71 protein-coding genes and 3 pseudogenes (1 of these 74 running past the window's edge) are annotated in these 100,106 nt (G+C 68.8%); 37 read left to right on the top strand and 37 right to left on the bottom strand.

Features of this window, described 5'->3' with window-relative positions; all coding sequences use genetic code 11:
• The 8 genes and pseudogenes from H0X91_RS35415 to H0X91_RS02050 form a co-directional block, all read left to right on the top strand.
• Window positions 1-100 (top strand): annotated as a pseudogene (locus tag H0X91_RS35415) (IS110 family transposase); the annotation flags it as partial.
• Between the two features lie 308 nt (window positions 101-408).
• On the top strand, window positions 409-1,446 hold the full coding sequence (locus tag H0X91_RS02080; protein ID WP_006483298.1) for a LacI family DNA-binding transcriptional regulator: 1,038 nt from the start codon (window positions 409-411) through the stop codon (window positions 1,444-1,446).
• A gap of 202 nt (window positions 1,447-1,648) precedes the next feature.
• Window positions 1,649-3,430 (top strand): IlvD/Edd family dehydratase, encoded by a 1,782-nt coding sequence (locus tag H0X91_RS02075; RefSeq protein WP_006483301.1) that lies wholly within the window; start codon window positions 1,649-1,651, stop codon window positions 3,428-3,430.
• Between the two features lie 32 nt (window positions 3,431-3,462).
• Entirely contained in the window at window positions 3,463-4,644 is a 1,182-nt protein-coding gene (locus tag H0X91_RS02070) for a fumarylacetoacetate hydrolase family protein (RefSeq protein ID WP_048985816.1), read from the top strand.
• 268 nt (window positions 4,645-4,912) lie between these two features.
• Window positions 4,913-5,854 (top strand): LysR family transcriptional regulator, encoded by a 942-nt coding sequence (locus H0X91_RS02065; protein WP_006498144.1) that lies wholly within the window; start codon window positions 4,913-4,915, stop codon window positions 5,852-5,854.
• A gap of 74 nt (window positions 5,855-5,928) precedes the next feature.
• Window positions 5,929-7,335 (top strand): FAD-dependent tricarballylate dehydrogenase TcuA, encoded by a 1,407-nt coding sequence (gene tcuA, locus H0X91_RS02060; protein ID WP_062911689.1) that lies wholly within the window; start codon window positions 5,929-5,931, stop codon window positions 7,333-7,335.
• Window positions 7,322-8,524 carry a tricarballylate utilization 4Fe-4S protein TcuB gene (gene tcuB, locus H0X91_RS02055; protein ID WP_006483284.1) on the top strand — a complete coding sequence of 401 codons (1,203 nt, stop codon included), beginning with the start codon at window positions 7,322-7,324 and terminating at the stop codon, window positions 8,522-8,524. The genes tcuA and tcuB overlap by 14 nt, the downstream gene beginning before the upstream one ends.
• Window positions 8,525-8,590: 66 nt before the next feature.
• On the top strand, window positions 8,591-9,907 hold the full coding sequence (locus tag H0X91_RS02050; RefSeq protein WP_006483289.1) for an MFS transporter: 1,317 nt from the start codon (window positions 8,591-8,593) through the stop codon (window positions 9,905-9,907).
• 323 nt (window positions 9,908-10,230) lie between these two features.
• Here H0X91_RS02050 and aroE read toward each other — a convergent pair whose 3' ends face one another.
• Genes aroE through H0X91_RS02025 form a run of 5 tightly spaced genes read right to left on the bottom strand, consistent with a single transcriptional unit; the run spans window position 10,231 to window position 14,084 of the window.
• Window positions 10,231-11,064 carry a shikimate dehydrogenase gene (gene aroE, locus H0X91_RS02045; RefSeq protein WP_006483282.1) on the bottom strand — a complete coding sequence of 278 codons (834 nt, stop codon included), beginning with the start codon at window positions 11,062-11,064 and terminating at the stop codon, window positions 10,231-10,233.
• The gene (locus H0X91_RS02040; protein WP_062911690.1) at window positions 11,061-12,284 is read right to left on the bottom strand and encodes a CaiB/BaiF CoA transferase family protein; all 1,224 of its coding nucleotides are present in this window, start codon (window positions 12,282-12,284) and stop codon (window positions 11,061-11,063) included. The genes aroE and H0X91_RS02040 overlap by 4 nt, the downstream gene beginning before the upstream one ends.
• Window positions 12,284-12,742, bottom strand: coding sequence for a MaoC family dehydratase (locus H0X91_RS02035; protein WP_006483300.1), 459 nt, complete (start codon window positions 12,740-12,742; stop codon window positions 12,284-12,286). Before H0X91_RS02035 ends, H0X91_RS02040 begins: the two co-directional genes overlap by 1 nt.
• A 2-nt stretch (window positions 12,743-12,744) precedes the next feature.
• Window positions 12,745-13,137, bottom strand: a complete 393-nt coding sequence (locus H0X91_RS02030; RefSeq protein WP_006483283.1) for a VOC family protein — start codon at window positions 13,135-13,137, stop codon at window positions 12,745-12,747.
• Window positions 13,134-14,084, bottom strand: a complete 951-nt coding sequence (locus H0X91_RS02025) for a ketopantoate reductase family protein (protein WP_006498136.1) — start codon at window positions 14,082-14,084, stop codon at window positions 13,134-13,136. Before H0X91_RS02025 ends, H0X91_RS02030 begins: the two co-directional genes overlap by 4 nt.
• An 81-nt stretch (window positions 14,085-14,165) precedes the next feature.
• Between H0X91_RS02025 and H0X91_RS02020 the strand changes: the two genes are divergently transcribed.
• Both H0X91_RS02020 and H0X91_RS02015 read left to right on the top strand, forming a co-directional pair.
• Complete coding sequence (locus tag H0X91_RS02020) at window positions 14,166-15,086, top strand: LysR family transcriptional regulator (RefSeq protein ID WP_006483288.1); 921 nt, start codon at window positions 14,166-14,168, stop codon at window positions 15,084-15,086.
• A 458-nt stretch (window positions 15,087-15,544) separates the two neighbouring features.
• Entirely contained in the window at window positions 15,545-17,650 is a 2,106-nt protein-coding gene (locus tag H0X91_RS02015; protein WP_059723025.1) for a TonB-dependent siderophore receptor, read from the top strand.
• Window positions 17,651-17,694: 44 nt separating this feature from the next.
• Here H0X91_RS02015 and H0X91_RS02010 read toward each other — a convergent pair whose 3' ends face one another.
• The 5 genes from H0X91_RS02010 to xylA form a co-directional block, all read right to left on the bottom strand.
• Entirely contained in the window at window positions 17,695-18,012 is a 318-nt protein-coding gene (locus H0X91_RS02010) for a hypothetical protein (RefSeq protein ID WP_006483278.1), read from the bottom strand.
• A gap of 40 nt (window positions 18,013-18,052) precedes the next feature.
• Entirely contained in the window at window positions 18,053-19,252 is a 1,200-nt protein-coding gene (locus H0X91_RS02005) for a sugar ABC transporter permease (protein ID WP_062911691.1), read from the bottom strand.
• Window positions 19,249-20,808 carry a D-xylose ABC transporter ATP-binding protein gene (gene xylG / locus H0X91_RS02000; RefSeq protein ID WP_062911692.1) on the bottom strand — a complete coding sequence of 520 codons (1,560 nt, stop codon included), beginning with the start codon at window positions 20,806-20,808 and terminating at the stop codon, window positions 19,249-19,251. Before xylG ends, H0X91_RS02005 begins: the two co-directional genes overlap by 4 nt.
• A gap of 63 nt (window positions 20,809-20,871) precedes the next feature.
• On the bottom strand, window positions 20,872-21,900 hold the full coding sequence (gene xylF / locus H0X91_RS01995; protein WP_006483304.1) for a D-xylose ABC transporter substrate-binding protein: 1,029 nt from the start codon (window positions 21,898-21,900) through the stop codon (window positions 20,872-20,874).
• A gap of 126 nt (window positions 21,901-22,026) precedes the next feature.
• On the bottom strand, window positions 22,027-23,349 hold the full coding sequence (gene xylA / locus H0X91_RS01990; RefSeq protein ID WP_006483287.1) for a xylose isomerase: 1,323 nt from the start codon (window positions 23,347-23,349) through the stop codon (window positions 22,027-22,029).
• 265 nt (window positions 23,350-23,614) lie between these two features.
• On the opposite strand from xylA, the gene H0X91_RS01985 reads away from it, so the two are divergent.
• The 8 genes from H0X91_RS01985 to H0X91_RS01950 all read left to right on the top strand — a co-directional run bounded on the left by H0X91_RS01985 (window position 23,615) and on the right by H0X91_RS01950 (window position 31,704).
• Window positions 23,615-24,808, top strand: a complete 1,194-nt coding sequence (locus tag H0X91_RS01985) for a XylR family transcriptional regulator (protein WP_048985823.1) — start codon at window positions 23,615-23,617, stop codon at window positions 24,806-24,808.
• 27 nt (window positions 24,809-24,835) lie between these two features.
• Complete coding sequence (locus H0X91_RS01980; protein WP_006483285.1) at window positions 24,836-25,924, top strand: aldose epimerase family protein; 1,089 nt, start codon at window positions 24,836-24,838, stop codon at window positions 25,922-25,924.
• Between the two features lie 231 nt (window positions 25,925-26,155).
• The gene (locus H0X91_RS01975; protein ID WP_058903924.1) at window positions 26,156-27,112 is read left to right on the top strand and encodes an AraC family transcriptional regulator; all 957 of its coding nucleotides are present in this window, start codon (window positions 26,156-26,158) and stop codon (window positions 27,110-27,112) included.
• 124 nt (window positions 27,113-27,236) lie between these two features.
• A complete protein-coding gene (locus H0X91_RS01970; RefSeq protein ID WP_006489008.1) occupies window positions 27,237-27,803 on the top strand; it encodes a carboxymuconolactone decarboxylase family protein in 567 nt (188 codons plus the stop codon).
• Window positions 27,776-28,891, top strand: a complete 1,116-nt coding sequence (locus H0X91_RS01965; protein ID WP_006492423.1) for an acyl-CoA dehydrogenase family protein — start codon at window positions 27,776-27,778, stop codon at window positions 28,889-28,891. Before H0X91_RS01970 ends, H0X91_RS01965 begins: the two co-directional genes overlap by 28 nt.
• Window positions 28,888-29,682: an ABC transporter ATP-binding protein gene (locus tag H0X91_RS01960; protein WP_006483334.1), complete on the top strand. Its 795-nt coding sequence runs from the start codon at window positions 28,888-28,890 to the stop codon at window positions 29,680-29,682. Before H0X91_RS01965 ends, H0X91_RS01960 begins: the two co-directional genes overlap by 4 nt.
• A gap of 11 nt (window positions 29,683-29,693) precedes the next feature.
• On the top strand, window positions 29,694-30,884 hold the full coding sequence (locus tag H0X91_RS01955) for an ABC transporter substrate-binding protein (RefSeq protein ID WP_034203485.1): 1,191 nt from the start codon (window positions 29,694-29,696) through the stop codon (window positions 30,882-30,884).
• Window positions 30,877-31,704, top strand: coding sequence for an ABC transporter permease (locus H0X91_RS01950; RefSeq protein ID WP_058903921.1), 828 nt, complete (start codon window positions 30,877-30,879; stop codon window positions 31,702-31,704). Before H0X91_RS01955 ends, H0X91_RS01950 begins: the two co-directional genes overlap by 8 nt.
• Before the next feature lie 3 nt (window positions 31,705-31,707).
• Here H0X91_RS01950 and H0X91_RS01945 read toward each other — a convergent pair whose 3' ends face one another.
• Window positions 31,708-32,946, bottom strand: coding sequence for an SfnB family sulfur acquisition oxidoreductase (locus tag H0X91_RS01945; RefSeq protein ID WP_006483330.1), 1,239 nt, complete (start codon window positions 32,944-32,946; stop codon window positions 31,708-31,710).
• Window positions 32,947-33,242: 296 nt separating this feature from the next.
• Here H0X91_RS01945 and H0X91_RS01940 point away from each other — a divergent pair, with 296 nt between their 5' ends.
• Complete coding sequence (locus H0X91_RS01940; protein ID WP_062911693.1) at window positions 33,243-34,514, top strand: acyl-CoA dehydrogenase family protein; 1,272 nt, start codon at window positions 33,243-33,245, stop codon at window positions 34,512-34,514.
• Window positions 34,511-35,911, top strand: coding sequence for an LLM class flavin-dependent oxidoreductase (locus H0X91_RS01935; protein ID WP_006483335.1), 1,401 nt, complete (start codon window positions 34,511-34,513; stop codon window positions 35,909-35,911). The genes H0X91_RS01940 and H0X91_RS01935 overlap by 4 nt, the downstream gene beginning before the upstream one ends.
• A gap of 127 nt (window positions 35,912-36,038) precedes the next feature.
• On the opposite strand, the gene H0X91_RS01930 is transcribed toward H0X91_RS01935, so the two are convergent.
• The gene (locus H0X91_RS01930) at window positions 36,039-37,466 is read right to left on the bottom strand and encodes an MFS transporter (protein WP_062911694.1); all 1,428 of its coding nucleotides are present in this window, start codon (window positions 37,464-37,466) and stop codon (window positions 36,039-36,041) included.
• Window positions 37,467-37,802: 336 nt separating this feature from the next.
• Here H0X91_RS01930 and H0X91_RS01925 point away from each other — a divergent pair, with 336 nt between their 5' ends.
• From H0X91_RS01925 to H0X91_RS01915, 3 genes are read left to right on the top strand one after another with little or no spacing between them, the layout of a single operon-like run.
• The gene (locus H0X91_RS01925; protein ID WP_006483326.1) at window positions 37,803-38,795 is read left to right on the top strand and encodes an aliphatic sulfonate ABC transporter substrate-binding protein; all 993 of its coding nucleotides are present in this window, start codon (window positions 37,803-37,805) and stop codon (window positions 38,793-38,795) included.
• Window positions 38,796-38,806: 11 nt separating this feature from the next.
• Window positions 38,807-39,664, top strand: a complete 858-nt coding sequence (locus tag H0X91_RS01920; protein WP_048985841.1) for an ABC transporter permease — start codon at window positions 38,807-38,809, stop codon at window positions 39,662-39,664.
• Window positions 39,661-40,473: an ABC transporter ATP-binding protein gene (locus tag H0X91_RS01915; RefSeq protein WP_058903916.1), complete on the top strand. Its 813-nt coding sequence runs from the start codon at window positions 39,661-39,663 to the stop codon at window positions 40,471-40,473. Before H0X91_RS01920 ends, H0X91_RS01915 begins: the two co-directional genes overlap by 4 nt.
• Before the next feature lie 10 nt (window positions 40,474-40,483).
• On the opposite strand, the gene H0X91_RS01910 is transcribed toward H0X91_RS01915, so the two are convergent.
• Window positions 40,484-41,392 carry an alpha/beta fold hydrolase gene (locus H0X91_RS01910; protein WP_062911696.1) on the bottom strand — a complete coding sequence of 303 codons (909 nt, stop codon included), beginning with the start codon at window positions 41,390-41,392 and terminating at the stop codon, window positions 40,484-40,486.
• A gap of 87 nt (window positions 41,393-41,479) precedes the next feature.
• Between H0X91_RS01910 and H0X91_RS01905 the strand changes: the two genes are divergently transcribed.
• Together H0X91_RS01905 and H0X91_RS01900 are read left to right on the top strand one after the other, a co-directional pair.
• Window positions 41,480-41,866, top strand: coding sequence for a MerR family transcriptional regulator (locus H0X91_RS01905; RefSeq protein ID WP_006483333.1), 387 nt, complete (start codon window positions 41,480-41,482; stop codon window positions 41,864-41,866).
• A 109-nt stretch (window positions 41,867-41,975) separates the two neighbouring features.
• Window positions 41,976-42,515 carry a hypothetical protein gene (locus tag H0X91_RS01900; protein ID WP_006498118.1) on the top strand — a complete coding sequence of 180 codons (540 nt, stop codon included), beginning with the start codon at window positions 41,976-41,978 and terminating at the stop codon, window positions 42,513-42,515.
• 22 nt (window positions 42,516-42,537) lie between these two features.
• On the opposite strand, the gene H0X91_RS01895 is transcribed toward H0X91_RS01900, so the two are convergent.
• Both H0X91_RS01895 and H0X91_RS01890 read right to left on the bottom strand, forming a co-directional pair.
• The gene (locus tag H0X91_RS01895) at window positions 42,538-42,945 is read right to left on the bottom strand and encodes a VOC family protein (RefSeq protein WP_006483322.1); all 408 of its coding nucleotides are present in this window, start codon (window positions 42,943-42,945) and stop codon (window positions 42,538-42,540) included.
• 351 nt (window positions 42,946-43,296) lie between these two features.
• Complete coding sequence (locus H0X91_RS01890; protein ID WP_062911697.1) at window positions 43,297-46,890, bottom strand: YadA family autotransporter adhesin; 3,594 nt, start codon at window positions 46,888-46,890, stop codon at window positions 43,297-43,299.
• Between the two features lie 1,132 nt (window positions 46,891-48,022).
• Here H0X91_RS01890 and H0X91_RS01885 point away from each other — a divergent pair.
• Window positions 48,023-48,838, top strand: coding sequence for a response regulator (locus H0X91_RS01885; RefSeq protein ID WP_080467000.1), 816 nt, complete (start codon window positions 48,023-48,025; stop codon window positions 48,836-48,838).
• Window positions 48,839-48,847: 9 nt separating this feature from the next.
• Here the strand turns inward: H0X91_RS01885 and H0X91_RS01880 are convergent, their stop codons facing one another.
• Complete coding sequence (locus H0X91_RS01880; protein ID WP_196432764.1) at window positions 48,848-51,022, bottom strand: TonB-dependent siderophore receptor; 2,175 nt, start codon at window positions 51,020-51,022, stop codon at window positions 48,848-48,850.
• 285 nt (window positions 51,023-51,307) lie between these two features.
• Here H0X91_RS01880 and H0X91_RS01875 point away from each other — a divergent pair, with 285 nt between their 5' ends.
• The 3 genes from H0X91_RS01875 to H0X91_RS01865 all read left to right on the top strand — a co-directional run bounded on the left by H0X91_RS01875 (window position 51,308) and on the right by H0X91_RS01865 (window position 54,023).
• On the top strand, window positions 51,308-52,216 hold the full coding sequence (locus H0X91_RS01875; protein WP_058903910.1) for a DUF72 domain-containing protein: 909 nt from the start codon (window positions 51,308-51,310) through the stop codon (window positions 52,214-52,216).
• Window positions 52,217-52,387: 171 nt separating this feature from the next.
• The gene (locus H0X91_RS01870) at window positions 52,388-52,558 is read left to right on the top strand and encodes a hypothetical protein (protein ID WP_006397039.1); all 171 of its coding nucleotides are present in this window, start codon (window positions 52,388-52,390) and stop codon (window positions 52,556-52,558) included.
• Window positions 52,559-52,859: 301 nt separating this feature from the next.
• Window positions 52,860-54,023 carry a glycoside hydrolase family 53 protein gene (locus H0X91_RS01865; RefSeq protein ID WP_196432763.1) on the top strand — a complete coding sequence of 388 codons (1,164 nt, stop codon included), beginning with the start codon at window positions 52,860-52,862 and terminating at the stop codon, window positions 54,021-54,023.
• 43 nt (window positions 54,024-54,066) lie between these two features.
• On the opposite strand, the gene H0X91_RS01860 is transcribed toward H0X91_RS01865, so the two are convergent.
• The 6 genes from H0X91_RS01860 to H0X91_RS01835 all read right to left on the bottom strand — a co-directional run bounded on the left by H0X91_RS01860 (window position 54,067) and on the right by H0X91_RS01835 (window position 61,694).
• Window positions 54,067-55,356: a sugar efflux transporter gene (locus H0X91_RS01860; RefSeq protein ID WP_196432762.1), complete on the bottom strand. Its 1,290-nt coding sequence runs from the start codon at window positions 55,354-55,356 to the stop codon at window positions 54,067-54,069.
• Window positions 55,357-55,360: 4 nt separating this feature from the next.
• Complete coding sequence (locus tag H0X91_RS01855) at window positions 55,361-57,331, bottom strand: beta-galactosidase (RefSeq protein WP_196432761.1); 1,971 nt, start codon at window positions 57,329-57,331, stop codon at window positions 55,361-55,363.
• A 36-nt stretch (window positions 57,332-57,367) separates the two neighbouring features.
• On the bottom strand, window positions 57,368-58,219 hold the full coding sequence (locus tag H0X91_RS01850; protein ID WP_006482010.1) for a carbohydrate ABC transporter permease: 852 nt from the start codon (window positions 58,217-58,219) through the stop codon (window positions 57,368-57,370).
• A 23-nt stretch (window positions 58,220-58,242) separates the two neighbouring features.
• Window positions 58,243-59,160, bottom strand: coding sequence for a carbohydrate ABC transporter permease (locus tag H0X91_RS01845; RefSeq protein ID WP_012493718.1), 918 nt, complete (start codon window positions 59,158-59,160; stop codon window positions 58,243-58,245).
• Window positions 59,161-59,236: 76 nt separating this feature from the next.
• Complete coding sequence (locus tag H0X91_RS01840) at window positions 59,237-60,475, bottom strand: ABC transporter substrate-binding protein (RefSeq protein ID WP_034203472.1); 1,239 nt, start codon at window positions 60,473-60,475, stop codon at window positions 59,237-59,239.
• A 64-nt stretch (window positions 60,476-60,539) separates the two neighbouring features.
• Window positions 60,540-61,694, bottom strand: a complete 1,155-nt coding sequence (locus tag H0X91_RS01835) for an ABC transporter ATP-binding protein (protein WP_196432760.1) — start codon at window positions 61,692-61,694, stop codon at window positions 60,540-60,542.
• Window positions 61,695-61,929: 235 nt separating this feature from the next.
• Here H0X91_RS01835 and H0X91_RS01830 point away from each other — a divergent pair, with 235 nt between their 5' ends.
• The gene (locus H0X91_RS01830) at window positions 61,930-62,943 is read left to right on the top strand and encodes a LacI family DNA-binding transcriptional regulator (protein ID WP_196432759.1); all 1,014 of its coding nucleotides are present in this window, start codon (window positions 61,930-61,932) and stop codon (window positions 62,941-62,943) included.
• Between the two features lie 337 nt (window positions 62,944-63,280).
• On the opposite strand, the gene H0X91_RS01825 is transcribed toward H0X91_RS01830, so the two are convergent.
• Window positions 63,281-65,950 (bottom strand): beta strand repeat-containing protein, encoded by a 2,670-nt coding sequence (locus tag H0X91_RS01825; RefSeq protein WP_196432758.1) that lies wholly within the window; start codon window positions 65,948-65,950, stop codon window positions 63,281-63,283.
• 296 nt (window positions 65,951-66,246) lie between these two features.
• Complete coding sequence (locus H0X91_RS01820) at window positions 66,247-78,963, bottom strand: autotransporter-associated beta strand repeat-containing protein (RefSeq protein WP_196432757.1); 12,717 nt, start codon at window positions 78,961-78,963, stop codon at window positions 66,247-66,249.
• A 737-nt stretch (window positions 78,964-79,700) separates the two neighbouring features.
• Here H0X91_RS01820 and H0X91_RS01815 point away from each other — a divergent pair.
• Complete coding sequence (locus tag H0X91_RS01815; protein WP_006498103.1) at window positions 79,701-80,159, top strand: (2Fe-2S)-binding protein; 459 nt, start codon at window positions 79,701-79,703, stop codon at window positions 80,157-80,159.
• 21 nt (window positions 80,160-80,180) lie between these two features.
• The gene (locus H0X91_RS01810; RefSeq protein WP_196432756.1) at window positions 80,181-82,673 is read left to right on the top strand and encodes a xanthine dehydrogenase family protein molybdopterin-binding subunit; all 2,493 of its coding nucleotides are present in this window, start codon (window positions 80,181-80,183) and stop codon (window positions 82,671-82,673) included.
• A gap of 125 nt (window positions 82,674-82,798) precedes the next feature.
• Here the strand turns inward: H0X91_RS01810 and H0X91_RS01805 are convergent, their stop codons facing one another.
• Window positions 82,799-83,824, bottom strand: coding sequence for an AraC family transcriptional regulator (locus H0X91_RS01805; RefSeq protein WP_196432755.1), 1,026 nt, complete (start codon window positions 83,822-83,824; stop codon window positions 82,799-82,801).
• A gap of 350 nt (window positions 83,825-84,174) precedes the next feature.
• Between H0X91_RS01805 and H0X91_RS01800 the strand changes: the two genes are divergently transcribed.
• The 5 genes from H0X91_RS01800 (at window position 84,175) to H0X91_RS01780 (ending at window position 89,077) form a co-directional block, all read left to right on the top strand.
• The gene (locus tag H0X91_RS01800; protein ID WP_006498100.1) at window positions 84,175-85,422 is read left to right on the top strand and encodes a dienelactone hydrolase family protein; all 1,248 of its coding nucleotides are present in this window, start codon (window positions 84,175-84,177) and stop codon (window positions 85,420-85,422) included.
• 40 nt (window positions 85,423-85,462) lie between these two features.
• Entirely contained in the window at window positions 85,463-86,251 is a 789-nt protein-coding gene (locus H0X91_RS01795; RefSeq protein ID WP_006486288.1) for an SDR family oxidoreductase, read from the top strand.
• 67 nt (window positions 86,252-86,318) lie between these two features.
• Complete coding sequence (locus tag H0X91_RS01790) at window positions 86,319-87,557, top strand: styrene monooxygenase/indole monooxygenase family protein (protein WP_196432754.1); 1,239 nt, start codon at window positions 86,319-86,321, stop codon at window positions 87,555-87,557.
• 5 nt (window positions 87,558-87,562) lie between these two features.
• Window positions 87,563-88,090, top strand: a complete 528-nt coding sequence (locus H0X91_RS01785; protein ID WP_196432753.1) for a flavin reductase family protein — start codon at window positions 87,563-87,565, stop codon at window positions 88,088-88,090.
• Window positions 88,091-88,126: 36 nt separating this feature from the next.
• Entirely contained in the window at window positions 88,127-89,077 is a 951-nt protein-coding gene (locus tag H0X91_RS01780) for a SphA family protein (RefSeq protein ID WP_196432752.1), read from the top strand.
• A gap of 279 nt (window positions 89,078-89,356) precedes the next feature.
• Here H0X91_RS01780 and H0X91_RS01775 read toward each other — a convergent pair whose 3' ends face one another.
• From H0X91_RS01775 to H0X91_RS01725, 12 genes and pseudogenes are all read right to left on the bottom strand, one after another.
• The gene (locus tag H0X91_RS01775) at window positions 89,357-90,331 is read right to left on the bottom strand and encodes a type II secretion system F family protein (protein WP_006486292.1); all 975 of its coding nucleotides are present in this window, start codon (window positions 90,329-90,331) and stop codon (window positions 89,357-89,359) included.
• Window positions 90,332-90,367: 36 nt separating this feature from the next.
• Window positions 90,368-90,955 (bottom strand): annotated as a pseudogene (locus H0X91_RS35410) (type II secretion system F family protein); the annotation flags it as partial.
• A gap of 92 nt (window positions 90,956-91,047) precedes the next feature.
• A pseudogene (locus H0X91_RS35405) lies at window positions 91,048-91,345 on the bottom strand (type II secretion system F family protein); the annotation flags it as partial.
• A gap of 35 nt (window positions 91,346-91,380) precedes the next feature.
• Window positions 91,381-92,748 carry a CpaF family protein gene (locus H0X91_RS01765; RefSeq protein WP_006486287.1) on the bottom strand — a complete coding sequence of 456 codons (1,368 nt, stop codon included), beginning with the start codon at window positions 92,746-92,748 and terminating at the stop codon, window positions 91,381-91,383.
• 18 nt (window positions 92,749-92,766) lie between these two features.
• Window positions 92,767-93,975, bottom strand: coding sequence for an AAA family ATPase (locus H0X91_RS01760; protein WP_034204009.1), 1,209 nt, complete (start codon window positions 93,973-93,975; stop codon window positions 92,767-92,769).
• Between the two features lie 22 nt (window positions 93,976-93,997).
• Window positions 93,998-94,441 carry a TadE/TadG family type IV pilus assembly protein gene (locus tag H0X91_RS01755; RefSeq protein ID WP_006498094.1) on the bottom strand — a complete coding sequence of 148 codons (444 nt, stop codon included), beginning with the start codon at window positions 94,439-94,441 and terminating at the stop codon, window positions 93,998-94,000.
• Window positions 94,438-94,974: a TadE/TadG family type IV pilus assembly protein gene (locus tag H0X91_RS01750; protein ID WP_196432751.1), complete on the bottom strand. Its 537-nt coding sequence runs from the start codon at window positions 94,972-94,974 to the stop codon at window positions 94,438-94,440. Before H0X91_RS01750 ends, H0X91_RS01755 begins: the two co-directional genes overlap by 4 nt.
• Before the next feature lie 13 nt (window positions 94,975-94,987).
• On the bottom strand, window positions 94,988-96,259 hold the full coding sequence (locus H0X91_RS01745) for a pilus assembly protein TadG-related protein (protein WP_006486279.1): 1,272 nt from the start codon (window positions 96,257-96,259) through the stop codon (window positions 94,988-94,990).
• Window positions 96,260-96,284: 25 nt separating this feature from the next.
• Window positions 96,285-96,581, bottom strand: a complete 297-nt coding sequence (locus H0X91_RS01740) for a hypothetical protein (protein WP_006486293.1) — start codon at window positions 96,579-96,581, stop codon at window positions 96,285-96,287.
• A 20-nt stretch (window positions 96,582-96,601) separates the two neighbouring features.
• Window positions 96,602-98,536 carry a type II and III secretion system protein family protein gene (locus tag H0X91_RS01735; RefSeq protein WP_043205887.1) on the bottom strand — a complete coding sequence of 645 codons (1,935 nt, stop codon included), beginning with the start codon at window positions 98,534-98,536 and terminating at the stop codon, window positions 96,602-96,604.
• A 104-nt stretch (window positions 98,537-98,640) separates the two neighbouring features.
• The gene (gene cpaB / locus H0X91_RS01730) at window positions 98,641-99,480 is read right to left on the bottom strand and encodes a Flp pilus assembly protein CpaB (RefSeq protein WP_034204006.1); all 840 of its coding nucleotides are present in this window, start codon (window positions 99,478-99,480) and stop codon (window positions 98,641-98,643) included.
• A 35-nt stretch (window positions 99,481-99,515) separates the two neighbouring features.
• Window positions 99,516-100,106, bottom strand: partial view of an ATP-binding protein gene (locus H0X91_RS01725; RefSeq protein ID WP_196432750.1) — the end only. The gene runs 810 nt beyond the window's last position; only the last 591 of its 1,401 coding nucleotides appear in the window; its start codon lies beyond the right edge, outside the window; the stop codon is at window positions 99,516-99,518.

Below are 100,106 nucleotides of genomic sequence, written 5' to 3'. Positions count from 1 at the left end.
GAAGGTCGCCCTCGTCGCATGCATGCGCAAGCTGCTCATCACGCTCAACGCCATCGCTCGCACTGGCGAGCGTTGGCAGCCGGATTTCAATTGCGCATGACATGGGCTGTCTCAAGATGGTTGCTGTTCGTGTAGGTCTTCTTCGTACCGGCGAGTCCTCTGACGCATCGATGTTACCGATAACATTCCGTGGCAAAAAAAAGCCGGCGAGGCGACGGGAGCGATCGGCACACTGATACCGGTAACACACCGGAAGGTAGCACGCTGCGACCGGCGCGTACAAGGTCCGCCGCACGCGTGGTTTCCCTAGTACGGGCGTCGCCGCGACGGGCGAGCGTCGGCCGGCCTGCCCGGTACGCCGCACCGGTATGATGTAGCCTTTCCGGCCTTCTCACGATCGCGATTCCGATGCCCAGTCCCACCGCCGTCCGGCCTGCCGGGCCGCCCCGCATGTCCGACGTAGCGCGCCTCGCCGGCGTCTCGAAGATGACCGTGTCGCGCGTGCTCGCCGGGCACAGCGTGGCCGCCGAGACGCGCGCACGGGTCTGCGAGGCCATCGAGCAGCTCGGCTACGTGGCCGACGCGGCCGCCGGCGCGCTGTCGTCGGGGCGCTCGGAGTTCGTCGCGGTGCTGGTGCCGTCGCTGTCGAGTTCGAACTTCTCGGACACCGTGCGCGGGCTGACCGATGCGCTCGAACCGCATGGCCTGCAGTTGCTGCTCGGCGATACCGACTACGACCTCGAACGGGAAGAACGGCTGGTGCGCTCGATGCTGCGGCACCAGCCGCGCTGCATCGCGCTGACCGGGGCGCAGCACACCGACGCGACGCGCAAGGTGCTGGAGCGCTCGGCGATTCCGGTGGTCGAGATGTGGGACCTGCCCACCCGCCCGATCGACACCGCCGTCGGCTTCTCGAACGTGCGCGCCGCCCGTGCGATGGTGCGGCACCTCGCCGAGCGCGGCTATCGGCGCATCGGCTTTCTGGTCGGCGCGAGCGAACTGGATCGCCGCGGCCTGGACCGGCTCAAGGGCTACCAGGCGGAGATCAAGGCGCTGGGGCTCGGCGAACCGCGCGTCGTGCGGCTGGGCGAATCGCCGATCACGATGAGCCACGGCGGCCCGGCGATGGCGGCCCTGCTGGCGCAATGGCCGGATACCGATGCGGTGATGTGCGTGAGCGACATGTCGGCGTTCGGCGCGATCATGGAATGTCATCGGCGCGGGCTGGCCGTGCCCGCCGACATCGCGGTGGCCGGCTTCGGGAACTTCGAAGTGGCAACCTGCTGCCATCCGACCATCACGACCGTGTCGGTCGATGCGTACGGTATCGGGCTGCGCACCGGCGAAGCGTTGCTGGCGGCGCTGCAGGCGCGCGACGGCGGCGAGCGGACCGAATCGAAAAGCATTCGTATCGACTACACGATCATCCCGCGGGAAAGCGCCTGACGGCCGGCGCCCGCGCGCATCCCGACCCGCGGGATGCGCGGCTCCGTACCGGTTTCCGCCGCCCTCTGCTGCGCCACTCGCGCACGAAATCGCGCACGAAATCCCTTCCGCGATGCAAAAACCCCGTGCTAACATCCCACCGATGTTACCGGTAACTATCCGGCACGCAAAATGAGAAAGGCCCCTTAGGAGACAGCCTGCCATGTCACACACCGCTCGCCGCCTGCGCAGCCAGGAATGGTTCGACGACCCCGCGCACGCCGACATGACCGCGCTCTATGTCGAGCGCTTCATGAACTACGGGTTGACGCGCGAGGAACTGCAGTCGGGCCGCCCCGTCATCGGCATCGCGCAGACGGGCAGCGACCTGGCACCGTGCAACCGCCACCACCTCGAGCTGGCCGAGCGGACCAAGGCCGGCATCCGCGACGCGGGCGGCATTCCGATGGAATTCCCCGTGCATCCGCTGGCCGAGCAAAGCCGCCGGCCCACCGCCGCGCTCGACCGCAATCTCGCCTACCTCGGGCTGGTGGAAGTGCTGCACGGCTTTCCGCTGGACGGCGTGGTGCTGACGACCGGCTGCGACAAGACCACGCCCGCGTGCCTGATGGCCGCGGCCACCGTCGACCTGCCCGCGATCGTGCTGTCGGGCGGCCCGATGCTCGACGGCTGGCACGAGGGCAAGCGGGTCGGCTCCGGCACGGTGATCTGGCATGCGCGCAACCTGCTCGCGGCCGGCGAGATCGACTACGAAGGCTTCATGCAGCTGACCACGGCTTCGTCCCCGTCGATCGGCCATTGCAACACCATGGGCACCGCGCTGTCGATGAACAGCCTGGCCGAGGCGCTGGGCATGTCGCTGCCGGGCTGCGCGAGCATTCCCGCGGCCTATCGCGAGCGCGGCCAGATGGCTTACGCGACCGGCAAGCGCGCGGTCGAGCTCGTTCGCGAAGATCTTCGCCCGTCGACGATCATGACGCGTGCGGCATTCGAGAATGCGATCGTCGTCGCGTCCGCGCTGGGCGCATCGACCAACTGCCCGCCGCACCTGATCGCGATCGCACGCCACATGGGCGTCGAGCTGAGCCTGGACGACTGGCAGCGCTTCGGTGAAGCCGTGCCGCTGCTCGTCAACTGCATGCCGGCCGGCGACTACCTCGGCGAAAGCTTCCACCGCGCCGGCGGCGTGCCTGCCGTGCTGCGCCAGCTCGATGCGGCCGGCCTGCTGCGACGCGACTGCCTGACCGTATCCGGTCGCGCGATCGGCGCGATCGCCGACACCGCGCAGGACGCCGACCGCGACGTGATCCGGACGCCCGACGCGCCGCTCAAGCATGGCGCCGGCTTCATGGTGCTGTCGGGCAACTTCTTCGACAGCGCGATCATGAAGATGTCGGTGGTCGGGGACGCGTTCCGCCGGACCTATCTTTCCGAACCGGGCGCGGAGAATACGTTCGAGGCGCGCGCGATCGTGTTCGACGGCCCCGAGGACTATCACGCGCGCATCGACGATCCCGCGCTGGACATCGACGAGCGCTGCATCCTGGTGATCCGCGGCTGCGGCACGGTCGGCTATCCGGGCAGTTCGGAAGTCGTGAACATGGCGCCGCCCGCCGAATTGGTGAAGCGCGGCGTGACGTCGCTGCCGTGCATGGGCGACGGACGCCAGAGCGGCACGTCGGCCAGCCCGTCGATCCTGAACATGTCGCCGGAAGCGGCGGTCGGCGGCGGCCTCGCGCTGCTGCGCACGAACGACCGCGTGCGCGTGGACCTGAATCGCCGCAGCGTCGACGTGCTCGTCGACGAGGACGAACTCGCGCGACGCCGCGAGAGCGCAAGCTTCACCGTGCCGCAGGCGCAAACGCCGTGGCAGGAACTCTATCGCCGCTTCGTCGGCCAGCTGTCCACCGGCGGCTGCCTCGAACCGGCCACGCTGTACCTGAAGGTGATCGAGCAGCGCGGCAATCCGCGCCATTCGCACTGATTTCACCGTCCACGACTCTTGCCGAGCTGACCATGCGTACTCCTTCCGTTTCCGACTGCCTGCCGCACGACCTCGCCCACGCGCTGCTGATCGGCCGCGTCTGGCGGCACGACGGCGCCCACGCGGGCCCGAGCGTCGTCGCCGTGCGCGGCGGCGAAGTGTTCGACATCACGCGCACCGTGCCAACCACCGCGGACCTGTTCGACCGCCCCGATGCAGTCGCCATCGCGCGCACCGCCGTCGGCGAATCGCTGGGCCGCGTCGAACCGCTGCTGCAGGCGGCGCTCGACGGCACGCCCGGCGCGACGCACCTGCTCGCACCGTGCGACGTGCAGGCGATCAAGGCGTGCGGCGTCACGTTCGCCGTCAGCCTGATCGAACGCGTGATCGAGGAACAGGCCGGCGGCGATCCGGCCAGGGCGCGCGAGGTACGCGACACCATCGCCGCGACCATCGGCACCGACCTGTCGAAGATCGTGCCCGGCTCGGAAGCCGCGCTGCGCCTGAAGGCGGAACTCGAGCGCCGCGGCGCGTGGTCGCAATACATGGAAGTCGGCATCGGCCCGGATGCCGAGGTGTTCTCCAAGGCGCAGCCGATGTCCGCGGTCGGCTTCGGCGCGGACGTCGGGCTGCTGCCCGTGTCGGTATGGAACAACCCGGAGCCGGAGATCGTGCTGGCGGTCGCCAGCGACGGCCGGCCGGTGGGTGCGACGCTCGGCAACGACGTGAACCTGCGCGACATCGAAGGCCGCTCGGCGCTGCTGCTCGGCAAATGCAAGGACAACAACGGCTCGTGCGCGATCGGCCCGTTCGTGCGGCTGTTCGACGACGGCTTCACGCTCGACGGCGTGCGGCAATGCAGCGTGTCGCTGCGCGTCGAAGGCGCGGACGACGGTTTCGTCCTCGACGGCATCAGCCACATGCGCGAGATCAGCCGCGACCCGGCCGACCTCGTCGCGCAGACCTGCGGCGCGCATCACCAGTACCCGGACGGCTTCATGCTGTTCCTCGGCACGATGTTCTCGCCGATCCAGGATCGCGACGCGCCCGGCGCGGGCTTCACGCATCACCTGGGCGACCGTGTCACGATCTCGACGCCCGCGCTCGGCGCACTCGTCAATACCGTGCGGCTTTGCACGGAGATCGCGCCGTGGACCTTCGGCGTGCGCGCGCTGTATGCGAACCTGGCCGCGCGCGGGCTGCTTGCCGAATGAAAGCGGAAGACGCGCCGGCATGACGCCCTTCGCGACCGACATCGACCGCCGGTAGGCGCAGCGGGTTGAAACGAGCGTTCGCGCCGGCACGCATGTCGCCGGCCGCCTTGCGATCGGATCGTTCGACGAGCCGAAACGTCCGTGTCGCGCGGTGCCGCCGGCTCGACCGTCTTTGCGGCGGCGCTCCACGGGTCGGGTGGACGCGATTCGCTCCACCGGCGCCTCGTCGGCTGCGACAATACCGCGGCTGAGTCAATTCGAGGTGTCGATGGAACTGAGGCAACTGCGCTATTTCGTCTGCGTCGTGGAACACGGCAGCATGGGCAAGGCCGCGCTGGAACTGGGCGTGGTGACGTCCGCACTGAGCCAGCAGATCAGCCGGCTCGAGAGCGAGTTGTCCACGCGCCTGCTGCAACGCACCTCCACGGGCGTCGTGCCGACGGACGCCGGCCTTGCATTCTGGCGACAGGCGCAACTCGCGTTGCGCCACGTCGACGATGCGGCGCTCGCCGCGCGTCAGGCGCGCCTGTCGGGGCACGTCAGCGTCGGGCTTGCGCCCAGTACGACCGGCGTACTCGGCCTCGCGTTCATGCAGGCGATGCGACGGCGCTATCCGGATGTCCGGCTGCGCATGGTCGAGAGCCTGTCGGGCTATCTCGGTGCGATGCTGAGTGCGCGGCAGATCGACCTGGCGATCCTGTTTCGCGAAGAACCCGCACAGCGCTGGAGCGTGATGCCGTTGCTCGACGAGCATCTGTTCGTGATCGGCGCCCCCGGCCTGCCGGGCATGCCCGACGGGCCGCGCGTCCGCCTGGCGAACCTCGGCGCCGTGCCGCTGATCCTCCCGAGCGGCCCGCATGGTCTGCGCGCGTTGCTGGATGTCGCATTCGCCCGCACCGGCTTTACCCCGCACATCGCCGCCGAAGTCGACGGCCTCGCGATGTTGATGGATGCGGTGCGCGGCGGGCTCGGTGCAACCATTCAACCGGGCGCGGCGCTCGCACGGCTCGAGAACGCCGCGCTCGCGAGCGTCCCTGTCGCGGACGCCCACGCGACGAGGCCGAACCTGATCGCGAGCGTCTCCGACGACGAGTTGTCGCCCGCCGGGCTCGCCGCGCGGGTCGTCCTCGCCGACGTCGCGCGCGAGATCGTCGCGGCAGGCGGGTGGCCCGGCGCCACGCTGCGCGAGCCGCCTCTTCACAAAAACTGAAGACGTGTTGCCGCGCCGCTGATGGCGGCAGGCGAGGCCGATCCGTAGAGTGCGTCTCAAAGGAGACGACTCAGATGATCGATGTTCTCGTAATCGGCGGCGGCAACGCGGCGCTGTGCGCGGCCTTGATGGCGCGCGAAGCCGGCGCGTCGGTGCTGCTGCTGGAAGCGGCCCCGCGCGAATGGCGCGGCGGAAACTCCCAGCACACCCGCAACCTGCGTTGCATGCACGACGGCCCGCAGGACGTGCTGGTCGGCGCCTATCCGGAAGAAGAGTACTGGCAAGACCTGCTGAAGGTCACGGGCGGCATCACGAACGAGGCGTTGGCCCGGCTCGCGATCCGCGCGTCGGCGAACTGTCGTCCGTGGATGCACGCACATGGCGTGCGGTTTCAGCCGCCGTTGTCCGGCGCACTGCACGTGGCGCGGACCAATGCATTCTTCATGGGCGGCGGCAAAGCGCTCGTGAACGCGTACTACCGCAGCGCCGAAGCGCTGGGCGTACGGATTCGCTACGACACGCCCGTCGACGCCATCGAGCTCGACGGCGAGCGCTTCGTCGCCGCGCGCAGCGGGAGCCGGCGCTTCGAGGCGCGCAGTTGCGTGCTGGCGGCGGGCGGCTTCGAATCCAACCGCGAATGGCTGCGCGAAGCGTGGGGACAAAACGAGCGTGGCGAGTGGCCCGCCGACAATTTCCTCATCCGCGGCACGCGCTTCAACCAGGGCGTCCTGCTCAAGGCCATGCTCGACGCCGGCGCGGATGCGATCGGCGACCCGTCGCAGTCGCATTGCGTCGCGATCGATGCGCGCGCGCCGCTCTACGACGGCGGCATCTGCACACGGATCGATTGCGTGTCGCTCGGTATCGTCGTCAACCGCGATGCGCAGCGCTTCTACGACGAAGGCGAAGATTTCTGGCCGAAGCGTTACGCGATCTGGGGCCGCCTCGTCGCGCAGCAACCGGGACAGACCGCCTACTCGATCATCGATGCCAAGGCCGTCGGACGCTTCATGCCGCCGGTATTCCCCGGGGTCCGCGCCGATTCGTTGCCGGAACTCGCGCGCGGGCTGAGCCTGCCCGAGCGAGCGTTCGTCGAGACACTGCGCGCGTACAACGCCGCATGCCGGGCGGGCACGTTCGATCACACGACGCTCGACGACTGTCGCACCGAAGGCGTCCATCCCGCGAAAACCCACTGGGCACGCCCGATCGATACGCCGCCCTTCTTCGGCTATGCGCTGCGTCCCGGCATCACGTTTACGTATCTCGGGCTCAAGGTCAACGAGCGCGCGCAGGTCCACTTCGGCGGACGGCCGAGCGGCAACCTGTTCGTTGCCGGCGAGATGATGGCCGGCAACGTGCTGGGCAAGGGTTACACGGCGGGCGTCGGGATGTCGATCGGCACCGCGTTCGGCCGTATCGCGGGCACCGAGGCGGCCAAGGCGGCGCAAACGACCGGAGTTCAACATGCACGATATTGAAGAACACGTTCGCGACGCCCACGCGCTCGCGCCCGCCGGCCGGCCGTCGACACGCGCAAGCGGCGCCGCCGTGATCCGCATCGTGCCCGTCACCGACCACGAAGCGGAAGTCGCGCGCCAGATGCAGATCTGCAATGCGTGCCGCTACTGCGAAGGGTTTTGCGCGGTCTTTCCGGCGATGACGCGCCGGCTCGAATTCGCGAAGGCGGACGTCAACTACCTGGCCAACCTGTGCCACAACTGCGGCGCGTGCTATCACGCGTGCCAATATGCGCCGCCGCACGAATTCGCCGTGAACGTGCCGAAGGCGATGGCGCAGGTCCGGCTCGACACGTATGTCGAGTATGCGTGGCCCGCCGCGCTGGGCCAGCTCTACAGGCGCAACGGCCTGGCCGTCGCGCTTGCCCTCGCGATCGGGCTGGCGCTTTTCCTGATGCTCGGCGTCGCGATGCACGGCTCGCTGCTGAATGGCCCGTCGGGCGGCCGTTTCTATGCGATCTTTCCGCACAACCTGCTCGCCGCGATGTTCGGCTCGGTGTTCGGCCTCGCCGTTCTGGCGCTCGGGGTCGGCGTGACGCGTTTCTGGCGCGACGTGTCGACGGGTACGGCGAGCCTGCCCGCGGTCGCCGAGGCGGCGAAACACGCGCTCGCGCTGACCTATCTCGACGGCGGCCACGGTGACGGCTGCAACGAGTCGGACGATGCGTTCACGCGCGCGCGGCGCCGGTTTCACCACTTCACGTTCTACGGCTTCATGCTGTGCTTTGCCGCCACGCTCGTGGCGACCTTCTATCACTACGCGCTGGACCTGCACGCGCCGTACGCGTTCCTGAGCCTGCCCGTGCTGCTCGGCACCGTCGGCGGAATCGGTCTGCTGATCGGGCCTGCCGGCCTCCTGTGGCTCAACCTGCGGCGCGACCCCGCGCGGACCGATCCGGCACAACGTCCGATGGACCGCGGCTTCATTGCCCTGCTGATGCTCGTGAGCGCATCGGGACTGGCGTTGCTCGCGTGGCGCGACACGAGCGCGATGGCGACGCTGCTCGCCGTTCATCTCGGCATCGTGATGGCGCTGTTCGCAACGTTGCCGTACGGAAAATTCGCCCACGGAATCTTCCGCTGCGCGGCGCTGCTCAAGTCGTCGATCGAAAAGCGCCAGGCCAACCGCCTGCAACTCGGCTCGGACTGAACCGGGCCAACCGAAGCGGTCCGGCTTTCGGGCCGCTTCGCACCATACATCCAACGGAGACACCCCATGCATCCCTCACCGTCAACCGCGCCGGACGGCACGGCCGCACGCACGTCGAAGCTCGGCGCGGTCCTGCGCGTGACCAGCGGCAATTTTCTCGAGCAGTTCGATTTTTTTCTGTTCGGCTTCTATGCGACCAGCATCTCGCGGGTCTTCTTTCCGGCGGCAAGCGAGTTCGCGTCGCTGCTGCTGACGTTTGCCGTCTTCGGCGCCGGTTTCCTGATGCGCCCGCTCGGCGCGATCGTGCTCGGCGCCTACATCGACGAAGTGGGCAGACGCAAAGGCCTGATCGTGACGCTCTCGATCATGGCGAGCGGCACGATCCTGATCGCGTGCGTGCCGGGGTACGCGACGATCGGGCTCGCCGCACCGGCGCTGGTATTGCTTGGGCGCCTGCTGCAGGGCTTCTCGGCCGGTGCCGAGCTGGGCGGCGTGTCGGTCTATCTGGCGGAAATGGCGACGCCCGGGCACCGCGGCTTCTATACGAGCTGGCAGTCGGCCAGCCAGCAGGTCGCGATCGTCATCGCGGCGGCCTTGGGCTATCTGCTGAATCATCTGCTGACGAGCCAGGAAATCGGTGCATGGGGCTGGCGCATCCCGTTCTTCATCGGTTGCGCGATCGTCCCGGTCATTTTCGTGCTTCGCCGAACGCTGCAGGAAACGGACGAATTCAAGGCGCGCACCCATCGTCCGCGTGCACGCGAGGTAGTCGCGACGATGCTGCGGAACTGGCGCACCGTGTTCGCCGGCATGCTGCTGGTTGCGATGACCACGACGACGTTCTACCTCATCACGGTCTATACGCCGACGTTCGGCAGGGCCGTACTGAAACTGTCGACGGCGGACAGCCTGGTCGTCACGCTGTGCGTGGGCGTGTCGAATTTCTTCTGGCTGCCCGTCGGCGGTGCGCTGTCGGACCGCATCGGACGCAAGCCGATTCTCGTGGCCATCGCGGTCGCGGCCATCGTGACGTCGTATCCCGCGCTCGCGTGGCTTGCGTCCGCCCCCAGCTTCGGCCGCATGCTGGCCGTGCTGTTGTGGCTCTCCTTCTTCTTCGGCATGTACAACGGCGCGATGGTCGCGGCGCTGACCGAAATCATGCCCGCCAGCGTTCGCGTGGCCGGTTTCTCGCTGGCCTTCAGCCTCGCGACGGCGGTCTTCGGCGGCTTCACGCCCGCGGTGTCGACCTATCTGATCGAGATCACGGGCGACAAGGCCGCGCCCGGATACTGGCTCAGCTTCGCCGCATGCTGCGGACTGCTCGCGACCCTGTCGCTGTATCGCAAAGGCGGGACGGTGCGGCGTTCGGCGTCGCCTGCATGAGAAGCGCGCCCGGCGGCACGGTTGCGGCACGGTTGCGGCGCGCTGTTCGACGACGGCGGCGCGCTCGCGCGACTGCTCGGTCGCCTCGCGACGCCGTTGGAGAACCTCGTCGCTGCCGCATTGCGTACCGGAAGCCGCAATGAATCGAATGCTGGATCGACGAAGGCGCGCGTGCTTGCGACGCGCGAGCCACGTCGGTCCACGCACGTCATCCGGCATTCGCGCGCCGTGTGCGTCACGGTCGACCGTTCAGCGTAACGACGCGCGACGGCCCGGCCGCTGCGTTGACGTAGCCGGATCGCGGGCCGCGCGCCGTCGCGCACTCAGTCGAACGGCACGGCCAGCCGGTCGATCACCGCGCTGGTCTCGGGCCGGACGCCGCGCCACCAGGCGAACGCCTCGGCCGCCTGCTCGACCAGCATGCCGACGCCATCCGCGATACCGTGCACGCCGGCATTTTTCGCGAGTCGGAGAAACGGCGTCAGGCGCTTGCCGTAGGCCAGTTCGTAGGCCGTGCCGGTCGGGCTGAACACGCTCGGCGGGACAGGCGGCAGGTTGCCGGTCAGACTGGCCGACGTCGCATTGACCACCAGGTCGAAACGTCCCATCCGGGCGAGGTCCGCATAGCCGCCCGCGATGAGCGTTCCGCATCCGGCGACCTCCAGGGCCAGTGCGCGCGCCTTGTCGACGTCGCGATTCACGATAACGAGTTCGGCCGGCCCGGCATCGAGGAACGGCAGCAGCGCGCCGCGTGCCGCGCCGCCGGCACCGAGCAGCAAGATGCGCTTGCCCGCCATCGGAAGCCGGAGATTGACTTCGATGTCGCGAACCAGTCCGATGCCGTCGAAGTTGTCCGCCCAGATGCGGTCGCCGTCGAACTTGAGCGCATTGGCTGCGCCCGCCAGCGTCGCGCGCGCGCTTCGCTCGTCGGACATCGCGAATGCGTCGAGCTTGAATGGCGCGGTCACGTTGATACCCTTGCCGCCCCCCTCGAAAAATGCGCGAACCGCTGCAGCAAAGGCGCCTGCCGGCTCGACCGGCCCCTCGATCGCCGTATAGCGGATGTCCTGTCGCGTCTGTTGCGCGAACAGACCGTGAATCAGCGGGGATTTCGTGTGCCCGATCGGATAACCGATCACCGCGTATTGGTCCGTCATCGTTGGCTCGCTTTTGAATAGAGGACGCCGTCGGCCTGCATCGCATCGATTTCGGCCGAATCGAACCCGAGGGAGCGCGCGACCTCCGCGTTGTGCTGCCCGAGATCGGGGGCGACGTCGCGTATCGTCGTGTCGCAATCGGAAAACCGGAACGGCAGGTTCGGCAGGCGCAGCGTCCCGTAGCGCGGATGCTGCTGCTCGACGACCATGCCTCTGGCCTGGATCTGCGGATCGTTCAACACCTCGTCGATGCGCTGCACCTTCGCGCACGGCACGTCGATGCCGTCGAGCAGTTCCAGTACCGACGCGACGGAACGCGCGGCCACCCACGGCTCGACCACCGCCAGGATTTCCGCGCGGTGCGCGTTGCGGCCGGTGCTGTCGTGAAACCGCGTGTCCGCGCCGAAGCCGGCCGGGCCGCCGTGCGCTTCGATCAGTTGCGCGAAGCGCTTCCATGCGTCGTCGACTTGCGCGGCGATCACGAGATCGCCGTCGGCGGCCCGGAACACGCCATAGAGCGTCGAGGTCGGCATGTCGTGCCCGGTCTGCTCGGGCAGCACGCCCTGCAGCGTGTAGCACTGCACCGCATATTCGTGCATCGATACCAGCGTGTCGTACAGCGCCATGTCGATATGCTGCCCGCGGCCGCTCTTCACGCGCCCGAGCAGCGCGGCGTTGATGGCCGCGACCGCATGAATCCCGGTGTACATGTCGCCGAGCGAAATGCGTAGCAGCGGCGGCCGCTCGCCGGGCGTGCCGACCATCTGCATGATCCCGCTCTTCGCTTCGGCGATCAGCCCGAAGCCGGCGCGATGCGCATCGGGACCGGTATGCCCGTACGCCGAAATCGAGCAGTAGACAAGGCCCGGATTGCGCGCCGACAGTTCGTCATAGCCGAGCCCGAGCTTGTCCAGCGCGCCCGGCCGATAGTTCTCGATGAAGACGTCGGCCGAGTCGCACAGCCGCTGCATGAACGCCTTGCCGCGCGCGTCCTTCATGTTGACGCTCACGCCGCGCTTGCCCATGTTGAGCTGCAGGAAATAGCCGCTTTGCTGGTCGTCGAGCACGGTCGCATGCTGACGTCCGGCGTCGCCGGCGCCCGGGCGCTCGACCTTGATGACTTCGGCGCCGAGCGCCGCGAGACAGCGCCCGACATACGGGCCGGCAAGAAAATGGCTGTAGTCGACGACGCGAATGCCTTCGAGGGGACGGGCCTGCATCACGCTGCCTCCGGCCGGCGCGGCACCATCAGGCGATGTTCGCCACGTTGAACGACCTGCCCATCCTGATTGATCAGCTCCGACGGCAGCACGACGATGCCCCAGTCCTGGCGGCTCTTGCTGGCCCGCATCGAACCGACGCGGAACGTCACGTGCAGCACGTCGCCGACCTTGATCGGCAGCAGAAAATCCCAGGTCCAGCCGAGCGACATGCCCGGCACAAAGCGATAGTCGCTCTGGGTCTTCAGGCCGTCGGCAACGGACAGCCCGAACAGCCCGTGCGCGACGAGGCAGCCGAAATGGCTGGCGTTCGCGTAATCCTCGTCGACGTGCACGGGCGTATGGTCGCCGGTGAGGTCGGCGTACGCGAGAATGCGTGCCTTGGTCACGACGTAAGTCGGGCTCGTGCACGCGTCGCCCTCGCGGGCGTCGTCCCAGTATTTCTCGACGATCGTCATGGTCATGCCTCCGCGCGCGGGTCGATCGCCAGCGCCTGCGCGACGCAGGAAGCCGGCTTGGCCTGAATCAGTTCGACGGCAAGCCCGTCGGGCAGGCGAAGCCAGTTGCGCCCCTGCGGCATCTCCGTCACGTCGAATCGCCGCGCCGCGGCGAGCGCGGCTTCCAGGTCCTCGCACATCACGCCGAGATGGGCGAGCCGGCCTTCCGGGCCGTCGTGTTCCGGCGCGTGGATGAACTGCAGGCCGCCGAGCGTCCAGTACTGCCGCGGGGCGTCGAGCGGGCCGTCGACTTCGCGCAGCGTCATGCCGAGCACGTCCTCGAAGAAACGGATGTGCCAGCGGATGTCCTTCACCCAGATCGCGACGTGTTCGAGATAGGCTTTCGTGGCGCTCATGCGGCAACCTCCTCGCGTTGGCGATCGGCCATCGCGCGCTCCAGCCCCTTGATGCACGCGACGAGCGTCGCATTGACCGGCGTCGGCACGCCGTAGCGCTGCCCGCAGCGCACGACCGAACCGTTGATGAAGTCGATCTCGGTGATCGAGCCCTTCTCGAGGCTTTGCAGCATCGAGGTCTTGAAGGTCGCGGGCAGCCCTTCAGCGGCCAGCGTCCATGCCTGTTCGGGGTCGGTCATCGACAACTTCACGCCGGCTGCCCGGGCCGCCGCGATCGCCTCGGCCACGGCCGCGAGCGACGTGGCCTTGAGCAGCGGCTCGTCGTAAAGCTGCCCGTAGGTGAGCCCCGTGAGGCCCGTCAGCGCGCCCGTCGCGACGTTCACCAGCAGCTTGTCCCACATCGTGCCGACGATGTTGTCGCTGATCGTCGTCGCGAGACCGGCGCCATCGAACGCGTCGGCGATCGCCCGCACGCGCGGCGTGATGCGGCCGTCGAGTTCGCCGATGTAGGTCGACTTGCCGATCACGCCGGATTCGATATGGCCCGGGCCGCGCCGCACGCCGCCAACGTAGGTCTTGCCCGCGAGCACGCGCTCGCGGCCGACGGCGTCGCTCAGGATGTCCTCGTGGCCGAGGCCGTTCTGCAGCGACAGCACGACGGTATCCGCGTCCACCAGCGATCGGGCGCCGCGAATCGCCGCGTCGGTGTGGAATGACTTGACCAGCACCACGACCAGGTCGGCCGTGCCGACTTCGGCAGCCTGCGTCGTCGCATGCACGCGTACCTGGCGGCTGCCGCGGGCGTCGTCGACGCGCAGTCCGTCGCGACGCATCGCGTCGACGTGCACGGGCGAGCGAGCGATCAGCCAGGTCTCGTGACCGCCTTCGGTAAGGGTGGCGCCGATTGCGCACCCCAGCGCGCCAGCGCCCAGAATTGCAATTTTCAATGCTGTCTCCTTGACGTATGGCCTCACGATAGGAGTCGCCGCTCATGCCGGCAATGCAATGGATACAATGACGCCATTGCAATGGACAATAATGTGCCGATGCCCGCCGATCTGCCCGACCTGAAGCTGCTGCAGCTTTTCGATCTCCTGTACGACGTGCGCAGCGTCACGCGCGTCGCCGAGCAACTCGGCCAGAGCCAGCCGACGGTCAGCATCTGGCTCGGGCATTTGCGGGAACACCTGCACGATCCGCTCTTCATCCGGACGCCCGGCGGCATGGCGCCGACGCCTCAGGCCGATGCGCTGATCGGGCCCTGCCGGGAAATCCTCGAATCGCTGCGGCGCTTCACCGCGTGGGAGATCGCGTTCGATCCGTCGACGGCCCAGCGACGCTTTCGCATCTGCATGACCGACGCGAGCCACATCACGCTGCTGCCGCGGCTACTGGCCCATGTCAGGGCGCAGGCGCCTGGCGTCCGGCTGGAAGCCGCGCGGATCGACGGCAATACGGAACGCGCGCTCGAATCGGGCGAGGCCGACCTCGCGATCGGCTATGTGCCGTGGCTCGGCGGCGGCATTTACCAGCAGAAGCTGTATGACCAGGACTGGATTTGTCTGGCCAATCGGCATCACCCGAGAATTCGCGGCCGGCTCGGCGCAAAGCAGTACCGTTCCGAAGGACATGTCGCCATCACGGCGGGAACCGGCGCGCAGCTGCTCGAACAGGCGCTGCGGCAGGCGCGCATCGAGCGGGACGTGGTGCTGGAATTGCCGGGCTTCCTGGGTCTGGGGGCGATCGTCCAGACGACCGATCTGATCACGACGCTTCCCCGCCATATCGGCGAGACGCTGGCCCACGCGAACGACCTGGCGGTTCATGCCTGCCCGATCCCGGTCGACGGATTCGCGGTACGGCAGCATTGGCATGCGCGATATCACCACGAGGCGGGCAACCGGTGGCTGCGCGGCCTCGTGACCGAGTTGTTCGGTGCGTCGCGTTGACCGGTAGCCATGGCGCGGGGGTGCCGGTACGCGTAAACGGGGTGGGCGACCCAAACGTCACCGCCCTCATCCCGACGTAGACGCAGAAATAGAGGGGCCGCGGCCCCAACGGCACGCGACCGTTGCGCAGAATATCGAGCACGCCGGCCATGCTCAGCCACGGCGCAGGCCCGCTCGGTCTCCAGGTCGCGCAGCCCCATCGCGCCCTGCATGGGCGCCACGCGCCAGCCGGACGGCGGGAAGAAATCGGCCGTCTCGAAACCGGACGCGGCTTCGCTCGCCCTCCCGCCCGTGGCCGTGCGACCCGCCGTTTCGCTTCGTCCTCCAAATCTCAAAATTACGATTGCAAATGCCTCTCATTTGCATTAAATTGCCGCGCAAATGTACTGTTTGGAACACAGATGTCGGCGCGAGGCCGCCCGCCGTGCCCGAACGCGAAACACACAAAAAGGAGGAGTATGAGCAGGAGGAACTGGGCGGCCGCACCGATGGCCATCGTCGTCGGCACGACCGGCATGGGCAGCGCCGACGCGCAGGAGACGGCGCTGCCCACCATCGAGATCTCCGCCCAACGCGCGACGGCGCCGTTTCGTACGCGCGAATCGACGAGCGCGACGCGCAGCGAGGCGGACGTGATGGAGATTCCGTTCGCGGTCAGCAGCGTCGACACGAAGCTGATCCAGACCGTGGCCGCCACGCGCGGCGACGATCTCTACGACTGGGTCGCGGGCGTCTCGCGCCAGAACAACTTCGGCGGCCTGTGGGACAACTACGCGGTGCGCGGCTTCGCCGGCGACGGCAACACGTCCGGCACCGACTACCTCGTCAACGGCTTTTCGTGGAATCGCGGCATGAGCGTGCCGCGCGACACCGTCAACCTCGAACGGATGGAAGTGCTCAAGGGGCCGGCGTCCGCGCTGTATGGCCGCGGCGATCCGGGCGGGATCATCAGCTATACGACCAAGCAGCCGCAGTTTGCCCGCGCGACCACCGTCGGCGTGTCGGCCGGCAGCTACGGCGCATTGCGGCAGACCCTCGATACGACCGGCCCCGTCACGCAATCGCTGGCGTACCGCTTCGTCGCGATGAACGAGAACAACGGCAGCTTTCGCGACACGGTGTCGAGCAAACGCTACCTGTTCTCGCCGTCGTTCACGTGGGACATCGGCGCGGACACGACGCTCCACTACGAGTTCGAGAGTGCGCGTCAGCGCGCGCCGCTCGATCGCGGCGTGCTCGCGGTCAACGGGCAACTGGGCGTGATCCCCGCGTCGCGCTTTCTCGGCGAGCCGCGCGACGGCGACTACGACGTGCGCAACACGGGCCACCAGTTCACGCTCGAGCATCGCATCGATTCACGCTGGTCGATCAATGCCGGCGTCGCGCAACGTAACACCGACCTGTCGGGGCGCTCGTCCGAGGCGTTCGCGTTGCAGCCGGACGGCCGCACGCTGTGGCGCCGCTACCGGCAAGTCGCGTTTCACTCGAACGACCTGCAAGGCCGCCTCGAGACGGCCGGCTCGTTCCGCACCGGCGGCATCGGCCACACGCTCGTGATGGGCGTCGATGCGTATCGCTTCAACTACGACCAGTTCGTCACGCGTTCCACGCCGACCGCCGCCGCGCCGTATGCGATCGACATCTTCGATCCGGTCTACGGCCAGCCCGCGCCGACGCCGCGCACCGCGACCAACCTGCTCGAACGCGACGACGGCCAAGGCGTCTACGCGCAGGACACGCTCGCGTTCGGGCCGCACTGGAAAATCCTGGCCGGACTGCGCTGGGATCGCTTCCACCAGTCGATCGACAACCGCCTGAAGGGCGTGACGACGAGCCAGCTCCAGACCGCGCTGAGCCCGCGTATCGGCGTCGTGTATGAAATGAGTCCCGCGTGGTCGCTGTATGCGAACACCGCGTATTCGTTCCGGCCGAACAACGGCGCCGACGTCGGCGGCCGCGCGTTCGATCCCGAAAAGGGCCACGGCTACGAAGCGGGCGCGAAATGGGCGGGCGCGCGCTGGCTCACGACCGTCTCGGCGTTCTACGTGACCAAGCGCAACGTCCTCACCGCCGATCCGGCGAATGCGGGCTTCTCGCGCGCGGCCGGCGAAGTGCGCAGCCGCGGCGTCGAATTCGAATGGAGCGGCGATCTCGGTCACGGCTTGCGCGGGCTCGCCAACCTCGCGTACGTCGACGCCGAGGTCACGCGCGATGCCGTGCTCACGCCCGGGGCGCGCCTCGTCGACGTTCCGCGGCTGAGCGGCAGCGCGCTGCTGATGTACGAAACCACGCTGCCGTTCGCGGACAAGGCCGGCGCCGGTGCCGGCGTGATCTACGTCGGGCGCCGCGCGGGCAACACGGCCAACACACAGGACGGCTTCGAGCTGCCGGCCTACGCGACCGTGCAGCTGAACGGCTATCTTCAGGTCAACAAGCACCTGCGCGCGTCGGTCGTGCTGAACAACCTGTTCAACCGCACGACCTACGTCAGTTCGTACAACAGCCTGTGGGTCACGCCGGGCGCGCCGCGCAGCCTGTTCGCGTCGCTCGCCTACTCGTTCTAGCGCCCGTTCGCGCTACCGCGCGAGCGCGGCGACTTGCGTCGCCGTCAGCGCGCCCCTGCGGAAAACGCAGCGGGCTCCGCCGCGCCGTCCCGCTCGATGCGCTCGACGATGCGCGCCAGCCGAATGATGTCGGTCAGCGCGAAATCGGCCGCATCGGGCCGGGATCGGCCGCACGCGTCGGCCATCCGCATCGCGAACGACAGCGCTTCGGACCGCTCGTGCAGCAGCGCGCGCAGTGCATCCGCGATCACCTGCCGGTCGCGCGGATCACCGAGGCCCAGCACCGGGCCGGCATCCGGCATCGCGCGCGGCCCGGCCGCCCGCACGGAAACATCCTGCACGCGCATCGTGTTTCGTTCCATGGCCTTCCTCGTTGTCGACTCGCGACCGACCAGCGGCCCGTCACCGCCGGTTCGAGCGCGACACCACGTCGATCCACACCGCCAGCACCAGCACCGCGCCCTTGACGATCATCTGCCAGTACGCGTCGACGTCCAGCATCGACATCCCGTTGTCGAGGCTCGCCATCACGAGCGCGCCGATCAACGCGCCGTAGACGGTGCCCGACCCGCCGCGCATCGACGTGCCGCCGATGAAGCACGCGGCGATCGCATCGAGTTCGCCCATCGTGCCGGCGGACGGCGACCCGGCCGCCAGCCGCGCCGTGTTCACGAGGCCGGCAAACGCGCACATCAATCCCATCAGCGCGAAGATCGCGAGCTTCACGCGATCGGTGTCCACGCCCGACAGCCGCGTCGCCTCCAGGTTCGATCCCACCGCATAGATGCGCCGGCCGAATACCGTCTGCGTCGCGATCCACGAGAACAGGCCGAGCAACGCGAGCAGCAACAGCACCGGCACCGGAATGCCGCCGTAACGGTCGAGCGTCGCGACGAACGCGAACAGTACCGCGCCGGCGCCGACGATCTTCGCGACGTCCTGCCACAGCGGCGCGACCGCGAGCCGGTAGCGATGCCGCGTGCCGCGCTGCCGCACCACCAGCAGCGTCACGAGCGCGAACAGCAGGACGGCGAGGCCGTCCCCCGCCACGCGCGGCAGATAGCCCTGCCCGATGAACACGAAGCCGTCGGATACCGGCGCGATGGTCGAGCCGCCGGTCACGCCGAGCAGGATGCCGCGAAACGCGAGCATCCCGCCCAGGCCGACGATGAACGACGGCACGCGCCGATAGGTCGACCACCAGCCGTTGAAGAGCCCGATCAGCACGCCGAGCGCGAGCACGGCCGGGACCGTCGCCGCGACCGGCCAGTGACGGTTGACGTCGAGGATCGCGGCGACGCCGCCGAGCAGCCCGAGCAGCGAGCCGACCGACAGGTCGATCTCGCCCGCGATGATGACGAACACCATGCCGCACGCGAGCATGCCGGTGATCGACATCTGCCGCAGCAGGTTCGATACGTTGCGCGGCGTGACGAACGCGCCGTCCGTCAGCACCGAGAAGAACGCCCAGATCGCGACGACCGCGAACAGCAGCGCAAGCACCTTGTAGCGCGTGAAGACATGGCGCAATGGCAGCCGCGGCGCGCGGCCGGCGCCTCCATCCGGCGTCGCCGGGGTCGAGGAAGAAAGTTCGGAATTCATATCGCGCTCGCTGCAGTGGGTTCGGCGGGCAGGCGCGCGGGCTTCAGCGCGGCGCCGAGGATCTGTTCCTGCGTGAGGCCCTGGTTGACGAAATCGCCGCGCAGCTCGCCCTCGCCGATCACCAGCACGCGATCGGCCAGGCCGAGCACCTCCGGCAATTCCGACGACACGACGATCAGCGCGACGCCGCGCCGGGCCAGCGCGAAGATCAGCCGGTAGATCTCCGCCTTCGCGCCCACGTCGACGCCGCGCGTCGGTTCGTCGAGGATCAGCACCTGCGGCTCGGTCAGCAGCATCTTCGCGAGCACCGCCTTCTGCTGATTGCCGCCCGACAGGCTCGCGATCGACAGGAACGGGTGCGCTGCGCGCACCGACAGCCGCTGCATCTCGGTGCGGATCGTATCGAGCTCGGCGGCCGCGTCGATCCGCCCGCGCGCCGCGAAGCGCCGCAGCACCGCGAGCGTGATGTTGTGGCCGACGCCGAGCTGCGGCACGATGCCGTGGCGCTTGCGGTCCTCCGGCACCATCGCGATGCCGGCGCGGATCGCGTCGGCCGGCGAGCGGATCGACAGCGGCCGGCCGTTCATCGTCACGCTCGCCGTGCACGCGCCCGGATACGCGCCGAAGATCGCCTGCATCAGCTCGGTGCGCCCCGCGCCGACCAGCCCGGCGACGCCGACGATCTCGCCGCGCCGCACGCTGAACGACACGTCGTCGACCCGCTTGCGGCGCGCGTTCGTCACGTCGCGGCAGGTCACGTGGCGCACGTCGAGCACGACGTCGCCGATCTCGTGCGGCTCGCGCGGATACAGGTCGCGGATCTCGCGGCCGACCATCATCGCGATGATCCGGTCGGTGGTCAGCGCGGCCATCGGCTCGGTCGCGACATGGCGGCCGTCGCGAATCACGGTGACCGTGTCGCACACGGCCGCCACCTCGTCGAGCTTGTGCGAGATGTAGACGCACGCCACCCCACGGCGCTTCAGATCGCGCACGATGTCGAGCAGGATGCGCGTCTCCGACGCACTCAGCGACGACGACGGTTCGTCGAGGATCAGCAGCTTCGCGTGCTTGTTCAGCGCCTTCGCGATCTCGATCAGCTGCTGGTGGCCGCCGCCGTAGTTCATCACCGGCTGCGCGACGTTGATCGTGTCGATCCGCAGTTCGTGCAGCAACGCCTCGGCGCGCCGGACCATCGCCGCGAAGTGCATGCGCCCGCCCGGCAACGTGATCTCGTTGCCGAGGAAGATGTTCTCGGCGACCGACAGCTCGGGCACGAGCATCAGCTCCTGATGGATGATCGCGATGCCCGCCCGCTCGGTGTCGCGCACGCCGGCGGCCATGAGCGGCGCGCCTTCCCAGCGAATTTCGCCGTCCCACGTGCCGTGCGGATAGACGCCCGACAGCACCTTCATCAGCGTCGACTTGCCCGCGCCGTTCTCGCCGCACAGCCCGACGCATTCGCCGGGCCGCACGGTGAGGTCGATGCCGTCGAGTGCCTTCACGCCGTCGAATGCCTTGACGATGCCGCGCATCGTCAGCAAGGGTTCCGTCATTCGTTCATGCCTCGCAGGATGCGCGCGGGCGCGCTAGTGAAGCGCCGCCCGCGCGTCGCGCCGTTACTGGCTCGCCAGCTGGGCCTGGGTATAGAAGCCGTCCTTCACGACGACGTCGACGTTGCGCTTGGTCAGCAGCGTCGGCTGCAGCAGCACCGTATCGACCTTCTTCCTGCCGTTGTCGTATTGCGCGTTGAACGCGGGCTTCGCGCCCTTCGCGAGATCGACCGCGAGCTTCGCGGCTTCGCTCGCGATCAGCTTCAACGGCTTGTAGACGGTCATCGTCTGCGTGCCGGCGATCACGCGCTTGACCGCGGCCAGATCCGCGTCCTGCCCGGATACCGGCACCTTGCCGGCCAGATGCTGCGCGGCGAGCGCCTGGATCGCGCCGCCGGCCGTGCCGTCGTTCGACGCGACGATCGCATCGATCTTGTTGTTGTTCGCGGTCAGCGCATCCTCGACGATCCGCAGCGCGGTCGATGCGCTCCATTCGGGCACCCACTGCTGGCCGACGACCTTGATGTCGCCTCGGTCGATCGCCGGCTTGAGCACCTTCAGTTGTCCTTCGCGCAGCATCTTCGCGTTGTTGTCGGTCGGCGCGCCGCCCAGCAGGAAATAGTTGCCCTTCGGCTTGGCATCGAAGACGCCCTGCGCCTGCAGCTCGCCGACCTTCTCGTTGTCGAACGAGATGTACGCGTCGACGTCCGCATCGAGAATCAGGCGGTCGTACGACACGACCTTGATGCCGGCCTTCCGCGCCTCGGCGACGACGTTGCCGAGCGTCTTCGAGTTGAACGGCACGATCACGATCACGTCGACGCCGCGCGAGATCAGGTTCTCGATCTGCGAAATCTGCCGCGCCTCGCTCGCATCGGCGGACTGCACCGACACCTTCGCGCCGAGCTTCGTCGCGGCCGCGACGAAATAGTCGCGATCGCGCGACCAGCGCTCGACGCGCAGGTCGTCGATGCAAAAACCGATCTCGGGCTTGTCCTTGCTCGCATGGGCGAGCGGCGTGCCCAGCGCGAGGATCGCGAGCGCGGCGGCGCCGGCCAGCGAACTCAATACGGTACGACGCGTTACGGATTTCATGTCTCCAAACTCCTTGTTATGGAACCACCTCACGAACGCCGGGCGGCAGCCGACATGCGCCGCCCGCATCGAGTCACTGCAAAGCCCGGCAGCGCGACCGTTGCCGGCCACCTGCGCGGCATCGCGTCAGCGCAACCCGTAGATCGCCTGGTTCACGATGTTCTCGAGCCGCTCCTGCGCGCCGCTCGCATGTTGCGGGTCCACGCCGCGCGCGAGCGCGTCGGCCGCGAGCGACTCCAGCGTATAGCCGCCCGCCAGGATCTTGCGGCCGAACGCGTCGTCCCATTGCGCATAGCGCTGCCGGCGCAACGCATCGAGCCGGTCGTTCTCGACCAGCACCGCCGCGCGTTCGAGCGCGAGCGCGAGCACGTCGATCGCGCCGACGTGGCCGTAGAACAGGTCTTCCGGATCGATGCTCTGGCGGCGCACCTTCGCGTCGAAGTTCATCCCGCCGGTCGTGAAACCGCCGTGACGCAGGATCTCGTAGAACGCGAGCGTCAGTTCCTCGACGCTGTTCGGGAACTGGTCGGTGTCCCAGCCGTTCTGCGGGTCGCCGCGGTTCGCGTCGACGCTGCCGAACACGCCGAGCGCGAACGCGTTCGCGATCTCGTGATGGAACGAGTGACCGGCGAGCGTCGCGTGGTTCGCCTCGATGTTCACGCGAATCTCGTTCTGCAGTCCGTACTGCACGAGAAAGCCGTGCACGGTCGCGACGTCGTAGTCGTACTGGTGCTTGGTCGGCTCCTGCGGCTTCGGCTCGATCAGCAGCGCGCCCTTGAAGCCGATCCGGTGCTTGTGCTCGACGACCATCGACAGGAAGCGGGCGAACTGGTCGCGCTCGCGCTTCAGGTCGGTATTGAGCAGCGTCTCGTATCCTTCCCGCCCGCCCCACAGCACGTAGTTTTCGCCGCCGAGGCGATGGGTCGCGTCGAGTGCATGGCATACCTGGGTCGCGGCCCACGCGAACACGTCGGGGTTCGGGTTCGTCGCGGCGCCGGCCGCGAAGCGCGGATGCGAGAACAGGTTCGCGGTGCCCCACAGCAGCCGCACGCCGCTTGCCTGCTGGCGCTCGCCGAGATAGTCGACCATCCGCGCGAAGTTGGCCGCGTATTCGCGCAGGCTGTCGCCTTCCGGCGCGACGTCGGTGTCGTGGAACGTATAGAACGGCGTACCGAGCTTCGTGAAGAATTCGAACGCCGCATCCGCCTTCATCCGCGCCCGCTCGAGCGCATCGCCCGGCTGCTGCCACGGCCGCCGGAACGCGGCCTGCCCGAAGATGTCGTGACCGGGCCACACGAACGTGTGCCAGTAGCAGACCGCGATCCGCAGATGCTCGGCGAGCGTCTTGCCCAGCACGCGCTTGTCGGGGTCGTAATGGTGATACGCGAGCGGGTTGTCCGACTGCGGGCCTTCGTAGCGAATCGCGGGAATATGTTCGAAATACGACATGGCGTCTCCGTGCGGGTTCTTGTTGCAGTGCAACGCGCGTCGCGGCGACGCGCGCGGCCGAATTCGGTTGGCTGGATCGTGCCCGCGCGCCTGCCGGCCGGCAATTGCGAAATTGCGCAGCCCGCTTGATGTTTCTTGCCAGCGGCGCTCGTACGGTACGCATTCCGTCCTACAATCGCCGTCATCAGACCACCGCGCGCCGCCTCCGCGAGCGCGCCCCGGAGACAACGGCACGGCGCCCCCGACGCGCTCACCCGACACCGAGATGACACGCGCCCCTTCCGCCCAGACACCGCACCGCATCGCGCTGCTGTTCAACGCGAACAAGGTCTACGACCGCGAGATCATCAGCGGCATCGGCCAGTACCTGCACACGACGCGCGTCGTGTGGGACCTGTTCCTCGAAGACGACTTCCGCTGCCGGCTCACCGGGATCGAGCGCTTCGACGGCGACGGCATCATCGCCGACTTCGACGACCCGGCCGTGGCCGACGCGCTCGCCGGCTCGCCGCTGCCGATCGTCGCGATCGGATCGTCGTACGAGGACCCGACGCAGTACCCGGACGGCGTCCCATATATTGCGACGGACAACCCGAAGCTCGTGTCGCTCGCGTACACGCACCTGATCGGCGCCGGGCTCGCGCATTTCGCGATGTACAGCCTGCCGGTCGCGCAGGAGAACCGCTGGGCGCAGCAGCGCGAGCTGGCGTTCGACCGGCTCGCGCGCGCGGACGGGCTCGACGCGCCGATCTACCGCGGGCTGTCGACCAGCGCGTCGGGCTGGAATCACGCGATCGAGCAACTGATCGACTGGCTGCATGCGCTGCCGAAGCCCGTCGGCGTGATCGCGGTGACCGATGCGCGCGCGCGGCACCTGCTGCAGGCGTGCCTGATCGCCGGCCTCGCGGTGCCGGAACAGGTCGCGATCATCGGCATCGACAACGATCCGCTCACGCGCACGCTGACGCGCATTCCGCTGTCGTCGGTGATCCAGGGCACCGAGGAAATGGGCCGCACCGCCGCGCACCTGCTGCATCGGATGCTGCGCGGCGCGCGCTTTCCCGGGCAGCGCATTCTCGTGCCGCCGGTCGGCATCAACGTGCTCGAATCGACGCGCCACCAGCCGCTGGCGAGCCCGCACGTGATGCGTGCGCGGCATTTCATCCGCCAGTACGCGTGCCAGGGGATCAAGACCGAACAGGTCGCCGACTATGTCGGCGTGTCGCGCTCGCTGCTCGAGGAGCACTTCCGGCGCGAACTGCAGCGCACCGTGCACCAGGAGATCCTGCGCCACAAGCTCGAAGCCGCGCAGGCGCTGCTTGCCGGCCGGCAGGCCAGCAGCGCCGAAGTCGCGATCCGTTGCGGGTTCACGTCGCTTCAGTACATGTATGCGGTGTTCAGGCGCGAACTCGGCTGCACGCCGCGCGAATATCAGGAACGCGCGGCCGCCACGCCCTGACGCCCGCCGCCCATCCGACCTCCACTCATGCATATCGATACCGATTCCTCCTACCTGACACGCGGCGTCGCACGCGTGCACGCCGAGCCGTGGGGCACGTTGCCCGACGGCGAGCCGGTGCGGCGCTATACGCTGCGCAACGCGCACGGGATGCGTGTCGTCGTCAGCGACCTCGGCGCGACCGTCGTGTCGTGGCTCGCGCCCGATCGCACGGGACGCTTCGCCGATATCGTGCTCGCGCACGACACGCCGGCCGAGTACCTCGAATCCGGCGTCTACCTCGGCGCGACGATCGGCCGATGGGCAAACCGGATCGCCGGCGCCCGCTTCACGCTCGACGGCGTCGACTACCTGCTCGACCGCAACGAGAACGGCAACCTGCTGCACGGCGGCGCGAACGGGTTTCATCGCGCGCGGTGGGACGTGATCGATGACGGCGGCGGCCTGACGCTGCGGCTCGATTCGCCGGAAGGCGATGCGGGATTCCCCGGCAACGTGAGCGTCCAGGTGCGCTACACGCTCGACGACGACGGCACGCTGACGATCGACTATGCGGGGTGGACCGATGCGCCGACGCCGCTGAACCTGACGAATCACAGCTACTTCAACCTGAACGGACGCGCGGGCAGCGACGTGCGCGGCCATCTGCTGCACATCGACGCCGACGCGTTCCTCGAAGTGGACGACGCGCTGATCCCGACCGGCACGGCCGACGTGACGGGCACGGCGTTCGATTTCCGGCACAGCGCGCCGCTCGGCGCGCGCCTCGACTGGCCGCATGCGCAACTCGCGCGGGCGCGCGGCTTCGATCATTGCTTCGTCGTCGGCAACGGCGCGCGCGAAGTCCGGCCCGTCGCACGCGTCTACGATCCGGAAAGCGGCCGCGAGTTGATCGTGTCGACCGATCAGCGCGGCCTGCAGCTCTATACGGGCAACTATCTCGACGGCGTGCGCGTGAGCGGCGGCACGCGGTGCGCACGCCACGCGGCGCTGTGCGTCGAGGCCGGCGGCTTTCCGGACCAGGTCAACATGGACGGCCTGCGCGACGACGTGATCGTTCGTCCGGGCACCGTCTATCGACAGACCACGCGGTATCGGGTCGGCGTTCACGCGTAGCGCGGGGCGGGCGGCAGCGTCGCTTGGCGGGAACCGGCGCGAATGCCGACGCTTCGCCACGCCGCCCCGCTTGCTCGCGTCGGCTTTCCCCCTGCGGATTCACGCCGTCACGCGCGCAGCCGGGGCAGCGAGACGATCGCTGAAACAGGAAAATGCTTTCTACGATTCGTTGGTTTGAGCGGCGCGGCGCAGCCCGTAGCATGGGCGCGTCACCCATCCTCCAGCATCGGAATGTCCGCGCAAACAGACAAGGTCGTCCATTGGCTGCTGTCCAGCCTGGAGCCGAGAAGCCAGCTTTTTCATGTCGGCCAGTATTGCGGCGACTGGCAGGCGTCCACCGCCGGCCGTGCGAAAGCGAGCTTCCACGTGATCCTGCACGGATCGGCGTGGCTGCATTTCGCCGACGGGCGCGACAGCATCCCGGTCACCGCCGGTGAAGCCGTCTTTCTGCTGCGCGACGTGCCGCACGGCTTGTCGCCGAGCCCGGTCGACCCGCAGGCCTGCGCGGTCGCGGGCGGCCGCCCGCTCGAGCGACGCGGGTCGATGCAACCGCTCGACCCGTCGGTCGACGGCAGCGTCGGGCTCGCCTGCGGCTTCATCGAATTCCGCTCCACCGTGTCGCGCGCGATCGTGTCGCTCTTTCCCGAGTACCTGATCGTGCGGCGCGGCGACGACGCCTATCGCGGTATCCACGGGCTGTTCGACCTGATTCGCGCTGAAGGCCGCCATGGCGTCGACGCCCCCTCCCCGCTGATCGACAAGCTGGTCGAACTGCTGCTGTTCTATGCGGTGCGGGATGCCGCGGGGCACGATACCGTGGCGAGCGGCCTCGCGTCGCTGATGCAGCGGACCGGTTTCGCCACGCTCGTCGCCGCGATCATCGATGCGCCCGCCGACGCGTGGACCACCGACTCGATGGCCGCATTCGCGAACATGTCGCGCACCGCGTTCTGCAAGCACTTCAGCGAAGCGTCCGGCCATCCGCCGATGCAGTTCGTCACGATGGTGCGGATGCGACTCGCGGCGGACCTGTTGCAGCAAGGCCTGCCGATTTCGCGTGCGGGTGAACTGGTCGGCTATCAGTCGGAATCGGCGTTCGCGCATGCGTTCAAGCGCACGATGGGCATGCAGCCCGGCGCATGGCGGCGCGGCGGCCCTGCGTCGCCATCGGCGGCGCGCCTGCACTAGCCGGAGACGGCGCGACGGCGGAACGCGCGGCGCGGGACGAACGCACAGGAATCGCGGATGTTCGCGCATTGTCCGGCGGGGGCGCCGCCTCGACAATGATCTCACTGCCCCTCCGGAGAATCCTGTGAGCCGCCTGCCCTTGCCCACCATCGAAACCGCCCCCGCGCCCAGCCAGCCATTCCTGGAAAAGTCGCAGCGCGCGAACGGTTTCCTGCCGAACCTCGTGCGCTCGCTCGCGAACGCGCCGGTCGCACTCGAAACCTATCTGACCGTCGCGGAGATCAACAGCCGCGCGGGCCTCACGTTCGCCGAGCGCGAAGCCGTGCAGATCACCGCGGCCGCCGTCCACGGCTGTGCGTTCTGCGTGGCCGGACACACCGCGGCGGCGCTGAAAAAGGCCCACGTCGACCACGCCGACGTCGATGCATTGCGCGACGGCGAACCGGTCGCCGATCCGCGGCTCGACGCCGTCGCCGCATTCACGCGCGCCGTGATCGCGACGCGCGGCGGCGTGCCCGACGACGCGCTCGACGCGTTCCTGGCCGCCGGCTTCACCGAGGCGAACGCGCTCGAAGTGGTGCTGGGCGTGAGCCTCGCGACGCTGTGCAACTTCGCGAACAACCTGTCGCGCAACGAACTCAACCCCGAACTGGCGGCATACCGATGGGAACCCCGGACACAGGCCGCCTGACGGCGCCCGAACTCGACGCGTCGCTGGTCGACTGGCTCGACGCGAACGCCACGTCGCTCGACACGCGCGCCGCGCTGAAAGCGGAAGTCGTGCCGCGCCTCGCGGCGGCCGGACTGTTCCGGATCGGCGTGCCGGCGGGCCTCGGCGGCGCCGGCGGCACCACCGCGGACGCCATTGCCGGCATCGCCGCGGTGGCAGAGCATTCGCTGACCGCGGCATTCGTGCTGTGGGGCCAGCGCAGCTTCATCGAGTACCTGTTGCAAAGCCCGAACGCCGCACTGCGCGCGCGCTGGCTGCCGGCGCTGCTCGACGGCCGTTGCGCCGGCGCCAGCGGGCTGTCGAACGCGATGAAGTATCTGTGCGGCATCGAGTCGCTTCAGATCGACGCGACGCGGCACGCGGACAGCGCCGACGACTGGCGGCTGACGGGCAGGATGGCGTGGGTGACGAACCTGCGCGCCGAACGGTTCGTGGTGGCGGCAGCCGTCGCGTTCGACGATGGGCGGCCGTCCGCGATCGTCGCGATTCCGGATGACGCGCGCGGCCTGGCCCGCAGCACGGATCTCGACCTGATCGCGCTGCGCGGCAGCAACACCGCCGCGCTGCATCTCGACGCCGTGCCGAGCGACGCCGCCTGGCTGATCCATCCGGATGCGCAAACCTTCCTGCCCGCGGTACGACCGGCATTCCTCGGCTTGCAGTGCGGGCTGTCGATCGGGCTCGCGCGGCGCTCGCTGGCCGAAGCGCGGCGCGCGGCGGAGACGACGCGCGGCATTCTCGGCCCCGAAGTCGAATCGTGCGCGGCCGAACTGGCCGCCGCGTGCGCGCAGTTGTCGGCCGGCATCGCCGACGGCAGCCTGCGCCTGCATCCGAACCGCCTGTTCGAGCTGCGTATCGCGCTCGCGACGCTAGTGGCCACCGCCGTGAACCTCGAACTCGAGGCGAGCGGCGGGCGCGGCTATCTGCGCGATGCGGGGCTCGGCTTCGAGCGACGCTGGCGCGAAGCGGCGTTCATTCCGATCGTCACGCCGAGCGTGGTGCAGTTGAAGGCGCAACTCGCCGCGCAGGCGCGGAGCATCGCCGCATGACGCCCCCGCTGCTGGACGCCCGTCACCTGACGCTCGGCTACGGCGACGAGCCGCGCACGACCGTGCTTGCCGACGTGTCGCTGTCGGTCGGGCGCGGCGAAATCGTCGCGTTGATCGGCCCGAGCGGGACCGGCAAGTCGAGCCTGCTGCGCGCACTGGCCGGGCTCGAGCGGCCGCAATCCGGCACCGTATCCGTCGACGGCGCGCTGCTGCAGGGCCCGCACCCGAGGATCGCGATCGCGTTCCAGGACCCGTGCCTGCTGCCGTGGCTGTCGACCGAACGGAACGTCGCGTTCGGGCTTGCCTTCGCGCATCAGGAGCGCCTCACGCGCGATCAGCAACGCGAACGCGTCCGCTCGGCGCTGCGCGCGGTCGGGCTCGACGCCGCCGCGTCGCTGCGCCCGGCCCAGCTTTCCGGCGGGATGGCGCAGCGTGCGGCGCTGGCGCGCGCACTGGCGCGTCGGCCGCACGCGCTGCTGCTCGACGAACCGTTCTCGGCGCTCGACGAAGTCACGCGCGCGGCGATGCAGCGGCTGCTGGTGAACATCGTGTCGACGACGCGCTGCGCGACGGTGCTCGTGACCCACGACATCGACGAGGCGCTGCTGGTGGCCGATCGCATCGTGCTGCTCGGCACGCAAGGCCGCTTCATCGACGCGTGGCAGGTCGATTACCCGCATCCGCGCGACGCGTTCGTCAGCGAACTCGGCACGATGCGCATCGACATCCTGAAGGCGTTGCAGGCCGGCATGAAGCGCCCGCACGCGTCCGAACCCCATCCCTTGAACTGACCTCCCTATCCATGTGCCAGATTCCGATGTCGCGCCGCGAATGGCTGAAGCTCGCGGCCCTGTTCACCGCGACGGGCGCCGCCCCGTTGCTGTCGATGGCCAACGCGCACGCCGCGGCCGAGCCGGATGCGCCGGTTCGCATCGGCTATCTGCCGATCACCGACGCGGCCCCGCTGCTGGTCGCCCACAACAACGGCTATTTCGCGTCCGAAGGGCTGACGGTCGAGCAGCCGAAGCTGCTGCGCAGCTGGGCGCAACTCGTCGAGGCGTTCCTGTCCGGCCAGGTCAACGTCGTGCACCTGCTGTCGCCGATGACGCTGTGGGCGCGCTACGGCAGCCGCGCGCCGGCGAAGGTGGTCGCATGGAACCACGTGAACGGCTCCGGGCTGACGGTCGCGCCCGACATCGACTCGCTGCGCGATCTCGGCGGCAAGACCGTCGCGGTTCCGTTCTGGTACTCGATTCACAACGTCGTGCTGCAGGACATGCTGCGCGGGCAGGGGCTCGTCCCCGTGCTCAAGCGGCGCGGCACGCCCGCGGCGAACGAGGTCAACCTCGTCGTCATGGCGCCGTCGGACATGCTGCCCGCGCTCGCCGCGCGCCAGATCGCCGGATATATCGTCGCGGAGCCGTTCAACGCGACCGCGGAATTGATGAAGATCGGCAAGATCCTGCGTTTCACCGGCGATGTGTGGAAGAACCATGCGTGCTGCGTCGTGTTCATGCACGAGCAGGATCTGACGCAGCGCCCCGCGTGGTCGCAAAAGGTCGTCAACGCGATCGTGAAGGCGCAGCTGTGGGCGCGCTCGCATCCGCAGGAAACCGCGCAACTGCTGTCGAAGGACGGCACGCACCGCTATTCGCCGCACACGCTCGCGTCGCTGGACCGCGTGCTGGTGCCGTCGGCGTCGCTGGCCGACACCTATCGCGCGAGCGGCGCGATCCGCCACGCCGACTGGCACGCGAAGCGGATCGACTTCCAGCCGTATCCGTTCCCGAGCTATACCGAGGCGCTGGTGCAGCGGCTGAAGCGGACGGTGGTCGACGGCGACAGCGCATTCCTCGCGTCGCTCGATCCGGCGTTCGCGGCCCGCGACCTGGTCGACGACCGGTTCGTGCGCAAGAGCATCGACGCGGTCGGCGGGCTGACCGCGTTCGGTCAATCGGGCGGGTTCCGCCGCGAGGAGATCGTCGTTGTCTGATGCGCTTGCTACCCGCCGCTCGTCCGCACCCGGCACGCGCCGGACCGGCGGCGGCCGTTCCCGGGCACCTGCGGCCGCGGGCTGGCTCGGCGTGGCCGGGCTCGTGGCGACGGTCGTGGTCTGGTGGGCCGCGATCCATGCGTTGACCGAGCCTGGCTCGCTCGGCCGGCAGTTCGCGCCGGACAGCGCGTTCGCCAGCCTGCGCTCGCTCTGCGCGGACGATCATCTGCTCGAACACGCGCTCGTCAGCCTGCGACGCATCGGCGTCGGGCTCGGCGCGGCGCTGCTGGCCGGCGTCCCGCTCGGCTTGTTGCTCGGCCGCGTGCCATGGGTCGAGCGGATGCTGTCGCCGACGTTCCAGTTCCTGCGCATGGTGTCGCCGTTGTCGTGGATGCCGCTTGCGGTCATGTCGTTCGGCATCGGCGACCGCGCGATCTACTTCCTGCTCGGGTTCGCCGCGTTGTGGCCGGTGCTGATGAGCACGGCGGCCGGCGTCAAGCAGATCGACCGGCGCTGGCTGCAGCTCGGCGCAAGCCTCGCGGCCACCCGCAGCGAGCTGCTGGTCCATATCGTGCTGCCCGCGATCGCGGGGCCGCTGCTCAACGGCATCCGGCTCGCGATCGGCATCCTGTGGATCGTGCTGGTGCCGGCCGAGATGCTCGGCGTCAACGCGGGCCTCGGCTACCTGATCCTCGATACGCGCGACCGGCTCGCGTATGCGGAACTGACCGCGGTGATCGTCGTCATCGGCGCGCTGGGTTTCGCGCTCGACGGCATCGCGCGGGGGTTGACCCGCGCGCTGCTGGCGTCCGGGCGCTGACGTTCAATTCCACGCATGGCGCGCCGGGCGCGCGCCGTTCAGGTAGTAGTTGCCGACGAGGTGATATTTCCAGCGCACCGGGTCGTGCAGCGTATGCGTGCGCGCATTGCGCCAATGGCGGTCGAGGTTGTGCTCGGCGAGCGTCGCTTGCGTGCCGGCCAGCTCGAACAGCTTCTCGCCCGCGAGCAGCGCGACCTCGGTCGTCAGCACCTTCGCTTCGCCGACCGCCACCGACGCCCGCGCGACGTCGTCCTCGGTCACGTCGCCCTTGGCCGCGATCTCGTCGAGCGTGCGCGCCGCGCGTTCGAGCAACGCGTCGGCCGCATGCAGCTGGATGTGCAGCCGGCCGATTTCACGAATCGTCAGCGGATCGTCCGTGGCCCGCTCGACGCCGCTGTCGACCCACGGCCGCGTGCGGGTTCGCACGAACGCGAGCGTATCGTCGATCGCCGCCTTCGCGATGCCGGCGTCGATTGCCGCCTGGATGATCTGCGACAGCGGGCCGTTGAGCGTCGGCACGTCCGACACGCGCTGCGCGGGCAGCACGTGCGACGCCGGGATGCGCACCGCGTCGAGCACGACCGTGCCGCTCGCGGTCGTGCGCTGGCCGAAGCCCGACCAGTCGTCGATCACGGTCAGCCCGGGCGTCGGTTGCGGCACGTACGCGAGCCAGGCCTGCTGCGCGTCGTCGAGCCCGAGCACCGGCACGTAATGCGCGAACAGCGCGCCGGTCGAGTAGAACTTCGTGCCGTCGACGACGTAGTCGTCGCCGTCGCGGCGCACGCGCGTCTTCAGGTCGAGCACGTGCTTCGTGCCCTTCTCCGAGAACCCGTTGCCGAACCGCTTGCCGCTCAGCACTTCGGCGAAGAAATGCCGCTTCTGCGCGTCGGTGCCGACGAGCGTGATCACGTCGATCAACCCGAAATGATTCTGCGGAAGCTGCCCGAGCGACGCATCGGCCGCGGCGACGATCTTGATCACCTCGGTGAGCGTCACGTGCGAGACGCCTGCGCCGCCGTATGCCTTCGGCACCGTGATCGCCCACAGCCCCGACTGCGAGAACCATTCGATTTCCTCGCGCGGCAGGCGGCGGTCGCGATCGCGCTCGGCGGCGCCTTGCGCGAGGCGTTGCGCCAGCGCATGCGCGGCCGCGATCGCTTGCGCGTCGTCGGCGATCACGCGGGCCACCTGCGGGTGTGCATCGGCCGGCCGCTCCTGAATCGTCGCGCTCGTGTCTGACATCGGGCTCTCCTGTCGAATGGCGAAAGCATTCAATCTAGCAGCGCCGCGCGGGCCGGAAAACCGAGCGATTCTCGGAACGATATTCCTTGGGAGAACAAACGACGTCGCGCCTGACGCAGGTGGAACGGCGTTTTGACGTCGCAACGGATGCATGAACGTCGATGCGTCCCCGCGTGGTTGCGGTCGCAGTCGCGGTAATACGCAGCGACGATAACGATCCGAGAATCCGTTATTGGAACGCCCGCTTCGCGCTTCCTATACTGGGCTCCCGGCGCACGCCCTTCGAGGAAACCCGCATGACTTCGTCGCACGCAGCCCCCGACCTTTCCACTGGTACCGATTACGATGCGCTCGCGAGCCGGTTCCGGCCGATCTTCGAGCGTATCGCCGCCGGCACCGCCGAACGCGAACGCCGCCGCGAACTGCCGCACGAGGCGATCGGCTGGCTGAAATCGGCGGGCTTCGGCGCGATACGGCTGCCGGCGAGCGCGGGCGGCGCCGGCGCGTCGCTGCCGCAGTTGTTCCGGCTGCTGACCGAGCTGGCCGCCGCCGATTCCAATTTGCCGCAGGCGTTGCGCGGACATTTCGCGTTCGTCGAGGACTGGCTGAACGCACCGGACGGCCCGCAACGCACGACCTGGTTCGACCGCTTCGCGAGCGGCCAGCTGGTCGGCAATGCATGGTCGGAAGCCGGCGACGTGCCGCTCGGCCAGACCGTCACGAAGGTATCGGAGCAAAACGGCCGGCTCGTGCTGAACGGCCGCAAGTTCTACAGCACCGGCAGCCTGTTCGCCGACTGGATCGACGTGTTCGCGCAGCGCGCGCACAACGGCAGCGACGTGATCGTCGCCGTCGCGACCGCGCAGCCGGGCGTGATCCGCGAGGACGACTGGGACGGTTTCGGCCAGACGACCACCGGCAGCGGTACGACGCGTTTCGAGGACGCGGCGGTCGATGCGGACAACGTGATCGATTTCGCGCGCCGCTTCAAGTACCAGACCGCGTTCTACCAGCTGTTCCACGTCGCGACGCTCGCCGGCATCGGCCATGCGATCGTGCGCGACGCGGGCGAACTCGTGCGCAACCGCACACGGGTGTACAGCCACGGCAATGCGCCGCGCGCGGGTGACGACGCGCAGCTGCAGCAGGTGATCGGCGAGATCGCGTCATGGGCCTACGCGGCCGATGCGCTCGCGCTGCGCGCCGCGCAGCCGCTTCAGCACGCGTACGAAGCGCGCTTCGGCGGCGACGAAGCGGCCGAGCAGGCCGCGAACGTCGCGGCCGAAATCGAATCCGCGCAGAGCCAGCTCGTCGTGTCCGAACTCGTGCTGCGCGCGGCGACGCGCCTGTTCGACGCGCTCGGCGCATCGGCGACCCGCAGCACGACCGCGCTCGATCGCCACTGGCGCAACGCGCGCACGGTGTCGTCGCACAATCCGCTCGTCTACAAGGCGCGCATCGTCGGCGACTGGATCATCAACGGCCGCACGCCGCCGTTCGTGTGGCGCGTCGGCAACGGTGCGGACGCCCATGCGGGCGCCGGCGCGGAAACGGGGGCCGCGCAATGAGCAAGACCATCCGCTTCAATGCGTTCGAGATGAACTGCGTGGGCCACCAGTCGCCCGGCCTGTGGGCGCATCCGCGCGACCGCTCGTGGCAGTACAAGGATCTCGACTACTGGACCGACCTCGCCCGCGTGCTCGAACGCGGGATCTTCGACGCGATCTTCATCGCGGACGTGATCGGCTACTACGACGTGTACAAGGGCAGCAACTATCACGCGCTGCACCAGGCCGCGCAGATTCCGGTCAACGATCCGCTGCAGCTCGCCGCGCCGATCGCAATGGCGACCGAGCATCTCGGCATCGGCATCACCGCGTCAACGACGTTCGAGCATCCGTACACGTTCGCGCGCCGGCTGTCGACCGCCGACCACCACACGAAGGGCCGGCTCGCGTGGAACATCGTCACGTCGTACCTGGAGAGCGGCGCGAAGAACGTCGGCGATCACGGGCTGCGCACGCACGACGACCGCTACGCGGTCGCGGCCGAGTACGTCGAAGTGCTGTACAAGCTGTTCGAAGGCAGCTGGGAAGATGGCGCGGTGGTGCGCGATCGCGACGGCCGCGTGTTCACGCATCCGGAGAAAGTGCATGAGATCGGCCACAAGGGCCGCTTCTTCGACGTGCCCGGCTATCACCTGTGCGAGCCGTCGCCGCAGCGCACGCCGGTACTCTTCCAGGCTGGCGCGTCGGGCCCCGGCAAGGCGTTCGCCGCGCAGCACGCCGAATGCGTGTTCGTCGCCGCGCCGACCCGCGACCAGCTTGCGCGCTATGTGGCCGACGTACGTGCGCAGGCCGCGGCCGCCGGGCGCGACCCGGCGAAGGTGCTGATCTACAACCTCGTCACGGTGATCGTCGACGAGACCGACGAGAAGGCGCAAGCGAAGTTCGACGAGTATCGGCGCTACGTGTCGTACGACGGCTCGCTGGTGTTCATGTCCGGCTGGACCGGCATCGACTTCGGCCAGTACGCGCCGACCGATCCGGTCAGGCGCGTCGAAACGAATGCGATCGTGTCGGCGGTCGAGCACCTGTCGGGCGGCGACACCGCGTGGACGATCGAGGCGCTGGCGGCCTGGGGCGGCATCGGCGGGATGGGCCCGGTGTTCGTCGGGTCGGCGTCGACCGTCGCGGACATCCTGCAGGAATGGGTGGCCGCGACCGACGTGGACGGTTTCAATCTCGCGTATGCGGTCGCGCATGAAACCTTCGAGGACGTCGTGCGCCATCTCGTGCCCGAGTTGCAGCGGCGCGGCGTGTATCCGACCGCGTATGCGCCGGGCACGCTGCGCGAAAAACTCTTCGGCGGATCGGCGCGGCTGCCGGACGAGCATCCGGCCGCGCAGTTTCGCGATATCGAACAGGTCAAGCGCGCGGCCGAGCGGGAAGCGGTGAGCGCGTAGCGTTGGGCGACGTCGAAGCCGGTCTGTCCGCATTCACGCGGCGGCCGGCTTCAGTACAAACGGTTTCGTGCAGTCTGACGAAGCCGTTTGTATTTGCCGGGGGACAACGAGCGCCCCCGGTCGACGGTTACGCCACGCTTTCGTCGTCGACGTCGTTCGCCGTCGGCTCATAGCGAATGATCAGCAGGAACACGATCGGCGTGACCGCGCTGATCGCGACGACCCAGAACATGTCGGTGCCGAGACGCGCCTGCAGGATCGGCAGCACGAACAGCGCGAGTGCCTGGCCGATGCCGCACAGCGACCGCCCGAAGCCGACGCCGGTGCCGCGGATCGTGGCCGGATACGACAGCGTCGGATAGATCATCATCTGCGCCCCCGGCCCGAAACCTTCGGCGAACAGCCAGGTGCCGAGCATCAGCAGCACGACGCCGACCGCCAATGCGCCGTGCGGATGCCCCGCCAGCGCCAGCGCGACGAGCGCGACCGTTTGCAGCGTAAACCCCGCGATCGCGACATGACGCGACGGATAGCGATACGCGAGTTGCATGCCGAGCAAGCCGCCTGTGAACGCGAACAGCACGTTCAATGCGAGCGACGCCGCGATCGTCTCGAACACGCCCGCGCCGAGGAATTGCGACAGGATCGACGGCAGGAAGAACGCGATCGCCGTGTATTCGAACGGGATGCACAGGTTCATCACGCTGGCGACGATCGTGCGCCCCAGATACGGACGCTGGAACAGCACGCGAATCCGCACCGGCGGCGGGCTCGGCTCGCGTCGCGCATCGTCCGCTTCGTGCGCATGAATGCCGTACGATTCGCGCAGGATCCGCGCGGCATTGGCCAGATCGCCCTGGTTCGCGGCCCACAGCGGCGATTCGTTCATGAAGCGGTTGCGGAACAGGATGATGACGAGCGCCGGCACCGCGCCGAAGATCAGCGACGCGCGCCACAGCCAGCCCGCATGCTCGGCCGGCAGCAGGAAATACAGGCCGAAGATCAGCAGGAAGCACACCGACGACGCGACGTACCACATCGGGCACCACGCAGCGAGCCGCGACGCCTTGTTGCCGCGGCCGTTGAACTTCGAGAATTCGGCGAGGAACGCCATCGCGACGGGCAGGTCGATGCCGACGCCGAGCCCCATCACGAAGCGCGCGGCGATCAGCACCCAGACATTCGGCGCGAGCCCGGCCGCGATCGCCGCGACCACGAAGAACAGCATGTCGGCCATGAACACCTGATAGCGGCCGATCCGGTCCGTCAGCCAGCCGCCGACCAGGCTGCCGAAGATCGTGCCGATCATGATCGCCGACCCGACCAGCCCGGTCAGCGCGGGCGTCAGGCCGAATTCGCGCGCCACGTCGTCGATGCCGTACGACAGCGTCGTCAGGTCGTACGCATCGAGAAACACGCCGCCGAGCGCCAGCAGCACGATCATGCGTGCGTGGCTCACCGAACTGTCCACCGTATTGATCAGGCGCGCGACGTCGCTGGCCGAGCGGATGGGAGAAGACGCCGGCGCGAGCGGGCTCAGATCGATCGAACTCATCGGATTCCTTAGTTTTGTGCCGAATGCACGGCAAGGTCGTCGTGGAGCCGGAAACCGGACAGGTGTGTTCGCGACCATCGCGGCGCCGGGCGAATGCGGCCCCGTCGTCATCGGGTTCCGGCAACGGAAATTCTGTTCCCTCGATCCGGCAATCCCAAGCGATATAAACCGATAAATTAATCGGCGTGCGTCATAAAGTTGCGCGGCAGAGGCGCTTAGCAGCAGCGTGCATGTGCAATCGCGGATTTCTTCGTTAACGGAACGCCTGCGCTTCGTTACATTAGCCCACTACCCTGCCTCTTCGCGGCGCGTTGCCGCTCTTCCGGAGAATTCCCGATGAAGTCGTTCTGGTCCCGCGTGTGGCAATCCGCGGCCGTCGTCGTTGCCGCGCTTGCCGGCCTCGCGTCGATACACGCGCAGGCGGCGACGCCCGCCGAAATCCGCGTCGACTACGCGTACTACTCGCCCGAGAGTCTCGTGATCCGCCACTTCGGCTGGCTCGACGACGAATTCAAGGCCGACCATACGGCGATTCGCTGGGTGCTGAGCCTCGGCAGCAATCGCGCGCTCGAATACCTGAACAGCGGCGCGGTCGATTTCGGCTCGGCCGCGGGGCTGGCGTCGGTGCTCGCGCGCGCGAACGGCAACCCGATCCACACGGTCTACGTGTTCTCGCGCCCCGAATGGACGGCGCTGGTGGTGCGCAAGGATTCGCCGATCCGTTCGCTCGCCGACCTCAAAGGCAAGAAGATCGCCGCGACGCGCGGCACCGATCCGTTCCTGTTCACGCTGCGCGCGCTGCACACGGTCGGCCTGACCCGCGACGACGTCGAGATCGTCAACTTGCAGCATCCGGACGGCCGCACCGCGCTCGCGAACGGCCAGGTCGATGCGTGGGCCGGGCTCGATCCGCACATGGCCGCCGCGCAGCTCGACGACGGCGCGCGCCTGCTGTACCGCAACGTCGCATTCAATACGTACGGCTTCCTGAACGTGCGCGATGCGTTCGCCAGCCAGTATCCGCAGGCGGTCGCGCGCGTGCTGAAGGTCTACGACCGTGCGCGCCAGTGGATCGTCGCGCATCCGGCCGAAACCGCGCAGATCGTCGCCGACGAATCGAAGGTATCGCTACCGGTCGCGAAGCTGCAGCTTCAGCGCAACGACTTCAGCGACCCGGTGCCGGGCGACACGCAGCGCGCGGCGCTGAAGGCCGCCGCGCCGGTGCTGACGGCCGAGCAATTGACCAAGCCGGGCGTCGATCCGGCGAAGATCGTCGATACGCTGCTCGATCCGTCGTTCGCGCGCCCGATCGTCGCCGCGTCGCACTGAGCGTGACGCCGATGACGGACACCACCGCGCGCGGCGACGCGCTCGCGTCCCGCCAACCCGCTTCGCCGCCGCGTGCGGCCCGACGTGACCCGCTGCGCGCGTGGCGCATCGCGGGCCTCGCGCTGCCGTTCGCCGCGCTCGTGCTGCTCGAGGTCGTGGTGCGGCGCGGCTGGCTGCCCGAACATCTCGTGCCGGCGCCGAGCGAGATTCTCGATACGCTCGCGCGAATGGGCGTCACGCGGGTCGCGCGTCACGTCGGCGCGAGCACGCTGCGCGTCGCGGCCGGCTTTGCGGCGGGCGCCGGCCTCGCGCTCGTCGTCGGCGCGGCGATGGGCCTGAGCCGCCGAGTCGATGCGCTGTTCGAACCGACGTTCCAGGCGTTGCGCGCGATTCCGTCGCTTGCGTGGGTGCCGGTGCTGCTGCTGTGGCTCGGCATCGACGAAGCGCCGAAGATCACGCTGATCGCGATCGGCGCGTTCTTTCCCGTTCATCTCGCGGTGGTCGCCGGCATTCGCGACGTCGACCGCAAGCTCGTCGAGCTCGGCGCGGTGTACCGGCTCGGCCCGCTCGCGCTGTTCCGCCGGATCCTGCTGCCCGCCGCGCTGCCGCAGATCGTCACCGGCCTGCGGACCGGCCTCAGCCTCGCGTGGATGTTCATGGTCGCCGCGGAGTTGATCGCGGCCACGCGCGGCCTCGGCTTCCTGCTGAGCGACGGCCGCGAAACCGGACGCCCCGATCTCGTGTTCGGCGCGATCCTGCTGCTCGCGTTGCTCGGCAAGCTGACCGACGGCGCGATGCGTCGCATCGAGTCGCGCTGGCTCGGCTGGCGCGATGCGTTCGACGGCGCGGCGCGCCAGGGCGGCAAATGAGCGCCTCCCCTTCCGTCCGCCCGGCCGCCGGCATCGCCGCGCCGCTGCTCGACCTGCGGATCGCCCGCAAGCTGTATGGCGATCGCACGATCCTGGCCGACATCGCGTTGCAGGTCGCGCGAGGCGAAATCGTCTGCGTGGTCGGCCCGAGCGGGTGCGGCAAGAGCACGCTGCTGCGGATCGTCGCGGGCCTCGACCCGGACTTCCGCGGCAGCGTGACGCTCGATGGCAGCGCGCTGGCCGGGCCGTCCGCGCGCGTCGGCGTGATCTTTCAGGAGCCGCGGCTGCTGCCGTGGCTGTCGATCGCGGACAACGTCGGTTTCGCGTCCGGCGCGCGGGGCGGACGCGATCCGAGCGTCGCGCGGTTGCTCGACGAGGTCGGCCTGGCCGGCGTCGCGCGGCAGCTGCCGGCGACGCTGTCGGGCGGCATGGCGCAGCGAGCCGCGATCGCGCGCGGGCTGTTCGGCGAGCCGGATCTGCTGCTGCTCGACGAGCCGTTCAGCGCGGTCGACGCGATCACGCGGATGCGCTTGCAGACGCTGCTGCTCGAGGTCGTCCATCGGCACCGGATGGCCGCGATCGTCGTCACGCACGATCTCGACGAGGCGCTGTATCTCGGCGATCGCGTGCTGGTGCTCGCGCCGAACCCGGGCCGCGTCGACGATGAACTCCACGTCGACGTCGCACGGCCGCGCGATCGGCGCGATCCGTCGCTGGCCGCGCAGCGCGCGCGGCTCATCGATGCGTTCCAGCGCTTTCACGATCGTGAGGCGCGCGACACCACTGGCATCCCGGTCACGCCGGCGTGACGTCGCCACTTCATCGCGCGGACGCCGACCGGACGAACGCGGCCAGATCGCGATTGAACCGCCCGGCTTCCTCGATGAACGGCGCGTGACCGGATGCCGCGTACACCTTGCTGACGATGCGTGAGTTCAGTGCGGCCGCGCGGGCCAGCGTCGCCTGCGTGTCGACCAGCGCGTCGCGCCCGCCGTAGATGAACAGCAGCGGCACGCGCGCGTGGCCGAGCCCCGCGGCGGCGAATACCGACATCGTCGGGATGGCCTTTTGCATGTCCCACGACGCCATCGCGGCGTTGGCGAGCAAGCGCTCGAACGTCGCGGCATCCGGCCGGCGGTTGAAGCACAGACCGACGAAAGTCCGCTCGCCGTCGAGATGCGTTTTCAGATCCGCCGCATTCATGTCGCGGTACACGTCCGGATGATCGACGATCTGGCCCGGCGCAAGCTCGACCACGCCGTCGACGTACACCGCGCCCGCGATCACGCGGTCGCCGTATTGGGCGAGGTAGTTCGAGATCACCACGCCGCCGAGCGACCAGCCGACCACGACCGGTTTGCGCGCATGCGTGCCGTCGATGACCGCCGCGAGATCGTCGCCCCAGCGGGTTCCGTCGCGATACGGCTGCGCGCCGGACGGCTTGTCCGACAGCCCGTGGCCGCGCAGGTCGTACGTGATGATCCGGAAGCCGCGCAGTTCGGCGCTCTGGACCTGCGCGTCCCAGTTCAGGCGGCTGCCGAGCAGGCCGTGAATCAGGATGACCGGAACGCCGTCCGGGTCGCCGCTTTCCTGAACGGCCAGCTTCACGCCGTCCGTCGACGTCACGGTATAGCTCAGCGGCGCGGCGGCCGCGTCGTACGCCCACGCGAACGGCATCGCCCACCAGATCACGGCAATCAGCCAGCGCATCAGCACTCGGGTATCCATGGTGTTTTCCTCCAGGCATGAACGGACGCCCAGTCTCAACCCTCACACTGATGTAAGAGTCAAGCGGATCGTGCTAACCTGCCCTTCATGAAAAATCCGCCTACCCAGCCACTGCTGACCATCGGCAAACTCGCGCAGCTCACCGGCGCGAGCGTGCGCTCGATCCGGCACTACGACGAGCACGGCCTGCTCGCATCGGTGCGCGCGGACAACGGCTATCGCCTGTTTCCCGACAAGGCTGTGACGCAGGTCAAGCAGATTCAGCGCATGATCGCGACCGGTTTCACCCTCGACGACATTCGCGGCTTTCCGGACTGCATGCTGCTGATCGACGGCGCCCGCTCGTGCGACCAGATCACCGACGTCCAGCGCGAACGCCTCGAAGCGATCGACCGCCAGATCGCCGATCTCGAGAAGCGACGTGCAAGGCTCGTCAAGATGTTGCGGGATGGTGCGGTGCCACCGCTCGATTGATCGATGCGCGGGTTCGCCAGCGGTCCGCCTTTTCCCGCTACGGATACCAGTCCACCCGCGCGCTTCGGGCACAATACGCGCCCTCACCTTTTTGCCGGTGGTCACACCCATGCGCGTCATCGTCGTCGGAACAAGCGGAGCCGGGAAATCCACCTTTGCCAGCGCACTGGCCGCCGCCGCGGCCTGCCCGTACATCGAACTCGACCGGCTCTACTGGGGCCCGGGCTGGACCGCCGTGCCGCCCGCGCAGTTCGACCATGCGGTGCGGGCGGCGACGGCCGGCGACCGCTGGGTCGCCGACGGAAACTACAGCGCGGTGCGTGACGTGCTGTGGTCGAGGGCCACGCACGTCGTGTGGCTCAACTTCGGGCGATGGACGGTGTTTTCCCGTGTGCTGCGGCGCACGATCGGCCGCGGGCTCATGCGCACCCGGCTCTCTCACGGCAACCGGGAATCGCTGCGGATGGCGTTCTGCTCGCGGGACTCGGTGCTGCTGTGGTCGTACACGACGTTCGCGAGAAACCGCGTGAAGTTCGCCGGCTTGCGCGACGACCCGAAATACGCGCATCTGCAATGGACGGAGATCACCAAGCCGTCGCGTACCCGCGCGGTCATCGAGACGCTCGCCCGCGCCAGCCGTTGCGATTGAGCGTGGCACGCACTGCGTCGCATCAATCGTCGAAGGTGCCCTGATATTCCGGCGCGGCATCCGCGCGCGTATTCAGTTCGAACATCACGCCGCCCGGCGCGCGGCAAAAGAAGCGCGAGCCGCGCCCGTTGTTGAAGACGTCCGTCTCCATCGCGACGCCTTCCTCCTTGAAACGCGCGAACAACGCGTGCACGGCATCGAGGCTCGGCAGTTCGAAGCCGACGTGGAAATTGGCGGGCCATGCGGGCACGCCGTCGCCGACGTGATCGATGACGACGTCGAAGCCCGGGCGTTTGAGGATCCAGGATTTTTCCCAGCTTCCCGCTATCGTGAAGCCGAGGTATCGCTCGAAGAATCGGGCGGTGGCCAGCGTGTCGGCGGAGGGAAAGCTCAGGTGGTTCAGCTTCATCGTGGCTGTCGTTTCGGTCATGGTCGCACTCTCCGATGCGGTGGTGGGCGGAGGCCCCATGCCGTGCCGCCCGAGGACTTCAGAATACGAGCGTGGGCTCGCATTCCACAACTCGCATTGGACGCACGGGTGCGCGGGGCGCCAAGCCCGCATGAGGCCGTCGTTCGAGCGATGGGCAATGCGCGGCGCGGGTCGTGCTGCTCGCATTCGGAGCGGCGCGACCGACACGGCGCGACCGGTCGAACCGGTGTGCGTCGAACGACACAGGCCCGGGGTCCGCACACGGGCCCCGGGCCACCGTTCGACCGCGAGTGCCAGGCATGACTGCCGTTGCCCGGCACCCGCGCATCGCTCAACGCTGCGCGAGCCCCATCAGAACTGGTAACCCGCGCCGACCACCGCGCCGAAGTCCGACCGCGTGTTGCCCGTCACCGATGCCTTGACGACCCAGCGGTTGCTCTCCGTCACGTACGAGTAGCCGGCCGCGAAGCCCTGCTGGCCGTGATAGTTCGACGTCGCCGCCGACACCATCGAGCGCCCCGCGCCGGTCGGCTGCGGCAAGCCGGCCACCGCCATCGCCGACGCGACGCCGCCGTACATGTCCTTTTTCAGGTCGTTGAACGAGTTGTACACCTGCCCGATGCGCTGGTCGGTGTAGCCCTTCGCCTGCGTCGACGCCGTCGCGAGGTTGTCGTTCAACTGCTGCACGTTCACCGCGTCGGTCGGCGCCGTGCCGGCCGCGACGTTCGTGACCTGGCGCTCGCTGCCCTTCGCGCCGACCGAGAACGAGTTGTCGCGATCGGCGACGGAGCCCTGGCCGACCGCCACCGCGTTCTTGCCGGTCGCCGTCGCCGTCGAGCCGATCGAACCCGCATCGGCACGCGCGATCCACGTGGTGTTCGCATCGGTCGCGGCCGCGCGGATCTTGTCGTTGGCCGCCACGTTCTTCAGCGCGTTGTTGAACTGGCCCATGTTGACCGCGTCGTTGTCGCTCACGCCCGCCGCGACGCCGGTCAGCACGCGGTCGCCCGCCGTGCCCGAGAAGTTCACGCTCGCGCCGCCCGAATCCTTGCCGACCGTGATCGCGCCGTTCGGGTCCTGCTGCTGCACGAGACCGGCCTTGCCGTTCGCGATGTTCGTCACGCTCCCTTGCAGGTTCGAGATGTCGGTGGTGTTCTTCGACACCTGCTGGTTGGTCGCGTAGAGCTGCGAGCCGTTCACCGCGTCGGTGCTGGTGGCGCCGAGCGTGCCGGCCTGCACGTTGGTGATGCGCGTGCCACCCGCGCCGCCGAGCGTGATCGTGCTCTTCGAACTGTCGTCGTACTGCACCGCGAGCGCGCCGAGCTGGTTCAGGTTCGACTGCACGTCCTTCAGCTGCTTCACGTTCACCGCGTCGGTATCGCTGGTGCCCGCCGCGACGTTCTTCAGCACGACCGCCGACGTGGCGTCGCCGCCGACCAGCGACACCGAATTCAGCCGGTTGCCGCTCGCGTCGACGTCGTACTTGACGACGTTCTTCACGGCTTCGCCGGCCTGGTTCGACACGTTCGTGATCTGCTGCTCGAGCGCGGTCTTCACGCCCGACAACTGGCCGCCATTCACCGCGTCCGTGCTGCCCGCGGCGACGTTGCCGTCGGCCACGTTGCTCAGCTTCGTCGGCGCGCCGCCGCGCGCGGCGTTGAATGCGCCGAGCGTCGGGTCGAATTGCAGCGCATCCTGCTGCAGCCCGGCGATCGCCGCCGTGTTGCCGGCGATATTGGTTTCGGCATTGCCGATGCGCGTTTCGTGATTCGCGAGCGTCGTCGTGTTGCTGCCGACGCGGCCGTCGAGGTTCGTCAGCGCGTCGCCGACGTTGTTGAACGCGCTGCCGCCGATCTTGTAGTTCGGCGCGCCGATCGAGCCGTCCGGGTTCGCCGTCGCGCCGCCGCCGAGCGCGGCCGCGGCGCCGTCGGTCGCGCGGCGCAGTTGCGCGCCGTTCACCGCGTCGGTGCTGCCGGCCGCCACGTTGCCTGCCGCGACGTTGGTCAGGCGCACCGGGCTGCCGCCGTTGCCCGCGCCGAGCGACACCTGCTGCTTGCTCGCATCGTCGTATTTGACCGCGAGCGCATCGAGCTGGCTCGTGCCGTCGTGAATCGCCGCGTTCAGCTGGTCGACGTTGACCGCATCCGTGCCGCTCTTGCCGGCCGCGACGTTGCTGATCAGCTGCGGGCCGTGGCCACCGTGGCTCGCATCGTAGGCGCCGAGGCCCGGGTTCCACTGCAGCGCATCCTGCTGGAGCGCCGCGATGTTGCCGGTATTCGTCGTCACCTGGTTGCCGACGGTCGTGATCGACTGGTTGAGCGTGTCGGTCGCCTTGCCGAGCTGGCCGACGTTCACGGCATCGCCCGCCGCCACGCCGTCCGCCACGTTGTGCAGGCCGACCGGCGCCGTTGCGCCCTTGCCGCCGAGCGTGACGCCGCCGTGCGCATCGTCGTCGTACTGCACCGCGTTCTTCGTCGCGTTGCCGATCTGGCTGGTGATCGACGTGCTCAGGTTGCCGAGCGTCGTGCTGAGGTTGTTCGTCACGCTCGTGCTGAGCGACGCAAGGCCGCCGTTCAACTGGCCGACGTTGACGGCGTCGTGCGGGTCCTTGCCGTCCGCGACGTTGTGCAGCGTCGTGCCGTTGGGGCCGGCGAACGTCACCGAGTCGAAGCCGCTCGCGCCGTCGTACTTGACGTTGCGCGTATCGGCCGCCTGCAGGCCGGCGATGTTCGATGCCGCCGTGCTCAGCGAGCCGTTGATGCCCGTCACGCTGTTCTGCAGGTTCGTGATGTTCGAAGCCGCCGTCGAAATGGACGTCTGCAGCGGCGTGAGGCTGCCCTTCAACTGGCCGACGTTGACCGCGTCGGTATCGGCGACGCCGGCGGCCACGCCGCCGATCGTCGTGCCGGTAGCGCCGTCGAGCGCGATCGCCGCGTGCGAGTCGTCGGTGTATTTGACGACGTTCTGCGTGGCCGTGACGATGCTCGTGCTGAGGCTGTTGCCGACGCTGGTCACACGCTGATCGACGTTCGAGATCGAGGTCGACAGCGCGTTGCCGACCGACGTCACGCGTGCGTCGACGTTGCCGATGCTCGTGCTCAGCGTGCTGTTCACGTTCTTCAGCTGCTGGACGTTGACGGCGTCCGTATCGGCCGCGCCCGCCGCGACGTTCTTGAGCTGACGTTCGCTGCCGATCGCGCCGAACGATACCGCGCCGCCCACCGGCGCGGCCGTGCCGCCGAATACCGGCGTGCCGCCGTTGTTCGCGCCGACGCTGCCCGAGCCGATCGCCACCTGGTTGTTGTCGCTCGTCTGCGCGCCGGCGCCGATCGCCACCGACTGCGTGCCGCCGGCACGCGTTTGCGTGGCCGCGTCGTACGACGCGCCGGCCGATACGCCATCGCTCGACGTCGGGTTCGCGCCGCCGATCGCGACCGAGCGGTCGCCGCTGGCGAGCGCCGAGTGGCCGAGCGCGATCGAGCTCGTGCCGTGCGCATCGGCGACGTTGCCGAGCGCCATCGAGAAATCACCGACCGCCGCCGACTGGCGGCCGATCGCCAGCGAGGTATTGCCCTGGGCGACCGCCACCGTGCCGATCGCGGTGGCCGAGTTCGCCAGCGCCTGCGAGCCGACCCCGATCGCAATCGCGCCGCCACTGCCGCTGCCGCCCTTGCTGCTCGCATTCGACTGGTCGCCGATCGCGATACCGCTGGTGCCGGCCTTCGCATTGGCGCCCTGCGTCACGTTCGCGGTACTGACTGCGACGTAGCTGCCGTTCTTCGTTGCCACGCATAGCGGGTTGGTGCCGTCGATACACTGGCCGTTCAGCGCGTTGTCGGGGTTACCGCGGTCGACGAAATTGTCCGCGTGGGCGGCACCGGCGATCAGCACACCCGCACCCGTGAACATCGCGGCGGCGAGCGCCGAAATCTGCTTCCTCTTCATGGTCTTCTGCTCCGTTGTGTAGCGTCTGGTTTGAATACGGACTACTTACTTTTATTGACAGCTTCGACTTCGATTGCGACTTCGGTTCGGAAACGGATTGCGCTTCACGGCAAGCCATGCCGAGACGACACGCAGCGAGCAGCCGTTTCGACCGGGCGTTCGAAAGCCCGGGGCATGCCGTCGGCTCGATGTCCCGTTTCGTTAATTCGACAACTGACTTAGGAATACGTATTGATTTTCATGGACGAGCTTTTCCCCGACTGAATCCGGAGATTCAACCCGTCGTCATGTACTTCCCCGATTTTTCGCCGCGCTGACCGCGACCCACCACGCTTCTTTTATTTCATCTCCGGCAACCGGAGTTTCACTTCGGTGCAGCGAACCCCGGCCTGGACCGTCATCAATCGATGCGCGAGGCCCGGATCAGGCAACGTCCGTCACCGCTTGCGGTGCTTCCGCTGCCCTGCGCCACCCGTCGTTCAAAGTTCGGACAAATTATGAGACACGGACTTGAATTATTAAAGCCGGCATTCTTTATAGATTGTAAAATTTATATTATTCAAAGGCTTACGCAAAATACACGCATTCCGCAAACGATTTCGCACCGGCGCCGTCATTCAAAATCTTTTATCGAGCGGACAAATACTTTGCCAAAGCGGATTCAAATAATATTTCGTCTGAAAAAGCCAATCGGGAAACGCGGCCGGCCGCGTGTTTTTCACCGGATATACGCGTAAACCACGAGCATCGATGCATATCGACACTTCACGTTCCTGTCGCAAACCGCCATTTTCGATAATTACGCACGCGGAATGGCACGAATGGAGTCGTCATGTCTGGCCGGATTCGAAATATGCTCCTACAATTCCGCTCGCATCGATTCCGGCAGTCGCGGTCATTCCTCGCGCAAACACGGCAATCCCGCGCATCTTTACCGGCTCAGTGATCAAAACAACCCACGCCGTCCGATGCGCCGGGCGGTTGCCTGCCGCGCCGTTTCGCGCTGTCCGGAATCGATGCGGGCGTGCGATGCGATGGATGCATCGCCACAGAGCGGCTTCCGACGTTTCCACCGCACCGGGCAGGCCACCCGCGGAAACGCAGCCAACCGCCTTTTCACAACAGGTGCATGATGCCTTCACCGATCTCCGCATTGAGCGACGCTCATATCCTGATCGTCGACGATCAACCCGACCAGCTCCGGTTGCTGATCGACATCCTGCGCGGCACGGGATGCCGGATCAGCATCGCATCCGACGGCGCGCAAGCGTGCCAGCGCGCGCAGGCGCTGCTACCCGACCTGATCCTGATGGACGTGCGCATGCCGCGCATGGACGGCTTCACCGCGTGCCGGCTGCTCGCCGCCGATCCGCTGACGTGCGCGATCCCGGTCATCTTCCTGACCGTGGCCGGCGCATTGCACGAACGGCTCGAGGGGCTCGAGATCGGCGGCGTCGACTACGTGGTGAAACCGTTCGAGCCGGCCGAGGTGATCGCACGGATTCGCGTGCAGCTCTCACGGCCGAAACGCGAACGGCCGGCCGAGACGGACGCGGCGGACAACCCGTTCGCGGCCGGCAACGACGACGACATCATCGTGCGCGCGGCGATCCGCCACCTGTCGCGCACGCTGAACGATCCGCCGACGGTGGAAGAACTGGCGCGCGCGGTCGGCACGCACGAAAAGCGCTTGTCGCGCGCGTTTCGCGACAATCTCGGCCAGACGGTGTTCGAGTATCTGCGCTTCGAGCGGCTGCGGATCGCGCAGGATCTGCTGGATTCGACCTCGCTCAGCATCGCCAGCATCGCGAAGGAAATCGGCTTTTCGACGCCGGCCAATTTCGCGACCGCCTTTCGCGAACGTTTCGGCATCACGCCGACCGAATGGCGACGCCAGGGCCATGCGGGTGCGCGCACCGCGACCGGCGAGCCGCAACGTCGCGCGTAAGTCGCATGTTCACCAGCTGTATTTCGCGCTGGCCAGCACGGTCCGCTCGTTGCCAAACACGCACACCGCGTACGACTGGCAGCCGCTGACATAACGCCGGTCGAACAGGTTCGCGACGTTCACCGCGAAACGCCAGCGCGGCAGGTCGTAATGGATCGCGAGATCGTAAAGCGTCGCGCTCGGCACCGTCAGCGAATTGTCCGGCGCGCCGGCCGACGCGCTCTGATAGCGCACGCCGCCGCCGACGCCGACGCCGGCCAGCGCGCCCGTGTGCCAGGTCCAGTCGGCCCACATCGACGCCATCTGCCGCGGCAGCGGCACGGACACCGGCCAGTGGTTCAGCGACGCGTCGTTCGCCTGCACGTTCTTGACGTCCTGATAGAGATACGACGCGACGATCGACAGCTCGCGCGTCACCTTGCCGACCGCACTCAGCTCGATGCCGCGCGAGCGCACCTTGCCGGTCTGCACCGACGTCGTGGCGGTCGGATCGAGATTCACCGGCGTCGGCGTCACGACGTTGGTCTGGTCGATCTGATACACGGCCGCGTTCAGCATCAGGTTCCGGCCGGGCGGCTGCCAGCGCAGCCCGGCCTCCGTCTGCACGCCGCGCGTCGGTTTCGGCAAGCCGCCGCCGAACATCCGCACGCCGATGACGGGATCGAACGACGTCGAATAGCTGACGTACGGCGACCACCCGGCGTCGCCGCGATAGGTGAGCCCGACGCGCCCCGAAAACGCACTGACGTCCTGCTGCACGTGCGTGCCCGCCGACCGGTCATCGAACCGCGCATTCACGACATCCTCGCGGCCGCCGAGCGTCAGCGTCCAGCGCCGCCAGCGGATCTGATCCTGCGCATACACGCCGAACGCGTTCATCGCCGTGTACTGGTCGACGTGGCCGAGCGACGTCGGGCCGGAGAAGATCGCGGCCGTCACGGGCCGATAGACGGGGTGGTACAGGTCGAGCGACGGCGCGAGCGCAAGCCATACGCTGTTGGTCGTCGTCTGCCGGTCGAATTGCACGCCGAACAGCAGCGTGTGTTCGAGCGGCCCGGTGCCGAAGCGCGCCTGCGCGTGGTTGTCGATGTCGAGCCGGCTGTAGTTGAGCTGGAACAGCCCCGCGAAACGCATCATGTTCGTCGTGCTGCGGGGCGCGAGGCCGTTGCCGAACACCGTCGCGTCGTCGAGCGACAGGTGCGACCAGCGCACGTCCTGACGCAGCGTCCAGATCGCATTCACGCGGTGTTCCAGCGCGTAGCCGAGCGACCATTGCTTCTTGCGGTAGTCGTTGAACGACGGGTCGCCCATGTAGAGGTCCTGCGACAGACGGCCGTTCGGGTTCGGCAGCACCGTACCCGACGCGGGCAGGAAGTTCGACGAGATGTCGCCGCTGTCCTGCAGGAACGTCGCGGAAAATGTCAACGACGTATCTGCGTTCGGCCGCCACCGGAACGACGGCGCGAGCGCGACGCGCCGGGCGCCGTTCGGGCCGGTCACCGCGTTGCCGTCGCGCGCGACGCCGACGAAGCGGTAGGCGTACCTGCCATCCGGATCGAGCCGGTCGCCGACGTCGAGCATCGCTTGCTTGCGCGCATCGTTGCCGATCTGCACGCCGGCTTCACGCACGCGCTCGCCGTCGGCGAGCTTCGTGTGCGCGTCGACGATCGCGCCGGGCTCGCCCGCGCCATACAGCACCGACGTCGGCCCGCGCAGCACCGCGATCGAGTCGATCGTGTACGGGTCGACGCGCCAGTTCGCGATCACGGCGGTATTCGGCGCCGGCAGGCCGTCGACGTACAGCGTCGGCGTGAAGCCGCGCAGCGCCGCATACCAGTCGGTGCGGCTGTCGGCGCCGAACGTCGCGAAACCCGGCACGTAGCGCAACGCCTGGTTCAGGTCGGCCGCGCCGGTCATCTCGATCTGTTGCGCGGTCACGATGTTGATCGTTTGCGGAATTTCGTCGATCGGCGTGTCGGTCTTGGTGCCGGTGACGGTGCGCCGCGCGACGAGCCCGACGGACGAAGCGTCGGCCGGCCCTCGCACGTCGATCGGCGGCAGCGCGACTGCCGCGGCGCCCGGCGCCGTTGCCTGCGCGTACGCCCCGCCCGCGGCGGCCACGCACATTGCCCCGCCGGCCGCGATCGCCCGCGCGCACCGCCCCGTCCCTGTCTCCGTCCACATCGTGTCGATACTCCGTCTCGTGCTGGGTTGGCCCGTTGGGCCGGATCGGCGGACCGCGCATCGCCGCGTCCGTCCGGTAGTGTCGTCATGGTCTTGATTGCCGTGCTGGCGCAGCCGGTGACGCATGAATCGGTACGCACCGGCCGATTGCGCCGCTCGCGAGCGCAGCGATCATACCGGCCGAACGTGGCACGGTCTTTAAGAAAACAAATCGGCGACGGTCGCGGCACGCAGATTGCTCGTCGCCGGAACCGCATCAGGAACCCGGCGCGGCCGGGCATCGACGTGACACGCACTTCGGGCAGGATTCACATCGGCATTTCAGGCTGGCGCTACCCGGGCTGGCGGGGAACCTTCTACCCCGCCGACCTGAAGCAGGCCAGCGAGCTGCGATACGCATCGGGCCGGATGCAGACGATCGAAATCAACGGCACGCACTACAGCCTGCAAGCGCCCGACAGCTGGCGGCGCTGGTACGCCGACACGCCGCCGGGGTTCGTGTTCAGCGTGAAAGGTTCACGTTACCTGACGCACATGCTGCGTTTTCGTGACGAAACGGCCACGGTCGCGTGCGCGAATTTTTTCGCCCAGGGGCTGTTCGCGCTGAAGGACAAGCTCGGGCCGCTGCTGTGGCAATTTCCGCCGTCGTTGCGCTTCGACCCGGCGCACATGGAGCGCTTCCTGAGCCTGCTGCCGCACGATACGGAGGCGGCGCTCGCGCTCGCCCGCCGGCACGATGCGCGGGTTCGCGAGCCGTATCTGCAGATCGACCGCAAGCGGTCGTTGCGTCATGCGGTGGAAGTGCGGCACGACAGCTTCGTGGACCCGGCATTCGTAAAGCTGCTGCGCCGCCACAAGGTCGCGCTCGTCGTGTCGGATTCGACCGAGGCGTGGCCGCAGCTCGAGGATCTGAGCGCGCGGTTCGTCTACCTGCGGCTGCACGGCACCGAAACGAAGTATTCGGGCGAATACGCCGATGCGGCGCTCGAACGATGGGCGCAAAGAATCGACGCGTGGAGCCGGGGCGCGCAACCGGCCGATGCGCGTCTCGCCGCACCGGCGCTGCAACCGCCGCGTGCGCAGACGCGCGACGTGTACTGCTACTTCGACAACGATACGAAAACGCAAGCGCCGTTCGATGCCGGGCGGCTGATGGCGCGGCTGGGGCTGCATGCGCAGGATGCGGCGGAGTGAAACACTCGGCGAGCTGCGTAGCCGGGAAATGCTGCCGGCGCGGCCAAGCCAGGCTCGCAACATGCTCCCGCATGCGCGGATCGCGCCTTTCATCGCGCCTCGCCGCGCGAGCGGTAAATTTTGCACGACCGGCAATCGGCGTCACGGGCCAACACTGCAAGGAGAAGAACGATGACCCTGCTCATCTACCTGGTCGGATGGATCATTTTCATCGGCGGCGTCGCCTGGGGTTTGATGACGCTGCACGTCTCTCAGCACATCATCGAGATCGTGGCCGTCATCCTGTTCGGCATCGCGGTCATCACCGGAGCGACGCGCGCTCGCAATCGCGACCGGTCCTAGCGCGGCGCGCATGCTGCGAGCGCGTACGCCGCGAGCGGCCGACCGCGACACAGCGCCGGAGTCCGCCGACGGCCACGCGAGCGCCGTCCGCGCCAATCGTGCCGTCCGTCGAGCCGCACTGCGACGACGAGCAACGCGTGACGGCGCTCGCCAGATAGTAGGCAACGCGCGGGTTCTTTGCATCGGCGGCGACAGGTGCGCTACGCTCCATTCGGCCTCGTCTCGCAGGCCGAAATTTAAGCGCTTAAAATCACCGAAGCCGACCCCACGCACGACGGGGTCCATGACATGGAGGATGACGATGAACAGACGATCGATGCTGCGCTGGAGCATCTCGAGCGCGGCGCTTGCGTGCCTCGACCTGGCTGGCCCGCTGCCTGCCTTCGCACGACCCGCGCCACGCAGTGCGACGGCCGGCGGCTTCGCGATGGGGGCCGACATCTCGACGCTACCCGAACTCGAAGCGCATGGCGCGGCCTTCTTCGACGGCGGCGGCGCGCCGCGCGACTGCCTGAAGATTCTCCGCGCGCACGGCGTCGATTCGATCCGGATCAAGGTGTGGAACGATCCCGGCAATCCGGATTTCTTCCCCGCGAACCAGAGCGCTGCGGCGGGCTACAACAATGCCACGCACGTCGTGGCACTCGCGCAGCGCGCGGCCGCGCTCGGGATGCGCATCCTGATCAATTTCCACTACAGCGACTGGTGGGCCGACCCCGGCAAGCAATACCCGCCGCATGCGTGGGCCGGCAAGAATCTCGCCGAGACGTGCGCGCTGCTGTCGGCCTATACGACCGACGTGCTGCGCCAGTTGCAGCGCGCCGGCGTGCGGCCCGAGTGGGTGCAGATCGGCAACGAGATCACGGGCGGCATGCTGTGGCCGCTCGGCCGCTACGATCAGTGGGACAACCTCGCGCAGTTGCTGAAAACCGGTCACGACGCGGTGAAGGCGGTCGATCCGCGCATCAAGGTGATGCTGCATATCGACAGCGGCGGCGACAACGGCAAGAGCCGCTGGTGGTTCGACAGCGCGAAGCAGCGCGGCGTCGCGTTCGACGTGATCGGTCTGTCGTACTACCCGCAATGGCAAGGCGCGCTCGACGATCTGCGCAACAACGCGAACGATCTCGCGGTGCGCTACGACAAGGAGCTGATCGTCGTGGAGACCGCCTATCCGTGGACCACGAGCGACGGCGATTCGGAGCCGAACGCGATGACGAACACCGGCTCGACGACCTTCCCGCCGTCGCCGGCCGGCCAGGCGCAATTTCTCGCGGCGGTCGTCGATATCGTGAAGGGCGTGCCCGGCAATCGCGGCAAGGGCGTGTTCTGGTGGGAACCGGAATGGATCCCGACGCCCGGTGTCGGCTGGAAGCTCGGCGCGGGCGACCAGTGGGACAACAACACGCTGTTCGATTTCCACGGTCGCGCGCTGCCGTCGCTCGGCGCGTTCCGGCAGCGCTGACGCGTCACCGCGCCGCGGCTTCACCGCACCGGCGCATGCCGCGTCAGTGTGGTGAATCGAAGCCGTGGCGCGCCCCGCTCGTGCGGCGTGTGCCGCCCCGCTCGCCGTACGCATCCACCGCGAGCAGCACGCACGCCACGAGCGCGAGCCCGCCGCATCCGGCGAACGTCGCGCGATAGCCGAACAGATCGACGCACGCGCCCGACAGCACACCGGATGCGATCGAGCCGACCCGCGCGGTGCTGAAGAACATCGCGGTCGCGGTGCCAGGGCGCGTGGGCATCAGGTCGCACACGCGCGTCATCCCGAGACACGACGTGATCGCGACCACGCATGCGCTCAGCAGTTGCAGCGGCAGGATCAGGTTCACGCGCGTCACCGTCGCGAGGCCGACGAAATACGCCGCATGCACGAGCGCGCACGCGGTCAGCCAGCGCGCCTTGTCGAGATGCGTCGAACGGATGCCGAGCCACAGCATCATCGGAATCTCGAGCAGCGCGGCGAGCCCGAGCGCGGCCGACACGTTCGCCGGCGTGCCGCCGAGCGCGTGCACGATGTAGAGCGGCAGCACGATCATCGTTGCGTTCGCCGCGAGCCCGATCAGCGTCAGCGCGACGAGTGTGCGCAGCACGCTTGCACGCGTTGCGACGACGACGACCGCTGCACGCGCAGCGTCAGGCGGCGGTGCAACCCGGTCCGGGGTTTGCACGTGAGCTGCCACGGGCCGCCGCGCCGGCTCCGGAATCCGCGCGACGATCGCCGCGCACGCGACGAAGCCCGCGGCAGCCGCCAGAAAGAGTCCGGTAAAACCCGTCTGCGCGAGAATCAGCGCACCGAGCGCGGGGCCGAACACCCACGCGATCGACAGCATCGTGCGCAGCGCGGCCGACGCGAGTTCGCGCTGCGCATCGTCGGCGACGGGCAGCACCGCACGCGCGACCGAAAAGATCTGCGACAGCGACACGGCGCCCGCGCCGAGCAGGATCGTGCCGGCGGCGATCACCGGCCCATGCGCGCGCAGCACGCACAGCAGCGCGAAGCCGAGCGCGGCCGCCCCGAGCGACACCACGAGCAGCGGCCGGTGCCGCTCGCGTCGATCCGACCAGCGCCCGGCCCACGTGCTCGCGACGACGCCGCTCGCCGCGATCGACGTCATGAAGATGCCGGCCAGAAACGGCGACATGCCCGCCGCCTCGACGCCGAACAGCGACAGGTACGGCGCCGTAAACGACATCGCGACGCCGAGCATCAGCGCCGCCGCGGACAGCGGCACGAAGTGCTCGATTCCCGCCAGGCGCGCGAAATGCAACAGCAGCGGCCGCAACGACTGCATCGCGTCAGTCCGGCTCGACCCAGGCGGCGACGTCGACCGCGCCGAGGTCGCGATTGCCGAGGACGAACGTGGCACCGCCCGGCGCGGGCAGCATGCACGGCGTGTCGCCGTAGTTGAACGCGAACGTCACGCGCCCGCGTCGGCGCAACCGCACACCGTCCGGCATCGCGCGCACCAACAGGCCAGCATCGCTCGCACAGCGGGCGACGATCGCGCGCAACAGCGTGCGGTCGAAACAGGCCGTCGCCATCGTCACGCGACCGCGCCGCACGAGTGCGGGCACGCCGTCGTCGCAGGCGGCCACCACGTCTGCGCCGCGCGCTGCCTCCATATCGACGTGATCGCGCCATTTCAGCGCATGGCCGTCGATGCCTTCGAACGACACACGCGGCGCGAGCGACGGCCGTAGCGACTCGACCTGGCCGATCCGCACCGGTAGCACATCGCGCAGCTTGCCCGGTGCGAGACCCGGCGCGATCGCGAATTCAGCGGTGCGTGAACCCGTGCGCGGCCCGAACAGCCAGTGTGCGTGTCCGCTCGCGGCCTGCTCGACGATGCGATCCGTGACGACCGGCAGCGTCGGCGCGACGACGAGCGCGTAACGCGACACGTCGGCGCCGGCCGCGACGATGTCGACGTCGAGGCCCAGTTCGCGCAGCGCGCGATACCAGTCGAACGCATGCTGCTGATAGTCGAAATCGGCGCCGTGCGGCTGGATCCGGATCATCCAGTCGGCCTCGTAGTCGAACAGCAGGGCGACACGGGCCGCATCACACTCGCCGGCGACGAGCGCGGGATCCAGCGCGGCGATTTCACGTGCGACGCGCGCCACTTCGTGGCCGCCCGGCGCCAGCCGGTCGTCCGGCGCGTTGAGCCCCGAGTGCAGTTGCTCCTGCGCATGCGGATACTGCCGCCAGCGAAAATACGACACGAGCTCCGCGCCATGCGCGAACGCTTCCCACGTCCAAAGCCGCACCGCGCCGGCGTGCGGCACCGGGTTGTACGGTCCCCAGTTGACCGGCCCCGCCTGCTGCTCCATCACCCACATCCGGCCGTTGCCGACGCCACGATACAGGTCGTGCGAGAACGCGGAGACGTCCGGATGCCCGGTGCGGGCCCAGCGTTGCTTGTCCGCTTCGTCGAGCGGCAGCACTTCGGTACGCGGCACCGGATAACTGTCCCACGCGGCGACGTCGAGCCCGCTTCGCGCGAATGCGTAATGATCGAATTCGGTGAAAAACCCCATGAAGTTGTGCAGCACGTCGCGGCCGGGCGCGTGCGGGCGGATCGCATCGACCTGCACCGCATGGAACCGCGCGACCTCGTCCGACTGGTAGCGCCGGAAATCGAGCAGATGCGCGGGATTCGCGTCGGTCGGCGTATGGCGCGGCAGCTCGATCTCGTCGAAGCCGCGATACTCCATGCTCCAGAACACGTTGCCCCACGCGCGGTTCAGCGCGCCGATATCGCCGTAACGCGCGGCGAGCCACGCACGAAAGCCGTGGAGCGCCGCACGCGTATAGCTCGGCAGCGTGTTGTGACAGCCGATTTCATTGTCCGTCTGCCACGCGATCACGGCCGGATGCGCGCCGTAGCGCCGCGCCATCGCGTCGACGATGCGCACGCAATGCGCGCGATACACCGGGCTCGCGATGTCGTAATGGCGACGCGAACCGAACTGCCGCACCGCGCCGTCCGCGCCCACCGGCAGGATCTCCGAATGGCGATCGACGAGCCATTTCGGCGGTGCCGCGGTCGGCGTGCCGAGCACGATCTTCAGGTGCTGGCCGGCGAGCGTGTCGATCGCTTCGTCGAGCCACGCCCAGTCGTAGCGGCCGGGCTCCGGCTCCATCCGGCTCCACGCGAATTCGGCGATCCGCACGCGCGTCAGGCCGAGTTCGGCCATCCGCCGCGCATCGCGCGCCCATTGCTCGCGCGGCCAGTGTTCGGGGTAATAGCAAACGCCGAGATGCATCGTGGATTCCTTGCTGAAGAAAGAGGATGGGACGGATCAGCCCTTCGTCGCGCCGAACGTGAGCCCCGCGACGAAGTGCCTCTGCATCGCGAAGAACATCGCGACCGACGGCAGCGCCGCGAGCACGGAGCCGGCCGACACGATGTTCCAGGCGGTCGTCCACTGCCCTTTGAGCGCGGCGACGCCGACGGTGATCGGTGCCGCGTCGTCGCCTTGCGTGAGGCACAGTGCCCAGAAGTAGTCGTTCCACACGAACGTGAACACGAGGATCGCGAGCGCCGCGAGCGCGGGCCGCACGAGCGGCAGCACGACGCGCCAGTAGATCGCCCACTCGGACGCGCCTTCGACGCGCGCGGCCTCGATCAGCTCGAACGGCAGCTCGCGGATGAAGTTGCGCAGGAACAGCGTGCAGAAGCCGGTCTGGAACGCCGTGTGGAACAGCACGAGCGCCCACACGGTGTTGTACAGGCCGACGCCGAGCATGATCTGCCGCACCGGAATCATCAGGATCTGGATCGGCACGAAATTGCCGGCGACGAACAGGCCGAGCAGCACGAGATTGCCGCGGAACCGGTAGTTCGCGAGCGCATGCCCGGCGAGCGACGCGAGCAGGATCGACGCGGCGACCGACGGCACCGTGATCAGGAGGCTGTTCGCGAAATAATGGAGCATCGGCGTTTGCGTGAGCGCGGCGCCGTAGTTGTCGACGAGCGCGAACTGCTTCGGCCAGCGCCAGTAATCGCCGGCCACGATCTCGTCGGTCGAGCGGATCGACGTGACGAGCACCGCGAGCAGCGGCACGAGCCACAGCGCGAGCGCGCACGGCAACGACAACCGGTACAGCAGGCGGGCGGGACGTCCCCAGCGGGACACGGGCATCGGGTACATGTTGGTGGTCCTTGCTGTGGTCCTTACGACTCGACGCGCACCAGCTTGCGCAGCTGCCACACGATATAGACGAGCATGATCGCGAACAGCACGACGGCGATCGCGGCCGAATAGCCTTCGCGGTAGTACTTGATCGCCTGGTCGACCATGAAGTACGCGAGCACGGTCGAGCTGTCGAACGGGCCGCCGCCCGTCATCACCGAGATCAGGTCGAAGCTGCGCAGCGCGCCAATCACGGTCAGCACGACGGCCATGAACGTCGCGGGCCGCAGTTGCGGCAGGATCACGTGCCACAGCAGCGTGAAGCCGCGCGCGCCTTCCATTCGCGCCGCCTCGACGATCTCGCCGTTGATGCCGGTCAGCCCGGTCAGGTACAGGATCATGCAGAACGGAATCTGCGGCCACAGCGCGGCGGCGATCACGCCGTAGGTCGCATAGCGCGGATCGCCGAGCACCGGGATTCCGTGCCCGACGATCAGCTTCAGCAGCCCGAACGTCGGGTCGTAGAACCACGAGAACACGAGGCCGACCACCACACCCGGCAGCACGAACGGCGCGAAGAACAGCGACTTCACGAGCCGGATGCCGAACACGTTCTGGTTCAGGTACAGCGCGAGCGCGAGGCCGAGCGGCGGCGCGGCGAGAAACAGCACGAGCCACAGCACGTTGTTCTTCAGCGCGACGGTGAACGTGTCCGACTGCAGCAGCTCGCGATAGTTGTCGAGCCCGGCGAACGTCATCGGCGTCATCCCGTCCCAGTGATGGAAGCTCAGCCAGATGCTGCTGACGATCGGATACAGCACGAACACGGTGAAGAGCGCGAAACCCGGCAGCACGAACCACAGGGCCGCGCGGTTGCGCCGCCGCGCGAGCGACGCGCGCGCAGGCCGCCGCGGGCCGGCATCGCGGCGCGCGGCGCTTTCGGACAGGCTGGTCGACATGAGATGGCCTTCGATGAAACGAACGTACAGTGACAACGACGCACCGGGCCGGCACCCACGCCGGCCCGGCCGCGCGCTACTTGCGGTAGATGCGCTTGCGGGTCTGTTCGAGGCGCTGCAGGATCGCGTCGAGCTGCGTCGGGTCGGACAGGAACTGCTGCATCGCCTTCATCCCCTCGTCGGCCATTTCCTTCGTCATGTCGCGGTCGTAGAACTGCGCGATGCCGCCGGGCGTCGTCGCGAGCGTGCGGAAGCCGATCTTCGAGATCGGGTCCTGCGGCTCGGGCGCCTTGTTGTTCGACGGCAGTTGCCCCATCCCCTTCGCGAACTCGCCGTTGACCGCCGGCTGCCCCATGAACGCGAGGAAGCGCCGCGCATCGGCCTTGTTGTGCGCTTTCGCGGGAACGATCAGCACGTTGACCGGGCCGTCCTCGGCGAGCGGCACCGATGCATCGATCACCGGGAATCGGAAGAAGCCGATCGGGTTGCGCGCCGCGCTCAGCAGTCCTGCCGAATACCAGGTGCCCATCAGCGTCATCGCTGCCTGGCCGTTCACGATCAGCGGGCTCAGCGAATCGACGTCGTAGGACAGCGCGTTGTCGATGAAATACTTGTCGTCGATCAGCTTCTTCCAGGCCGCATACACCGCACGCACGCGCGGATCGGTGTACGCGACGTCGCCGGCCATCAGCTTCTGGTGGAACGCATAGCCGTTGATCCGCAGGTCGAGATAGTCGAACCACGCGGCGAGCGTCCACGCATCGCGCGCGGCCACCGCGATCGGCGCGATGCCGGCCGCCTTCAGCTTGCGGCACGCATCGAGAAACTGCGGCCAGTCGGCCGGCTCGCCGCGGATGCCGGCCTTCTCGAACAGGTCCTTGCGGTAGAACAGGCCGTACGCGTCGTAGCCGAGCGGCAGGCTGTAAATCTTGCCGCCATACGTCGACGACTGCTTCACGGACGCATACGTGTCGTTCCAGCCGTTCTTCTGCCAGTCCGCGCCCAGGTCCTCGATCAACCCGCGCTTCGCGAAATACGCGAGCCGCTCGCCGTTGTTCCAGCTCAGCACGTCGGGCGGATCGGTCGCGAGCCAGCCGGACATCTGCACCTTGTACGCCTCCTCGCCGACGTAGCTGATCTTCAGGTCCACGTCGGGATTCGCCTTGTGGAACTGGTCGAACACGGCCTGCCACGTCGCGCGCTGGTTGCCGCGCGCCGCGACGTTCACTTTCAGCGTGCCCGCGTCGGCCATACCTGCGGCGCACGCCGCGGCGGTCGTCAGGGCAAGCAGCAGTCGGCTCGCACGAAGTCTCATCGTTGTCTCCTGGTATTGGTGTGATGGGTGCCGCGTCGCGCGCGGCCGGTCTGCGCCGCGCCCGCTAGGCGAACGCCGCTTCGGCGTGAAGCGCCGGCACCGCGATGCCGGCTTCGTCGAACAGATGGCAGCGCGAAGGCGACACGTGGAACGCATGCCGCTCGCCGCGCCGTAACGCCGCCTGTCCCGGCAGTTTCGCGAGCAGCGGCACGCCGCCGGGCTGGTCGAGGTGGACGTATGCGGCTTCGCCGAGCTGCTCGACGAGCGCGACGTCGCGCACGAGCGCCGGCAGGTCGGTGTCGCTTGCCGCCCCGATCGTCAGGTGCTCGGGGCGAACGCCGAGCGTCACGCGCGCGCCGCGGCCGACGTGGCGCGGCAACGCGCGATCGCGCAGCGTCAGCGTCTCGCCGGTGCCTTCCAGCGTCAGCCGGCAGCCGTGCGCATCGCCCGCGTCGACGACGGCCGGCAGAAAATTCATCCGCGGCGAGCCGATGAAGCCCGCGACGAAGCGGTTGGCCGGCCGGTGATACAACTCGAGCGGCGCACCGGCCTGCGCGATGCTGCCGAAGCGCGCGACGTCGTCGCCCGCATGCAGCAGCACGATCCGGTCGGCGAGCGTCATGGCCTCGATCTGGTCGTGCGTGACGTAGACCGAACTCGATTGCGTGAAGCGCGCGTGCAGCCGCGCGATTTCGACGCGCGTCTGGCCGCGCAGCGTCGCGTCGAGGTTCGACAGCGGCTCGTCGAACAGGAACACGCGCGGCTCGCGCACGATCGCGCGGCCGATCGCGACGCGCTGGCGCTGCCCGCCGGACAACGCCTTCGGCTTGCGATCGAGCAGCGCTTCGAGCTGCAGCACGCGCGCGGCCTCGGTCACGCGGCGGCGGATTTCGTCCTTCGGCGTGCCGGCGATTCGCAGTCCGAAACCGATGTTGTCGAACACGGTCATGTGCGGAAACAGCGCATAGCTCTGGAACACCATCGCGACGCCACGCTCCGCGGGCGGCGTGTCGTTCATCCGTGCGTCGCCGATCCGCAGCTCGCCCTCGGTCACGTCCTCGAGCCCGGCGATCATCCGCAACAGCGTGGATTTTCCGCAGCCCGACGGACCGAGAAACACGCAGAATTCATGCGACGCGATCTCGAGGTTCACGTCGCGCAGCACCGGCGCATGGTCGCCGTAGCGTTTCGAGACGTCCTTCATTGAAATGGCGGTCATCGCGCTCTCCTCTCGCCGGTCACACGCATCGGACCGGAAAATTTAAACGCTTAAATTTTAGTGGCGCGATTCGCCCGGTTCGCCGTACCATGTCGTCTCCTTCCTCTGATGTGTCGAGAAATTAGCGTATCGGCCGTCCCTGTGCAACTTGTGGGACGCACTCCCAGAATATGAGCAGACACTCTCCCGCTTCACTTCCGCTGTACCACGCTGATCGGCCGACCAGAGGCCGCGCATGGTGACGCTCGCGCAAGTCGCGCAGCGCGCGAACGTCACGGCGGCGACCGTCTCGAACGTGCTGCGCAATCCGCAGAAGGTGAAGCCCGCCACCGTCGAGCGCGTGATGGCCGCGATCCGCGAACTCGGCTATCGGCCGAACCTGACCGCGCGCGCGCTCGCGGAGGGCCGCACGTCGACGCTCGCGCTGATGCTGTCGAACATCACGAACCCGTTCTATCCGGAGTTCGTGCTGGCCGCCGAACGCGAGGCGCGCAAGCGCGGCCATTACCTGCTCGTATCCAATACCGACGACGATCCGGCGATCACGCGCAACTACCTCGAGCGGATCGCCGGCACGCTCGCGGCCGGTGCGATCGTGATGAACACCGATCTCGCCGAGGCCGAACTCGCCGACATCGCGCGTCACGGCGCATCGATTGTGCTGTGCATGTGGGAACACGTGCATGCGTCGCGCACGCTGCCGTGCGTGACTGTCGATTTCGCGGCGGCAGGGGCGCTGGCGGCCGCGCATCTGTCCGGGCTGCGCCATCGCGCGTTCGGCGCGCTGGTCGGCAAGGGTTCGGGCGGCCCGCAGTCGGTGCGGCTGCGCGGGTTCGCCGACGAACTCGCGGCGCGCGGCCATCCGGCCGGTGCGCTGACGACCGCGTCGACGCACGACTCGATCGAAGGCGGCTACGAAGCCGCCGCCGCGCTGTTGCGCGAGAAGCCCGGCCTCACCGCGCTGTTCGCGACCAACGACCTGATGGCGATCGGCGCGATGCAGGCCGCCGCCGATCTCGGGCTGCGCGTGCCGGCCGATCTGTCGGTGGTCGGCATGACTGATATCCAGCTCGCGCACCAGTTCCGCCCCGCGCTGACGACCGTGCGGTTCCCGACGTCGCAGATCGCCGCGCGGGCGATCGCGCTGACGCTCGACATGATCGACGGGATCGAGCCAAGCACGGCCGTGCATATGATCGGCGCACCCGAACTCGTCGTGCGCGAATCGACCGGGACGGCGCCGGGCTGACGCTTCGGTGTGCTCACGTTTGCGGGTGCGGCGTATGCGTCGGAATGGATCGCATGGCGTCGGTCGCGCGGTTTCGGTTTTCTCGTTCGACCACGACGCAAAGCGGCACATCGCCACCTTCGAGGCACGGCGAATCGATGCAGGCGGGAAGCGATCGGGAAGTCCGGGACGGTGGCATCCGATGCCGCGACTCCCCAAATGCAAAATGGCGCGTCACCGAGGCAACGCCGCGCGATTCGACATGGTTCGTCGTTCCGCGGGCGTCACGGGTGACGCGCCTGACGCGTGAAGATTCGCGGCCGCCCGGAGCATGCGGCGGCCGCGGTGTCGACGTCGCCTACCTCTTGATCACCGGAACGGTGAGCGAAGTGACGAGCGACGTCACGGGTGCCAACAGACCGCCCGACGCGCTACCGCCCCCTTGCGCGGAATTGCCGTTCAGCGAGACCGCCAGCGCGGGAACGACGCCGGCCACCGACCCGACGGCCGAACCGACCGATTGCACCGCCGCATTGGCGATCGTCGCGCCGCCGGAGATGAGCGCCCCCGCGGCGTTCGTCACCCCGCCGACTGCACCGGCTGCCGTGCCGCCGTTGAGCGCGACGCTCAGTGCCGGAAGGGTCCCGGCGACCGCGCCGGCGGTACCGGTCACGGTGTGCGCGAGCGAGCCCGTCAGGCCAGTGGCGACCGTCGCGAGCGAGCCCGCCGCACCGGTTGCTCCGGAGAGCGCACCGGATCCCGAGCCGACGACGTTGCCGGCGCCGCTCGCGGCGGATCCGATCAGCGACGTGACGGTCGATGCGATCGGCGTGATCGCCGCGGTGCCGCTGCCGGCGAGGCCGGTTACCGCGCCGGACGCTGCGCCGATCGCACCGGTGGCTGCACCGACCGGCAACGCGCCGCCGAGATTGCCGACGATGCTCGTGATCGGCGTGATCAGCGCGCCGCCGTTGCCCGCGACACCGGTGACGGCGTTGATGACGCCCGGACCGGCGTTGGCGACCGTGCCGACGATGCCACCAAGACCGCCGGTCGCGCCGCCGACACCACCCGCTGCTCCGGCCAGCGCTCCCACCGCACCCGTTGCCGAGTTGGCTACCGTGCCGACGATGCCACCGAGGCCGCCGGCCGCGCCGCCTGCACCGCCTGCACCGCCCACTGCGCCGGCCAGCGTTCCAACTGCGCCGGTTGCCGTGTTGCCCACCGTGCCAACGATGCCACCGAGGCCGCCGGTCGCGCCTCCGGCGACACCACCTGCTGCACCGGCCAGGGTTCCGACTGCGCCGGTTGCCGAGTTGGCGACCGTGCCCACGATGCCACCGAGACCGCCGGTCGCGCCGCCGGCACCGCCCGCTGCGCCGGCCAACGTTCCGACTGCGCCGGTTGCCGAGTTGGCTACCGTGCCCACGATGCCACCAAGACCGCCGGTCGCGCCGCCGACACCACCTGCTGCGCCTGCCAGTGTTCCGACTGCGCCGGTTGCCGAGTTCGCCACCGTGCCGACAACGCCGCCGAGGCCGCCCGTCCCGCCGCCAACACCGCCCAGTGCGCCGGTTACCGTACCGACCACACCACCAAGCCCACCGATCGGATCACCGACACCACCCAAGGCACCCGTCACCGTGCCGACTGCGCCGCTTGCCGCGTTGCCCACTGTCCCGACAACCCCGCCGAGGCCACCAGTCCCGCCACCGATGCCACCCAGTGCACCGGTTACCGTACCGACTACACCACCAAGTCCGCCGGTCGGATCGCCGACGCCACCCAAGGCACCCGTCACCGTACCCACTGCACCGCTTGCCGCGTTACCCACTGTCCCGACAACGCCGCCGAGACCACCGGCCCCGCCGCCGACACCGCCCAGTGCGCCAGTCAGTGCTCCGACTGCACCCGTCGCCGTATTCGCTACCGTGCCGACAACGCCACCAAGTCCACCCGTCGGGTTACCACCACCGATGCCACCCAGTGCACCGGTTACCGTGCCAACCACGCCACCGAGACCGCCGGTCGGATCGCCGACGCCACCCAGAGCGCCCGTCACCGTACCCACTGCGCCGCTTGCGGCGTTGCCCACCGTCCCGACAACACCGCCGAGACCGCCGGTCCCGCCGCCGACACCACCCAGTGCGCCAGTCAGCGTCCCGACCGCACCTGTGGCCGTGTTCGCTACCGTGCCAACGACGCCACCAAGGCCGCCCGTCGGATTACCGCCACCGATCCCACCCAGTGCACCGGTTACCGTACCGACCACACCACCAAGACCACCGGTCGGATCACCGACGCCACCCAAGGCACCCGTCACCGTACCCACTGCACCGCTTGCCGCGTTGCCCACCGTCCCGACAACCCCGCCGAGACCGCCGGTCCCGCCGCCAACACCACCCAGTGCGCCAGTCAGCGTTCCGACTGCACCGGTGGCCGTGTTCGCTACCGTGCCGACCACGCCACCAAGGCCACCCGTCGGGTTACCACCACCGATGCCACCGAGTGCACCGGTCACCGTGCCAACCACACCACCGAGACCACCGGTCCCGCCGCCACCGCCGACACCACCCAAAGCGCCCGTCACCGTTCCGACTGCTCCGCTTGCCGCGTTGCCCACCGTTCGGACGACATCGCCAAGGCCACCCGTCCCGCCACCACTTCCGCCAAGGCCGCCCAGCGCACCCGTCACCGTACCGGCCACGCCTGCGACCGGCTCGAGCAATCCGCTACCGATATCGATGGTCGCGCTTCCCGTCCCCGTCCCTGCCAGCCCGATCGAGATACCGCCTGCATTCGGGCTGCCGACCGTCACCACCCCGTTCCCCCATCCCGCCACGGTGCCGACGAGTTCCCCGGGCGCGGGAGATCCGCCTGCGACGATCACGCCGTCGGATTTGCTGACACTTCCCAGCGGGGAAGCCAGCACCCCCGCCTGGGACGCCGAGGCGGCCAGGCTGAACAAAGCCGCGACCGACAAGGCGATGCCTGTCAATTTCACGTTCGCTTTCGCTTTCGTTTTCATGAGTAACCTCATTTCGGTTGGACAACCGCGAAACAGCTCGAGCGATGACGCGTGGACCCTGCCGCCGCGAAGGGGGCGCGAATCGTTCGCGGATTGCCCGATATGGCAAAGCGTTGAAACAGGTCTAAACACGCCGATACAACGGGATACCGGACACCGCGTGACGCACCTCATGAAAATCGATCTGCATCACGAAACTTCTGCAAAACGAATCAACAATCTGACGATCATCGAACGATCGTCAAACGATCAGCCGCTCACGACGATTCCATCGCAAGCGGCCGCCGCCCCTCCCCTCAGAACTTCCACAACAGATTGCCGTACAGCGCGTGGTCGCTGATGCTGCCGCCGATCTGGCCGCTGTAGGACAGCCCGAGCGACAGGTTCTTCGTGATGGCCGCATCGACACCGACCTCGAGCACCGCGGCATCACGCGCGACCGGCACGCCGGTGACGCTGAACGGCGAGCCGCCGCTCGCGAACGACAGCCTCGACGCCGGCTGCGTATTGCCGAACGCGTGCCGCCAGCCGACGGTGCCGAACGCCGTGACCTTGCCCTTCGTCGTGACCGCGACGTCGGTCGAGGCCCGCACGCCGAGTGTCGAGAAGCCGAGGCCCGTCGTATCGGAATCGCCCTGCAGCGCCGCCGCGCCGCCGTTCTCCTTGAAGCCGTCGGTGTGCAGGCTGGCGTACGCGAGCCCGACGAACGGTTCGAGCGCGACGTTACGGAACGCCGTCGAGTAGCCGATCTCGGTGAACACCTGCGTCGCGTTCGCGTCGTAGCTGGCGGTATCGTGATCGGAGAAGCTGCCGAACGACGGATTGCGCTCGCTATGCACGCGGTACCACGACTGCGACACGCCACCGCGCACGTTCCACGCGTTGTACCGGCCGCTCGCGTACAGCGCGATCGTCTCGCCGTTGACCTTCGCCGACTCGTTCTGGTCGGTATTGAGCTGGCTGCGCGACGCACCGCCCGCGATACCGACGCGCCAGTGGCTGCTGACTTCCGCATCCGTGCCGACGACGAAGCCATACAGGTTGCGATCGATCGACGCGACGCCGTCGCCGTCGAACCGGCTATGCGAACCGTACAGCCGGCCCCACACCGCGGGCTTGTACGACTTGGCCGGCGTGCAGCCGTTCTCCGCGGCCATGCGCCGGTCGAGCGCCGCCGAATGATCGTCCGCCGACACCGGCGCCTCGCATCCGCACAGCGCCCCGCCCGGCTGCGAACCGAGCCGCGCACGATCGAGCACCGCATCGCGCACGTAGCGGCTATCCGACAACAGCACGCTGCGCGTACTCGGATACAGATCGCCGGCCAGTTGCGTGAACGCGCGGTTCGCGGTCGGCGCATCCGACGTCAGCACCGTATCGAACAGCGGGTTGCCGGCGCCGAGCGTGCCGACCGCACCCGCCACCGCTTGCCCGTCGGGTGTCGTCGCGACCGACGAGAACGGCGTGCCGTTCGGCGTCAGCGACATCAGCACCTGCGCCGGGTTGTACGTGAGCGTCGGCGTGAGGAACGCATACGTCGAGTTCACCGCGCTGAACTGCCCTTGCACGCCCGCACCGGCATTCACGATGGTGTAGAGCTTGCCCGGCTGGTATTGCCCGGTGGCCGCGACGACCTGTACCGATCCACCGTTGAGCGTGGCGGAGCCGGTCACGTCGAGACCGCCGCTCTGTTGCGGCGTGGCGCCGACCTGCAGCGTCGAGCCCGGCTGGAAGGTCGCGTTGCCCGCGACCTTCAGCGGCTGCCCGAGCTGGAGGATCGATGCGGTGCCGCCGCCCGACACGACCAAGCTGCCGATCGTGCCCGTCCCGGTGACGGTCGCGCCGTTGCCGACGGTCACCGGCGAGTTGGCCAGCGAACCGGTGACCGCGAGCGTGCCGCCCGTCACGGTGGTCGGCCCGGACAGCGTGTTGGTCCCGCTCAGCACCTGTGCACCCGTGCCGGCCAGCGTCAGCGGGCCGGTACCCGACAGCGTGCCCGCGAACGAGCTGGTGCCGGCGGTATTGAGGGTCAGCGGCGTCGCACCGAGGTTCACGTTCGAACCCGTCGTGCCCGACAGCGTGCCGATCGACTGCGGTGCGGCCGACCCCGTGAGGTCCAGCGTCGCGCCGCTGCCCGCGAGAATCACCGGGCTCGTCGGCGCAAGGCTGCCTGCGCCGGCAAGTGCGAGCATGCTGCCGCTGCCGATCGTCGTGCCGCCGGTGTACGTGTTGGCACCGGTCAGCGTCTGCGTGCCGCCGCCCTGCACCGCGAAGCCGCCGGTGCCGGCGATCGTGCCGCCGAACGAACCGCCCGTCGGACCGGCCACGGTCAGCGTATTGCCGCCGAGATTCACGGTCGAACCGGCGGCGCCCGACAGCGCGCTCGCCGTCTGCGGTGTCGTGGCCGCGCTGACATCGAGCGTCGCGCCGTTGCCGGCCAGCGTCAGTGTGCTGCCCGCCGACAGGCCGCCGCTGCCGCCGACCGCCAGCGTGCTGCCGTTGCCGATCGTCGTGCCGCCCGTGTACGCGTTCGCGCCGCTGAGGGTCGTCGTCGACGGGCCGCTCACCGCCAGGTTGCCGCCACCGGAGATCGGGCCGCTCAGGCCGAGGTTGTTGGCACCGCCCACCGTCAGCGTCGAACCCGCGCCAAGATTCACCGCGTTGCCGAGCGTCGTGCCCGCGACGCTGGTGCCGAGCGTGCCGCCGTTGCCGCCGACGCTCAGCGTGCCGCTGCCGAGTGCGGTCGGCGTGCCGGCCACCAGCGTGCCGCCGCCGGTGACGCTCGTGCCACCGGTGTAGGTGTTGGCACCCGACAGCGTGGTCGTCGCCGGACCGTTGACCGCGAGCGTGCCGCCACCCGAGATCGCGCCGCCCAGGCCGAGGTTGTTCGCGCCGCCGACCGTCAGCGTCGATCCCGTACCGAGGTTCACCGTGTTGTTCAACGTCGTGCCCGGCGTGCCGGCAGCCAGCGTGCCGCCCGCACCGCTCGCATTCAGCACGCCGGTACCGAGCGCCGTGTTATTGCCCGCGACCAGCGTGCCGCCACCGGTCAGGTTCGTGCCGCCCGAATACGTGTTCGAACCGGTCAGCGTCTCGGTGCCCGTGCCGCCCAGCGTCAGACTGCCGCCCGTGCCGGCGATCGTGCCGCCGTACGTGCCGCTGCCCGCCCCGCCGAGCGTCAGGTTGTTGCCGCCGAGGTTCACCGTCGAACCGGCGACACCCGACAACGCGGTCGTCGTCTGCGGCGTGGTCGCGCCGCTGACGTCGAAGGTTGCGCCCGCACCGGTCAGGTTCAGCGGGCTGCTGCCGGACAGGCTGCCGCCCGCGCCGATCGCCAGCGTGCCGCTGTTGATCGTCGTCGCGCCGGTGTACGTGTTGGTGCCCGTCAGCGTCTGCGTGCCGCTGCCCGACAGCGTCAACCCGCCCGTGCCGGCGACGGTGCCGCCGTACGTGCCGTTACCGGCGCCGCCCAGCGTCAGCGTGTTGCTGCCCAGGTTCACGGTCGATCCCGACACGCCCGACACTGCGCCCGTGGTCTGCGGCGTCGTCGCGGCGCTTAAGTCCAGCGTGGCGCCCGTACCCGACAGATCGACCGCGCTGCCCGCCGACAGGCTGCCGCCCGCGCCGACCGCCAGCGTGCTGCCGTTGCCGATCGTCGTGTTGCCGGTGTACGAGCTGGCGCCGGTCAGCGTCGTCGTCGACGGACCGTTCACCGCGAGATTGCCGCTGCCGACGATCGCGCCGCCCAGGCCCAGATTGTTCGCACCGCCCACCGTCAGCGTCGATCCCGCACCGAGACCGATCGCGTTGGTCAGCGTCGTGCCGGCCACGCTCGTGCCGAGCGAACCGCCTGCGCCGGTCGTAGTCAGCGCGCCCGTGCCGAGCGCCGAACCGTTGCCCGCGAGCAGCGTGCCGCCGCCGCTCAGGGTCGTGCCGCCCGTGTACGTGTTCGTCCCGTTCAGCGTTTCGGTGCCCGTGCCCGACAGCGTCAGGCTGCCGCCCGTGCCGGCGATCGTGCCGCCGAACGTCCCGTTGGCGGAACCGCCGAGCGTCAGCGCATTGCCGCCGAGGTTCACCGTCGAACCCGCTACGCCCGACAACGCGCCAGTCGACTGCGGCGTCGTGGCGGCGCTCAGATCGAGCGTCGCCCCTGCACCGGCCAGATCGACCGCACTGCCGCCCGACAGGCTGCCGCTCGCGCCAACCGCCAGCGTGCTGCCGTTGCCGATCGTCGTGTTGCCGGTGTACGAGCTGGCGCCGGTGAGCGTCGTCGTCGACGGGCCATTCACCGCGAGGTTGCCGCTTCCGCTGATCGCGCCGCCGAGGCCGAGATCGTTCGCACCGCCAACCGTCAGCGTCGATCCCGCACCGAGATTCACCGCGTTGCCGAGCGTCGTGCCGGCCACGCTGGTGCCGAGCGTGCCGCCCGCGCCGCTCGTGTTCAGCGCGCCCGTGCCAAGCGCCGAACCGTTGCCAGCGATCAGCGTGCCGCCGCCAGTCAGGCTCGTGCCGCCCGTATACGTGTTGGCTCCGGTCAGCGTTTCGGTACCCGTGCCGCCCAGTGTCAGGCTGCCGCCCGCACCCGCGATCGTGCCGTCGTAAGTACCACTACCCGAACCGCCGAGCGTCAGGTTGTTGCCGCCGAGGTTCACCGTCGAACCGGCGACACCCGACAGCGTGCCCGTCGTCTGCGGCGTGGTCGCGCCGCTCAGGTCGAAGGTTGCGCCCGCACCCGTCAGGCTCACCGGCGTCGTCCCCGACAGGCTGCCGCCCGCGCCGATCGCCAGCGTGCCGCTGTTGATCGTGGTCGCGCCGGTGTACGTATTGCTGCCCGTCAGCGTTTCGGTGCCGGTACCCGACATCGTCACGCCACCGGTGCCGGCGATGTTGCCCGCGTAGGTGCCGCTGGCCGACCCGCCAAGCGTCAGGTTGTTGTTGCCCAGGTTCACCGTCGAGCCGGCCACGCCCGAGATCGCGCCGGTCGATTGCGGCGAGGCGGCGCCGCTCAGGTCGAGCGTCGCGCCGGCCGCCGTCAGGCTGACCGGGCTGCTCGACGACAGGCTGCCGTTGCCGCCGATCGCGAGCGTGCCGCTGTTGATCGTGGTCGCGCCGGTGTACGTGTTGTTGCCCGTCAGCGTTTCGGTGCCGGTGCCCGACAGCGTCAACCCGCCCGTGCCGCCGATCACGCCGCCATACGTGCCGCTGCCTGCGCCGCCGAGCGTCAACGTATTGCCGCCCAGGTTGACGTTCGTGCCCGTGCCGCCGGACAGCGCGCCGCTCGTCTGCGGCGACGTGGCCGCGCTCAGGTCGAGCGTGGCGCCCGTGCCGGACAGGTCGATCGCGCTGCCCGACGACAGGCTGCCGCCCGCGCCGACCGCCAGCGTGCTGCCGCCGCCGATCGTCGTGCTGCCGGTGTAGGTGTTCGCGCCCGACAGCGTCGTCGTCGACGGACCGTTCACCGCGAGGTTGCCGCCGCCCGAGATCGCGCCGCCGAGGCCGAGATCGTTCGCACCGCCGACCGTCAGCGTCGACCCCGCGCCGAGATTCACCGCGTTGCCGAGCCTCGTGCCCGGCGTGCTCGCGGCCAGCGTGCCGCCTGCACCGCTCGTGTTCAGCGCACCGGTGCCGAGCGCCGAGCCGCTGCCCGCGATCAACGTGCCGCCGCCGCTCAGGGTCGTGCCGCCCGTGTACGTGTTGTTGCCGGTCAACGTCTCGGTGCCGGTGCCCGACAACGTGAGGCTGCCTCCCGCGCCGGCGATCGTGCCGCCATACGTGCCGTTGCCCGTGCCGCCGAGCGTCAGGTTGTTGCCGCCGAGATTCACCGTCGAACCGGCCACGCCCGACAGCGTGCCCGTCGTCTGCGGCGTGGTCGCTCCGCTGACGTCGAAGGTTGCGCCCGCACCGGCCAGATTCACCGGGCTGCTCGCGGACAGGCTGCCGCCCGCGCCGATCGCGAGCGTGCCGCTGTTGATCGTCGTCGCGCCGGTGTACGTGTTGGTCCCCGTCAGCGTTTCGGTGCCGGTGCCCGACAGCGTCAACCCGCCCGTGCCGCCGACCGTTCCGCCGAACGTGCCGTTGCCCGACCCGCCGAGCGTGAGCGTGTTGCCGCCGAGGTTCACCGCCGAACCCGCCGCGCCCGACAGCGTGCCGGTCGTCTGCGGCGACGTGGCCGCGCTCACGTCCAGCGTCGAGCCCGCGCCGGCCAGATCGATCGCACTGCCCGATGACAGGCTGCCGCCCGCGCCGACCGCCAGCGTGCTGCCGCCGCCGATCGTCGTGTTGCCGGTGTACGAGCTGGCCCCCGTGAGCGTCGTCGTCGACGGGCCGTTCACCGCGAGATTGCCGCTGCCGCTGATCGCGCCGCCGAGGCCGAGATTGTTCGCACTGCCAACCGTCAGTGTCGACCCCGCGCCGAGATTCACCGCGTTGCCGAGCGTCGTGCCGGCCACGCTGGTGCCGAGCGTGCCGCCTGCGCCGCTCGTGTTCAGCGCGCCCGTGCCGAGCGCCGAACCGCTGCCCGCGATCAACGTGCCGCCGCCGGTGAGGTTCGTGCCGCCCGTGTACGTATTGTTGCCGGTCAGCGTCTCGGTGCCGGTGCCCGACAGCGTGAGGCTGCCGCCGGCCCCCGCGATCGTGCCGCCATACGTGCCGCTGCCCGTGCCGCCGAGCGTCAGGTTGTTGCCGCCGAGGTTCACCGTCGAACCCGCGACACCCGACAGCGTGCCCGTCGTCTGCGGCGTGGTCGCGCCGCTGACGTCGAAGGTTGCGCCCGCACCGGCCAGATTCACCGGGCTGCTCGCGGACAGGCTGCCGCCCGCGCCGATCGCAAGCGTGCCGCTGTTGATCGTCGTCGCGCCGGTGTACGTGTTGGTGCCGGTCAGCGTCTCCGTGCCGGTGCCTGCCATCGTCAACCCGCCGGTGCCGCCGATCGTGCCTGCATAGTTGCCGTTGCCGGTACCGGCCAGCGTCAGCGTGTTGCCGCCGAGATTCACGTTCGTGCCCGCCACGCCGGACAGCATCCCGCTCGTTTGCGGCGTGGTCGCCGCGCTGATGTCGAGCGCCGCGCCCGTGCCCGCGAGATCGAGCGCGCTGCCTGCCGACAGGCTGCCGCCCGCGCCGACCGCCAGCGTGCTGCCGCCGCCGATCGTCGTGTTGCCGGTATAGGTGTTCACGCCGGTGAGCGTGGTCGTCGACGGGCCGCTGACCGACAGGCCGCCGCTGCCCGAGATCCCGCCGCCGAGCCCGAGATCGTTCGCAGCCCCAACGGTCAGCGTCGCCCCCGCGCCGAGATTCACCGCATTGCCGAGCGTCGTGCCGCCGACGCTCGTGCCGAGCGAGCCGCCCGCGCCCGTGACGTTCAGCGCGCCGGTACCCAGCGCGCTGCCGTTGCCGGCGACGAGCCCGCCGCCGCTCAACGTGGTGCCGCCGTCATAGGTGTTCGTGCCGGTGAGCGTCGTGGTGCCCGCGCCGGTTTGCGCGAGGCCGCCGCTGCCGGAAATCGTGCCGCTCAGGCCGAGATCGTTCGCGCCGTTCAGCCCGAGCGTCGCGCCCGCGCCGAGCGTGACCGCGTTGCCGAGCGTCGTGCCGTTTACGCTCGCGCTCAGCGTGCCGTTGCCGGTCACGTTCAACGCGCCGGACCCGAGCGCCGTATTGCTGCCCACGCTCAGTCCGCCGCTGCTCAACGTCGTCCCGCCGCCGTAGGTGTTCGCGCCGCCGAGCGTGGTCGTGCCCGAGCCGGACTGCACGACGCCGCCCGCGCCGGAGATCGTGCCGCCCAGGCCGAAGTCGAACGCGCCGCCGAGATTCAGCGTCGAACCGATGCCCAGATCGACGGCATTCGCCAGCAGCAGGTTCGCCGTGCTTGCGCTGAGCGCGCCACCGCTGCCGGTGACGTTGAGCGTACCCGTGCCGAGCGCCGTGTTGTTGCCGACCGACAAGCCGCCGGCACCGAGCGTCGTGCCGCCCGTGTAGAGGTTCGCGCCGGTGAGCGTGGTCGTGCCGCTGCCGGTTTGCGCGAGGCTGCCGCCGCCGGCGATGATGCCGCCGAGGCCCAGGTCGTTCGTGCCACCGAGCGTCAGCGCCGAACCCGTGCCGAGATTGACGGCATTGTTCAGCGTCGTGCCGGCGACGCTCGCGGCCAGCGTGCCGCCTGCGCCGGCGAGGTTCAACGCGCCGGTACCGAGCGCCCCGCCGTTGCCGGCGACCAGCGTGCCGCCGCCCGTCAGGTTCGTGCCGCCCGTGTACGTGTTGATGCCGGTCAGTGTTTCGCTGCCCGTGCCCGACAGCGTCAGGCTGCCGCCTGCCCCCGCGATCGTGCCGCCGAACGTGCCGCTGCCGGCGCCGCCCAGCGTCAGGCCGTTGCCGCCGAGATTCACCATCGAACCGGCTACGCCCGACAGCGCGCCGATCGCCTGCGGCAGCCCTGCGCCGCTCAGGTCGAAGGTTGCGCCGGCGCCGCCCAGATTCACTGCACCGCCCGCGGCCAGGCTGCCGCCCGCGCCGATCGCGAGCGTGCCGCTGTTGATCGTCGTGCCGCCGCCGTACGTGTTCGCGCCGGTCAGCGTCTCCGTGCCGGTGCCGGCCATCGTCAGCCCGCCGGCACCGCCGATCGTGCCGCCGAACGTGCCGTTGCCGGAACCGCCGAGCGTCAGGGTGTTGCCGCCGAGATTCACCGCCGAGCCGGCCGCGCCGACCAGCCCGCCCGTCGTCTGCGGCGACGTGGCCGCGCTCAGGTCGAGCGTCGCGCCCGCGCCGGCCAGATCGAACACACTGCCGCCCGACAGCGCGCCGCCCGCGCCGACCGCGAGCGTGCTGCCGTTGCCGATCGTCGTGTTGCCGGTGTAGCTGCCCGCGCCCGTGAGCGTCGTGATCGACGGGCCGGTCACCGACAGATTGCCGCCGCCCGAAATCGCGCCGCCGAGGCCCAGATTGTTCGCACCGCCCACCGTCAGCGTCGCGCCCGCGCCCAGATTCACCGCGTTGCCGAGCACCGTGCCGCCGACGCTCGTGCCGAGCGAGCCGCCCGCGCCGGCGACGTTCAACGCGCCCGTGCCGAGCGCCGAACCGTTGCCGGCGATGAGCCCGCCGCCGCTCAGCGTCGTGCCGCCGGTGAACGTGTTCGCGCCGAGCAGCGTCGTCGTGCCGCTGCCGGTTTGCGCGAGCCCGCCGTCGCCGGCGATCACGCCGCCCAGGCTCAGGTCGGCCGCGCCGTTCAGGCCGAGCGTCGCGCCCGCGCCGAGATTCACCGCGTTGCCAAGCAAGGTACCGGCGACGTTCGTGGCGAGCGTGCCGCCCGTGCCCGCGACCGTCAGCGCGCCCGTGCCGAGCGCCGCGCCGTTGCCGGCGATCAGCCCGCCGCCGGTGAGCGTGGTGCCGCCCGAGAACGTGTTCGCGCCGAGCAGCGTCGTCGTGCCCGTGCCGGTTTGCGCGAGCCCGCCGTTCCCGGCGATCGTGCCGCTCAGGCCGAGATCGTTCGCGCCGTTCAGCCCCAGCGTGACGCCGGTGCCGAGGTTCACCGCGTTGCCGAGCGTCACGCCCGGCACGCTCGCGCCGAGCGAAGCCGAGCCGTTGACGTCGAGTGCGCCGAGGCCGAGCGCAGTCCCGCTTCCGACCACCAGGCTGCCGCCCGTCAGCGCGGTGCCGCCCGCATACGTGTTGTTGCCGGTGAGCGCCTGCGAGCCGGTGCCGGCAAGCGTCAGCCCGCCTGCCCCGCCGATGTCGCCCGCGAAGACGCCGCTGCCGCTGCCGGCCAGCGTCAGGTTGTTCGCCCCGAGATCGATCGTCGAACCCGCGACACCCGACAGCGTGCCGATCGACTGCGGCGTGGTCGCGCCGCCGATGTTGAAGTGCGCACCGGCGCCCGTCAGGTTGACGGGACTCGACGCGGCGAGACTGCCGCCCGCGCCGATCGCGAGCGTGCCGCTGCCGATCGTGGTGCCGCCGGTGAACGTCTCGGCCGCGGTGAGCGTCGTCGTGCCCGGGCCGTTCACGGACAGGCCGCCGGCACCGGAGATGAGCCCGCTCAGGCCGAGATCGTTCGGGCCGCCAACCGTCAGCGCCGCGCCCGCGCCGAGCTGGATCGCGTTGCCGAGCACGGTGCCGCCGACGGTCGTGCCGAGCGAGCCGCCCGTGCCCGTCACGTTCAACGCCCCCGTGCCCAGTGCGGCGCCGTTGCCGGCGAGGAGTCCGCCGCCGCTCAGCGTCGTGCCGCCCGAGAACGTGTTCGCGCCGCTCAACGTCGTGATGCCCGAGCCGATTTGCGCGAGACCGCCACTCCCGGCGATCACGCCGTTCAGGCCCAGATCGTTCGCGCCGGTCAACGCGAGCGTCGCGCCTGCGCCGAGATTCACCGCGTTGCCCAGCGCGGTGCCGTTCACGCTCGCGCCGAGCGCGCCGCCCGTACCGGCGACGTTCAGCGCGCCGCTGCCGAGCGCCGTATTGCTGCCGGCGAGCAGCGTGCCGGCGCTCAGCGTCGTGCCGCCGCCGAAGGTGTTCGCGCCGGACAGCGTCGTCGTCCCCGTGCCGCTCAGCACGAGACCGCCGGTGCCGCCGATCGCGCCGCTCAGGCCGAGGTCGTTCGCGCCGTTCAGCGTCAGCGATGCGCCGTTCAGGTTGATGCCGTTCGCGAGTGCCGCGCCGGCGGCCAGATCCGCGCTCAGCGAACCGCCGAGGCCGCTCACGTTCAACGCGCCGCCGATACCGAGCGCACTGCCGCCTTCGACGATCAGGCTGCCGCCGCCCGTCAGGCTCGCGCCACCCGTGAACGTGTTCGCGCCGGACAGCGTCGTGGCGCCGGTGCCGCCGAGCGCCAGGCCGCCCGCGCCCGAGATCGCGCCGCTCAGGCCGAGATCGGCTGCGCCGTTCAGGCCGAGCGTCGCGCCCGCGCCCAGGTTGACCGCATTGCCGAGCACGGTGCCGCCGACGTTCGTCGCGAGCGTGCCGCCCGTGCCGGATACGTTCAGCGCGCCCGTGCCGAGCGCCGCGCCGTTGCCGGCGATCAGCCCGCCGCCGCTCAGCGTCGTGCCGCCCGTGAAGGTGTTCGTCCCGAGCAGCGTCGTCGTGCCGGCACCGGTTTGCGCCAGTTGGCCACTCCCGCCGATCACGCCGCCGAGACTCAGGTCGGCCGCGCCGTTCAGGCCGAGCGTCGCGCCTGCGCCAAGATTCACCGCATTGCCGAGCACGGTGCCGCCGACGTTCGTGGCGAGCGTGCCGCCCGTCCCGGATACGTTCAGCGCGCCTGTGCCGAGCGCCGCGCCATTGCCGGCGATCAACCCGCCACCGCTCAGCGCCGTGCCGCCCGAGAACGTGTTCGCGCCGAGCAGCGTCGTCGTGCCCGTGCCGCTTTGCGCAAGGCCGCCGTTACCGGCGATCGTGCCGCCGAGACTCAGGCCGTTCGCCCCGTTCAGGCCGAGCGTGGCGCCTGCATCGAGATTGACCGCATTGCCGAGCAGCGTGCCGCCGACGTTCGTCGCGAGCGAGCCGCCCGTGCCGGTCACATGCAGCGCGCCCGTGCCGAGCGCCGCGCCCGTGCCGGCGACGATCCCGCCGCCGCTCAGCGTCGTGCCGCCCGCGAACGTGTTCGGGCCGAGCAGCGTCGTGATGCCCGGGCCGGTTTGCGCCAGCCCGCCGTTGCCGGCGATCGCGCCGCTCAGCCCGAGACCGGCCGAGCCGTTCAGGCCCAGCGTGACGCCGGTATCGATATTGACCGCGTTGCCGAGCAGCGTGCCGCCGACGCTCGTGCCGAGCGTGCCGCCCGCGCCCGACACGTTCAGCGCGCCGCCGCCGAGCGCCGTGTCGGTGCCGACCACGAGCCCGCCGCCCCCCGTCAGGTTCGTTCCGCCCGTGAACGAATTGGCGCCGTTCAGCGTCAGCGTGCCGGTGCCGCTCGCTTTCAGCGCGCCGCCGCCGGCGATCGTGCCCGACAACGCGAGCCCTGTCGCGCCATCCACCGTCAGGTCCGCGCCGAGCGTCACGTTGTTGAGCAGGTTGAGACCGGCCGTGCCGGCTTCCAGCGTGCCGCCGCCGGCCGCGATCGTCCCGAGACCCAGCCCCGCGCTGTTGTTGATGATCGCGGTGCCGCCCGCCAGCGACGCGTCGGTCGCGCTCGACGCGCCGGTGATGTTCCACGTCCCGCCCTGCACCGCGAGATGCGTGAAATTGCCGTACGTATCGACCGCCAGGGTGCCGCTCGCGGAGCTGCCGGCGGCCGGGTTCAGTTGCAGGTTGAGCGTGTTGTTGCCACCCAGCCCGGCATCGACGCCGAGCCCGACCGACGACCCGGTCTGCGCATTGAACGTGTTCGACGTGCCGAGCGCCGCGCCCAGCGACACGTTGCCCGTGACGGTGCCGGCGTTGGTGAACGTGTTCCCCGCGCCCGGTGTCCCGCTGGGTGCGAGCACCACCGAACCGTTGATCGCGCCGCCGCTCGCGTTGGTGAAGTTGACCTGTGCACCGCCCGACGTGGTCACGACCTGCGCGGTGGGCCCCGCGCTGAAGCCGAGCAGGCCGGTCGTTCCGATCGTGCCGGCGTTCGTGATGTTCGTCGTGCCGCCGATACCGTTGTAGACCGTCAGCGCGGGCCCGTTGAGCAGCGAGCTCGTCGAGCCCATCATCACGCCCGTGCTGGCGTTCGTGACGTTGACCGTGCTCGCCGACGCGATATTGCCGACGACCGTGCCGTTCGACACGAGGCTCAAGCCGGACAACGCGGGGTCGATCCTGCCGTTGTTGGTCAGCGTGACGCCGCTGCCCGTCAGCGACAGCGCGGTGCCGCCGATCAGCGGCACCACGGAGACGGTCGCGCCGGACCCGACGGTCAGGTTGAGATTGTTCGCGCCGTTCGAATAGGTGGTGGTGGCTCCGGTACAACTGACGGTCGTGGTTCCGACGCAGGCGGCCAGTGCATCGGCGGGAACGATCCCGGCGCCGACCAGCGCGACCAGCATGCCGGTCGGCACGAGGAGTTTCGGACGTGCTTCCGCGCGCTTTTTGTTCGAGCCCATGCGCATACGCATAATCACACCTTCCCATAAGAGAATCGACGACACCGGGCATTCCCTCGCCGCATTCAAAATGCCGGAGGTAAATACCGGAATACGCTATTCGATGTTTTTTGGAAAAACACCGTCCCGTCACCAGTCCTAAGCGGATGGCTGAATTAAAAACAAACGAGAATCAATCGGCGAGAATTATTGAATCGGCATATTTTACTTTTAAGCCCCCTTCGTCACCCGGTAAATTTTCCACTAATTAGAAACGATTGTTTTTCATCAAACCAGGGCATTGCCCCGGCGAGCGGCTTTCCTCGCACCTCTGTCTATACAGGCCAACGAGGCCTCCACGCCGAAATCCTGCAGCGACGGGGCCTCCCGCCCGACAATCAAACGCCGGCCCGGTGCCGTCGAACAACCGTGCATCCCTTGCCCCGCCTGTCGTTTGGTCGGTGCCTGCCGTCCGATCCACGTGTCTCCCGGAGTGATCGCGAGTCAAATATAGGCTCGACTCGCAAACGTTTTCCATGGGGCCGACATTTTTTTGGCAAAACTCAACACTCTTTCATCTTCATTAACTACTTTGCATTCCGGATGAAAGCGATTCTTATTAAATTAATCACGCAAATTATTAAGAAAGGCAAAAAACTCAAATTCCCGGATGCCGACTTTTTACCGGATCTGCTTTAATTGATTCAGATCCGCCGCATTGTCTTTTTGGTCCGCGGGCGATAACGAGGTGTCCAAGGGAGAACTTCACGATGGTGACGTTGAATATCAACGACCGGCCGGCCGAGATCGACGCCGATCCGTCGACGCCGGTGCTCTGGGTGCTGCGCGACAACCTCGGGTTGACCGGCACCAAGTTCGGATGCGGCACCGGCGACTGCGGCGCCTGCACCGTGCATGTCGACGGCCGCCCGGCCCGAAGCTGCACGCTGGCGCTGTCGGCGGTCGGGAATGCGCGCATCACGACGTCCGAACATCTCGCCGACGATGCGGTCGGCAAGGCCGTCCTCGACGCGTGGCTCCGGCACGACGTCGCGCAATGCGGCTACTGCCAGAGCGGCCAGATGATGAGCGCGGCCGGCCTGCTACGCGGCAACAAGGCGCCGACCGACGCCGACATCGACCGCGCGATGGCCGGCAACCTGTGCCGTTGCGCGACTTACCAGCGCATCCGTGCCGCGATTCACGATGCGGCTCGCGCGCTTGCCTGAGCCTGCCGGGAGACTTTGACCATGCGTATTCGCACTTTCGGGCGTCCGGCAAGCGCCGACGTCCCCCACCGCGATGCATCCTCCGTCACCGGAGCCGATGCTCCGATGCCCGGCCGGCGCGGCTTCCTGAAGCTGACGATGGCGGCGAGCGGCTGCCTCGCGCTCGGCATCGCGCCGACGCGGGCGCGGGCCGAAGCCGGCAGAACCGTTCAGCCTTCGCCACCGCAAGCATTCCTGATCATCGCGCCGGACAACACCGTGACCGTTGCCCTCAACCGCACCGAGTCCGGCCAGGGCGTCAGCACCGCGCTGCCGATGGCGCTGGCCGACGAACTCGACGCCGACTGGCGCAACGTGCGCACCGTGCTCGCGCCGGCGGGCGAGCCGTACAAGGACCCGGTGACGGGTATCCAGATGACGGCCGGCTCGACGTCGGTCAATCACTCGTTCGCGCAGTACCGCGAACTCGGCGCCTCCACTCGCGCGATGCTCGTCGCCGCGGCCGCGCAGCGCTGGAACGTCGATCCCGCCACCTGCCGGACGGCGAACGGTGTCGTGACGTCCGGCAACTACCGCGCGACCTACGGCGAACTCGCACCGGCCGCGATGGCGATGCCGGTACCGCAGCGGGTGTCGTTGAAGTCGCCGGACCAGTTCCGCATCATCGGCAAGCCGACGCCGCGCATCGACGCGCGCGGGATGCTCGACGGCACGCTCAAGTACGGGATAGATTGGCGTCTGCCGGACACGATGGTGGCCGTGGTCGCGCGCCCGCCGCGCTTCGGCGGCAAGGTCGCGAGCTACGACGCGGCCGCGGCCCGCGCCGTCAAGGGCGTGGTCGAGGTCGTCGAGATTCCGACCGATCGCGGCGGCACCGGCGTGGCCGTGATCGCGAACGGCTACTGGCCGGCCAAGCTCGGCCGCGATGCGCTGAAGATCACGTGGAAGGACGCCGGCTCGACCGTCACGTCATCCGAACAGATGCAGGCGTACAAGCAGCTCGCCGGCACGCCGGGCACCGTGGTGCGCACGGCCGACGCGGGCAGCGCGCCGCCGGCGGCCACGCGCATTCGGAAGGATTACGAATTTCCGTATCTCGCGCATGCGGCGATGGAGCCGCTCAGTTGCACGGTGGACGTCGGTCCCGCCAACTGTGCGTGCGGGATCAAGATCTGGGGCGGCTCGTCGCTGCAGACGAGCGACCGCGCGGCGGTCGCGAAGGCGCTCGGCGTCGCGCCGGAGAAAGTCCAGATCTTCACGCTGACGTCGGGCGGCGACTATGGCCGGCGCTCGACGCCGACGTCGGACTACGTGGTCGAAGCCGCCCACGTGTCCGCCGCGTACCTCGCGGCCGGCCATCTCGGCCCGGTCAAGACGATCTGGACGCGCGAGGACGATCTGCGCGGCGGCTATTACCGCCCGATGGTGCTGCATCGCGTCGACATCGGCGTGGACGGCAGCGGCGCGGTGCGCGACTGGCAGCATGTGGTCGTCGGCCAGTCGGTGCTGAAGGGCTCGCCGCTCGAGCGCACGACGATGCTCAAGCGCGGCACCGATCCCAACCTGACCGAAGGCGTCGCGAACAGCCCGTACGGCTTCCCGATGCAGGTATCGGTCCATCAGACCGACGCCGACGTGCCGGTCCAGACCTGGCGCTCGGGCGGCAACACGCATACGGCGTTCGTGATGGAAACGCTGGTCGACGAGCTCGCGCACTCGGCGCGGCAGGATCCGGTCGCGTACCGGATGGCGCGGCTGGCCGGCCCCGAGCACACCGCGCATCGCCAGGCGCTCGCGCTGGCCGTGGACAAGTCCGGCTACGGCATCCGCACGCTGCCGGCCGGGCACGCGTGGGGGGTCGCGATGCACGAAACGGCCGGCTCGGTCGTCGCGTACGTGACGGAAGTGTCAATCGAAGCGCAACAACCGCGCGTGCATCGCGTGACGGCCGGCGTGTATGCGGGGCGCATCGTCAACCCGACCGGTGCGGAAGCGCAGATCCAGGGCGGCGCGCTGTTCGGTCTCGCGACGACGAAGCCGGGCTTCGCGATCGACGTCGACCATGGCGCGGTCCGCAACGCCGGGTTCGCCGACTATTCGCCGATACGCATGCAGGAAGCGCCGCCGGTGGATGTCTTCTTCGTTCCGTCGGACGCTCAGCCGACCGGGCTGAGCGACGCCGGCGTGCCGCCGATCGCGCCGGCGGTGGCCAACGGGGCGTTCGTGCTGACCGGCGAGCGGGTGCATGCGTTGCCGTTCGCGCCGATGCTGGTCGCGGCGGCCGCGCCCGCGATGCCGGCGGCCCCCGCGGCGGCGGCCGACGAGGATCCGTACGGCGACCTGCCGGCCGGCGGCTGCCGGTTGCCGCACAAGGTCAAGCCGGCCGCGTTGAAGCCCAAGGCCGATCAAAGCCACGCGGGCGTCGGCCAGGCGCCCGCGGTGCCGAAATTCCTGCGGCCGAAACGGCGCGCCGGAATTCCGTGCATCGAGGATCTGAAGAAAGGCACGGTGTGACGTAGACGTTCCGGCAAGCGGCCGCGCCCGGCGCCCCCGCCGGGCCGCCGGCCGCATTGCCCTTCGCCCTTCGCCCTTCGCCCTTCGCCCTTCGCCACGGCGGGACAGCGCGCCCGCCGTCGCGTTCACCCCCGCACGCGCCGCATCCTGAGCGTCGCCGACGGCGATTCGCCGAACACCCGCTTGTACTCGATCGCGAAGCGCCCGAGGTGCGCGAAACCCCATTTCAGCGCGATATCAGTGACCGACGCGAGCCCCGGCGTGTCGTCGGCCAGCAGTTCCTCGCGGACATGTTGCAGCCGCAACTGCCGCACGAAGCCCATCGGCGTGATCCCGTGGCGATTGCGAAAGCCGGCGAACAGCGTGCTCGAGCTGACGCCGGCGAGATCGGCGAGCCGTTCGATCGTCAGCGGCTCGTCGAGATGCGCGCGAATGTATTCCTCGACGCGCCGCACATAGAACGGCGCGAGCGCAGTCGGCCGAGGCCGCGCACCGTCGCGTGCGCTGTTCGGGTGGCCGTGCAGCAGCAGGTTGAGCAGCGTCGATTCGAGCTGCTCGAACGCGAGCGGATGGCGCAACGGATGCGCGTCCGTCGCGATCGCGCCGGCGAGCACCGGCAGTAGTTGCGCGAGACAGGCGCCCTGCGGCGACGACAGGCTGAATTCCGGTTCGAATTCGACGCTCGCACGCCGGTCGTCGCCGAAATGCCGCTGCGCGTGACGCTCCATCACTTCGCGCTCGATGCGCAGGATTACCTGCGGGCACGCGTCGCCCCAGCGCATCTTCAACGGCAGCGTCGGCGAAAGCAGTGACGCGGTGCCCGGTGACGACACGAAGCGCGTCGCGCCGCATTCGATCTCGGCGTCGCCGCGCAGCGGAATCTGCAGCAGGAAGAAATGTTCGAGCGGCCCCGGCTCGATGCTGACGCCGCCACCGTAATCGAGCAGGTTCAACGACAGGTTGCCCCAGCGCGCATGGTGCATGCAGCTGTGCAGCGCGCGCGATTCGCCGGTCGGCGTGAGCCGGTGCGGCTTGAACACATCGGCCACGCGTGCGCGCACCTCGTCGACGTCGTTCGACTGCAGCAGCAGCGTGTCGTGATTGAAACAGGCGGCATCGGCCAGCCAGCCGGTTTCGAAAAATTGCGCCATCGAAGTTCTCCCGTCGTGCTCGATCGCACGCGCGCCGTGCATGCATTCCCGCTATCGGGGAATCCGTCGCACGATCCGGACAGCGCCCGGAGTATCCGGACAGTCCGTCCGACGAAACACGCAAGTCCCGCGCAAGCCACGCAAGAAGCGGACCGTTCGCGCATCGTAGAAAACTGTGCGGGCCTTCCGCATCCGCACATACCCGCACTCGGCCCCGGCCCGCCGGCCTGCGGCAGCCGCTGCCGCAGGTTTCCGGAATTCGCGGATACCGGCCGAAGAAAGCGGATAGAAACGCCCATTTCGGCCGCCAATACTGGGCCGTCACCGAAACCAACCGCATGGAGGGACCCATGAACGGACGTCACATCGAGATTCCATCGCCGGACGGCGGCGCGTTCCGCGCGTACCTGAGCACGCCGGCCGGCGGCACCGGGCCGGGCATCGTGCTCTGTCACGAGATCTTCGGCGCGAACGCGACGATGCGCGACGTGGCCGACTATTACGCCGAGGAAGGCTATACGGTGCTCGTGCCGGACCTGTTCTGGCGCCAGGCCCCGGGCATCGAGCTCGATGATACGGCGGCCGATTTCGAGCGCGCGATGGCCCTTTACCGCGAATACGACGAAAACAAGGGCGTCGAGGACATCGGCGCCGCGCTGGCCGTGCTCCGCCGCCGGCCGGAATGCACGGGCGAGGCCGGCGTGCTCGGCTACTGCCTCGGCGGCAAGCTCGCGTATCTCGCCGCGTGCCGGCTGCCGGACGTGGCCGCGGCGGTCAGCTACTACGGCGTGGGCATCGAGCACGCGCTGGACGAAGCCGCGCACCTGCACGGGCGGCTGGTGCTGCAGATCGCGGAGCTGGACCGCTTCTGCCCGCCCGACGCGCAGCAGCGCATCGCGGCTGCGCTGGCGGGCCGCGACGGCGTCGAAGTCTACGTCTACCCCGGCGTCGATCATGCATTCGCCCGCGCCGGCGGCGATCATTTCGACAAGGCCGCCGCGGTCATGGCCCACCAGCGCGCGATCGCCGCGTTCCGCGCCGCGCTCGGCCCGCGCTACGACCTGTCCGCGCTGTGGGAAACGCACCTGAAGCACGAGTTCGACACGCGCAACGTCGACGCGACGATGGCCACGATGGTCGCCGAGCCGTACGTCAACCATATTCCGACGCTGACGGGCGGCGTCGGCCACGACGAGCTCAAGCGCTTCTACACGCATCACTTCGTGCATGCGAACCCGCCCGACACGACGATCACGCCGATCTCGCGCACGATCGGCGCGAGCCAGATCGTCGACGAGCTGCTGTTCCGCTTCACGCACACCACCGAGATCGACTGGATGCTGCCGGGCGTCGCGCCGACCGGCAAGCGCGTCGAGATTCCGCTCGTCGCGATCGTCAAGTTTCGCGGCGACAAGCTCTATCACGAGCACATCTACTGGGACCAGGCGAGCGTGCTCGTGCAGATCGGCCTGCTCGACCCGGCCGGCCTGCCGGTGGCGGGCGTCGACACGGCCCGCAAGCTGCTCGACGAAACCGTCCCGTCGAACGGCCTGATGCGCCGCTGGCACGACAGCACGCCATCGACGGATACGCACTGACGCGCCCTTTCCCTCCCCCCACGATTCCCGGAGACACTCCATGAATGCCCTTGCTGGCAAAGTCGCGCTCGTCACCGGCGGCGCCACGCTGATCGGCGCCGCGGTCGCGCAGGACCTGAGCCGCGCCGGCGCATGCGTCGCGATCCTCGATCTCGATGCGGACAACGGCGCACGCGTGGCCGCGTCGCTCGGCGAACGGGCGCTGTTCCTCGCGCTCGACATCACCGACGACCGTGCGATCGAGCGCGCGGTCGCGGCGATCGTCGAGCGGTTCGGCGCGATCGACGTGCTCGTCAACCTCGCGTGCAGCTATGTCGACAACGGCATCCACGCGACCCGCAACGACTGGCTTGCCGCGATGGACGTCAACGTCGTGTCGGCCGCGATGCTCGCGAAGGCCGTGCATCCGCACATGGCCCGGCGCGGCGGCGGCGCGATCGTGAACTTCAGCTCGATCTCCGCGCAGTGCGCGCAAACCGGCCGCTGGCTGTATCCGACCTCGAAGGCCGCGATCCGCCAGCTCACGCGCAGCATGGCGATGGATCTCGCGCCCGATCGCATCCGCGTCAACTCGGTATCGCCGGGCTGGACCTGGTCGCGCGTGATGGACGAGATGACGCGCGGCGACCGCGCGAAGACCGATCGCGTCGCCGCGCCGTTCCACCTGCTCGGGCGCGTCGGCGATCCGTCGGAAGTCGCGCAGGTCGTCACGTTCCTGTGCAGCGACGCGGCGAGCTTCGTGACGGGCGCCGACTACGCGGTGGACGGCGGCTATGCCGCGATGGGCCCCGAACAGGCGGTGCCGGCGATTCCGCGGCTCGCGGAGTGACCGTGCCGCGTCGCCGCTGCTTCCCGCAACCATTCCGGCCGTCACGCGGCCAACCGAGGACATTCCCATGAGACGCATCGCTATCATCGGCGCCGGCCAGTCCGGCCTGCAACTCGCCTTCGCCCTGCTCGACCAGGGCTACCACGTCACGCTCGCGACCAACCGCGATGCGGAGCAGATTCGCACGGGCAAGGTCATGTCGAGCCAGTGCATGTTCCACACGTCGTTGCAGATCGAGCGCGATCTCGGCCTGAATACGTGGGAGGAAGCGTGCCCGGCCGTCGAAGGCATCGGCATCGCGGTGCCGCACCCTGACGGCCACGGCCGCAAGGCGATCGACTGGTCGTCGCGCCTCACCCGCTACGCGCAGTCGGTCGACCAGCGCGTGAAGATGGCCGACTGGCTCGACGGCGTGCGCCGCCGCGGCGCGGACGTGCGCATCGCCGACATCGGCGTGCCCGAACTCGAGGCACTCGCGCGCAGCCACGACCTCGTGCTGCTCGCGGCCGGCAAGGGCGACATCGTCGGCCTGCTCGGACGCGACGACGCACGCAGCCCGTTCGACCGCCCGCAGCGCGCGCTGGCCCTCACCTACGTGAAAGGGATGACGCCGAGCGAGCCGTATTCGCGCGTACGCTTCAACCTGCTGCCGGGCATCGGCGAGTACTTCGTGTTTCCCGCGCTGACCATCACGGGCCCGTGCGAAATCATGGTGTTCGAAGGCATCCCGGGCGGCCCGCTCGACTGCTGGGCCGACGTGAAGACGCCCGAGCAGCATCTGGACCGCAGCCTGTCGTTCCTGCAGCAGTACGTGCCGTGGGAATTCGAACGCTGCCGCGACGTCGAACTCACCGATCCGAACGGCACGCTGGCCGGACGTTTCGCGCCGACCGTGCGCAAGCCGTTCTTCCGCTTGCCGTCGGGCCGCACCGTGTTCGGGATGGCCGATGCGGTGGTGGTGAACGATCCGATCACCGGCCAGGGCTCGAACAACGCCGCGAAATGCGCGAACGCGTATTTCGACGCGATCGTCGCGCGCGGCGCCGCGCCGTTCGGCGAAGACTGGATGCAGCAGACCTTCGAAGGCTATTGGGCCTATGCGCAGCATGTCGTGCGCTGGACCAACTCGCTGCTCACCCCGCCGCCGCCGCACATCCTCGAACTGCTCGGCGCGGCCGGCCAGTCGCCGTCGCTCGCGAAAACGATCGTCGACGGCTTCGACGACCCGCGCCAGTTCGCGCCGTGGTGGTTCGAACCGTCGGCCTGCGCGGCGCTGATCCGCGAACACAGCGTGCGTGCGGAGTAACCGCCATGGAAACGACCGTTACCGACCGCGCGGCCCTCGACCCGATGCAGTTGCGCGCCGCATTCGGGCAGTTCCCGACCGGCGTCACCGTGATCACCACGTGCGCGGCCGACGGGCGCAAGGTGGGCCTCACCGCGAATTCGTTCTCGTCGCTGTCGCTCGATCCGCCGCTCGTGCTGTGGAGCCTGCGCAAGGTCGCGCCGAGCCGCCCGCATTTCGTCGCGGCCACGCACTTCGCGATCAACATCCTCGCGCACGACCAGATCGACCTGTCGCGGCGCTTCGCGACGCCCAGCGCCGACAAGTTCGACGGCGTGCCGCACGTCGCATCGGAGAGCGGCGGCGTGCCATGCCTCGCCGGCGCGAGCGCGCGCTTCGTGTGCCGCAACGTCGGCCACTACGCAGGCGGCGACCACCTGCTCTTCATCGGCGAGATCGAACGGTTCGACGCATTCGGCAAGGCGCCGCTCGTGTTCCATGCCGGCCAGTATCGCGCGATCACCGATCATCCCGATCTTTTACGTTCCTTTTAATTAGTCATACAAACTAATAACCAGAAGGTGGTGAACATGAAAATCGGCTCTCGCCTGCTCGTCGCCTCAGGCTTCGCGATCGCCGGCCTCGCCGGCCCCGCGCGGGCGGCCGACCTGCCCGCGGTCAACCTCGGCATGACCAGTTTCCTCGACGGGATGCCGCCGGCCGGCGCCGGCTGGTACGGCACGCAGTATCTGCAGTACTACACGGCCGGCCGCGTCAACGACAATGCGGGCAACAAGGTCGGGTTGCCGAAGCAGGACATCGACCTGTTCGCCGGATTGAGCCAGCTCGTCTATCAGTCGCCGCTGACGTTCGCGGGCATGCATCCGGGCCTCGACGTGATCCTGCCGTGGATTGCGTCCGCGCGCACCGACGACGGCATCGGCAACGTCGCGCTGAATGCGCGCGCCGGCTTCGGCGATCTGCTGATCGGCCCGTTCATCCAGTTCGACCCGGTGATGGGCGCGCAGGGCCCGCGCTTCGCACAGCGCGTCGAATTCCAGTTCATCGTGCCGACCGGCGCGTACGATCCGTCGCGCGCGATCAATCCCGGCAGCCATTTCTGGTCGTTCGATCCGTACTGGGCGGCGACGCTGTGGCTCACGCCGAAATGGACCGTGTCGTGGCGGCTGCACTATCTGTGGAACGCGACCAACCATCAGCCGGCCACGGCACTCGGCCCGGACGTGACGTCGACGCAGGCCGGCCAGGCGCTCCACGTGAACTTCGCGACCGAGTACGAAGTGCGGCCCGGCCTGCGGCTGGGGCTCAACGGCTACTGGCTGCGCCAGACCACCGACATGAAGGCCAACGGGCAGGACGTGCCGGGCACGCGCGAAGCAGTATTCGCGATCGGGCCAGGGGCGATGGTCAGCTTCTCGCCGCACGATCACCTGCTGTTCAACGCGTACTTCGAGACCTATGCGCGCAACCGGCCGCAGGGCACGCGGATGGTGCTGCGCTACGTGCATCACTTCCAGTGACGCGCGGCGCGCCGGCTGCCCCGCTACGGGGCGCCGCCGCTTCAACGGGTTAGCAGTAGGGGGCAGCCGTGAAGGCGGTGGACTACGGCTTGTTCCATGGCCGACCATGGGTCCAGGATGCATTGACGCCGCTATGGTCGACCTGTCTCGCGGCGCCGCCTGGGGAGGGAGCCTCCATGAAGCCTGTTGCCGTGCCGGCCGCCGGATGGCCAGCGGGTGGCCCGGGGGCCGGCACATCCAGCCTTTATCGATGCGCGCGAAGCCGCATCCGCGCGCCGCTCACTGCGCGATGCCAACGAACGTCGGCAGCAGCACGCGATAGACGTGAATCATCGCCGGGCCGAGCAGCACCACCATCAGCGCGGGGAAGATGCAGAAGATCAGCGGGAACAGCAGCTTCAGCGCGATCTTCGCCGCCCGTTCCTCCGCGCGCATCCGGCGCCGCGTGCGCAGCATGTCGGACAGCACGCGCAGCGATTCGCTGATGCTCGTGCCGAACCGGTCGGCCTGGATCAGCATCGCGCAGAACGACTCGATGTCCTCCACGCCGGTGCGCAGCGCGAGATTGCGCAGCGCCGTCTCCTTCGTGAAGCCGGAGCGCATCTCGAGCAGCAGCAGGTCGAGTTCGCTCGCGACCACCTCGCTGCGAAACCGCAGCTCCTCGCTCACCTTCATCAGCGCCGCGTCGAGCCCGAGCCCCGCTTCGACGCACACCGTCAGCAGGTCGAGCGCGTCCGGGAAATCCTCGAAGATCTTCTGCTGGCGCACCTTGACCCGCTGCGACAGCACGACGTTCGGGATGTAGTAGCCGATCCCGGCGAGCGCCACGAGGATCACCGACAGCAGCGCGCGCTCGTCGCCAAGCGACGTCGTGATCAGCACCAGCAGCGCCGCGCACGGCAGGCCGAGCGCGAGCATCGTCTTCGCGGTGAAGTACAGCGCGGCCGCGCTCGGGTTGCGCCAGCCGGCATTCATCAGCCGGATGCGCAGCGGCGAATTCTCCCAGCCCTCCTTCGGCACCGACAGCTTCGAGATCGGGGTGGACAACTCGACCAGCTTCGCGACCCAGCGCGACGCCAGGTCGTCGCCGTCGCCGGGGCCGGCGATGGCGCCCGCCCCGGCGCCGCCCGCCTGCTCGATCCGGCGCTGGATGCTGCGCGGCGCGAACAGCAGCATCGCGACGAGCACGCCGCCGGCCACGAAGATGAACAAGCCGCCCAGCATCACGGCCTGGACCACGCTCAGGTTTTGCATGACAACCTCGCAACGGTTCGTTATTCGGCTCGCGCGTCAGACGCGAATGCGGACGATACGGCGGATCCAGAACAGGCCGAACAGCATCGACACCAGCATCGTGCCGACCATCCGGATCCCGGCCGGATCCTCCCAGAGCACCGACAGGAATTCGCGGTTCAGCAGCGCCATCACCGCCGCGGTGCCGAACGGCAGCAGCCCGAGAATCCACGCGGACAGCCGCCCTTCCGCCGACAGCACGCGCACCTTGTCGAACAGCTTGAAGCGCTCGCGGATCAACCCGGCGATGCTGTCGAGCAACTCGGCCAGGTTGCCGCCCGTCTCGCGCTGGATCAGCACCGCGATCACGAAGTAGCGCAGATCCTGCACCGGCACGCGCGTCGCGAGGTTCATCAGTGCGTCGTGCAACGACACGCCGTAGTTGACCTCGTCGAACGTGACGCGGAATTCGCCGCCCATCGGTTCGGAAAACTCGTCGCCGACCATCCCGAGCGTGCTCGTGAACGAATGACCGGAACGCAGCGCGCGCGCGATCATGTCGCAGATGTCCGGCAATTGCCGCTCGAGCTTGCGCATCCGCCGGGCGCGGCAGCGCAGCACGTACAGCATCGGCAGCCAGCCGGCGAACAGCGCGAGCGGCACCGCGGCGAGCTGCGGCAACCGCATGAAACTCGCCACGAACCACGTGAGCGCCGCGAACGTCGCGCTGAGCGTGATCAGCTTCGGCAGCGTCCAGTCGAGGCCCGACTGCTGGATCACGAGATCGAGCGTATGCACGCGCGGCAGGCGCAGCAGCAGCCGGTCGAACGGCTTCGACTCGTCGAGCATCCGCTTCTTCAGGATCGACAGCCGCTCCTGCTGGACGTTGCCGCCGGCCGACATCGCACGAATGCGCGATTCGATCCGGCGCGCGGCGGTGCCGTGCCGCGCGTTCCACCATTGATAGATGCCTTCGATCGACAGCACGACCGCGACGAAGGTGAGAATCACAAAACCGTAAAAGATCGCATTCATGAGGCCTCTCCCCGGCAGCACACGGCGCCCTGGCGTCAATCCGTCTCGTAACGCACGGACGGGTCGTACAGCGAATCCGGCAGGTTGATGCCGAACGCCTGCAGCCGCTCGACGAACTTCGGCCGCACGCCGGTCGCGCAGAAGTGGCCGCGCACCGAGCCGTCGCGGTCCACGCCGGTTCGCTTGAACGTGAAGATCTCCTGCATGTTGATGATGTCGCCTTCCATTCCGGTCAGCTCCTGGATGCTGATGATCTTGCGCTTGCCGTCGGTCAGCCGCGCCGCCTGCACGACCACCGAGATCGCCGACGCGATCTGCTGGCGCATCGTCTTCGGCGGCAGCGTGAGGCCGGAGACGCTGACCATGTTCTCGAGCCGCGTCAGCGCGTCGCGCGGCGTGTTCGCGTGAATCGTCGCGAGCGAGCCTTCGTGGCCGGTGTTCATCGCGTTGAGCATGTCGAGCGCTTCGGCGCCGCGCACTTCGCCGAGGATGATCCGGTCCGGGCGCATCCGCAGCGCGTTGCGCACCAGCGTGCGCTGCGTGATCTCGCCCTTGCCCTCGATGTTCGGCGGGCGCGTTTCAAGCCGCAGCACGTGCGGCTGCTGCAGTTGAAGCTCGGCGGCGTCCTCGATCGTCACGATCCGCTCGTTGCGCGGAATGAAGCCGGACAGGATGTTGAGCAGCGTCGTCTTGCCGCTGCCGGTGCCGCCCGACACCAGCACGTTCACCTTCGCGCGCGACAGCGCGTCGAGCAGCTCGGCCATCGGGGGCGTCAGGCTGTGGAAGCGCACCAGGTCGTCCATCTTCAGCGGATTGACCGCGAAACGCCGGATCGACATCAGCGGTCCGTCGATCGCGGACGGCGGGATGATCGCGTTCACGCGCGAACCGTCCGGCAGCCGCGCGTCGACCATCGGGCTCGATTCGTCGATGCGGCGCCCGACGCGCGACACGATCTTCTCGATCACCTTCATCAGGTGCGCGTCGTCGTAGAACGTCACGTCGGTCAGTTCGAGCTGGCCGCAGCGCTCGACGTAAACCTGCCGGTAGGTGTTCACAAGGATGTCGGAAATGCCGGGGTCGCGCAGCAGCGCCTCGAGCGGGCCGAAGCCGAACATCTCGTCGTACACGTCGATCGCGAGCTGGCGCCGCTCGATGTCGTTCGCCGGCAGGCGCTCCTCGTCGAGGATGCGCGCGATCAGCGCGCCGATCTCCATGCGGACCTGATCCTGGTGCAGCCGCGACAGGCGCTCGAGCTCGACGCGCTCGAGCACGGCCAGGTGGATTTCGCGACGCAGCTTCTGGTATGCGTCGCGCACCGACGAATGCGCCGGGCCGGCCGGTTCGTTGCCTGCCGCCAGCGGCTGGGCCCGGTGCAAGGACATCTGTTCGCGCAATGACATGATGATTCCCCGAAAGAATTACATCGACTTGAGCTTCGGCGTGGCCTTGCGGCCGAACAGCCGGGACATCAACGGTTCGCTGTGCGTCGCGCTGCGTCCCGCGCGCACGTCGCCGTCGACGAGTTGCTTCGCGCAGCCCTGCAACGCACGCGCGACCGCCGAGCCGCGCGCGAGCCGCGACACCGGATGGCCCTGGTTGATCGCTTCGAGCACGGTCTCGGCGTCGTCGGGAATCGTGCAGGCCGCCTGCAGGCCGAGCACTTCCTCGAGCGCGGTGCGGGTCCGCTCGCTCGCGCGCGTCGCGCGGTTCACGATCAGCCGCAGCTGGTCGGTCGAGTAGCCGAGCGACACGAGGATCTCCAGCAGCCGGCGGCCGGCGCGCACGTGCGGCATCGCGGGCTGCAGCACGATCTGGATCTGGTCGCTGCGATCGAGCGCGACCATCGACAGCGGGTTGATGCCGACGCCGACGTCGAAGATCACGAAGTCGTAGCGCGGCGCGGCGACGCCGAGAATCCACTCGAGCGCGTCCTCGCGCATCTCGGCGGCCTTGACCGGGTCGCCGGCGCCCGCGAGCACGTGGAAGTTTTCCGTCACGTGCGCGACGCTCGCGTCGAGAAACGCGCTGTCGAGCCGCTCGATCTGCGCGCACAGCTGCGGCAGCGTCGACGGCGGGGTTTCGTCGCTGACGAGGAACGCCGCGTCTGCGAACTGCTGGTTCACGTCGATCAGCAGCACGCGGCGCTTGAAGCCCTCGGCGATCTCGAACGCGACGTTGCCGGCCGCGAAGCTCGTGCCGGCCCCGCCCTTGCACGACATGAACGACACGATCCGCGTGTCGTCGGTATCGCGCCGCGTGCTTTGCGCGGCCGCCCGTCCGAGCGCGTGGCCGAGCGCCTGCGGGTCGAGCGGCCACTGCAGCACGTCGCGTGCGCCGGCGCGCATCGCGTCGAGCAGCACGTGCGGCGACGCGTCGGCCGTCACGAGGATGCAGGTCAGGCCCGCGTGCGCGCGGCAGATGCGCTCGATCGCCGGCAGTTCGGACGGCTCGAGCGACGTGCCGTCGACCAGCAGGATGTCGAACGCGTCGAGCCCGTCGGTGCGATGCTCGATCTGCGACGGGCGGCCGGTCGCACGGGTCGTGCGATAGCGTCCGCAGTCGGCCACGAGACGCGCGATCTGCGTGAGCCGCGCGGTATCGTCGGAAGCTACGAGGATGTTGATCATGTCGTGTGCCTCGTGTGTTCGATTAGTTGCAGGCGGAGCCGCCCGTCGCGGAGCTCAGGCTTTCGCGCGGCAGCGTCGTCGTGAACGGCGGCATCCTGACCGTGACGTTCACGAACGGGATCATGGTCTTGACGGTGACGTTCGTGACGCTCACCGTCACGAACGAGCACGTGTTGATGTCGCAACTCGTCGGCGTGTAGCTGACCGACACGTTCGCGTCCGACAGCAGCGGCAGCAGCGACCGCACGCGCTTCACGACGCCGGCGGCGTTCACGTCGCAGACGACCGCCGTGCGCGCGCCGAGACGCACGGCCTCGCTCGCGGTATTCCAGTAGAACAGCACGCGACCGAATTCGAAGATGCCGATCAGCAGCATGATCAGCACCGACGCGATGAGGGCGAACTCGACGATCGCGACACCGCGCTGGGCGCGCCGGCGTGATGGCGGAAAGCGGCGTGCGTTCATGACACTTGCCTCATCACGGTGACGATGTTGCCGAAGGTGATCGACGGCAGTCCCGGGTACGCGGGAATCGGCTGGTACTTGTAGCCGCTGATCTTCACTTCGACGACGTTGATCGCGCCCGCCGCCGAGCCGCTCGACGAACTGTTGTTGTCCGCGTCGTAGGTCGGCAGGTTCGCGAACTGCGACGGATCGGATGCGTCGCTGCAGCCGGTCGTGTGCTGTGCGTCGCAGATCGTGACCATCGACGTCTTGAGCCCGGGCACCAGCTCGCTGCCGGCCGAGCCGCACGTCGTGCTGCCGTACACGACCAGGCACTGCGCCTGCACCACCGGATACGCGCTGTCGGTCGGCAGCCAGACCGACAGGTAGCGCGCCGCGTCGCGGGTCGCCTTGGTCAGCGTCTCGTACTGGTAGATCGCGCGGCCGAACTCCGCCACGCCGGTCGCCAGCATGATCATCGGCATCAGCACGAGCGCGAACTCGACGGCGACGGCGCCGCGGGCGCGCGAACGACGAATCGACGGCTTCTTCATGATCGTCTCTCCGTTATCGAACGAGCATCGGAACCTGGGTTCCGGACGCGCTGCCGCTGCCGGGCAAGCCGTGCGTCGCGCACGGGTTGTTGCCGGAAACCGACGAGCCGAGGTATTCGAGGTGCGCCACCACGGGGCCGCTGCCGGCGCTGAACGGCAGCGGATCGAGCATCAGCACGCAATCCCATTGCGTGATGTGCACCTTGCCGCTGCTGCCGGACAGCGTCGAGCAGTCGCCCTCCGGCGCGAGCGCGACGCGGCGATCGCCGCCGAACGTCTGGTAGTTGCTCGCCGTCGCCGTGCCGTTGGTCGCGATGCCGCTGCCCGACGGCGGTGCGCCGTCGCCCTGGTAAGGCTTGAAGCTCGCGCGGTCGGCCACGAACTGCGTGTACGCGTCACCCTTGATGCCCGGCGTTCCCGGCGGCCCGTAGTTCGGCCCGACGTACGCGTAGCCGGTGAAGTCGGGCTGGCCGCTCGAGCCGTTCGCGCCGTTCGTATAGATCCCGAAGCGCGTGTTCCAGGCCCGCTGCGCCGCCGACTTCAAGCCCGTGGTGCTCAGGTCCGGGGGGCTCGTGATGTTGCAGGTATTGCCCGACAGCTCGCTCGCGAGCGTCGTCTCGTTCGTCGAGCCGTCGAGCGCCGCCCAGCCGAAGTTGCCGGGCCCGTAGGTCGACGACGACCCGGACGGCGACGAGATCCAGTCGCCGACCTTGTAGGCCGGATCGGACGGGCCGCGGCACACGAACACGGGAATCGCGCAGGTCGTCTGCCCGCCGCCGACGGTCGCGATCGCGCTCGCCGACACTTCCGCCGCATTCGCGAGCTTCGTGCCCGGCAGCACGTTCAGCACCTCGATGAACCAGTGCGCGATGTTGCTCAGCGTCGCGGTGCACTGCACGTACTTGATGCTCGCCGGCTTCGTGACCGCGCTCTTGGTCAGGAACGGGTTGGTCAGCGAATCGCTGAACGTGACGTTCGCATTCGTCGACATCTGCACCGACGTCTTCTGGAAAAACACGAAATTCAGGTGACCGGCGGCGATGCCGTCGGCCTCGGCCACCGACAGGCTGATCGCCGAAGTCAGGTCGCGCGCGGCGGACAGCGCGCAGGCATCGGCGCTGTTCTGCAGTTCGCTGCGCGTAACGTACAGCTTGCCAAGATCCAGCGCGAGCCCGACGAATCCGATCATCACCGCCAGCGAAAGGCCGACGATGATCGCGACGGCACCGCGCTGGCGATGCAGGCCGCGACGCGTGACTTTCGGATGGCGGGCTGCGCTGTTCATGGCGTTCTCCCTGAGCGTGGTGTCGTTACTGGGTAGCCTTGCCGATGCCGATCACGAACGCATTGGCGGGCGGCACGGTCTGCTTGAACGACTTGTCGTAGTTGTCGAGCGCGGCCGCGGCGGCACTGCCGTCGATCCCCGATGCCGACGCCGGATGCTCGCCGGCATGCGGATCGATGATCTGGGCCTGCATCACGGTGCGGACCGAGTCGCCGAAGCGGCTGTCCCACACCGGGGTCGACGACATGCAGCCGGCAAGCGCGAACGCGAGCGGAACGGCGAGCGCCGCGCGGCGCACGAATACGAGGTAGGCGGATTTCATGAGCTTCCCCTTGGATGGCTTCAACGATCGGTGGACTGGGGTTCCGCGCCGGCGCGCGCGATCTGCGCCTTGGGCGCCGCCGCGATCCGGTGCTTCGGGCGCGCCGCCGGCTGGGCCGACGGTTCGGCGCCCGCTGCCGCGAGGCGCGCGGCGGCGGCTTCGATGCGCGCGACACGCGCCGCGGTGGCCGGGTCGGGCTGCGGGCCGGCGGCCGCGACCGGCGCCGGCGCCTTCGGCGGCTCGGCCGGCACCGGCGGCTGCACGTCGGCGTCTTGCGGAGCACGCGGCGCGGGCAGCGCGGCCGGTGCGACCGGGGCTTCCGATTGCGGCGCCGGCGCGGGCGCCGGGGCCTGGGCCGGGGTCTGCGGGGCGGCGGCCGCGCCGTTCGCGGGTTGCATCGGCTGCGCGCCTGCCTTGCGCACGCCGCCACGGCCTTCCATGTTGCCGGTCGCATACACGTCGACTTCGTTCGGCTTCGAGAAGCTGTCGGTCGGCAGCGCGACGTCCGCGGTCTGCAGCGGCTTCACCAGGTGCGGCGTGATCAGGAAGATCAGCTCGGTGCGATCCTGCTGGAACGACGTGCTGCGGAACAGCGCGCCGAGCACCGGCACTTCGCCGACACCCGGGATCGCCTTCAGCGCGCCGGTCGCGTTGTCCTTGATCAGCCCGCCGATCGCGAACGATTCGCCGTCGCTCATCTGCACCGTCGTCGATGCGCGCCGTGTCGTGATCAGCGGCAGGATCGACGTGCCGCCGATGTTGGTCGCGCTCAGCGTGACGCCCGTCTGCGACAGCTCCGACACTTCCGGCGCGACCTTCAGGCTGATCCGGCCGTTGGCCAGCACGGTCGGCGTGAACTTCAGCGCGACGCCGAATTCCTCTTCCTGCAGCGTGATCGACGACGTGCCGTTGCCGCTGCTCTGCGGGATCGGGATGAAGATCTTGCCGCCGGCGAGGAACGTCGCTTCCTGGCCGCTGATCGTCACGAGATTCGGCTCCGCGAGGATCTTGACGAGGTTGTCGGTGTTCTGCGCGTCGGCCGCGATGCTGAACGGCCGGTTGTTCGCCTTGTTGAACACCGCGCCGCTCGCGACGCCCGCGAGCAGGTTGCTGACCAGCGCACCGCTCCACGAACCGAAGCCGCCCTGGATGTTGAATGCGCTGCCCATCTGGTTGATCAGCGTCTTCGACACCTCGGCCACCTTCACCTCGAGCATCACCTGCTGCGGCGACGTGACGTTCAGCATGTTGAGCACGCCGCCGCCCTGCTTGCCGCCACCCGCCGCATCGCCCGCGCTGTCGCCGTACGCATGGGCGATCTGCACGGCCTGCTGCGCGGCCTGCGAGCTCGACACGGTGCCGGCCAGCACGATCGTGCCGGCCGCGGTCGACACGTGGATGTCGCGCTCGTTCGGCATCAGCTGCAGCAGCGACGCCTGCAGGCCGCCGGCATCCGCGCCGACCGCGACGTCGATCACGCGGCACGCACCGCTCTTGCCCTGCACGATCATGTTGGTCGTGCCGACCGCGAGCCCGAGGATGTACAGCGTCTGCGGCGACACCATCGTCGCCTGCGCGACGGCCGGATTGCCGATCGTCCGGTTGCGCACCGGTTCCGGCATCGGCACCAGCAGCGACTTGCCGAGCGGCACGGCGACGCTGGTCGATTCGCGCACGGCGCCCACGCAGTTCGGCCCGCGCAGCGGCCCCGCCGATGCGGCGGGCGCGGCGGCCGGCACCGGCGCCATGCTGATCGTCATCTGCATCGGCCCCTTGCCGACCGCGGCCGGCGCGCTGGCGCCGCCCTTCGTCAGCACCGCCGATTCGATGCCTTCCTGCGCGAGCGCGCCATACACGGTCAGCCATCCCGAACAGAGGATCGCGGTCATCATCGTGCCCCGTGCGACGCGTGTGCGCAGTGGGCCGGTACCTGTGCGTTGCGGTTTGATCTTCATTTCGTCTGATCCCCCGAGAGACCGGCGCCGTGCCGGTTATCGACTTCCAAGGCCGCCGCGCGTTGCCGGCGGCCGGTTTGTTGGTCTGGCTGGTTCGATCTGCTTCAGAAACATTCGACGCTGCCCTTCACGCCGGTCAGCACGCCGACGCAGTCGCGCCGCACTTCCGGCGCCGCGTGCGAGGCGACGTGCACGCGGACCGGCCGTACGTGGACAGGCGCCGGCGGCGCTGCCGGTGCGGGCTCCTTGCCGAGCAGCGTGAGCTTGGTCGCACCGTCGGTGTTCAGCGTCTTCTGGTCGACCTGGTTGCGCAGCACGAGCGACAGCGTGCCGACGCTGCGCGCGAGGTCGAGCCGTTCGGCCTGGTCGGGCGTGACTTCCAGCGTCACCGCGTTGACCACCTTCGGCGCCGTGTCGTCGCGGCTGACCTGCTGCGCGACGGCGAGCACGAGGATGTGCTCGAGCACAATCTTCGAGATGCTCTGCCCGTCGGTCTTGCCCTGCTGTTCCTGCGTGTTGACGATCACGTCGACGTAGTTGCCCGGCAGCGCGAAGCCCGCGACGCCGACCACGTCGTTCACGCGCACCGTGATCGCGCGGCTGCCGTCGGCGATCACCGCGGACAGCCCGCCCTTCGTGCCGACCGGCGCGAGCTTCGATTCGATCACCGGCTCGCCGCGCGACAGGCTGGTGCGCACGACGCGCCCTTCGAGCGCCTTCGTGTCGGTGAACGCGCCGGTCGGCACGCTGCCGGACGGCCAGCTCACCATGTGGATCTGGTTCGGCCCGAGCGGCTCGCCCAGGTTCAGGTCGGTGGTGGCCACCGCGACGGACGTGACCGAACTCGTGGATGTCTGCATCAGCCAGTGGGAAGCGAATACGACCGCGGCAAGACCCGCGATCATCGCGACGACCAGCATCATGACCGCTCGACTGTTTTTCATGGCAATGCTCCTCGACGAATCGTGAAAGAAACCGCTCAACCGGTGACGAACGTCCGGCCTCCGCGCTCGACGGGCGGTGGATGGCCGCCGTCCCGTTCAGGCGCCGCGCCGAAGTAACTCGCCCACGCGTCGTACAGCGCGTCGTGCGTCACCTCGGGCGGATCGCCGCGGTAACGCGCGCCGGCGGCCACGAGGCGCAGCAGGTCCGCCGGAAAGCACGCGAGAAACGCCTTGCCGGTCGGCAGATGCAGCCGATGCAGCAGGAACTCGAACGCATCGCTCGCCGACACGAGCCCGAGCGCTGCGCAAGCGGCGTCGTACACCGCGCGGTAGTCGTCGATCGACATCGCGCCGACGTGCAGCTTCGAGCCGAGGCGGCGCATGAACGCGTCGTCGCAGAACTGCTCCGGCGCGAGGTTGCTCGAGAACACCGGCCACACGTCGAACGGCAGCACGAAGCGGTTGCCGGATTCGAGCGTCATGAAATCGACGCCGCGATCGAGCGGACGCAGCCAGCGATTGAGCAGGTCGCGCGGCTCGACGCGCTGGCGACCGAGATCGTCGACGACGTACATGCCCATGTTCGCCTTCATGTGCGGCGGCGCCTGATAGAAGCCGGCCGCTTC

Source organism: Burkholderia sp. 9777_1386, from assembly GCF_015712265.1.
GTDB classification, from domain to species: Bacteria; Pseudomonadota; Gammaproteobacteria; order Burkholderiales; family Burkholderiaceae; genus Burkholderia; species Burkholderia cenocepacia.
The sequence above is the reverse complement of the archived record's forward strand: the minus strand, read 5'-3'. Positions and strand labels throughout refer to the sequence as shown.

Coding starts and splice junctions, on each gene's coding strand:
- H0X91_RS01925 (WP_006483326.1), top strand. CDS start 37,803: ATGAAGTCGTTCTGGTCCCGCGTGTGGCAATCCGCGGCCGTCGTCGTT.
- H0X91_RS01865 (WP_196432763.1), top strand. CDS start 52,860: ATGAACAGACGATCGATGCTGCGCTGGAGCATCTCGAGCGCGGCGCTT.
- H0X91_RS01920 (WP_048985841.1), top strand. CDS start 38,807: ATGACGGACACCACCGCGCGCGGCGACGCGCTCGCGTCCCGCCAACCC.
- H0X91_RS01835 (WP_196432760.1), bottom strand. CDS start 61,694: ATGACCGCCATTTCAATGAAGGACGTCTCGAAACGCTACGGCGACCAT.
- H0X91_RS01910 (WP_062911696.1), bottom strand. CDS start 41,392: ATGGATACCCGAGTGCTGATGCGCTGGCTGATTGCCGTGATCTGGTGG.
- H0X91_RS01785 (WP_196432753.1), top strand. CDS start 87,563: ATGGAAACGACCGTTACCGACCGCGCGGCCCTCGACCCGATGCAGTTG.
- H0X91_RS01795 (WP_006486288.1), top strand. CDS start 85,463: ATGAATGCCCTTGCTGGCAAAGTCGCGCTCGTCACCGGCGGCGCCACG.
- H0X91_RS01800 (WP_006498100.1), top strand. CDS start 84,175: ATGAACGGACGTCACATCGAGATTCCATCGCCGGACGGCGGCGCGTTC.
- H0X91_RS02070 (WP_048985816.1), top strand. CDS start 3,463: ATGCGTACTCCTTCCGTTTCCGACTGCCTGCCGCACGACCTCGCCCAC.
- H0X91_RS02075 (WP_006483301.1), top strand. CDS start 1,649: ATGTCACACACCGCTCGCCGCCTGCGCAGCCAGGAATGGTTCGACGAC.
- H0X91_RS02005 (WP_062911691.1), bottom strand. CDS start 19,252: ATGAATTCCGAACTTTCTTCCTCGACCCCGGCGACGCCGGATGGAGGC.
- H0X91_RS01810 (WP_196432756.1), top strand. CDS start 80,181: ATGCGTATTCGCACTTTCGGGCGTCCGGCAAGCGCCGACGTCCCCCAC.
- H0X91_RS01905 (WP_006483333.1), top strand. CDS start 41,480: ATGAAAAATCCGCCTACCCAGCCACTGCTGACCATCGGCAAACTCGCG.
- H0X91_RS02015 (WP_059723025.1), top strand. CDS start 15,545: ATGAGCAGGAGGAACTGGGCGGCCGCACCGATGGCCATCGTCGTCGGC.
- H0X91_RS01735 (WP_043205887.1), bottom strand. CDS start 98,536: ATGAAGATCAAACCGCAACGCACAGGTACCGGCCCACTGCGCACACGC.
- H0X91_RS01975 (WP_058903924.1), top strand. CDS start 26,156: ATGTCCGCGCAAACAGACAAGGTCGTCCATTGGCTGCTGTCCAGCCTG.
- xylF (WP_006483304.1), bottom strand. CDS start 21,900: ATGAAATCCGTAACGCGTCGTACCGTATTGAGTTCGCTGGCCGGCGCC.
- H0X91_RS01955 (WP_034203485.1), top strand. CDS start 29,694: ATGTGCCAGATTCCGATGTCGCGCCGCGAATGGCTGAAGCTCGCGGCC.
- H0X91_RS01815 (WP_006498103.1), top strand. CDS start 79,701: ATGGTGACGTTGAATATCAACGACCGGCCGGCCGAGATCGACGCCGAT.
- H0X91_RS01745 (WP_006486279.1), bottom strand. CDS start 96,259: ATGAACAGCGCAGCCCGCCATCCGAAAGTCACGCGTCGCGGCCTGCAT.
- H0X91_RS01870 (WP_006397039.1), top strand. CDS start 52,388: ATGACCCTGCTCATCTACCTGGTCGGATGGATCATTTTCATCGGCGGC.
- H0X91_RS01945 (WP_006483330.1), bottom strand. CDS start 32,946: ATGTCAGACACGAGCGCGACGATTCAGGAGCGGCCGGCCGATGCACAC.
- xylA (WP_006483287.1), bottom strand. CDS start 23,349: ATGTCGTATTTCGAACATATTCCCGCGATTCGCTACGAAGGCCCGCAG.
- H0X91_RS01755 (WP_006498094.1), bottom strand. CDS start 94,441: ATGAACGCACGCCGCTTTCCGCCATCACGCCGGCGCGCCCAGCGCGGT.
- H0X91_RS01980 (WP_006483285.1), top strand. CDS start 24,836: ATGCATATCGATACCGATTCCTCCTACCTGACACGCGGCGTCGCACGC.
- H0X91_RS01960 (WP_006483334.1), top strand. CDS start 28,888: ATGACGCCCCCGCTGCTGGACGCCCGTCACCTGACGCTCGGCTACGGC.
- H0X91_RS01840 (WP_034203472.1), bottom strand. CDS start 60,475: ATGAGACTTCGTGCGAGCCGACTGCTGCTTGCCCTGACGACCGCCGCG.
- H0X91_RS02010 (WP_006483278.1), bottom strand. CDS start 18,012: ATGGAACGAAACACGATGCGCGTGCAGGATGTTTCCGTGCGGGCGGCC.
- H0X91_RS01890 (WP_062911697.1), bottom strand. CDS start 46,890: ATGAAGAGGAAGCAGATTTCGGCGCTCGCCGCCGCGATGTTCACGGGT.
- H0X91_RS01855 (WP_196432761.1), bottom strand. CDS start 57,331: ATGCATCTCGGCGTTTGCTATTACCCCGAACACTGGCCGCGCGAGCAA.
- H0X91_RS01765 (WP_006486287.1), bottom strand. CDS start 92,748: ATGTCATTGCGCGAACAGATGTCCTTGCACCGGGCCCAGCCGCTGGCG.
- H0X91_RS01935 (WP_006483335.1), top strand. CDS start 34,511: ATGAGCAAGACCATCCGCTTCAATGCGTTCGAGATGAACTGCGTGGGC.
- H0X91_RS01985 (WP_048985823.1), top strand. CDS start 23,615: ATGACACGCGCCCCTTCCGCCCAGACACCGCACCGCATCGCGCTGCTG.
- H0X91_RS02030 (WP_006483283.1), bottom strand. CDS start 13,137: ATGAGCGCCACGAAAGCCTATCTCGAACACGTCGCGATCTGGGTGAAG.
- H0X91_RS02080 (WP_006483298.1), top strand. CDS start 409: ATGCCCAGTCCCACCGCCGTCCGGCCTGCCGGGCCGCCCCGCATGTCC.
- H0X91_RS01830 (WP_196432759.1), top strand. CDS start 61,930: ATGGTGACGCTCGCGCAAGTCGCGCAGCGCGCGAACGTCACGGCGGCG.
- H0X91_RS01880 (WP_196432764.1), bottom strand. CDS start 51,022: ATGTGGACGGAGACAGGGACGGGGCGGTGCGCGCGGGCGATCGCGGCC.
- aroE (WP_006483282.1), bottom strand. CDS start 11,064: ATGACGGACCAATACGCGGTGATCGGTTATCCGATCGGGCACACGAAA.
- H0X91_RS02020 (WP_006483288.1), top strand. CDS start 14,166: ATGGACAATAATGTGCCGATGCCCGCCGATCTGCCCGACCTGAAGCTG.
- H0X91_RS01860 (WP_196432762.1), bottom strand. CDS start 55,356: ATGCAGTCGTTGCGGCCGCTGCTGTTGCATTTCGCGCGCCTGGCGGGA.
- H0X91_RS01965 (WP_006492423.1), top strand. CDS start 27,776: ATGGGAACCCCGGACACAGGCCGCCTGACGGCGCCCGAACTCGACGCG.
- H0X91_RS01740 (WP_006486293.1), bottom strand. CDS start 96,581: ATGAAATCCGCCTACCTCGTATTCGTGCGCCGCGCGGCGCTCGCCGTT.
- cpaB (WP_034204006.1), bottom strand. CDS start 99,480: ATGAAAAACAGTCGAGCGGTCATGATGCTGGTCGTCGCGATGATCGCG.
- H0X91_RS01825 (WP_196432758.1), bottom strand. CDS start 65,950: ATGAAAACGAAAGCGAAAGCGAACGTGAAATTGACAGGCATCGCCTTG.
- H0X91_RS02065 (WP_006498144.1), top strand. CDS start 4,913: ATGGAACTGAGGCAACTGCGCTATTTCGTCTGCGTCGTGGAACACGGC.
- H0X91_RS01915 (WP_058903916.1), top strand. CDS start 39,661: ATGAGCGCCTCCCCTTCCGTCCGCCCGGCCGCCGGCATCGCCGCGCCG.
- H0X91_RS01850 (WP_006482010.1), bottom strand. CDS start 58,219: ATGTACCCGATGCCCGTGTCCCGCTGGGGACGTCCCGCCCGCCTGCTG.
- H0X91_RS01930 (WP_062911694.1), bottom strand. CDS start 37,466: ATGAGTTCGATCGATCTGAGCCCGCTCGCGCCGGCGTCTTCTCCCATC.
- H0X91_RS01750 (WP_196432751.1), bottom strand. CDS start 94,974: ATGAAGAAGCCGTCGATTCGTCGTTCGCGCGCCCGCGGCGCCGTCGCC.
- H0X91_RS01820 (WP_196432757.1), bottom strand. CDS start 78,963: ATGCGTATGCGCATGGGCTCGAACAAAAAGCGCGCGGAAGCACGTCCG.
- H0X91_RS02040 (WP_062911690.1), bottom strand. CDS start 12,284: ATGCAGGCCCGTCCCCTCGAAGGCATTCGCGTCGTCGACTACAGCCAT.
- tcuB (WP_006483284.1), top strand. CDS start 7,322: ATGCACGATATTGAAGAACACGTTCGCGACGCCCACGCGCTCGCGCCC.
- xylG (WP_062911692.1), bottom strand. CDS start 20,808: ATGACGGAACCCTTGCTGACGATGCGCGGCATCGTCAAGGCATTCGAC.
- H0X91_RS01780 (WP_196432752.1), top strand. CDS start 88,127: ATGAAAATCGGCTCTCGCCTGCTCGTCGCCTCAGGCTTCGCGATCGCC.
- H0X91_RS01760 (WP_034204009.1), bottom strand. CDS start 93,975: ATGATCAACATCCTCGTAGCTTCCGACGATACCGCGCGGCTCACGCAG.
- tcuA (WP_062911689.1), top strand. CDS start 5,929: ATGATCGATGTTCTCGTAATCGGCGGCGGCAACGCGGCGCTGTGCGCG.
- H0X91_RS01940 (WP_062911693.1), top strand. CDS start 33,243: ATGACTTCGTCGCACGCAGCCCCCGACCTTTCCACTGGTACCGATTAC.
- H0X91_RS01845 (WP_012493718.1), bottom strand. CDS start 59,160: ATGTCGACCAGCCTGTCCGAAAGCGCCGCGCGCCGCGATGCCGGCCCG.
- H0X91_RS01895 (WP_006483322.1), bottom strand. CDS start 42,945: ATGACCGAAACGACAGCCACGATGAAGCTGAACCACCTGAGCTTTCCC.
- H0X91_RS01805 (WP_196432755.1), bottom strand. CDS start 83,824: ATGGCGCAATTTTTCGAAACCGGCTGGCTGGCCGATGCCGCCTGTTTC.
- H0X91_RS01790 (WP_196432754.1), top strand. CDS start 86,319: ATGAGACGCATCGCTATCATCGGCGCCGGCCAGTCCGGCCTGCAACTC.
- H0X91_RS01775 (WP_006486292.1), bottom strand. CDS start 90,331: ATGCAAAACCTGAGCGTGGTCCAGGCCGTGATGCTGGGCGGCTTGTTC.
- H0X91_RS01885 (WP_080467000.1), top strand. CDS start 48,023: ATGCCTTCACCGATCTCCGCATTGAGCGACGCTCATATCCTGATCGTC.
- H0X91_RS02050 (WP_006483289.1), top strand. CDS start 8,591: ATGCATCCCTCACCGTCAACCGCGCCGGACGGCACGGCCGCACGCACG.
- H0X91_RS02035 (WP_006483300.1), bottom strand. CDS start 12,742: ATGACGATCGTCGAGAAATACTGGGACGACGCCCGCGAGGGCGACGCG.
- H0X91_RS01900 (WP_006498118.1), top strand. CDS start 41,976: ATGCGCGTCATCGTCGTCGGAACAAGCGGAGCCGGGAAATCCACCTTT.